This is a genomic window from Paenibacillus doosanensis (assembly GCF_025060755.1).
In the GTDB taxonomy this organism is placed as follows: Bacteria; Bacillota; Bacilli; order Paenibacillales; family NBRC-103111; genus Paenibacillus_S; species Paenibacillus_S doosanensis.
This window is the reverse complement of sequence record NZ_JANYUY010000016.1, coordinates 1-115343: the sequence shown is the minus strand read 5'-3', so window position 1 is coordinate 115343 and position 115343 is coordinate 1. Positions and strand designations below refer to the sequence as shown.

Here is a 115343-nt window from a genome sequence, read left to right as displayed (position 1 = left end):
CAAGGAAAGCTTCATGCATATGAATTCGCAGGTTATTGGAAGGACGTAGGTACGATCGAAAGTCTCTGGGAAGCTCATATGGATCTGCTCGGCAGCAATCCGCGTTTCGCCTCCAGCCCTGCGGCAAGGCCGCTGTATAGCGGATATGGCCCGGAAGCATCGCGCTATATCGATACATCGGGGACGATCCGCAATTCGATCGTTTGCGCGGATTGCGCCGTTCACGGGCAAGTGGAGGGCTCCGTTATCTCGGCCGGGGTTACTGTAGGGCCGGACAGCCGCATTGTCGACAGTGTCATTATGCCGAACGCTCAAATCGGCAGCGGGGTTACCATCTGCAAGGCGATTATCGGCGAAGGCGCGGTTATTCGGGACGGCGCGGAGATAGGCTCGCCTGACGGCGCGGCCATTTCGGTCGTAGGAGACCGCGAATATGTCGGGCAGGACATGCCTTCCGCCGCTTATATGACGGCCGGCCAGTTCCAAGCCGAATTGATTTTGTGACGGCACGACGGCGCGGGAAAAACAGCTGTTAAAAGCGCCGTGAAAAAGCGGCCGGAAAGCCGGTGGGAGTTGAAGCCGCGTGGAAACTCCTATCGGCCCAGGCCTTGCAATACACAGAGAATTGTCGTAGAATGGTGACTAATCAGTCACTAACTACTGTAGGGAAGGAGGCCTGTTTATGGCCAAATCCGCCTCTGTGTCCAAACGCGACAGCTTGCAGGCCGCCCGCCGCGAAGAAATACTGGAAGCCGCGGTGCAGGTTTTTGCCGAGAACGGTTATTACGGCACTACGACAGCGCAAATCGCCGAGAAGGTGGGCATATCCCAGCCTTATGTGTTCAAGCTGTTCAAGAATAAAGAGGAGCTGTTCGTTGCAGCGCTGGAACGCGCCTTTCAGCGGACCTTGGACTGCTTCGCCCAAGTGGACGTTCCTGCGGATCGTCTTGTAGAAGAAATGATTTTGCGTTATGAGCAATTGATGGAAACGCATCACCATGAGATGGTGCTGCAGGTTCAGGGCCAGGGCATTAAAGACGAACCGATCCGACTGGCGATGAGAGACGGGCTCAGCCGGGTGAGAGAACTGGTGCTTGAACGGTTTCGCGGGGCCAATATTAGCGATCCTGAAGCGGAAGTCAGCTTGTTTCTGGCCAACGGTATGCTCTGTCATGTGGCCGCGGTGCTAGATATGCCGGAGCTGAAGCCGGTGCATAGAAAAGACGGGAGCTGATCCCCGCAAAAGACGGATGAACGGATGACAAGGCGCATAAACGCCGGAATCTCACGGGTTTCCAAGATTTCCAGAGAATATCTTCAGGAACCGTATTCTCGACGGACAAAATGGAACGATTTGTTCTCAAAATGTTCACAATTGTCGAAAATTGCTTTTTTCTATTTGCTTCAGGAGGAGTATAATAGTAATTACATAGGATTCCGTTTGGCGCCTGTTCTATTCGCAAGGAATGAAATAGTTATGGGACTTTTTTTTCTCGCACTTGTGAAAAAAGTTACATTTGGGCTCAAATCCAACGATTCATAAATCTCCTTGGGACGGAAAAGCTATCTTTGAACAGGAATGCAGACACTGGCGGTTTTCTATCTCAAAGCAAAGGAGGACGTTTACTTATGTCAGAAACTACACAAACGATCCCACGGGAATCCATCGATGTACTGGATCAATTGATGAAACCCGAGGTACAACAATCGCTTACCGTTTTGGTGGAGAACCTGCCTAAGTTAGCTGAGCTGGTTACGATCCTGACGAAAACCTACGATGTCGTACAAAATGTGGTAACGGACCAAGTACTGATCGAGGACATCAAGGGCGGCATGGAAGAGTTCGTCAAGCCGATTCAAGAAGGCGCCAAAGGCATTGCATCTGCGGCTATTGAAGCTAACGACCGTGTGCAAACAGCCCAAACCGCTTCGATCGGTCTGTTCGGCATGTTAAGAATGCTGAAAGATCCGCAAGTACAAAAGGCGCTGCAGCTTTCCCAAGCTTTCCTTGACGTATTGGCGGAACGCCGCTCCCAAAAGGAACAGCACTAATTCATCGGATCGAACCTAAGAACGGAGGATAAGTATGTCGAAGCAAATATTAATTCTAGGCGGCGGTTACGGCGGTCTGTTGACTGCGCTGACAGCCCGTAAATACTTTACACCGGAGCAAGCCACAATTACCGTGGTCAACCGTTATCCTACTCACCAAATCATCACGGAGCTTCATAGATTGGCGGTAGGTGGCGTATCCGAGCATGCGGTGGCGCTTCCTCTTGAAAAGCTGCTTCGCGGCAAAAACGTGAACCTCGTTATCGATACGGTAGAAAACATCCGCGTCGAGGATAAAAACGTGCTGCTGAAAAGCGGCAAAACCTTCGAATACGATGCGCTCGTCGTCGCCCTCGGAAGCGAAACGGCGTTCTTCGGAATTCCCGGATTGCAGGAGCACAGCTTTATCCTTAAATCCGTGGCTGATGCCAATCGTCTGCGCGCTCATGTGGAAGAACGCATTGAAGAGTATGCCAGAACCAAGAACAAAGCCGATGCTACGATCGTTGTCGGCGGCGGCGGACTTACCGGAATCGAATTGGTCGGCGAATTTGCCGACATGCTTCCAGGCCTGTGCCGTAAAAAAGGGATCGATTTCAACGAAATTTCCCTTTACTGCGTAGAAGCCGGACCTTCCATTTTGGCAGGCTTTGCTCCTGAATTGGTAGAACGCGCGCAAACCAGCTTGGAAAAACGCGGCGTACAATTTTTGACCGGACTTGCGATTACGGAAATGACGGAAACGGCGGTATCCTTGAAGGACGGCCGTTCGATCGAAACGAATACGCTGGTTTGGACTGGCGGCGTGCAAGGGAACGCGGTTGTCGCCAACTGTGGCATCGAAGTGAACCGCGGACGCGCTACGGTAACTGAATTCCTGCAATCGACATCTCATCCGGATGTATTCATCGCAGGCGACAGCGCCGTCGTTATGGGCAACGAAGGCCGTCCATATCCTCCGACCGCTCAATTGGCATGGCAAATGGGCGAAACGATCGGTTATAATCTGTTCGCTTACTTCAATAACGGACCTAAGGAAGCATTCGTTCCGGTATTCTCGGGAACATTGGGAAGCCTTGGCCGCAAAGACGCTATCGGTACGATCGGCGCGAACCAAACCCGCCTGAAAGGTCTGCCTGCTTCGCTGATGAAGGAAGCGAGCAACATGCGTTACTTGTCGCATATTAACGGTCTTTTCACATTAGCTTATTAATTCAAAGCCAAAAGCCCTGTTTTCGGAATCGTTCCGGGAGCAGGGCTTTTTTTTGCATAGGAGCATGAAGCCTGTTCGGAGCTGTTATGCCGGAGGGGAAGGCTGGTAGAATATAATCCGGTTGCCGGACGGATCGGTAAGCTGTATTTCCTTAGTGCCCCAAGGGGTATTCTCCAGACCCGGTCTGGCGTACTTGTACTGCTGCGACAGCAGGCGGGAATGGAGGTCCGCCACGTTGTCGGTTTCGATTCGCAGGGCGGCGCCCGGCGAACAATCGCCGTAATGCTCGGACAGGTGGATGACGCATCCGCTGCGCGAGATCTGCATGTACAGCGGGAAATTCTCATCGAAGGTATGCTCCCAGTCGAGGGTAAAGCCCAGGAAATTCAAATAAAAGTCCTTGGTCTGACCGACATCGAACATGCGGATGATCGGCACGGGCGGGTTGAAGCGAAGCTCGGGCGTGTCCATAAACGCAGTCCTCCTCTAATGGAAAGGTTTGTAACGGATGAAAGGTTGTAACGGCCGTACAATCGTCATAAAAGTGAAGCTGGGATTAGAATACAGGATTTGGGAAAGGAACACAACGACTGCCGGTAAATAAGCGTGGACAGTTTCAAATAATAATGTATAATAATTCATTAAAATAAATAATTATTCACGGAAAGGATGATAGTGCATGGAAACGACGATCCGCCCTATGAGTCCCGGCGATCTGGAAGCGGTAGTGCGGCTTCAGCCCGAAGGATGGGGCGATCTCCGGCCTCCGCTTGCGTTCTATTTGCAGTTTGCGAGCTGCGAGACGATTGTGGCTGAGCACAAGGGTCAAGTGATCGGCGTAGCCAATGGGACGCAGTTCGGTCCGACGGCCTGGATCGGTCCTATCATTGTCGATGCCGCCTTCCGCGGGCAAGGGGCGGGCAAGCTGCTGACCAAAGGCATCGTAAGCATCATGCAGGGGAAGGGCTGCCGTACCTTGCAGCTTATCGCGACGGACCTCGGCAGGCCGGTCTATGAGAAGCTGGGCTTTGCGGCGGACGGGGAGTACTGCTTTATGCGCAAAAGCGACGAAAGCATCGTCAAGCCGTTCCCCGAGCCGGTGCCGATGCGGCTGATGACCGGGCGCGATCTGCCGCAGGCGGGGCTGCTCGACCGCCGGGCGACGGGAGAGGATCGCTCGGCGCTGATCGGCGTCCTTTGGCCGAACGGCGGCTGGGTCGTGCCGCACGCGGACGGCTCCGGGCTGCGCGCGTTTCAGCTTAATCTGCCCTGGGCCGCAGGCACGATCATAGCGGAGGACGCCGAAGCGGGCTGTGCGCTGCTGCATCGATTGATCGATGCGGACGGGAAGCGTTCGCTTGCGGTCCTGGACGGCAACCGCGCCGCGTTGGAGTATGCCGAAGGAGAAGGATTTACGGTCGTCAAGCGCGCCGTCCGAATGAGGCTCGGCGAGCCGCTGCCTTGGCGTCCGGAGATGGTCTTCTCCCGGCTTAGCGGATCAGTGGGATAATTGCGGCGGACCGGCCAATGTTGCGGTGACTTTTGTAATGCTCCGTCGCTTGCTCTCTTGGTACCGCCAGCGGTTCTGAGTGAAGACGAGGTAAGCTTGCAGCAAGGAGAATGGGGAGCGAAGCTCATACTCGTTCTATCATCCGATTATCATGGGGCTATCATTCGACGGCATGTTCACCTGGCCTTTTGCTGTGTTATAATGGAAATTGTCGTATAGTTTCCTTACATAGTCCGTCCGGTCGACAATTTCAGGGGAGGGATCGTTATACTGTATTTTACCGCTGGATTGATTTCGTTTTTAATCGTATTATGGCTTATTCCTCCGCTGCGGAAGCTGGCTTATAAAATCGATTTTGTGGACAAGCCGCGGCCCGACAGCGAGAGAAAGATTCATCGGGAACCGATTCCGCTAACGGCGGGAATCGCGATTTTTGCCGGTTTCGTCATTACATATTTTATTTTCATACGGGATAATTTCAGTCAATCGCTGGCGATTATGGCCGGGGGACTGCTCGTGCTGTCGATCGGGATCGTCGACGATTGGTACAAAACGCACGGCAAGGAGCTGCCCGCTCTGCCCAAGCTGGTCGTTCAGCTGCTGGCCGCCGTCATCGTATACCAATCGGGCATCGTCTTTCACGGCTTCACGAATCCGTTCACCGGGGAAGAGATTTTGCTGTGGACCTGGGCTCAGTTTCTCCTGACGGTGACCTGGATCTTCGGAGTGACGACCGTCATCAATTTCTCCGACGGGATGGACGGTCTGGCGGGCAGCTTGTCGACCATTTCCGCGGTTACTCTGTTCATTGTCGCTTTGGCCAAAGGCCAGCCGGATTCGGCGATGATGGCTATTTTGCTGGTCGGCGTAGGTCTCGGTTATTTGAAATATAACAAGCCTCCGGCCAAAGTATTTATGGGCGACGCAGGCGCTTCGTTCATCGGCTTTATGCTTGCGGTCATTGCGTTGAACGGCGCTTTCAAGCAGGCGACGGTATTGTCGTTATTCATCCCGATTCTCGCTCTGGGCGTGCCGATCTTCGACAATTTGTTCGTCGTCGTCAAGCGGTTCCTTAACGGCAAGCCGATTTATCAGGCCGACGCGACGCAAGCGCATTACCGCCTGCTCGCCAGCGGCTTGAATACGAAGCAGGCGCTCATGGTGCTATGCTTGATCAACGTATGCTTCAGCTTGACTTCGATCATTATTTTAATGCTTCACGTATAACGTCAAACGACCGTCTGGTTCGGGAGCGTCCCGGCCAGGCGGTTTCTTTGCTTACAAACGGCCGGCAGCTGCCGGGAGACGTATCGTCATCCGCCGCCGGCGATTTACGAGAGTCTGTATGACGGGTTCATCGGACAGATCCTAAAACAGTGTAAAGGGCATATCTATATAGTAATAAACTAAGAGGACTCAAGTTCAGCCCGGGAGGGAGAGGTCGGCAATGCAAACGACGACGCTGCACAACGGATTAACGGTCATCACAAGCCATAACGAGCAGGCGGTATCTACGCTGCTGTGTTACTGGGTTAAGGCGGGAGGGCATCATGAGCATGATTATCCTTACGGAATCGCCCATTTTCTGGAGCATATGATGTTCAAGGGAACGGCAGTCCGTACCAAGGAGCAAATCTCCCATGATATCGAATATTACGGAGGGAGGCTGAATGCGGCCACCGGCGTGGACCGGACGCGGTATTACGCCTATACGCCCTACGACCGGTGGAAGCAGGGCGTATCTCTGCTCACGGATATCGTGTTTCATTCGACGTTTCCGGAGCATGAGCTGCAGATGGAGAAGAAAGTCGTGCTGGAGGAGATCAAGCGATCGCAGGATCATCCCCGCGAATACGGCAGCCGCACGCTGCTGCGACTGCTGAGGGGAATGCATCCCGAACGCGCCGGCAATCTCGGCACGGAGTCGACGGTAAGCTCGATAAGCCGGGAAGATCTAGTGCGGTTTCATTCGCAGTTCTATAGGCCGGGCAATATCGTGCTGGTAGCGACGGGGCATATTCCGCATGAAGAGCTGGTTCGGCATGTAAGCGCTCTGGACATTCCCGCCGCGGAACCGGCTTCCGTCCGGCTGGACCCGCTGACCCGGTATCAGCTCGGCGGCCGCGTCGTTCATGAAGCGAGGGACATCCGGCAAGCGCAGCTGCATTGGGGGATGTACGGGCCGGATGCGTACAATGACGATAAGTACGCCGGATTTGTCGCCATGCACCTGCTCGGCGGCGGGCAGGGCTCCAGACTGTGGCGGCGCATCCGCGGAGAGATGGGGCTCGCTTACGAAGTGCGGGCCGGGCTTAGCCCTATGGTCAGCGAGGGTTTCATTACCGGCTATGTCGCGACCGATCCGCTGCGGCTGGAAGAAGCGAAAGCGGTTATACTGGAAGAGCTCGGCCGCATGCGGCAGGAGCGCATATCCGATGAAGAGCTGCAGCGGGCGCAAAATGCCATCGTCGGTCGCCACATGATCGCGCAAGACCAGGCGGAGTCGGTCAATGCCAGGCTCGCATCGCAGCAATTGTACGGACTCAATACGGACCCTTATCATTTCGCCGGGCGGATGAGAGCCGTGAGCGCCGACGCTGTGGCGGCATTCGCCCAAACCTATCTGCAGCAGGATCACATGTTGTTCGTGCAGGTTGGGCGCGCCGAGCAAACGCAAGAGGCGGACGCCGCCGAACCGGCGGTGTAAACTCTGTATGCGTGAAAGTGCGCCCGCTTTGCGGAGGGCTTCGAGCCGTTCATAGTACGGCGGCAGTGCCGCTTGGCGCCCTCACGGGTCTCGTTTCGTTCTATCCGGTTCATCGGACACATGCTTGGATGCCCGGTGAACACGAGTAAAGCCTCCCTCGCTTGGGTTACAGCGAAGGAGGCTTCTGTATCGTTCTGGGGCGATTCATGCGCTTGCCGCGCGCACCCGCCCGGGACTCACGGCTGCTTGGCGCCGGTAGGCTCTTTGCCGCTCAGTCCGCCGATGTATTGATCGTAGGCTTCGTATACTTTGGCAGCGATCGGAGCTGCGCCGTAGCGCCCGAATTCCCCTTCGGGAACGACGACGGCGACCGCCAGCACCGGGTCGTCGGCCGGAGCGAAGGAGATGAGCACCGCGTTATCGACGGTGCCGCCCGGCACTTCCTGGGTCGACGTCCCGGTTTTGCGGGCTACCGGATAGGGCAAATCCTCGATGCCCATCGCTCCGCTCTTCATTCCTTTAATGACCGTATCCCAATAGTTTTTCGGATAATTCACTTCATTCAGCACGACGGGCTCGAAGCCTTTGACCAGCTCGCCGCTTGCGGTCGTAATCTTGTCTACGAACTGCGGCTGCATCCGCTTGCCCCGGCTCGCCAGCGTAGCGGCGTACTGCGCCAGCTGCAGCGTCGTGTACTTCTCGTTCTGTCCCCAAGAGGCGTATACCATGGCGGATTGCATGCTGCTCGTCTTGGCGTTTTGGAAAAATTCATTCGACCCGGGGTACTCATTGGGCAGATTGCTGCCGGTCTTGACGCCCAATCCGAACTGGGCCAGGTGATCCGCCCATACATCCAGCACTTTCGACTTTTCGCCTCCGTATTTGTTGTACAGCGGAATGCCGACCATCGCCGACATGAACGTATTGGAAGAATTGATAATAGCCGTGGTCGGATTAAGCAAGCCGTAGGGATGTCTGTCCGAGTTGCTGATCATGGCCTTGTTCCCCGTACCGAAGGAGAAGGAGCCCGTATCGTTATAGGTGGTGCTTGGAGTGATGACGCCTTCGTCCAGGCCGACCAGAATCGTCAGCGGCTTCACGACCGATCCCATGTAAACGAGAGAGGACGGATGCTTGCTGCGTTCTTTGGCCGGATAATCGGGGTAAGACGTCGTAATCGTGCCGTTGTTGACGAACGGCATAATCTCGTTATATTTCTCCGTGCTCATGCCGCCGGTCCACAGGTTCGTATCGTAATCCGGCATGCTCGCCATGGCGACGACCTTGCCCGTCTTCACCTCCATAGCTACCGCATAGCCGGAGCGCGCATTCGGCGCATAGGCGAACTGGCCGGCGAGCGAACGGTTGTGCAAATAGCTCAAATGATCGACGATCGCCTGCTCGGTAGCGAGCTGCACGTCTTTATCGATCGTCAAATACAGATTATGGCCTTTCTCCGGGGGGACGAGCGTTGCGGGTCCGACAATCTTCTGCACCGCGTTGACCGGATAGCTCTTGATGCCTTTCTTGCCGCGAAGCTCCTCCTGGTACATCAATTCGAGACCGTCGAAGCCGACATCCTCGACGTCCAGGTATTCGTCCGTTTTGCTGCGGTAATAAGCCAGGCCGGATTCCGGGTTGCGCGCCGCGCTGAACCGCTTCATATAACCGACAAGCTGAGCGGCGATCGTCTGATTGTCGTACATTCGGATGCTGTCCTCGAAAATTTCGATTCCCTTCATCACGTCGCGATGCTCCATCAAATAGGCGATTTCCTTAGTCGACAAATCCGTCTTGATTCTTCTCGGTACGGAGTAATAGCTCGGCTCCTTCGTGCTGTTTTTGTCCAGATCGAAGCCGACGTCCATTCGCTTGAGAATTTCCGCAGCCGACAGCGGGGCGGCCTCAGGCTTGCCGTAATCGGCGAACACTTTCTCCAGCTCTTTGGCCAGCTCGATGATCTCATCCCTGTTGGTGGCTCGGCCTTCCACGCGGTAGTACAGCGACTGCATCGAACGGGACTGAGCGATGGCATAACCGGTGCGGTCGTAGATCGTTCCGCGGATCGGCGCGATGGGGCTTTCGCTGTTGGAAATCATATTCTCGACTTCCTTGAAATATTTGCCCTCGACAAACTGCAGGATAGCCAACTTGATGATCAGAACGCTGAACAACACGAACGTGACAAAAAAGAATAAATTCAACCGGACCGAGAAATGCTTCCGTTTCCGGATTTCCAGCTTCTCGGCCTGATCTTCGGTTTGCCGAAAAATGCCGCTTCCCACTTCTTGTTCACTCCCAGCTTTAATTCGTAATTTGGGCCGCCCCCAAGATGAGCACCCATAGTATAACGCCAGCCAAAAAGCCCGCCGCTGCGAAGACGGCAGCCTGTCTCCAATGCCCTCGCCGTCTTGCGCGGCCGTCCGTTGATCGCATTCACACCGACTCTCCTTATCTCTCCATAGTTTACCATGGGAGATGCGAATGCAGGAAAATAATTTTATAATTAAGACGCTTCAAGCGGGAGGAAGGTTACCCTTCGGCGGAGGCTAGTCACAAAAAATTCCCACAAAAGGGAACCATTTTGCCGGTGTATCGTCCAATTGGTTGTGAGGTGAACAGGGGTGGCTTTTGAATATTTGAAATCGATCTCCGGCGGGATGGATAAAAATGCCGTACTGGAAGAGCTGATGCATGTTTACGGCGACGACGTGTGGCATTACGCGTTTTTCTTAACCCGGAGAAAAGAGCTTGCCGACGACATTGCGCAGGAAGTGTTCGTGAAAGTATACGAAAGATTGTATTCGTTCCGGGGAGAGGCGACGGTTAAAACCTGGCTGCTCGCAATCACCCGCAATCTGGTGAAGGATCATTGGAGATCCGCATGGATGCGCAGGGTCATTCCGTTCGGGCTGCGGCGGCGGGCGGACGGCGGCCCGTCGGCGGAAGCGGAGGCGATGGGAAGGTTCGTTGCCGAGGAAGTATGGCGGATCGTGCTCGAGCTTCCCCGCAAGCTGCGCGAGGTGCTGCTGCTGCATGCGCATCATCAATTGACGCACACGGAAATTGCCCGGCTGCTCTCATTGTCCGAAGGGACGGTCAAGTCCAGATTGCACCGGGCGAGAGCCAAAGTAACCCAGCGGTTGAACGAGGAGGGAGCGCAATGAAGCGGAACGGTCCGGAGCAGTGGGAGAAGCGGCTGACGGAGCCGCCGGTAATGCGGGGGGAAGCGGGCTTTACGGAGCAGTTAAGGCGAAAAGTAAGGGAGCGTGTAGAGGTGGAGCAACGTCCTAGAAAGGCAGGCTGGGTCAAATGGAGTCCGGTATTGCTTATGTGCGTGCTGTCTGTGTTTGCTTTGACGAAGCAGGAGCAGCTTGAAGGAATGATTCGGCAGCTGTCGAAGCCGGCGAACCCGGCAGTGCTGGAGCCGATGGAAGCAGAGGAGGAGACGACGCTGAAGGTCGCTTATTTTCACGAAGATACGTTTATGGCCGATTACGGCAAGGCGTTCACGATCCGCTATCCGAATGTGGATGTGCAGGTGATCCCGTCGGGCGAAGTCGGCTGGAATACGGGCGATGCGCAGGCGTTGGCCGAGCTGATCGACAAGGAGAATCCCGATGTGCTGTATATGTCTCCGCAAATGTACGCCGAGCTGGCCAAGGAGGGGCGGCTGTATCCGCTCGATGAGGTGATGAGGCAGGACCGCTACGATCTGCAGGCCGTGTACGGCGGGGTTACCGATGAGCTGCGCAGGCTTGGGGGCGGCAAGCTGTACGGCGTATCGCCGATCTATGAGATGGAAGCTCTGTATTATAACAAAGACGTGTTCGACCGCTACGGCGTTCCTTATCCGAAGAGCGGGATGAGCTGGGAGGAGATGCTGCAGCTGGCGGCGCGGTTTCCGGCGAACGGCAAGGGCGAGGAGCGAATGTACGGGCTGGCGCCTTCCTACTATGACGACGCTTCCGCTTTGGCTGCGCGAATCGGCAAGACGCAAGGGCTCAGCCTGATCGATGCCGAGGGCAAGAAGGCGACCGTGCATACCGAAGGCTGGAACAAAGCGTGGGAGCTTGCCTTGGACGGCTACCGGAAGGGCTACGTATTCCGGCCTGAGCCGCGCCCGGAGGGCAACATACTGATGCAGGATATGCTGAAGACCAACCCGTTCGTAACGGGGCATGCGGCGATGGCCTTATCGGGATTTTCGATGAGCGGCAATTTGAAGATGGCGCAGAACCAGTACAAGATATCGCCGTTCACTTGGGATATCGTCAGTGAACCGGTCGATCCGGCCCGGCCGGACGAGTCCGCTTCCTTCACGCTCGGACCGGTATTCGCCATCAACGCCAAATCGGATAAGCTCAGGACGAGCTGGGAGATGCTCAAGCTGATCGACAGCGTGGAAATAGCCAAAAAGCAGAACCTCTCCTCCTTCGGAGGAAGCCTGAACGTGCGGCTGCAGACCGTAAAGCCCGACGACGCGCATAATTACGCGCCTTTCTATACGATGAAACCGGCCAAGACGGCGGATATACCGCTCCATCCGCGGGTGCTGCGCAAATTCAACGAAGCCTTCGCTCCGCTCGCCGCCCAGCAGGCGAAAACGATTCTGGAAGGGCGGGCGAAGCTGGACGATGCGCTCAGGCAGCTGCAGGACGATGCGCAGCAGGCGCTGTTCGGCGCAATGCTGGACAGCCGCAATTGACTCGCGCAAAGATTGCGCGGGTTGGACAGGAAATAAGGGGGCCGAGAGGTATAAGGGGCCGATAGGAGGAGACAGGCATGAATATAGAGAGTATGGAACGGACGGCGGGCCGGTGGCGGCAAGCAGGCATGCTGACGTTCGGCATGGCGATGGCCGGAGCGCTGCTGCTTGGCGGCTGCGAGAAGCGGGAGGAGACGGCCGCAGCGGGCGCCAAGGGCGTTATCCGGATTGCCATCGCAAACGAGGATACGTTTCGCATGGACTACGCCGATTATTTTGCCGCTAAATTTCCCGATCTGGATGTGGAGATTATCCCGACGTTAGGGCTGTACGATCAGGGAGGCGATCCCGTCAAGAAATATATGGACATCATTGACGAGAAGAAGCCCGATCTTTTGTTCACCGACACGTGGAGCTACGGAAAGCTGGCGGCAAGCGGCAGATTGTACGATTTGTCGCCTTTGATCGCCAAGGATAAGTTCGACCTGGACAATCTGCTGCCGGCCGCCGTCGATTATTTGCAGATCAAAGGGCAGGGGAAGCTGTACGGGCTGGCGCCGAAGTTTTCCTCCTCGGTCTTGTTCTACAACAAGGACTTGTTCGACCGGTATCGCATTCCTTATCCGGCGGCGGCGATGACCTGGGAGGATATGCTGCGGCTGGCGCAGCGCTTTCCCGCGGAAGGGGGCAAGGAGGAGCGGGTGTACGGGTTTCATATGGGCTACATGCAGTCTCCGCTCGACTTGATCCAATACATCGGACAGGCCGAAGGACTGGCGCATTTCGACGCCTCCGGCCGCAAGCTGATCGCCGATACGGACGGTTGGCGGCGGATTTACCGGCTCGTGCTGGACGGCTACAAGAGCGGGGCGCTGCAGTGGGACTATTCGCCGCCGGACAAGCAGCGCTTCGATAAGGAGGATGTGGAGCGCGAGGAGCTGTTCGGGGCGGGCAGGGCGGCCATGACGATATCCACCGCCGGGCAGGTTCGCAGCCTCCGGCAGCGGGAGGCTGCGTTTGCCTGGGATATGACGCCGGTGCCTTCCGCCGATCCGGCGCATCGGCAAAACCCGGATTTTTACGTATATCCGATCTTCAGCATCGGCTCCCGGGCGGAGAACGTAACGAACGCATGGGAAGTGATCAAATATTTCAACGGCGCCGAGGCGGCGAAAATCGAGATGAAGACGGAGCTGGAGCTGCCGGTGCGCCAGGCGTTCGCCAAGGAGATCGACGGCCACAGTCTGGAGCCGTTTTACCGGGTGAAGTATGAGGAGGCGGATAATTCGGATAACTATGCGGCGGTTCCTATGGAGTTCGGACAGACGTACCGCGAGCTGTCGCTAAAGCTGATGGACGCCATGCTGCAGGGCGGTCTCTCCGTAGAGGAAGGCCTGCGCCTGCAGCAGGAGCAGGGGCAGCGGGCGCTGGACGAGGCGCAAGCGGCCGCGAGGGCCAAAGCAGGCGAAGCCGGAGCCGAGGGGAGCTAAGGGCGGCTTCCATAAAAAAATAACCGGAGCGTAAGGAGACGCGGGGCGGGACTGCCCCGCCATCCGCAGCTGCCGGGACTCGATCTGCTCGGCAAGCGCCGGCGTGTCGGAACCTTCTGCGTGTTCCATGCCACAGGCGCCGGCTTTTTATGACAAAAGCGGCTCGAGGCTTTGGAAAGTTCTTTACATTTGACATTACGCGGATGTTAGTGTACATTTTTCTCAATATTTCCAAATCAACCGGCAATGAAGAGAAGAGTAAATAAATGGCGCTTGAATAGAGAGCCCCGGCAGCTGAAAAGGGGTCAGGCCGCTTTTATCGAACCAAGCCTCTGAGCCTCATACCGATCCTGGCGCCTGCGGCGCGAGGGGAGACTATGACAGGAGCTCCTGTTACAGAGCTAAGGTATCGCCCGTCCTTGCGGCCGGCCGTACCTGACAAGGCCGGCATGGCGACATGCCGATGAACTGGGGTGGCACCGCGAAGCATACTCTCGCCCCCAAGACTTCGATGTCTTGGGGGTGGGAGTTTTTTTGTTGTTTAGATCATGAAAAATGGAGGTGCCGCCAATGATGAACGACGGCTTGAACCAAGAAACACGCATGGCGCCGGACGCCGCAGCCGCACCGCATGTGACGGAACGCGTTCCTCGGCATTTCATAGAGGCGATGATTTTGGAGGATATCCGGCAAGGGGAGGACAGCGCCAAGGTATGCACTCGCTTTCCGCCGGAGCCGAACGGGTATCTTCATATCGGGAGCGCCTATGCGATTCATATTAATTATTCGATGGCGCGCGATTTCGATGGCGAGTTCCATCTGCGCTTCGACGATACGAACCCTCTCAAGGAAGATATCGAGTATGTCGATGCAATCGTGGAAGATATGAAATGGCTCGGGTTCGATCCCGGCGGCCATATTTATTACGGATCGGATTATTCCGATACGATTTATGCTTATGCCGTGCGGCTTATCGAAAGCGGCGACGCCTACGTGTGCGACTTGAACGCCGACGAGATTCGTGAATATCGGGGCACGCTGACCGAACCGGGAAGGGAGAGCCCTTACCGGGGCCGCAGCATCGAGGAGAATCTCGACTTGTTCCGGAGAATGAAAGCCGGGGAATTTCCGACCGGGTCCCGGGTGCTGCGGGCCAAAATCGATATGGCTTCGCCCAATATGAATATGCGCGACCCTGTGCTCTACCGTATTGTGCATGCGCGGCATTACCGGACTCAAGACCGCTGGTGTTTGTACCCGATGTATGATTTCGCCCATCCGCTGCAGGATGCGATCGAAGGCATTACTCATTCGCTCTGTTCGATCGAGTTCAAAGATCATCGCCCTTTATACGAGTGGTTTCTGGAAAAGCTTGCGATCCGTCCTGCGCCCAAACAAAGAGAATTCGGCAGGCTGAACCTTAAGGGTGCCGTTACGAGCAAAAGATACTTGCGGGAGCTGGTCGGCAGGGGATATGTGGACGGATGGGACGATCCCCGTCTCGTCACGATTCGCGGCATGCGCAGGCGAGGGTTCACGCCGGGCAGTATTCACCGCTTCTTGGAAGAAATCGGCGTGGCCAAAGCGGCGGCGACCGTCGATGTCTCCCTGCTGGAGCATATCGTTCGGGATGAGCTCCAATCGGCCGTACCCTGCGTCATGGCTGTGCTGCGGCCGCTTAAGGTCGTCATCACGAACTATCCCGAAGGGTGGAGCGAGTCACTGCCGCTGCCGTGCAATCCGAATCATCCCGGGCTCGGCGAGCGGATGCTGATTTTTTCGCGGGTCGTCTATATCGAGCGGGACGATTTCATGGAGCAGCCTGCCGCGGGGTTCCATAAGCTGTCGCCGGGCAAGGAGGTGCGGCTCAAGGGCGCCTACTTCCTGCGGTGCGAAGAGGCGGTGAAGGACCCGCAAACCGGCGAGGTCGTCGAACTGCGCTGCACGTACGATCCGCTGACCAAGAGCGGCACAGGCTTTACGGGCCGGAAAGTGAAAGGCACGATTCATTGGGTATCGGCCGAGCATGCCGTCCGGGCAGAGGTTCGCTTGTACGACAAGCTGCTGCTTGAGGACGATGCGGCTGCAGGCGAAGACGACGAAGACGGCGAAACGGCGTGGCTGAACAGACTGAATCCCGATTCGCTCATCGAGCTAAGCGATTGTATGGTGGAGCCGTATTTGTCCGGCGCGGAGCCGGGGAGTCGGTATCAATTCATGCGGCACGGCTATTTCAGCGTAGATACGAAGCTTTCTTCGGCGGAACGGCCGGTGTTTAATCGGATCGTTCCGCTGAAAGATCCTTGGAAGGGCAAGCAAGGCTGAGCCGGCAGGGGGCGTTGCGACATGAACGTCCCCATTGCCGCTCAGGCGCTGCCCATGATGGGGCAAGCAGCATTTGTGCCCGGCTCGCAGTATCCGGCGGGAAGGCCGCTTGCGCCGCCTGCGCGGAGCGTTGGCGAGCTTGGGCATCGCCGCTGACAGACGGCGCGGTCCGCGCGGCTACGCCCGCCCGCGAGCCTGCCGTCAGACCGGCTGCTTGAACGAGTACGCGAACCTGGCGGTCCGCACGGCCCGCTCGAACAGATCCGTATCCGGCATGGAGCGTTCCTTGGCGATCCGGATTACCCGCTCTATATCGTATTCGATTCTGCGGATTTGCACCGCCGTCTGTCCTTGGGCGATATCGACGATCGCGTAGCTTGCCCGGGCATCGCCGTCGAACGGGAGGCCGACGCTGCCGCAGTTGACGATTTGCCGGCCGAAGGCGTTGCGAGTGTAGGCATGATGGATATGGCCGTAAAGCACCATCTTGGTGGAAGAGTCCGTATGCAGGGAATCAAGCTCCTCCTCGAGCGACCACGGCCAGGTGATTTTGCCCAGGGAATCGGGCGCGGCATGATACAGCTCCGCTTGAAAGTCTCCTTCCCGAAATAGGTGCTTGACCGGCAGGCAGCCGAGATACCGCTGCTGCTCCTCCGAAAGCAGCTGCTTGTTGTATAGAAGCTGTCTTAAGTTCATCCGCTCTTTCTCGGTCTTCGGAATCCATTGCGCCGCGTCGGGATACTTGGCGAAATAATGATCGTGGTTGCCCTTTATGACCGCAAGCGGATTCAAGGAGTCCAGCAATTCCAGGCATTCGGCCGGCTGCGGGCCGCGCATGACCAGGTCGCCGAGAAAGACGACGGCATCCGGGCTTTGCCGGCGCAAGTCGCGAATGACCGCTTCGAAAGCGACGGCGTTTCCGTGAGTGTCAGAGATGACGGCAAGGCGCATAGGCGGCTACATCCTTTACTTAATGAGGTAAAATTTTCATATAATAACTGAAAATAGTATAGCGAATGTTTGTTCCCGTTGCAAGCGGATTTATATCGACCGTAATTGCGCCGGTGCGCATGGAATTATTTTCCTGACGGCGTATGCCTGCTAAAATAACAGCGCCAGATAGGAGAGTAGCCCGCTTCCGTCGAAATAGATAATGGAATGATGCTTGGAAAAATTGAATCTGCCTATAGGAGAGTCGCCTTGCAAAAGCTGGAATCATTGTTATTGGATATTGCCGCGAAGTTCTTTCAAGGACTTATGCTCATTGCCGCCGCAGCGGCAAGCTACGGCTTACTGGTCGACGGGAGGGCTCATTCGGCGCTCGTCGCCTTGCTGGGGCTTAAACGGTCGGCGGCAGGGGAAGGATGGCTGGCGGCGCCGGAAGCCGGGAGCGACCCGGTATGGCGGGTTTGCGCAGCCGTCGCCGTTAGTATCGCCATATGCTGCCTGGTCGGCTTGCTGCTCTCGCCGCTTGCCAAATGGATGTTCCGCCGCGGCCCTTTCCGCAGAAGCCGCCCGTTATGCTACAAAGAAAACATCCGGCTGATCGAGCGGGTTAAGGAAAAGCTGCAAACCGAGTACGAGGTCGTCACGACGGAGATCAGGCATAAGATGGGCTGGGTTCCCTATTATAGATGGGCGGCCCACCTGGCCTCGACCCAAGGCTGGAGAACGCCGCTGCATCAGTACAAGCTGCGGTGCCGGATGTACGGCTCCTTGACGTGCGTCTTTACAATCGCCGTATGCTGGGTCCTTGCGCTGCAGGCCGTCAGTCTGATCTTGCAGCTGCTGAACGGCTGGAGCGTGAACTGGCTGCCGTTCGCCTTGCTGCTCGCCGTCTTTCTTGCCGCCGCTTGCGTATCCAAAAGGGCTTACGAGGATTACTACGTGCGCACGGGCAATGAAGCGATGATGATTCTGCATACGTTCTTTGCGCCGCATAAGGAAACGAACCGTTAAACCCGCGGTTACGAACGGGCACGCCTCATCACGGATCGGAAGCGAAAGGACTTTGAGCACGCGGCAGGCGAAGCGCTCAAAGTCTTTTTTTCTAATTGTTGTCGCATTGGACAAGGGTGCATTTTTCCGACCGGTGGTTGTGAAAATCTGCAATTCGTTACCATATGATGGTGAGATTGTTTGGCTAGGCTGCGTTACGGGGTCATTGATACAAACATCTTCGAAATATATTGCATCGAAGTTCTTAGTATATACATATTCGATTCCTCCAACGCCTTGAATGGAATCCACTATATCCTCGGCTTCAGGAACTACACCAATTTCTCCGACAACATCGGCTTTGAAGATCGTCCCTGCGAAAAGTGGCCGGAGAATCGATAGCGAGTTGGATCGGCGTAAGCAATCGCCCTTGTCCCCAAGGGGCAACGGTAATCGGAAGATGCTTTCGCATGCGCAGTCGGTGTTGTTCACCGCGCTTATAAGCTTCCGCTCAAAAATTACTTGCCGCTTACATAGGCAAACGGCCGCATACGATGTATGATAGTAGACAAAACATTTGCACAATCCTAAGGCATTATCGGCCGGACAGGAGGAGGACATGGAGCAGGACAAGCTGCAGCTGCAGCTGCTGCGCAGCTATTTGGACAATACGCAAATTACACTGCAAATGGCGCATTATACGAAGGTCGGGGCGAACTGGCGAGTAACGAATATGATGACGGACGTGAACCGGTTTTATTTTATCCGCGAGGGAGGCGGCTGGATTCATATCCGCGGCAAGGACTACAATCCGAAGGCGGGGGAGCTGTATTTGCTGCCGGCGGGCATGAAGCTGTCTTATGCGCCGGACAATGCCGATCCGCTCGGCAAATACTGGTGCCACTTCTCCGCTACCGTTGGGGACGTCAACCTGTTTCAAATGCTGGATCTGCCGCATTGCATCCAGGTGCGGGACGAAGCGCGGCTGGAGAAGCAGTTTCAGCGGCTGCTGGAGCTGCATGCGAGCCCGTCGGTGTCCGCGCCGCTGAGGATCAAGGCGGTGCTGTTCGAAATGATCTCGGAATATATCGAGCAGTCGGAGTCTGAGCTTCATTTGGCCGCAACCTCGAGCACCTCCAAGATCAACATCGTGCTTTCTTATATCGAGCGGCATCTGGCCGAGCCGATCTCGGTAGAGGAGCTGGCGAAGCTGATCCACTTTCACCCGAACTACTTTATGCATTATTTCAAATCGATGATGGGCCTGTCGCCGATCGTTTATATTAACAAGAAGCGTCTGGAGAAAGCGCGCCGGATGCTGGCGACGACCGACTTGTCCGTCTCGGCGATCGCCGAGGAGATCGGCCTGGAGCTGTATTATTTTTCGCGGATTTTCAAAAAACAGTCCGGCCTGTCGCCGTCCGAATACCGCAAAGCGTCCGGCAAGGCGCTGATCGAGGACGATGAAATGCTGGGCGATCTGTAGTCTGCCCTGCCGATGAACCAGGCGGTAGAGCCGCGCGGGGCGACGACGAAGCTAATCGGGGCTTTGGCAAATAAAGCAATTCAATCCAGGCGCCCGATTAGGAGCAGGAGCCGCGTCAGCGACCGTTTTATGCCGCCGTCAGCAGCAAGCGGGAGCCTCTGCAGATCGTAAGCCGCGCCTAACATTCCCGCATCCGCAATAGTGGGCGATTCACTGGCCTGCCGAAGAACGTTTATAGCGGTAGGGGGTCAGCCCGACATGCTTTTTAAATAATTGGCAAAAATAAGGGAAATTGCTCAGCCCGATGGAGCGGCCGACTTCCTGGACGGTCTGGTCGCTTGTACGAAGCAGCCAGCATGCCTGGCGGATGCGCCGCGCCGTCAAATATTCGGTAATGCTCGTGCCCGCCGACTGGCGGAACATGGCCGATACGTGGTTCGGCGACAAATGAACGGCTTTGGCCAGCTCCTCCAAATGGAACTCCTCCATGTAATGCTCCTCGATCCATTCCATCACCTGCTCCGCTCCGGTCGATTTTTGCTTGACGGGCAGAGGGGCCTGCTCCTCCGCGGCGGCATGCCGCTTCAGCTCGTGCATAAGCGCGACGAGAAACAGCATCTGCTCCTCCAGCAGCAGATCGGGCGGCGCTTCCGCAAGCCGCTGGCGATAATCCGACAGCAGATGCGCCATTCGTTCTTGCGGGAGCCCGGAAAATACCGGGTTGCCGACAGGCTCTTTCCACAGCCGGTGAAAAAAAGCCTGCAGCGAAGCGAACGGAGCGAGGAAGCGCTCCAGCTCGGTCGGCTCGAATACGAACAAGGAACGAATATAGGGGGCGTCGGGTCCGAGCTTCATCTGAATCCGGTGCAGCTGAAACGGACGGAAATAAACGAGACTTCCCGGAGCCAGCTTCCGGATCTGCTGATTGACGAGAACGCTTCCATGGCCTTCATGCACATACAGCATTTCCATCCCTTGATGGGCGTGGAAAATTTCGACGAACTCGTGCGTGCGATCTCTGGCAAACGAAAGCTGAACCGGATGCTGATTCAAATTCATATAATTCATGATTTTCATCGGTGCGCTCACCTCGGGTCGGATCAATCGTAATATAACAACATTTTATCATAAACGCGCCAAACAATGGACCGGCTTTTTTTGTTAAGCTTACGGTAGCGGCCGGCGGAGCCGTTAGTTGACGGTTTCGGAAGCCGGACGACGAGGCATTCGCCCGGGACCAAAGCGAGCGGCTGCGGCCGCTGCATGACTCTTCGGAGCCTTGTCATAAGACGAGCATAGAGCAACTTTTACTTCATACGGTTGGAGCGTGAATAGATTGATTAAGATCAGATTGACCGGACAGTGGGAGCATCACCGGGGAAGCCTCGGCGGGCCATGGGAAGTGTGGCGCCAGGATAAGCTGCAAAACCATTACAATGTGCCGTGGCATGCCGTAGAGCTGCCGCATACGTACAACGGGCTGGACGTGCTGGACCCGGACGGCAAATATTATCAGGGGCAAGGCTGGTACAGAACGAAGCTGCAAGCGGACAATCCTTATCCGCAGGGCAGAACGCTGCTTCACTTCGAAGGGGCGGGCCAGCGCACGGACGTTTACGTGTATACGAACAAGGTCGGCTCTCACTTGGGCGGCTATGACGAATTTACGGTGGATATTACAGAGGCGGCCGCCGAAGCGCGCGGGATCGAACGTTATCAAGGGCTGATCCCTGTAGCGGTAGCATGCGATAACAGCCGCGAGCTGGAGACGATTCCGTCCGACGCGAGCGACTTCAATCTGTACGGCGGGATTTACCGTTATTTGAACTTGGTTTATGTGCCGGCCGTATCGCTGGAGCGGGTGCATGTAGAACCGAAGTTGTCTGATGATCATAGCAGCTGCCGCGTTGCGGTTCGCGCTGCACTCTATAACCCGGAAAACTTGCAGGATGAAGTTACTTTGAAAGTCGTCATCCGTAATCGTGAAGGCCAAGAGCTGGCACAATTCCAGCTTCGTGAGAAGCCTTGGACGGGAATGAAAGAGCTTGCCGTAACGGAGCTGGCGAATCCGACGCTGTGGACAACGGACGAGCCTTACTTGTACAGCTGCGAGGTTGTGTTGGAAAGCGCATATGGCCGCACGGAGCAGGTGGAGCGTTTTGGCGCACGCAGCTTCGAATTCGTGAAGAGCGGGCCGTTCAAGCTGAACGGCGAGCGCCTGCTGCTTCGCGGCACGCATCGCCACGAGGATCATGCCGGCGTCGGGCCGGCGATGACCGAGGAGATGATTCGCACGGAAATGCAGCTGATCAAGGATATGGGCGCGAACTTCATCCGTCTCGGCCATTATCAGCAATCGCGGATCGTACTCGACTTGTGCGACGAGCTCGGCATCCTCGTGTGGGAAGAGATTCCTTGGTGCCGCGGTGGGCTCGGCGGAGAGCAGTACAAGCAGCAGTGCCGCGACATGCTGACTGCAATGATCGAGCAGCATTATAACCATCCTTCGGTCATTTTGTGGGGACTTGGCAACGAGAACGACTGGGAATGCGACTTCGACTATTTTGATCAGGAAGAGATCCGCAAGTTTATGAAGGAGCTGCACGAGCTGTCCCACAAGCTCGACCCGAGCCGGCTTACGGCGATTCGCCGCTGCGAGTTTTGCAAGGACATTATCGACGTGTACTCGCCTTCGATTTGGGCAGGCTGGTACCGCGGGATTTATACGGATTACGAAGAAAGCAGCCGTCAAGCGTTCGAGAATGTTGATTCCTTCTTCCATATGGAGTGGGGAGCGGATAACCTGGCAACGCGTCATGTGGAAAAAACGTATACAGGCTTTGAGTTTATTAAAAGCGGCGACGGCGATACCGACGAGCGTGACGGGGATTACTTGTTAACCGGCGGAGAACCGCGCGTATCGCGCGACGGCGACTGGTCGGAGACGTATTTCTGCGAAATGATCGACTGGTATCTCAAGTCGCAGGAGAAGATGGATTGGCTGACGGGAGCGGCCCAATGGGCATTCAAGGATTTCGCCACGCCGGTGCGTCCGGACTCGCCGATTCCGTATTTGAACATGAAAGGCATTATCGAGCGCGACTTCACGAAAAAAGAAGCCTATTACGTCTACCAATCGTACTGGACCACTAAGCCGATGGCCCGCATCTACGGCCATACGATGCCGGTGCGCTGGGGAGCGGAAGGCGAGCTGAAATCGTTCAAGGTCTACTCGAACTGTACGGAAGCCGAGCTGTTCTTAAACGGCGAGAGCCTCGGCGTGAAGCGGCGCGATTCGCAAAACTTCCCGGCGGCAGGCTTGCGCTGGGAAAGCGCTCTGAAGCCGGGAATGAACCAAGTGAAAGTCGTAGCGACCAAAGACGGCGTGACCGTGACCGACGAGTTATCGTTTGAATACCAAACAGAAGCTTGGGGTCAACCGGTCGAGCTTAAGCTGAACTCCAAGAAGCAGGAAGACGGTACGGTTGTCGTGGAGGCGGTCGCTCACGACGCCAACGGCGTGCGCTGCCTCGACGCCTTGAATTTCGTTCGCTTCGGCTTAACCGGCGACGGCAAGCTGATCGACCGTCAAGGCACGGTGCGCGGCTCCAGCCTCATTCAGCTGACGAACGGACGCGCCCGAATCGTGATTGATCCCGTAGGCGGAGCAGCTGCCAGCGTACCGGTGACCGGTTTCGTATCGGCAGGCGGTCCTGCGGCGAGCTTGGCTGCCAGCGGAACGAAGCATGAACCGGTTTCTATCGTAAGCGTAGCAAGCGCCGGCTTGCCGACCGCATTCTTAACCATCTAAAGTGATTGGCGCAGGGTGTGCTTTGGCCCATCCTGCTTCCTATAAGCTTCATTCGATTGTTCAACAGCCATCCTAAAGGAGGAATTATCAAATGACAACACTGGATACGAGCAAGTTGAAGCAAGCATCGAATTTGCAAGAAGCGCTGCCGCATCTCTGGGAAGCATTGCAGCAAAAAGTAGACCGTATGATTACCCAATTGGGGGACAAGTCTCCTCACGTAGCGCCAGCTGACACCGGAATTTACGACGATATGCGCCATGACTGGTGGACTTCGGGCTTTTGGCCGGGCATTTTGTGGATTATGCACGAGATGACGGGCAAGGAGCATTACAAAAATGCCGCATGGGTATGGGATGAAAAGTTCGAGCAAAAATCAATCCAGCAAAACAATTTCCACCACGACGTAGGCTTCCAATACTTGCCTACAGCCGTTATTAAATACAAGCTGACAGGCGACGAAGACGGTAAGCGCCGCGGGCTGGCCGCCGCCAATTTCCTGGCGGGGCGCTTCAACATTGCGGGCAACTTCCTGCGCGCGTGGAACCAGGAGAAAATCGGCTGGTCGATCGTCGACTCCTCGATGAACCTGTCGATCCTGTTCTGGGCGGCCGAAGAGATTAAGGACCCTCGCTTCAGCCATATCGGCAAAGCCCATGCGGATACCGTTGTGAACCATTTCATCCGTGAGGATGGTTCCGTTAACCATATCGTCAGCTTCAATCCGGAGACCGGTGAAGTGATCGAGTCCCTCGGCGGTCAAGGCGCGGGACCTCATTCTTCCTGGAGCCGCGGCGCGGCTTGGGCGCTGCACGGTATGGCTAACACGTATCGCTACACCGGCGATAAGAAATATTTGCGCGCGGCGCAGCGCGTAGCGCACTACTTCTTGTCCATGCTGCCGGAAGACTACGTGGCGCATTGGGATTTCCGCGCGGCGGAAAACTTGGCCGAAGAGCCTCGCGACACCTCGGCTGCATCCTGCGCCGCTTCAGGCTTGCTTGAGCTGGCGGAAGCACTGCCGGGCGTTGAAGGCAAAGCCTACCGCGACGCAGCGGAGCGCATGCTGCTCTCGCTGACGCAAAACTACGGCACTTGGGACCGTCCCGAGCACGAAGCGATTCTGCTCGAAGGCACCGGCAACAAGCCGGCCGGCCAAAACATCAACGTCTCCCTTATCTACGGAGACTACTATTACGTCGAAGCCATCGCCAAGCTGTTTGGCTGGAAAAGCCGCATTTTCTAATCGATTCGGCGGGCGCCGGAACAATAATAATGAAGCAAGCTCCTTCTCGCTGTGTGCGAGCGGGAGCTTTTTTATTTTCGGGGCTCCCCGCAAAGTACCTGAATCCGGCTTCGAAGCCATGGCTTCACTTTGTGGGGGAATGTTAATGAGCCCGATACTGCCGCGGATTCATGCCCGTCATCCGTTTGAAGAACCGCGAAAACGTAAAAATATCCTTAAACCCCAACTCCTCCGTAATATAAGAAATATTGAATTCGCTGTACCGCAGCATTTCCTTGGCTTTTTCCAGCCGAACCCGATCGATGAAGGACTTCAGATTTTCCCCGGTCAGCTGTTTGAACAGCTTGGATACGTGGCTGCGCGTATAAGACAGCCGCTCTGCAATCTCATCCACATTGACCGGCCTTCCGTTTCGCTCTCTCACCATATCCGTAATGGCGCGAACAATCCGGCTAGGCTCATCCTCCGCTCTGCAGAAATCCTCCGATTCGATATACACGAAGAGAGATTCCAGCATCCCTTCCACGAACGTTTTTTCATAAGGTCTTAGGATCGTTCCTGTAATCGTCGCGAGGAGCGATGCCGTAAATTTCTCGGTAAACAATGATTTCGGAATCACGCCTCCCCATGGCTCGGCATGTCGGACGTTCCGTTCGAACTTCAGCGTCACCCAGGCGGCTCCCGGCATGTCATATCTGAATTCATGCCCCTGGTAAGGAGGAATGAGCAGCATATCTCCGGCATTCAGCACCTTGCCGCTCTCTTCAAGCAGCGTATACGCAATATGCCCCCTAGTAACAATCTCCAGCTGCCAGAATGAATGGGAGTGCAAAGAGACCTTCCCGTAATCCTGTTTTTCCCCTTTAAACAAAATAAGCAGATTGGAGTTCATCGAATATTCCTTCCCTCTACCGAATATCTTCCCTTACCATATCAATGATCACACAAAACGACAAGTAATGATTCGATTTTGCCATTCGTCCCTATTTCGCGGGGTGTTACACTAGCTATGTAAAATAATGACGGAGAGGCGTGGGTGGAACATGGCCAAAGTAGGAGTCTTAATGCCGGTTAGTATGCAAAAAGCTATATTTTCGGAAGCGAGCCGCAATGAGCTTGAAGCGGCTGCCCAAGTAAAATGGAATCCGACGGATGTACAGTTTAGCGACGAGGAAGCGGCTGCTTTTTTACAGGATTGCGAAGTATCTATAGGGTCCTGGAGAACGCCTAAGCCTACGAAACCCATCCTGGAGGCATGTCCTTCGCTCAAGCTGTGGGAGCATGCCGCAGGTTCGGTCAAAGGCTTCTTCACCGACGATTTGCGCGGCAGCGATATTATGATCGCATCCTGCGCTCCGGCGATAGGGAAGACGGTAGCCGAGATGGTCCTTGGGGAAATGATCATCGGCTTGCGCCGAATCATTCCGAATGCCCAATCGAACCAAACCGAATTTAGAGCGCCGGTACCCAATAAGCTATATTTGGCGGCATCGACGGTCGGCATCATAGGCGCATCCCAGGTAGGCCGATATTTCCTGCAGCTCGTGCGGCCTTTCGGTCCAAAGGTGCTGCTGTACGATCCGTATATCACGCAGGAAGCCGCGGCAGAGCTTGGGGCGACGAAGGTGGATACGCTGATGGAGCTTTGCGAGCAGTGCGATGCGATCACGATGCATACCCCGATGACGGACAGCACGCGCCGTATGATGGGGGCCGAACAATTCCAGGCGATGAAGGATGATGCGGTCTTTATTAACTCCTCCCGCGGCGGCTGCATTGATGAGCAAGCATTGATTGCGGAGCTGGAAAAAGGGCGTCTGTTCGCTTTTCTCGATGTGTCCGATCCGGAGCCTGCAGAGATGAGCAATCCGATCCGCACGCTGCCTAACTGCATTTATACATCCCATTTGGCCGGTGGGCAAAGCTATCATATCGGCCAGCAGGCGGTTGAAGATGTAAAGGCTTTCTTGAACGGCGCCAAACCGAAAATGGTCGTTACCTGGGATATGCTGGATCGTTTGGCTTAGCCGGCAGAGAGGGGAGGTTGGATCGATGCTGTACACCTTGTTTCCTAAGTTTTTGCAAAGCTATGATGTTAATCGGCTCGCTACGGTTGCCGGAGAGAGCGGCTTCGATGCGGTCGATTTGGTCGTTCGCGAAGGCTATTGGGTTACTCCGGAACGGTTTGCGGAAGAAGCTCCCGCCTTTGTACGGGCCATGCAGCGCAGCAATTTGAAGGTGGAGTTCGCCACAACCGGTTTTTCGCCGGAAATGCTCGCACAGGACGACACCCCTTTGAAAGTCATGTCCGATGCGGGCATCCGCAGCTTTCGCATGTCGTACTTCGCGTATGACGAGCAGGAGCATTTGTTTGCCCAAATGGACAAAGCGCGTGCCTTGATGCATCAAATGGCCGAGCTGTGTTCCAAATACAAGCTCAAGGCGGTGTACCAAATCCATCACGGGGACCGTATGCTCATTCATCATTCCTATGCGGCGCTGTCCCTTGTAGAAGGTTTGCCGTCCGAGTACGTCGGCATTATGCCGGACCCGGGCAATCAATTTCACGAAGGAAACGATAACTGGAGAAGAGCGGTTATGACGCTAGGAAGCTATCTGGCCGGTATGGGAATCAAGGATGCCAAGTACGTGTACAATCCGGAAGGCAGAACGGCTCCGGGCAAAGGCTGGGGCAAGCAGTGGACGCCTTGTCAGGACGGCGTAACGAATTGGCATGCGATCGCGAAGGCGCTGCATGAAGCGAAGTTTCAAGGCGTGCTGAACTTTCAGCCTTTTTATCATAGCAGCAGCTTGGATCTGCTAATTCCTGCGCTGCAGGAAGAGGTGGCCTACATTAGGAACTTGATGAGCGAAGCGGGGAGGCTGGCCGGTCATGAAGCCGTATGATATTACGATAACAGGCTTGCAGTTATATGAACTGCCCGTGCAAACCCGCGTTCCTTTGAAGTTCGGCGCCGAGGTGCTGACGACGGTAACCTGCGCAAGAGTATGCATCCAGACGGAAAATCGGCTAGGCGAACGTGCGGAGGGCTGGGGGGAAACGCCGTTAAGCGTACAATGGGTATGGCCGAGTTCCCTTAGCTACGAAGCGCGCGAGCAAGCCTTGAAGAAGATGTGCCGCCTTATTGCCGAGGATCTGCCCGAGTGGAAGGAGCAGGGCCATCCGTTCGAGCTGGGCGTACGGTATCTGAAGCAGCGTCTTCCAGGGGTGGTCGATGCTTTTAACGCAAGCTCGGGCTTGCCCGAACCTGTGCCGTATTTGGCGGCGCTCGTCTGCTTCTCCTTGTTCGACATTGCGCTTCATGATGCTTACGGGCAAACGAATCGGGTCAACATCTATGAGACCTATAACGGGACCTATATGAACGCGGATTTGTCCGCTTACCTGGAGCCGGCAGCAGGGTCATCGGTCAGCTTCGATGGGGTGTATCCGGAACATTTTTTCTCCATTCCTGAGCAAAAAGAATTGGTCGCATGGCACTTGGTAGGAGGCAAAGACCTGCTGTACCGGCACGAGTTGACCGGCGACGAACGCGACGACGGCTATCCGTACACGCTGGAGGATTGGATTGAACGAGACGGCTTACGATGCTTGAAGGTCAAGCTGACAGGGAATGATCCAAAGTGGGATTACTCTCGGCTAGTGCAGGTCGGAGAAATCGCATTGGCCCGCCAGGTCGTATGGCTGACCGCCGATTTCAATTGTCAGGTGACGGATTGCAGCTATGTGAACGATATTTTAGACCGGTTAATGCAGGAGCATCCGGAGATTTATAAAGCGATTTTGTATATCGAGCAGCCATTCCCTTATGAACTGGAGCAGCATCGGCTTGATGTCCGCAGCGTCAGTGCGCGCAAGCCTTTGTTCATGGACGAAAGCGCCCACGACTGGGAGCTTGTCAAGCTGGGGCGGGAGCTCGGCTGGACCGGCGTTGCGCTCAAAACTTGCAAGACGCAAACAGGCGCATTGCTCAGTCTCTGCTGGGCCAAGGCACATGGCATGACGCTGATGGTGCAGGATTTGACGAATCCGATGCTCGCGCAAATTCCTCATTTACTGTTAGCCTATCATGCAGGTACAATTATGGGAGTGGAAACGAACGGGATGCAATTTTACCCGGAAGCCTCTCATTACGAAGCCCGGTTTCATCCGGGGTTGTATCAGAGAAAGCAAGGTAAAGTACAGCTTGGCAGCCTGACAGGCTACGGATTCGGCTATCATGTCGAGCAAATCGCCAGACCTCTCCCTAAGCCTACTGTATGCTATTAGACAGCGGAAAGGCGGTGCAGCCGATGGAAAAAAAAGCGAAGATCAGCATCGGGATTATTGGCATGGGCAACATGGGCAAGCTTTATTATGAGCAGTTGTCCCATATGGAGCATTGTCAGGTTGTATCCATATGGAGCCAAAAGGAAGAAAAAGTAAATCAGCTCGCCGAGGAATACGGTGTACGGGGCTATACCGATTATATCGCGATGCTCGACGCCGGGAATTTGGATGCGGTTATCGTGGCTACGCCGCATTATCAGCATACGACCGTAACGATCGAGGCGCTGCGCAGACATATTCATGTTCTGGTGGAAAAGCCGATAGCCGCCCATGTGAAGGACGCGGAGCGGATGGCTGCGGTCTATGAGGAGCAAAAGAAGCTCAAGCCCGAGCTCGTATTTGCCGCGATCTATCAGCAGCGCACAACTGCGCAATGGCAGTTTATCAGGCAAGTGGTACAGGAAGGCAAGCTCGGGAAGCTGATGAGGTTTGCCTGGTTTAATACGAACTGGTTCCGTCCGCAGGCCTATTTCAATGTAGGGAACTGGCGGGGCACATGGAAGGGCGAAGGCGGCGGCGTGCTGTTGAACCAGTGCGCGCATAATCTGGATATGATGTGGTGGCTGTTCGGCCTGCCTCAGGCCATTACGGCAACGGCTGCGTTCGGAAAGTACCATCATATCGAGGTTGAGGATGAAGTGCATGCCGTACTGGAGTACCCGGGCGGGCTGATGGGAAGCTTTGTCGCTTCTACGTCGGAATGGCCCGGCACCGACAGGCTGGAAATCGTCGGGGAATACGGCAAGCTCGTGTACGAGGATAAAAAAGTGACGCTGTATCAAAATGCAGAGTCCGCGCTTGACTATATTCAACACGCGAAGCAAGCGTTCGGTACGGTCAAGCATGACGTATCGGAAATGGCCTGGGAAGAAAGCGCCGGACCCGGGCATGAACGGATTTTGGAGGATTTTCTTCAAGCGATCGCAGACGGGCGAGAGCCGCTGGTTCCCGCGGCAGAAGGATTGCATTCGCTCATGATCATCAACGGCATGGTGCTGTCCTCCATCCGCGAGAGCAAGGTGCGTCTGCCGTTCGACAGCCATGAGTATGACCAGGAGCTGCAAAAGCTGATTCAACATTCCACGTACCGCAAGCCGGAGGCGGATCACGATCAGGTTATGGTGGATGTTAAGGATTCGTTTCGGTGAGGGGAAAAAAGAAGAAACGGCTTTGTTAAGCCGTTGGAATCTATGGAGAAGGCTGAAAGATTCAGATGGGCTGTGGTGCTCCGGTGAGGTATCCCCTTCCGGCCACTCTTGTTCTCGGGAAATTTTGATTATATTCCGCTTTATAGCGGGTATTTCCCGAGAACAAAGGCGGACGCTATTCGCTCCTACAGGGGACACCTCACCTACCACCTTTCGCATTTTTCAGGGGCAACAGGCTTCTCAACAGACAGAAGAAACGGCGGTAGGTGCCGTTTCTTCTTTTTTAATTTTAATTTAGAAGGGCGGAAATTTCGCTCATTTGGAGGTTCTTATATAGGTTTGAAATAAGGATTTGACTTTTTCGCTCAAATAATGACTGCCGCCGCGTTCTTGAACCTGCTCGACCATCAAGGCGAGCAGAAGTTGGGGGTTGTCGGTGTTGAAGGCGACGAACCAGCCGTTCTCTTGTCCGGAGACGTCTTTCTTCTGCTTCAGCTCGGCGGTGCCGGTTTTACCGGCCAATCGCAAGGCTTTGATCATAGCGGCGTGGCCTGTGCCGGCCGGATTTTCGATGACCTCGACCATTTTGTCGGTTACGGTTTTGACGACGTCGGGACTCAGCAGTCCGCTTTTCCAAGGCTCGGGCTTGGCAGCCTCGCTTAAGAGCAGGGTCGGCTTCAGCATCGTTCCATTGTTCGTAAACACCGTGTATGCGGTGGCGACATGAAGCGAAGTCATGACGACCTCTCCTTGACCGTACCCCGAGTCGGCCAATTGAATATCGTTCTTCATCTTCGGCGTATTGGAGAGGGAAGAAGTGTCGAAGGCGAGCGGGAGGGGCATTTGCTCTCCGAAGCCGAACTTGCCTGCGTCCTGCATAAATTTTTGTTCGCCCAGCTCCAGCGCCACTTGAGCGAAATAAATATTATCCGAGTACATCATCGCCTTGGACAAATCGACTTGGCTTTGGGATACGGATACCCGAGATACATAGTAATTGCCCCAGGATGAGTCCTTCTTCCAGGTTTTCCCGACAATTTCCTTCGCCGCATTCGGGTCCAGCGTGTGCTCCTGCAAAGCAATAGCGGCTGTAATCGGCTTAAACGCCGAGCCAGGGGCATAAGTCCGGGCAAAACGGTTCAGCAGAGGCTTGTTAGGATCTTCCGTCCATGTCTTCCATTGATCGGCGGTGACGCCGCTAATGAACAGGTTCGGGTTATACGACGGAGCGCTAACCAGGGCCAATACTTCCCCTGTCATGGGCTGTATGGCCGCGCCGGACCCGGAGTCCTTGGCGAGCTGACGATATAAGTCGGACTGCAGCGCCGAATCGATAGTCAGCTTGACGTCCTCGCCATTTACGGCTTCCCGGCTTGCCAGCGTCGCTTTTTCCTTGCCGTCCGCATCGACGATGTAGATACGCCCGCCGTCCTTGCCACGAAGCTTGGATTCCAGGGAAAGCTCCAAGCCGGTTTTGCCGATCCAATCATCGGCTCCATACCCTTTATCCTTGTATTTGGCCAGGTCTTCCGCAGTCAGCTTGCCTATGTATCCGACCAGATGGGCGGCCGCTTCCTCCAATGGATAGGAACGCACCTTTTTCGTACGGTAAGTTACGCCCGGTATCGCCGCGAGCGCCTCGAACCGCGGATCTCCCTTAGGGATGATAGTCACAGGAACGAAATAATCCGGTTTTACCCAAGAGGCATTGAGCAGATTTTGGATGGCTTTCGGGTCCAGCTTCAACAGATCGGCCAGCCTCTGGATCGAGCTGTCCGAGGCTTCCGGCAGCTTCTGCGGAATAAGGCCCAGCTCCAGCTTATCTTCATTGACGGCCAGTCCGAAGCCCTGCCGATCCAGAATTTCCCCGCGCTCCGCCTTCGTATCCAGCACCCTGACTTTATCCGTGTCCCCCAATTTGGGATGAATCAAGGTGGAATTCCATTGAACTCTCCAGTTGGCGTCCTCTTTGACGAGAAGCGCATTCTGATCGTAGGAGATAGGACCAAATGCGCTGTTCATATTGACATGCAGCTGATAGGACTGCTTATCTTTGATTTTTCGGTTAGGATCTTGTTCTATCGGCTGCCATTGGATGGAGAAATCGTTCATCCCGATGCCGTCATAGATGGATTTGTGGCGGGTTACGAACGCGGTCGCGTCGATTTTTTGTTTGGATTCGGCGGTGAGCCATTCGTACATGGCTTCGTACTGCTGCTGCTGCCAGGCGTTCGCGAACGATTGCATCGCCTCGTCCGGCGTCGGTTCATTGCTTTTGCAGCCCGCCATGGCGACCAAAACGCAGGTGAGCGCAAATAAGCGGCCCCATGCCGCGATTCGATTTTTTTTCATCATTCACCATTCCCTTGCATTTCCGTTGCTATCTTAAAAATGGTGGTGATTTTGTCACGGCCTGCGGTCGATAGAGGTTTCCACAAAGGCGAACGCTTCGCTTCTCCAGATCGCTCTCGCTTGCTTCGTTGACTTTTTCACCACGCTTTTAATTGTATAGATAAACTTGGCAAGGATGAATGGCTGCACTCTGATAATCCTCTCACAGCCGGCTGATGAGTGCGGGGGATTCACTTTACCGCACCTGCGATACGGCAAGTTTTTCGCGAACAAGCTTCTTTTAACTACCGCGGGCCCTCTCCCTTACGTCATTTGAGCCGTCTGCTCGATCGCGCCGTCGCCGCGCATGCGCTGCTTGAATTCCTTCGGAGAGCATTCGTTATGCCGCTTGAATAGCTTGTAAAACTGCGCCATATTGGGGATGCCGACCGCTTCGCCGACTTCCATAATGCTGATGTCGCGGGTGAGCAGGAGGCGCTCGGCTTTTTTAATCCGTTTATAATTAACATAGTCAACAAACGAGAGACCCATCACTTTTTTAAAATATTTGATGAAATAATGATAGCTTAAATTGAGCACGGCGCAGGCCTGCTCGATCGCGATTTTCTCAGCCAAATGGGCTTCCACGTAATCGAGGGCGGGCTGCAGCCGCATCAGCTCGGCGTTATCCGCTCCGTGCAGCACTTCCTGAGTATCGTGACGCAGCAAGAGCAGCAGCAGGCGGCGGATCGAGGCGCTGATGGCGAGCTCGTAGCCTTTGGCCCGGTGCTGAGTTTCCTGATAAATGTCCATAATAAGGTCATAAGCTTGCCGCTGCACCTCCGGGTGCTCGCGGAAAATATAGTTCAACTGCCCGAGCGGGCGCCGGGCTTCGCTGAAATAATGCAAATACGGCATCGTGCTCTCGTCAAAATGCTGGGACAGATCGAACTGGCAGACAATATAGGCGAGCGGCGCCGGCAGCTCCTTCTTCGTCCGGTGCAGCTGGGAGGCGCCGAACAGATGTACGTCGCCCGCCTGCAGCAGCCGCGTGTCATGCTTCGTCTGGATGCTGAGCCCGCCTTCGATCAGGATGAGAAACTCGACTTCCTTATGGTAATGCCAGCGGTTGACTTGGGTTACGGGAACGGTCGCACCTGGGCTTTGGATTTGCCATATTTTCAAGCGGAGCAGAGGATTCTGGTAATCGACCAGTTCATTGTGCGCGTCCGTTTCGTTATCGTTCCACGTCGTCATGCGGCGGCTCCAACCTCCATTTCCATATATAGGGAGACAATTTTGCATAGCGTTCTGCTTACTTAGGTAAGAATAGTATAGCATGTTTGGAGGGACGAGGACATTTTTGCATACAGATGCGGCAGTATTGAGAATATCTTTCGGGCGGCGGCATCTTATATAATCAAGGAAACGACAACGCCATTATAATGGAGGTATGGGAACGATGAGTCAAAAGCTGAAAGTAACCGTCTGGAACGAATTCCGTCATGAAAAAGAAAATGAAAAGGTGCGTTCCGTATACCCGAACGGCATTCATCAAGCGATCGGCGAAGGCTTGGGCGCCGAGGTGGAGGTATCTTACGCAACCTTGGACGAGCCGGAGCACGGGCTGAGCGAGGAGAAGCTGAACAATACCGACGTATTGATCTGGTGGGGGCATAAAGCTCACGGGGCGGTTGACGACGCGATCGTGGAGCGCGTTCAACAGCGCGTGCTGCACGGCATGGGACTGATCGTCCTGCACTCCGGCCATTTCTCGAAAGTATTCAAAAAGCTGATGGGCACTTCCTGCGATCTCAAATGGCGCGAAGCCGACGAGAAAGAACGCCTCTGGGTCGTAGCGCCGAGCCATCCGATCGTGGAGGGCGTCGGTCAATATATCGAGCTCGAAGCCGAGGAGATGTACGGTGAGCACTTCGACATTCCGCAGCCGGATGAGCTGATCTTCGTAAGCTGGTTCGAGGGCGGAGAAGTATTCCGCAGCGGCTGCACGTTCCACCGCGGTCAAGGCAAAATCTTCTACTTCCGTCCGGGTCACGAGACGTACCCGACGTATTACAACGAGCAGGTGCGCACGGTCATCCGCAATGCCGTACATTGGGCGGCTCCGACAACGCGCGAGTACCCGTACTACGGCAACCATAAGCCGCTGGAGCCGATCAAGGCGAAGCAGGCCGCGCAGCAAGGCTAAGGCGAAGAAGCCGACATCGTTATTTCGGGTCCGGCCAAAGAAGGTGGTTCCTTCTTCGGCCGGGCTTTTTGCTTAGGCAGGCGAAAGAAGGGCTATGTAGATGCGGGAGGTTCGCTTATATCTATATCATCGCACTTCAACCGCTGCATGGGCTAGCTTGGCCCAATTTATGAGGGCAGCAGTGAACGGTGGGCATTCTGCGCTATGTGCAGCCTCCGCGGCTCATTGCACGGATAGAGCGAGCGATGCCTGAAAGCATTGGGCAGCACGCCGAACCCGCTGCGGGCCAGGCGGCCGGCACGATGGCAAGGTAGTTCCTGGCAGCGTATTGACGCGGAGGAAGAGTTTCCGCTAAGCTAGTTATTGTATGCGGGGAGTAAACATTCGCGGTCTCTGACCGGTTAATCCATTAGCTTTAATGAACTACACGAGAACCGATGATAAGGGGCACGGAGGACGCCATACATTCGGAATATCGCAAGCGTTTGCTTTTTGCCTATGTAGACGGGTTTTTATTTACATAATTGGTTAAGCCGGAATTCCAATGGAGAACGGAAGGGCCGATGGATGCGACAGCGCATTTTTGAATCGGGCTTGAGCGGGCAGGGCGCGATGCGCAAGAAAGCGGGCTTGGCTTGCCGGCTACATAGGGAAACAGAAAGAGCCGCCCTGTACGAACAGCGCAGCTCTTTGTTTGCATTTCGGTTCATGTTGCGCAGCGCACCGGCAGGGCGTGACGAAGGAGAGGCAATGGACGTTTTGTCTTTTGGCTTGGCGGATGAGCGGGAATGCCCCCGGCCCATCATGCGTCAATGGCAAGCTGCGTGCACCTTGAAAAATACGTTACAAAAGCTCATTGCTATGCCTATTTGATTCTCCGCTGCTGTTCCCCGGATGTCTCGATTGGTGGGCCCTTGACGGGTTGAAATCCGGGGACAGAGGGGGCCGCTGACGCTTTTCCCCATTCAAATGATCTGTCCGCTGAACCGAGTAGAAGGTAAATATTAGCAAAATGATAGTGATCATGCAGCGTTAGCGGCAAAATAGGCAGTCATTATTCATTCAATATGCACAAAAGTAACTCCATCGGACAGACTCTTAACGTCGGGTACGGCGTTTGACCTTCGTTTTGTGTGCGCCTCCGGCCTTGCGTCTGCGCCTGCGTCTCCGTTTGGGGGCGGCATCGGCTTCACCGTCTTTTTTCTTAAGGAGCGATCCCATCAGCATCTTGACTAGGGGGGCCGCTTGTTGTACGCTTTGGACCATGCGCTGTACTTTGGACATCGTATCCAAGATGCCTTCGATACCGCCCATCCGGTCAATAAGCTGCTTAATTTGTCCGATGTTGAAAGAGCCTCCGCCTCCCCCGCCGCCTCCTAGCCCGTTCAAGAGCGATGAGAGGCCTCCGCCACCCCCGCCGCCTCCGCCGGACGGCTGCACAGGCACGGGAGATTGCGCGAAACTGCTGACTTCCATGCCCGGATACTGCGCGGGGAACTGTCCGCCTCCGGAGAACGGCGGCGCTTGTTGAAGACTGCGTGTCGATGCCCCTTGGTTCCCAATAATTGGCCTTTGATAACTCACAGGTTTCACGATCCTTTGTTATGGATTTCATCAAATACAGCCGAAGCTGAACGGTTAGTGATGATAGAGGATATAGATTGCATAGACGTTTTACCTAATTTAGTTTATGTGGTAGGCTAATGGATGGATTGGACTCCTATCACGGTTTTGTCATGTTTTCAAGGTTTTACCTCATCACCGCATAAAAATAGTAACGAATTGCTAATCTAAAGGAAGGATTTCCGCTTCAAGCGTCGAATATATTCCTTTAAAGCAATGCAGCAGACCATCAAGGGGTTGAAATTAGATATGCAATTGAAAAAACTGAACGATAAAGCGATCGACCAGCTGTTCGAAGCGGTTTTGACGCTTAAAGATATTGAAGAATGCTATGTATTTTTTGACGATCTGTGTACCGTGAACGAAATCCAATCCTTGTCTCAACGTTTGGAAGTTGCGCGGATGCTGCGCAAAGGCAATACGTACAATCAGATCGAGGCGGAGACGGGGGCCAGCACGGCGACGATTTCCCGTGTCAAGCGCTGCCTGAACTATGGGAACGACGGTTATAAAATGACGCTGGAGCGTCTCGGACGCTAACCTCTCCAAACCAAGCTTCGCGCGCAAATCCTTCTCGGTCCAAGACGGGAGGGATTTTCTTCGTGCCGCCTAAATCCCGCTTCGTCCCCTGTGCTGCCGCACCGGCCTAACGTATGATCGTGCTCCGGGGAGGCATGGGATCACTTCACTGAGTACCGCCACCATGATGTTCGTAAAGGCAAAAGGCCGCGCAAGCCAAGAAGCGCCTCCCGCCATGACGCATTCCTGCCGGTACGGATGCATTCCCGCAAGCGGTTAACTCATAGGCAACAATATGAAGGCATTTTATGCTATAATAAGTCAGGTTGTGTTAACTTTGCGCTATGTCTGTAAGGCCTATGTCCTGCATTGCGCATCGTGGTCGCTGGTCTCGGGAAGACTTGGGGTCCTTTTTCTCATGCCATAACAAGCCGATGCTCGGGCAGAGCCGGACTTCGCGGGATGTCGCATCTTGGGGTTATGAGCTTTCCGGGCGGCCTGAAGAGGGACAAGAGTCGGCCGATGCACTGAACCTGAGCCTGAATCTGCATTTGAAAACGGGTGCAGCGGCAATGCTAAGAACAAGTCCTATTGGCAAAAAAGCTGCCGCTGAACACGGCCCGGACACCGGTGAAAGAACATCGATAGATGGTTTTCTCATGCGAGAGGGGATACTTGGTGGTAAAATACGGCATATTAGTCATAAGTCACGGTTCGCGCAGCGAAGAATGGGTACGTCTGGTCGACGAGGCCGTGGAGGCGATGAGCGTTCCGGAGGGCGTGCCGGTATATTCTTCTTTTCTCGAGATCGTCGAAGGACGGCTTATCCAGGACGGGATTACCGCTCTGGAAGCGCAGGGGATTACGGATATAATCGTGATTCCGCTGTTCGTCTCTTCGGGCAGCACGCACATCGATGAGATCGGCTATGCGCTCGGGGTGAAGGCTCGGCCTGAGCTGCCTACGGATATGCAGCCTTTCGACATACGGGCTCGTATTCATTTCGCGTCTCCGATCGATGACGATCCGGATATTGCGTCGATTGTTTATGAAAAAATGAAGCCGTTATCAGCCGATCCTTCGCGGGAGCTCGTTCTGCTCGTCGGACATGGCAGCAGCGAGCCGGGATTCCACGAACGGTGGCAGGAAGGGTTAAGCAGGCTGGCGGAGCGGATTCAGACGCTGGGCGGCTTCGATGAAGTCGGTACGGCGATGCTCCTGCCGGATCAAATACAAAGCAAGCTGGAAGCTTGGCGGCGGAGGAAGCCGGAGCATTCGGTGCTGGTGGCTCCGTTGTTTTTAAGCGAAGGGTACTTCACAAGCGAGGTGATTCCTTCTCGTATGCAAGACTATACATATAAGTACAACGGGAAATCGCTGCTGCCGCATCCGCTGCTCGCGCGGTGGATGGAGAGGCAGACGGCTTCTTTTTGGAGTGGTAACCATGCGGCAAATCGAGGCGAACGGGTGATTAAGGAATGACCAAACGTGCAAGACTGATATACAATCCAACTTCCGGCAGGGAAGAAATGAGAAAGCGGCTTCCCGAAATACTGCAGAGGCTGGAGCGCGGCGGTTTGGAGACGTCGACTCACGCCACCATCGGGGAAGGCGACGCCACGCTGGCGGCAGCCGACGCGATTGAGCGCGGCTTCGACATCATCATCGCGGCCGGCGGCGACGGCACGCTGTATGAAGTGATCAACGGCATGGCGGAGAAAGCGTACCGTCCGGCGCTAGGCATTCTGCCTCTCGGGACGACGAACGATTTCGCCAGAGCGCTGAACATCCCGCGCAGCTGGGAGGGGGCGGTCGACGTCATCTTGCAGCAGCATACGCGACCGATCGACGTAGGCAAAATGAATCAGCGCTACTTCATCAACATTGCCGGAGGCGGCTCCCTTACAGAGCTTACCTATGAGGTCCCGAGCAAGCTGAAGACGATGATCGGCCAGCTCGCCTATTATATGAAAGGGCTGGAGAAGCTGCCGCGGCTGCGCCCGATCGAGCTCTACATCCGTACGGATGAAGGCGAGCTGCATGAGGAGGTCATGCTCTTCCTGATCTCGAACAGCAACTCCGTCGGAGGATTCGAGCGCCTCGCGCCGGATGCGTCGCTGAGCGACGGCCTGTTCGACGTGCTGATTCTGAAGAAGTGCAACCTCGCCGAGTTTATCCGCCTCGTCACCCTCGCACTGCGCGGCGAGCATCTGGGCGATCCGAACATTATTTATTTCCAAACGCGTCATATTCAAGTGACCTCTCCCGACTACGTGCAGATCAACCTTGACGGCGAATTCGGCGGCACCCTGCCGTGCGTATTTACGAACTTGCCTTCGCATCTGCACATCTTCGTAGACGAGAGCGGGCAGTCGGTATATAAAACAAATCCTCTGCAGCAGATCAAGCTGCCATGGAAAATCAAAGCTGGAGTGGACGGAAATGAGCAGGAAGAGCAATAACAAAGGCCCGCGGCCGCAAGGCAAAGGACGGCGGCAGGACGGAGCCGGACCGGGCGAGTCCGGGGCGGGACTTCAGGCAGGGGCGCGTTCGATGAGGACCGCTGCACCAGGAGCAGGACGGAACGGAGCTAAGCGAGGTTCGCACGGAGCAGGAATGGAGTCCGGGGCGGGATGGAAGGCAGAGGAGCAAACGGCGAGGACGGCTGCGCCCGGAACAGGACGGAACGGAGCAAAGCCGGGTTCGCGCGGCGCCGGAACGGAGTCCGGCGATACTCGGGCGGGGCAAGCGGGAAGATCGGGTTCGGCGGCCTTCGGCCAGCCTAACGCCGGAAGAAGACCGGCCCGGCCTGCCGCAGACTTAAGCGGCCTGCCAGTGGCCAAAAATGAAGAAGTAGAAGCCGACATCGTCGGCATCGGGCACGAGGGAGAAGGGGTGGGCCGTGTGAACGGCTTTACCCTTTTTATTCAAGGGGCTCTGCCCGGCGAGCGCGTGCTCGTCAAAGTGCTCAAGCTGAAGAAGCAGTACGGCTACGCTAAGCTGCTGCGCATCATTAAGGCCAGCCCCGACCGCATCAAGGCGCCCTGTCCGATCTACAGCCAGTGCGGCGGCTGCCAGCTGCAGCATCTGAGCTATGAAGCCCAGCTGCGCTTCAAGCGGCAGCTTGTGGTGGACAACCTGGAGCGGATCGGGAAGTTGCGGGTTGCGGGGGCGTCTGAAGGGCAAAGAGAGGGCGAGGGCATCGTCGTGCATCCGACGCTGGGAATGAGCGACCCTTGGCGCTACCGGAACAAGGCGCAGGTGCCTATCGGCTTCGCAGCCGCAGCGGACGGCGAAGAAGGCGGCCTCGTCGGCGGCTTCTATGCCCAAGGCAGCCACCGCATCATCGATATGGATGAGTGCCTCATCCAGCAGGAAAACAACGACCGTGTCGTCGCGGCGGTCAAACGAATCGCCCGCGAGCTTGGCATCCGCGCCTACAATGAAGAAACCCACAAAGGCTTGCTGCGCCACGTCGTGGCGCGCTACGGCTTCAATACGGGCGACATCATGGTCGTCCTGGTCACCAACGGCGGAGATATTCCGCGCCGGGACGAGCTCGTCGGCTTAATCCGCGAGGAAATCCCCGGCATCAAGAGCATCTGCCAGAACATCAACACCGAGCGGACGAACGTCATCTTCGGCGACCGGACGCGAGTCCTGTGGGGCGACGATGTGATCTACGACACCATCGGCGACATCCAGTTCGCGATCTCGGCGCGATCGTTCTATCAAGTGAACCCCGTACAGACCGAGGTGCTGTACGGCCAAGCCCTCGACTTCGCCGGGCTGACCGGCGAAGAGACCGTGATCGATGCCTACTGTGGCATCGGCACGATCTCTTTGTTCTTGGCGCAACGGGCGCGCCAAGTGTACGGCGTCGAGATCGTCGGCGAAGCGATCGACGATGCTCGGCGCAACGCGCGGCTGAACGGCATTCGCAACGTTCAGTTCGAGACCGGCGCGGCCGAGGTGGTCATCCCCGAATGGCGTCGGCAGGGCATCACCCCCGACGTCATCGTGGTCGACCCGCCGCGCAAGGGCTGCGACGGGGCGCTGCTCGACACGATCCTCGAGATGCGTCCATCTCGCGTAGTGTACGTGTCTTGCAACCCGTCGACGCTGGCCCGCGACCTCCGTGTACTGGAGGACGGGGGGTATACCACCGTTGAGGTTCAGCCGGTGGATATGTTTCCGCATACCGTTCACGTAGAATCGGTAGCTTTGTTGGTGAGGAATGGTACAGAAGGTTGGGAGAGCAGTCGTGGAGCGGGTTTGGGGAGTAGTACAGATGAAATGAAAGTGTGAAACATGGGTAAGGAAGTAAGAGTGTTGACTGAATGTTGACGAAATCAATAGATTAATAGAAGATCCCTGATTCTTGAATTGAGCGTTTTTAGGACAGGGGTTCAAATCCCTTCGCCTCCATCTGAAAACCCGCTCTTGGAGCGGGTTTTCGCCTTTTCTAAGCTCAAATTGTAGTCTAAATGTAGCCCTAACTTTTTTGGACCCCTCAGTTGTGAGGTGTCTTGTAGTCCCTTTGGGCTACAATCGGTTTACTTAACATTTTATTCATATGATGCTATCATTACTTGGAACTCCATTCAAAAAGCAGATTAGCAGCGACCTGATAGCAGATGATGAGTATCATGAACAATTTTGCTGAAATGCATCCCAAAAAGGAATTTCGCACTTTGTTAAGCATGCTTTTAATCCTTTATCGGATGTTATCAAAATAGTATTTTCATTGTTCTTAATCGAAGAGCACTCTTTTGCAGTTGCAGCTATTATTGCATCTAGAGACCCGAAATTATGCAGGAGTGCATGGTGTACAATTTTCTGTGCTTCTGCTATGGTTTTTTCTGAAAAGGGGAGTATTGACAATGACAATAGTGAGGACCTACCTGAAGTTGAATCCTCAACAAGTTTAAGCCATTGTTTTACAACCTTCGGCTTCATACGTTTTTTATTCGCCCCACCCCCCCCACGTGCATACTTTCCAATTACCGATATTATCTCAACCAATGATATAAGAGAAATGTAGCAAGTACCTGCCTTAATTGTATTGACAGCCTCTTCTGTAGCTATGTTACTATTTTCACCTAATGGTAATGATGCGTTTTTAATAAAATTAAAAAATGCATTTGTATCTAACAAGTATACAGCCTTCATAGTTTAGCTCCTTTATTTTTCTTCAAACAGATCCTCAGGAGTAGCTTTAACGAGTTTTTCAACATCCTCTTCACTTAAAGGAGCAAGTTTGCTCATAATAAAGTTAACCAACTTTGAAAGGTCGGCTTCAGGACCCTTATTAATGTAACCTTGAATTCCAATATTGGTTAGTTTTTTAATATCAGCAAATTCACTATAATTTGTATATACAATCACATCAACAAAGGGGTCCAGTTTCCTTATCTCTGTTAGAACTTTTTCTCCATCAAGTCCAGGCATTTTCAAATCAAGTAATACGAGGTCATAATTATTGGCCTTAAACATTTGTAGTCCTTCAATACCATCACGTGCAATATCGGCATCAACACTCTCAAGTGCAAGAGCTTCACGAACAGGCGTTGCTGTATCGATTTCATCTTCAATAATTAATATATTATTCATTAAGAGCTCCCCTTTTTTGATTTATTGATATAATAAATTTCGCACCAGCTTCATGGTTTATATCCAAACTAATACTACCGTTAAACATTTTAAGAACATTCCATACAATGAATAACCCCAAACCCTCTCCTCCATCATTTTGAGAGGATGGGTCTTTTGTAGAATAAAATGGTTCAAAAATCTTTTTTGCATTCTCTTTACCTATCCCAGGGCCATTATCAGAAAACAAAATAATTATTTGATCATTCACTTTACTTGATAACGTAACGCAAATTTTTCCGCTTTGTTGTACTTCAGAGATGGCCTGCATGGAATTAATTATTAAGTTGTAGAACACTTGATCAAATTGAACTGGATCCCCCCAAAGTTGAATTTTCTTATTCCCTTGCAAAGAATAATTTATTCCAGAAGTTTTCAACCGGACAGAAAGGTCTAAAAACACTGCATTAATTCTATCATAAACACTAAACTTCTCATTCTTGCTTTTGCTAGAGACAATTGGACGAAATCGTGCAAGTAGTTTACCGATGCGATCAGTTTGACTCAAAATCATTTTTAAAAGTACATTAATGCTGTCCGCGGCTAAAACTCCTTTTTGAGCCTTCATTTGATAAAGTTGCGTGGAATACCGTATATTAGTTATTGGTTGACCAAGCTCATGGGAAAAACCTTTTAATAATTCTCGCATAGCAATCATTTGTCGATTATGTTCTTGTTCAGTTACAAGACCTTGCAACTTATCCCAAATACCTTGTTCGGATTCAAACTGTTCTTCAATTCTACTTACTTGTGAATTAGTTCTCCTGATTCCTGATTCTAAGACTTTTATGTGTTCGGAAATCACCTTAGCTTCTTCGAATTTATTAAATTTCAAGTAAAAATTATAAAGTGTTCTCGATATTGGAATACTAGATGTTGCGCTATCTCGCATTCTCTTCAGTGTACGTTCTAATAATTCTACATTTTCTATGTACTCAAAATAATACACTAGCTCATACTGAATATTAAAGTCACTATTTAAGATGAACTTTGAATCTATTTCAAAAATATTCTCTGCAATGGAATAATCCTTTTGCTTTCTACAGATTCGAAATAGTGACCTAATTATTGTTGGATTTGGTTTTTTGGTATTTATTATTACTCTTTTACCTAACTTAAGAGCTTCATTATATAATTCATATTTCTCAGCCACTGAAATAAAGTACTCGTCTATTTTTTGAGTCTTTAATTCGTACTCAGTATCAATTCTCCATTTGATTATTGTGCGAATTGTATCAATATCATTTAAAGCATCAATTGTTTTAACAATATCTGACAAGTTCTTATCGTCATCCATTTTTTTTAATAAACTTTGTATTTTTTCGTTTAAAACATATCGTGATTCAAATATGGACGCAAACTTCTCTTTAATTTGTATAGGAATTTTTCCACGTTGTACTTCGTCCATAATTATTTTCTGATATCTTCTAATAAATTCGTCTGATGTTTTTGTTTTAAGAATTTGATAGAAACGAGCAAAATTTTTAAATTGCTCAGGTCTTTCGCCTATGAGCTTTAATTGATTAATGTATGCTACACTAGCGCTGTCAAAATCGCCCTTTTGAACCAGTATATCCCCAAGTATCTTGTAAAAAAAATTGCTGTTGGGAAACTGGACGATAGCTTCTTTACATTTGTCAATTGCCCCATCAAGGTCACCCAAATATCTTAGTCGGCTTATTTCATTAGAGTACTCTTTTTGTAGATTAAAGTCCGTCATACTTAATACCTCTCATAGTAAGATCAATTGATTTACTAACTTACTTTTTATCCAAAATGACAGACCCGATACCTAGTCTATTGGAGTTATGCATATTATGCTGTAACAGTGTATAAAAGTATAAAACCATGCTTAACTAGAAACATCTTCTCAAATCTCCACACAACAACCTGTGCAGTTTGGGTATACTGGCAGCCCATACTGTTCAAAATGAGCAAAATATGCGCTTCGTTTTCCAAATACTTAGGCTGAACTGCATAGGTTCCTTATAGCATATCTACATATTTTTTACAACTATTTCATATGTCATATCATTCAAATCTATTTTTCCACATCCAAAAAGGGTCTGTAAATACCCGTGCTGGTATTCGGAAAAGTTATGCTCCTTGCTTTATATTCCGAGGCTAGACTTAGATAATTTTTGTAGTAGCTCTTCATTTTTTAATTTCGTTGTTGATACCACAGTTTCATACAGGACCTACGATATGAATGACATGTGAAGCAGGATAATGACTGCCCCACCGACAGCGTAGTCTCCTTGCTGTTCTCTGATCTTTACGCATTCTTCTGGAAAACCCGTACCCGTAGCGGTGGCCAAATCACCACAGAGCAAATGATGGCGGCTATTCGAGACTTCGGTGTGGAACTACGCGGGGCAGGTACGGATGAGAGTCCGTTTGTTTACCGGAAGCTTCAAGAAGTGCTGGATGCGCATGCCGAAACGATCGACGTTATGCACGTGCTGAAACCAATTGGTGTTTGCATGGCGGGAGCAGATGAGTTTGATCCTTATAGGATTGATGCAATCCTAATAGTTCATCAATTTGAGGTGGTATATGGTGTTCGTTCAAATTAAGTGTTTCATCACGCCCGGCCTGTAAGGGATGAAGTAAAACCCTAGGCTCCTTTGCAGGCTGGGCCTTATCCCAAGGGGCGTGATGGAATGAAAAACAAATCAAGTAATCGTAATCGAGCGTATTATCGTCACCATCGAAAAAGGGTGATCCAGCGAAAGAGCAAGCTAGCCAAACTGCTCGGATGGCATGAAAAATGCGTAGGGATGCTTGCAAAGGGTAAGATTCATTGTTCTTGTTCATATTGCAGGAAAAAGACGAGGGAAATGGGGTTTCCTAAGTCTGAACTAACCAAGCTGGAACGTATAGATGATATGGTTGAATGATAGTGATTTTGGATCAGTTTGTTGATAAGAAATAAATGTAGTATATTTAATTAAACGGGTGCCAGACCGTTATAAGTGAAGAAGAGTTGAGGGCTATCCCACGGAGATGCTGCAATGTTTCGAATGAGAAGAAAGCGAGCCCAACGTAAGGCGGTCAATCTTTTTGGCGGTGGGTTGTCGCTTTTTTCTTTGCTTTATTATTCGAACAACTTTAAGACGCGTAAATTGCATTAGGTCCTTTCTATAGTGTCATGGATATAAAAATAGGCCGCGCTGGAAGATCCAGCACAGCCTCATCTAACCATTCCTCTTTTCTTTCTTTGGTGGCACCAACGAATCTAGTTTATTCGCTGCATCCCTGTCGGCTGATTGTAAGGCATGGCCGTAGATGTTCATTGTGGTAGAAATATTGGAGTGTCCTAAGCGTTCCGATATGAGTTTGGCATGTACTCCTTTGTTGATCAATAAGGTTGCACTCGTATGGCGAAGATCGTGGAATCTAATGTATTTTAATCCGTGCTTTTTAAGAAATGCTCGAAACCATAGATAGGGTGTCTCTGGATAATAAGCTATTCCTTCATCATTAGAAAAGACAAAGAAGTGGTCTCCTCCTTTCCATGCGTCACCTAGGGCAAGACGTTTTTTTCGCGCTTCTAAATAGTATTCTCTGAGGTGTTCGATTACAGTATCCGAAGAAAGCTGGATTGTCAACAGTAAATCAGACAGCTTTTTTAAGGGCTGCATGACGATACTGAATAGGCGTCATGTATTCAAGTGTCCCATGAATCCGATGCTTGTTAAACCAGTTAACATAATCGTATAATTCCAGTTCCAGATGACGAAGACTCTGGAAGTTCATCTGGTTTACGAACTCCGTTTTCATAATCTTGTAGGTCGCTTCCGCCACGGCATTGTCGTAGGGGCAGCCTTTCATGCTCAGGGATCGGCCAATTTCAAATGTCTCCAAAAGCGCATCCATCGTTTGATTTTTAAACTCGCTGCCACGATCGGTATGGAACCATTGAATCTGAGATAAATCACCTTGAACCGTTGCAAAGGCACGGGAAACCAACGCAGCATCCTTATGAGGACCTGCGCTATGGCCGATGATCTCTCGATTGAACAGGTCGATAAGTATACAAATGTAATGCCACCGGTTCTGAACTTTCACATACGTTAGATCACTGACAACGAATCGTCTAGCCTCCGTTTGATCGAATTCGCGATTCAATGTGTTGGCTGTAGACGCTTCATTACATGCGGCCTTAAGCGGGTTATATTGGGACACGGTGTACGTGGAAACAAGCCCATGCTCTTTCATGATCCGACCAATTCGACGCCTGGAGACGACGAAACCGTGCTCCTGGAGCTTGACTTTGATCTTGCGTGTACCGTAAGCTTTTCGATTCTTATGGAAAATGTCCACAATCGCTTCGGTGACATCTTCTTCGTTCGCTTTTTCTTTCGCTTCATAGTAAAACGTACTTCTTGCGATTTGCAGGACGTCGCACATTGCTGATACCGAGTATTTATGTGAAAATCGGTAGTAAAATCTCCAATATCATCGGTTGAAAATTCCCCACTAACTGCCGACATACTCTCCGGAGGGAGAGAGTCGAGATTGGTCAAAAACGGGGAGTATTTCAGAATGAAAGACATGAGGGAAAAAGGGATGAGCATCACCCAGATCGCAGACGAGCTGGGGCGTGACCGCAAGACGGTCAGGAAGTGGCTGCAGGCAGACGAACTCGTTAGTTATGTCAGACGCAAGCCGACGGCAGGAAAACTGGACGCCTACAAAGGTTACATCCGGCATCGCATGGCAGAGGGCTGCCTGAATGCGAGCGTTATTCTGGACGAGATTCGGGAAAAAGGCTATACCGGTAGCAGCACCATCCTGCGGGTCTTCATGCAGCCCCTTCGGCCAGCGGTTCAGTCCAAGGCAACAGAGCGGTTTGAGACACAGCCCGGTGAGCAGGTAGATTGGGGGCACTTCAGAGTAGATCACGACGGCCGGATGAAACGCTTCTACGCGTTTGTCATGGTGCTTGGCTACTCGCGAGCGATGTATCTCGAGTTCACGGAGGACGAGCGGCTGGATACGCTCATGGGCTGTCATACGAGAGCCTTCGGGTACTTCGGCGGCATTACCCGAAACTGCCTCTACGACAACATGAAGACCGTCGTCATCGGGCAGGACGAAGGCGGCGAGACGATTTGGAACGAGCAGTTTGCACGGTTTGCCAAGCACTATGGCTTCACGCTGCGTCGCTGCAAGCCGTATCGGCCGAGGACCAAAGGCAAGGTGGAAAACGGTGTTGGCTATGTACGAAAGAACTTCTGGCCGCGCGTACGTACGTTCACAGGTCTGCAGGATCTCAATGAACAGGCTAGGCACTGGCTTGACACCGTCGCGAATAAACGTTTGCACGGCACGACGTTTCAGGTGCCCCACGAGCTGTGGAAAGAGGAACGTCTTATCCCCACGAACGACATCGCCTTCGCTTACGCCGAGCGGCGTCAGCGGAAGGTGACGAGCGACTGCTACGTCTCTTACGAGGCGAATCGGTATACGGTCCCGTTTTCCTACGTGGGTTCCATCGTAGAGGTCCAGGACGAAAAGAATGGCACGCTGCGCTTCTACTGCGGCGAACAACTCATCGCCGAGCATCCCAAGTCCATGGGGCGGCACCAAATCGTAAGCAATAAAAAACACTTCTAGGGCATTCGCAGCACATCGAGTCGTCCGGTTGGAGAGCCCACGCCTCGTTATGTCAGCCAAATCGCACCAGAAGTGTCGGAACGCTCGCTATCGGTCTATGACTCGCTCATGGGAGAAGAGGAGGTGTTCCAATGATTCTACAAGAGAGATTGGAGGCGGCCATTCGCCACTTTGGGTGGGTCCGCATACCGGAAATCATCCATCAGCACGACGAAGAAGCGTCTAAAGCGAATAAACCGTATTTGGAGTTTTTGGACAAGCTTCTGGCCGAAGAATTGCTCGCCAAGCACGACCGGTTCATCCAGACACGGACACGTCTTGCGCATCTACCGTTCCGCAAGACGCTGGATCAGTTCGACTTCGCCTTCCAGCCATCGGTCGACGAGCGACGAATCCGCGACCTCTCCACGCTACGTTTTGTGGAGCATCAGGAGAATCTCATCTTCCTGGGTCCGCCAGGTGTAGGCAAGACGCACCTCGCCGTAGCGCTGGCGCTTGAGGCGATCAAGCGACGTCATACGGTCTATTTCATCACGGCGCATGACCTGGTTCAAACGCTGCAGTCCGCTCACTTGACCAACACAGTCAAACAGAAAATCAAGATGTTCATCAAGCCTGATCTGCTCATCATCGATGAGATCGGGTACCGGAAGATGGACGAGACAGCTGCCCATTTCTTCTTCCAGATTGTCTCCGAGCGCTACGAGCGTGGCTCAATCTTGCTCACGTCCAACAAGACGTTTGGCGCTTGGGGTGATATCTTTGGCGACACGGTGCTGGCGACGGCGATCTTGGACCGCCTCCTCCATCACTCCAGCACGATCAATATCAAGGGTGAGAGCTACCGCATCAAGGAAAAGAAAAAGGCCGGCTTCTTCCGCCCTGAACCAACCGGGGACGCTGCAGCCGACCGATGAAACTGGGGAATTTTAAACCGATACTTTTGGGGATTTTTCGTCCGATGTTGACATTTATCACGGTTGTTCTGGATGATAGCTACTTTCGTCCCATGATCAGCGCGGCTTGCTTTAAAATATCCACCTCCATTTTCAAACGTTGGTTTTCTCTTCGTAAAGCTAGCAGCTCATTTTCTTCTGACGAGCGATTGTCCTTCTCCTTGAAGGATCCTGTGGTCGTGGCTTGTTTGATCCAGCGGTCTAAAGCGGAGGCGGTGAGGTCATATTCCTCCACAATTGCTGCTCTAGATTTACCGTTTTCATAGAGTTCCACCATTTGTTTTTTGAATTGTGCTGTAAAAGTACGTCGTTGTTGTTTTGGCATTGTAGAGTTCCGCTCCTTAGGATGATAGGTTTATTCTACAAGCCCTTATTTTTATTGTCCAACTAAGTGTAGACGATCCAGCATCATCATTTTGAACGTAAAGAGCAAAAGCAAGGACCCCTTCAGCAATGACGGGGTCTTCATGTATAAAATCGTCTATTTAGGTGACTCCAAGGCAGATGAGGTGCTTTATGAAGCAGGGACTGTACGAGCAAATTATTAATAATCTTACAAGGAGACAGTTGTCGGACCTGGATCCTTCGCTATACGAAATTGGTATAGAACAACTTGATCCAGAGGAAGCACGAAAACAACTATCTAATTATTTAGCTGCAGTGACCCGAAGAGCTTTGAAAATGATTCGTGAACAAAATAGTGATGATGAAGAAGCGCTACTTTTGCAGGTGCGGACTTGCAATGAACTTATTGCAACCCTTCGCAATACTCTAGGGAACGAGGAGTTAAGGGAATGGCAGCTTGATGAACGGGGGGAGGTTTTAGCCTACGTATATTCCAAGCTGAACCACATTCGTAGCATCAAGGATTCCAAGGTTAATAGACCTACAACTCCATTGTCACAAAGTTCATTATTTACAGGATCTCATTCGGAGCCCAATATGATGAGTGAACTAAAAACTGAGATCGTAACCTCAGATCAGGTTGATTTATTGGTTTCCTTTATTAAATGGAGTGGGTTGCGCTGCCTAATGGAGCAGTTAGAGGAGTTCACATCAAATGGGGGCCGTTTACGTGTCATAACAACAACATATATGGAAGCAACGGACTATAAGGCCGTCATAGAATTAAGCAAGCTACCGAACACGGATATCAAAATCTCTTATGACACGGATCGTACACGATTACACGCAAAGGCGTACTTATTTAAAAGAAACACAGGCTTTACTACAGCCTACGTGGGGTCATCCAATCTATCAAATCCTGCTCTTACGAGCGGCTTGGAATGGAATGTAAAGGTTACGGAGAAGGATTCCTACGATGTTCTTAAAAAAATAGAGGCGACCTTTGAGAGCTACTGGAATGATCGGGAATTTAAGAGTTTCTCCATCTCGGATCAGGAGCATCAATTACTGCTCAAGCAGGCACTTGGCAAAAAGAAGGGACAGGAGAGCAACCTACTAACCTTCCAATTTAACATCACACCTTATGATTATCAGAAAGAAATTCTTGAGAAGTTAGAGGCTCAGAGAGTGATTTATGGAAGAACAAGAAATCTGTTGGTCGCTGCTACTGGGGTAGGGAAAACGGTTATTTCTGCATTTGATTATAAGCGGTTTGCCGGTCGTAATCAGAGAGCAAGACTACTCTTCGTCGCCCATCGCGAGGAAATCCTTAAGCAAAGTCTGGATACATTCCGTTTTATCTTGAAGGATCTGAATTTCGGGGAGCTTCATGTTGGGAGTAATCAAGCCGATTCCATTGATCATCTGTTTATTAGTATTCAAAGTTTTAATACATTAAAGCTTGCTGAAAAAACAACTCCAGATTTTTATGATTATATCATCGTTGATGAATTTCACCATGCCGCGGCGCCTTCCTATCAAAAGCTTTTGTCTTATTACCAGCCTCAGATATTATTAGGGTTAACAGCCACTCCTGAGCGGATGGATGGAAAAGATGTATTGCACTACTTTAATGACACCATCGCGGCAGAAATTCGCTTAACGGATGCGATTGATCGGAAGTTGCTTTGTCCCTTTCATTATTTTGGTGTGACAGATAGTGTTGATTTATCTCAAGTCAAATGGACAAGGCGCGGTTACGATCTCAATGAGCTGGAGAACTTATACACCCATAATAAAATTCGGGTAAGTCAAATTATAAATAGCTTAAAAAAATATGTAACAGATTTGGATGATATGAAAGTACTTGGATTTTGCGTGAGTGTGGATCATGCGCTCTATATGGCTAAGGTTTTCAATGAGTCGGGGATAACTGCTATTGCACTGCATGGAAAGTCTAGCGATGAGGAGCGTAGTTCTGCAAAGGGTAGATTAGTTTCAGGTGATATCAAGGTGATCTTCGTTGTCGATCTGTACAATGAAGGGGTAGACATACCGGAGATCAACACGATCTTATTTTTGCGTCCTACAGAGAGCTTGACCGTATTCTTACAGCAGCTTGGTCGAGGGCTTCGCTTGGCAGATGGAAAAGAATGCTTAACGGTTCTTGATTTTATTGGACAAGCGCAAAAAGAATATAATTTCCAAGAGAAATTTAGAGCTATACTTGGCAAAACAAAGCATTCCGTTCAGCACTACGTCGAGAACGGGTTTTCCAGCCTACCACGCGGAAGTTTCATTCAACTTGAGAAACAGGCAAAAGAATACATCCTAAGAAATCTGAAGCAAACGACAATTAATAGGAAGAGCCTGGTTGGTAAGCTCAAATATTTTGCAGAAGATACTGGATTGAGTTTAACGCTAGAAAATTTCATTCGATATCACGGAATGAGTCTTTATGATTTCTACGGTGGACGTAATGGGAATCGAACATTCCGAGGCCTGATGGCTGAAGCGGGTTTAATAGAGCCATTTGAGTTTGAGAATTTGGAGTACCTAACAAAACGTATTCCGGCTTTATTAAGTATTAACTCTCGGAGACTTTTAGGCTTTTTAATCGAGTATCTTGAGCAAGGAAAACCCGTACAAACAGAAGAAGAGCGTCTGATGCTGAATATGTTTTACTATACCTTCTACCGATCTGAGCCCCAAAAACAAGGGTATCTGGACATAAATAATGCTGTTCAATCTATTGTTTCTTGCAACATGTTCAAGGAAGAGATCATTGAAATACTTAAATATAATTACGCACATATTAACTTTGTCGATAGGAGGAATGAATTCCCTTACGTATGTCCGTTAGATCTACATTGCACATATTCAACGGACCAAGTGCTAGCGGCCTTCGGCTTTTGGAATGAAGAGAAGGCTCCAGCTTTTCGTGAAGGAGTAAAGTATTTCGAGGATAAGGGAACGGATATTTTCTTTATTACACTGAATAAATCCGATAAAGACTTTTCTCCGTCGACCCTCTATGAAGATTACGCCATCAATGAATGTCTTTTTCATTGGCAAACTCAGAGTCGTATTTCGGAAGAAACCAACACTGCCAAGCGATATATGCATCATAAACAGATGGGGAATAGAATTGCATTATTCGTCCGCGAATATAAAGAGGAGAATAATTTTACTTCGCCTTTTGTCTTTCTAGGAGAAGCCGAATATGTAAGGCACGAAGGGAATAAACCCATGAGTTTCGTTTGGAGATTGAAGGAAGAGATGCCTCCGGAATTGGTGCCGGTGGCAAATAAGGCAATAGGATAGGAGAAATGAAGGTAATGATTGAGGTGGCTGCGGCAATAATTGAAAACGAACATGGCCAGATTCTAATAGCTAGACGTAAGAAAGGTAAAGCTCAAGAAGGTTTGTGGGAGTTTCCGGGTGGCAAGATAGAGAATAATGAAACTGTTGAGGAATGTCTCAAGAGAGAATTGCTAGAAGAAATGGACATTCAAATTCAACCGTATGAACCGTTCGGAGTGAATGACCATTATTATGGTGTGACGCTTATCCGACTGCATGCATATAAGGCCAAATTAGTGGGTGGGAAATTTATTTTAGTCGATCACGATCAATGTAAATGGGTGTATTCGAAAGAGCTAGGAGAGTATGAATTTGCTCCGGCGGATGTTATGTTTGTGAAAAAATTAATTGGAAACTCGTCGAAGGCCATGGACTAGTCCATGGCTATTTTTATGTGTCGAATACTAGTGTATAATTTTGTAATATAATAGTATTTTAAGATTACAATGAGGATTAGGAGGAGAACGATATCTCTATTAAAATAACCGAGGCCATTTTCAGAAAAAATGATATTGAGCTTCCCGTCACACCAAGTGATATGGATAAACAAAGCTATGAATCGCATTATAAAGGATATCTGTTTTGTCCCACACCTAATTGTAACGCTCATTTAGTCTTCATTGAAGGGAATATTCAGGTCAGCCATTTTAGAACTTGGAGAAGAAGTAATGTAAATAAGGCGGCTGATGTAGATGATAAAGGTAAACACATTGAGGGTTGTCCCAACTCAATAAGTTATGAAGAATCAGAAAAGAATAGAAGAAGATATGATCCTGATTATAAGTATAATGTATCTGATGAACACATAAGTTCGGTATTACGAAGAGCATACAATGCATTTACAAAAAAACAGACTGGTTCTGAATTTAACGGTGGTAGAAAACGAAATTCTTCCAACCTAACAAGTCCTACAGGCGGATTAGTAGACGAGATTTCTGGAACGGCAATTCTATTTGGCCAAGGCGAGGATATAACAAAAGGTAGAGAACCACGTATTCCTGTACGGCTTTTGGAGAATATCAGTGAACAAGATTATTTCCAGGTCAGATGTATAATTGGGTTAGTGTCTCATATACACCTCGAAGAGAAATACGCATATATTAATTTGAAATCTACAAAAGGTATAAACATAAAAATCCATTTCAATGAAAACTTTATAGTGAACAATCGTGTACAGTTCGAACTCTTCCCATACATTAAAGATTATGCAAAATCGAAAAAAGAAGTTAAATCGGAAGTTGTCTGTTGTTGTGTTGGAGAAGTGAAAAAGACTGAGAAAGGAATAGATGTTAGACCAGATCGCTACTCCGCATTTAGCTTAGATAATAAAAAGCTTTATGCCATACTGCACGAAGTAAGTAATCTTTTTAAATAAGATTATTAGAGCACAAGTAACATTTCTTTCTTTGGTATACATAGACGGGTAATTCGAAAAACTACTACCACAGTTATGGAACCTTGTGTTAGCCTGCAAGTCCTGCAATAGGGGAAGAGTCATTTACGCGATTGTGGAGAGCAAAGGTGTAAGTATCGAGGAGTTTGAACAAGTACGTTTAGCCAAGAAGGAAGATCGTGGCGGGTTCGCCCAAAAGTTATTCCTAATTAGTGTTGAATACAATTGGTCTGGGCACCCAATCGGTGCTCTTTTTAGTATAGTTTACATGATAGCCCATACCTAGATGAAGGAACTTGTCGTCATTATGGCGAAATAAGAATAGTGCTTAGGACATATTAGCGCTCTACTTAAATGCGGTAACACATAAATGGATAATTAATCAGTACATGAGGAGGAGAAGGATGGAGTCCAATTTCATATTCTTAGATAGCGCCTTTCCAGTACTTGCTCAAATAGGCAGCACCGCAGAAGAATATCTTTATTCGGATCCCAATTCGTGCCTAATTAAACTGGGTTTACTAGGCGAAACGATCGTTAACCTCATGATGCAGCTAGATGGTATTCAACCTCCAAGCTATGACAACACACATGCAAACCGAATTAAGCTGTTGAAGGGTCAGGGATTACTACCACGCGAAATTGATGATATCCTATATAGCTTGCGTATGGCTCGGAATAAAGCCGTGCATGCGAACTACGATTCGCTAGAACAATGTAAAGTTCTTATGGGTATGGCCCACGAGTTAAGCATTTGGTTCATGCAAACGTATGGAGACTGGCAGTATAAGCCTGCTCAGTTTGTTTTGCCTCTTGAGAAGACTCAATCTAAGGTTGATTACGAAGCGATTCTTCGTGAAAAGGAAGCCAAGATTGAAGAGTTGACAAAGCTAGCTGAACAAGCAAAAGTAGCTCAAACGATGACGATCGAAGAACGCACCTCAAGAGGGAGTCGCGCAGCTCAACAGCTTCAGCTTTCAGAGGCGCAAACGAGGTACATCATCGACGAGCAGCTGCGAAAGGTTGGTTGGGAAGCAGACACGGTCCATTTGCGGTATTCGAAAGGAACGCGACCACAGAAAGGTCGTTACCTTGCAATTGCTGAATGGCCGACACGCAATACCAACGGTAAATCTGGATCTGCCGATTACGCTTTATTCGTTGGGCTTCAAATGGTTGGAATTATTGAGGCGAAACGCAAGTACACAGATATTCCGTCCGTAATCGATAACCAGTGCAAGGAATACGCACAATCCGTAAGTGAAGAACACGCAGCCTATCAGGTAGGTAATTGGAGTCAGTATAAAGTACCTTTCGTATTCGCAACGAACGGTCGGAAGTATTTGAAGCAGCTTGAGACGAAATCAGGAATTTGGTTTCTCGATGTACGCAAACAATCAAATATCTCCAAAGCCCTTCAAGGCTGGATGAGTCCGGACGGTGTTATGGAATTATTGAGCAAAAATACAGATGAAGCAGATCAAGCTCTGAGTGCAACGCCATATGATTTGCTTCGTGATCCTGACGGTCTCAATCTTCGCGAATACCAAATTGAGGCCATTGAAGCGGCTGAAAAAGCCATTCTCAATGGGCAAGACAAAGTACTGCTCTCAATGGCTACAGGAACAGGTAAGACGCGAACGATTTTAGGGATGTTGTATCGTTTCTTGAAATCTGGCCGTTTTGGGCGAATCTTGTTCCTTGTTGACCGCACCTCACTTGGAGAACAGGCGCAGGACGTATTCAAAGAAGTCAAGATCGAAGAGCTCATGACGTTAGATAACATCTATAACATCAAGGAGCTCAGCGATAAGGAAATTGATAGGGAGACCAAGGTACATGTCGCCACGGTACAAAGCTTGGTTAAACGTGTTCTTTACAACGAAGGGGAAACCATCCCTGCTGTTTCCGACTACGACTTAATCATAATCGATGAAGCGCACCGCGGCTATATCCTGGACAAAGAAATGAGCGATGACGAACTTCTCTACCGTAATCAGGAAGATTACGCAAGCAAGTATAGTGCGGTCATTGACTACTTTAATGCTGTCAAAATTGGGTTAACGGCAACACCAGCAGTTCAAACGACACAGATATTTGGGCAGCCTGTATTCAACTATACTTACCGCCGAGCCGTTGTCGAGGGCTACCTTGTAGATCATGATGCTCCCCATACGATTGTCACCAAGCTAAGCAAAGAAGGGATTACCTATCAAAAAGGTGAAGTCGTCCCAATTTATGACCCTATTACGGGAGAAATTACAAATAGTGGCGAGCTGGAAGATGAGTTAAAATTCGATGTGGAGAAATTTAACCGCCAAGTCATTACGGAGAACTTCAACCGCACCGTATTGACCGAGATTGCTCAAGACATTAATCCAGAAGGCGATGCGAAGACACTCATTTTTGCCGTTGACGATAGCCACGCCGATATCATTGTTAAGCTTCTTAAACAGATTTATGAGCCATTTGGGGTAGATAACGATGCGGTCATGAAGATCACAGGTAGCATCGGCGGTGGAAATCCAAAGAAAGTACAAGAGGCCATCAAACGTTTTAAAAATGAACGTTACCCTAATATCGTCGTTACAGTCGATCTATTAACAACAGGTATTGATGTACCTAAGATTACGACTCTTGTCTTTATGAGACGGGTTAAGTCGCGTATCCTCTTTGAACAGATGATGGGTCGTGCTACACGACTTTGCCCTGAAATTGGCAAGACTCATTTTGAGATTTACGATCCTGTTGGCGTTTATGAATCGCTTGAAGATGTAAATACAATGAAGCAAGTGGTGATCCAGCCTTCGACATCTTTTGATGATTTGCTGGATGGACTTAACGCGCTATCGACCGAGAAACAGCTTCAAAATCAAATTGATCTCATTGTGGCTAAGATGCAGCGTAAGAAGCGCAGTATGACGAAAGACGCCATGGCATATTTCAGAGACATTGCGCAAGGTGATACACCAGACCAATTCATTGAGAAAGTCAAACACATGCCAATCGAACAAGCTAAAGCATATGTTCTCGCTCATCGGAAGATATTTGATATTATGAACGAAGGCGGTAGCCGTAAGCCAAGAGCTGTAGTGATTTCGGATAAAGAGGATGAGCTTGTCTCTCATGAACGTGGTTACGGTAAAGGGCTGAAACCGAAGGACTACCTGGATGAGTTTAAGGTATTCATTACAAACAACATGAACAAAATCGCAGCTCTCCAAGTCGTTTGTACACGGCCAAGCGATCTTACTCGAGAAAGTTTAAAGAGCTTGCGCCTGGAATTGGACCGTGAAGGGTTTACAGAACAGCAGCTGAATACCGCTTGGAAGCAGTTATCCAATGAGGACATTACAGCGGATATTATTAGCTTTATTCGTAAGGAAGCGCTTGGATCTGCGTTGGTAAGCAGAGAAGAGCGTACAAAACATGCAGTTGCCAAGCTAAAGGAGAAACACTCCTTTACGAAAATGGAGCTGGATTGGCTTCAGCGTATAGAAACGGTATTGTTGCACGAGCCGATTCTGGACCGTGATCTATTCAATACTGGTGCATTCAAGAATCAGGGCGGCTACAATCGCATCAATAAGATTTTCCGAGAAAAGCTTGATACCATTATTACAGATTTGAATCAGTATTTATTTGAAGATGGGGGACAATCAGCGTGAACAACCAAGAGATCGTATCTAAGCTATGGAACCTATGTAATGTTCTCCGAGATGACGGAATTACGTACCATCAGTATGTCACTGAGCTTACCTATATCCTGTTTTTGAAGATGGCGAAAGAAACCGAGACTGAAAAGGAAATCCCAGAACAGTATAGATGGGATCAACTGCTTAAGCCGAAAGGGATTGATCTTAAGAAGTTCTATAAGGAGCTGCTCAATCACCTAGGTGAGAATACCAAAGGTCGAGTGCGAGAAATTTACGCGGGGGCTTCCTCGAATATTGATGAGCCCAAAAACCTAGAGAAGCTCATTATTTCGATTGATGCACTCGATTGGTATTCGGCTAAAGAAGAAGGACTTGGCAACCTCTACGAGGGATTGCTTGAGAAAAATGCAAACGAGAAGAAGTCTGGTGCAGGGCAGTACTTTACCCCTCGTGTGTTAATTGATGTGATGACGAAGCTTATTGCTCCACAGCCAGGTGAACAGTGTAATGACCCAGCGTGCGGAACATTTGGTTTTATGATCGCTGCTGATCGCTATGTTAAGGATCAAACAGATGATCTATTTGCTCTATCGCCCGAGTTGCAGGAATTCCAGCGTAAACAAGCATTTTCTGGCTCTGAGCTTGTGCATGAAACCCACCGTTTGGCCTTGATGAATGCGATGTTACATGATATCGAAGGACCGATTATACTTGGCGATACATTGTCCAATCAAGGGAAGTCAATGAAAGACTTTGATGTCGTGCTCTCGAATCCACCGTTTGGAACGAAAAAAGGCGGCGAGCGTGCGACACGGGACGACTTTACATATCCTACGTCAAATAAGCAGTTGAACTTCTTGCAGCATATTTATCGCAGTTTGAGGCCGAATGATAAGGCTCGAGCAGCTGTTGTGCTACCAGATAATGTCCTTTTTGCTGACGGGGACGGTGCTTCTATTCGTAATGACTTGATGGACAAATGTAACTTGCATACCATTTTGCGTCTACCGACCGGAATTTTTTATGCACAGGGCGTTAAGACCAATGTACTCTTCTTTACGCGAGGCAAGTCCGATAAGGACAATACGAAAGAGGTATGGTTCTATGATATGCGCACGAACATGCCGTCGTTCGGTAAAACAAATCCGCTAAAGGCAGAGCATTTTGATGCGTTTATAGCGGCATATACAGCAGAAGATCGTCACAAGGTACAGGATGAGCGTTGGAATGTATTCACGCGTGAGCAAATCCGAGCGAAGAACAATAGTCTCGATATGGGGCTGATTCGCGATGAGAGCGTTCTTGATTATGACGATCTTCCTGATCCAATTGAGAGCGGAGAGCAAGTCGTAGCGCAGCTTGAAGAAGCAGTTGATTTAATTTTGAGCGTGGTTAAGGAACTGAAGTCATTGGAGGTTAGTCGCTAATGGCTACGGTGAAGAAAAAGCAGAATCTATGGGGAGAAGAGTTATTAAAACAAGCGTTGGTGCCTGAGGATGAACAGCCAACTGAGGTGCCTGATAATTGGCTTTGGGTGTACGGAAGAATTGCGTTTGATAAAATGGAATCAAAGAGACCTACAGGAGACTATTTCAGATATATTGATATAGAATCCATCGATAATAAAGGTCAAAAGGTACTGGAACCCAAAATAATAGCGGTTTCTGAGGCTCCTAGTCGAGCTAGCCGAAAACTATATACTGGCTCAACGTTATTTTCTCTCGTTAGACCATATCTAAGAAATATCGCTTATATTGATGAGTCTTTGTCTGACTGTATTGCTTCAACGGGGTTTTATGTTTGCAGGCCAAGTAAAGTATTTAACAGCAGATATCTGTTTTATCTTATGACGAGTGATTATGTAGTAAATGGACTAAATGCATATATGAAAGGGGATAATTCCCCCTCTATAAGAAAAGATGATATTGAAAATTTCGCTTATCCATTGCCACCGCTTGCTGAACAACAACGTATTGTTGACCGTATTGAAAGCCTGTTTGCTAAGCTTGATCAGGCAAAGGAATTGGCACAAAATGCTTTAGATAGCTTTGAAACACGTAAAGCCGCTATCCTACACAAAGCTTTTACAGGGGAGCTTACTGCGAAGTGGCGTAAAGAGCATGGTATCGGGATGGATAGTTGGGAGCGAAAACCCATTAAAGAGTATGTTTCTAAGCTAAACCAGGGTTGGAGTCCGAAATGCGAAACACATCCTTCTGAAAGCGAAGATATGTGGGCAGTAATCAAAACAACTGCGATTCAACATATGCATTTCAACGAGATGGAAAACAAACAGTTGCCTTCTAACTTAGAGCCTAAAATACAGCATGAGTTACAGGATGGCGATATATTAATTACTCGTGCAGGTCCTAGAATTCGTGTTGGAGTATGTTGCCTTGTTAAAAACGTTAGACCTCGTCTATTGCTTTGTGATAAAGCGTATCGGTTCAACGCCCTAGGACATAAAACAATACCTGAATTTCTCGTTTATCAATTGAATACATCTTCCATCTTGGATGAAATAAATCGAATGAAAACAGGTATTTCTGAAAGTGGTGTGAATCTGACTCAAGAGGGCTTTTTGAGTATAGAGATTGTAATGCCGAGCCTATCTGAACAAAAGGAAGTAGTTCGTCTGCTAGATGGTTTCCTCGAGAGGGAACAAAGAGTCAACGAATTAATTAATATAATAGATAAGATTGACATTATGAAGAAAGCAATCTTGGCTCGTGCTTTCCGTGGTGAACTAGGTACTAACAATCCAAACGAAGAAAGTGCATTGGAATTGCTTAAAGAAGTAGCTCAATAGAGGAACGATTGCAATAGTGTCGGGTATAAACTCTGTGGTCACTTTTGTGGTCACGCAAATTCATGAGGATACCTGTGGTGTCTAGAAAAAACAAAATGTCCGAAAGTCCTTGTGAAAAAAGGAGTTTCGGACATTGAAGGATACAATAGGGGCAATGCTCGCCACACTGGCAGCGATGAAATCAGGCTTAGCCCTTTGCACAAATTTTACTAATAGCTGTTGACGACTTGTTGACGAACATCGTCAACAACCAATAAAACTCAAACAAAACGAACAATACACAGAGGTCAAAACCCTTATATATCAAGGGTTTTGACCAACTAACACAGAACCCAAACAACTCCCACATGCTCCCGCATACAGTACATGTGTAATTTGTGCATAAGTTAAAAGTTGTAATCATACTAAATTCCAAAGAACCGGTATCCCGCCGCGGCACATGATCTCTATATTTTTTTAAGCATATCAAATGGATTGTTACTGCTAATGCATAATGTCCGCCAGTTGACGGCGTAAGTTGTCCAGACCTCAGATCGAAACCGCCCAGGTGTGCAATCGCACACCTGGGCGGTTTCAAATGTCTTTTATTATGTGGCGAAACCAAATATTTCACTAATTAGAAACGGTTACACTATTTGATTCCTGAAAAGCCTCTTCATTTTCAACGTCTACATTCGTTGGATCCCACTTAATAATTTTCAATCCAATATAACCAATAAACGGTACAATACTCAGATATAGAAGTGTATGGGCTAAGCCTGAAGAAGCGAGTATTACAGGGAATAGGAAGAGTCCAGTCATATTCCCGATTCGGCTTGCCCCCTCGGCCCATCCGGTACCTAATCCACGAAGTTCAGTAGGATAGGATATGGCTCCCATTGTTTTAGATTGCGCTCCTGGTCCAACAGAATGACCAAAAATAAATACTGCTAACAGTAATGCTGACAATATCCCGGGCAAATTGCCTCCTACCCCGATAATAACGAGGCTTACAAAAGCAATCAAATAGCCAGTTGACGTAAGTTTTCGAATTCCAAATTTGTTCGATAAGAAAGCGGCACAAAATCCACCAAGAATACCAAAAAGGTTGAAAAAGATGGTACCTGAAATACTATTAATGATTCCTTTACCGAACAACATAGCAGAAATGGATGGAATATAGAAACCTACAGCAAAATATTGCATAGCTTGTGTGGAAGTTAATATACCTACCAAGATCGTGCGAGCTCTATATCTAGGTTTAAAAATAATGGAGTACGGCTTGTTCTCCTTACTGATTTTCTGTTCCTGATGATTATTCTGAACAGTGACTGAAATGTTATAGGTTTTTTCCAAAACTTTCGCTGCTTCTCTTAAAGGAAGGTGAGTGGCCGCCCACATGGGACTTTCGTTCATAAACATAAATCTGAAGATAAGGACAATTAAGGCTGCAACTGCACCAAATCCTACGGCCCATCTCCAAATGTTATCAGCCGCTCCCATGAGATAGAAGGGGAGGATAACTAATCCGGTAGCAACAGCTGCAATATACCATAGTGCTTGCCAAAGAGCTACAAACTGTCCTTTTTTCTGTGAATTCGAATACTCTGCGATAAAGCTTAATGCAACAGGCAAGTCCATTCCTATACCGATACCCATTAAGAAACGGAATAAGATAAGAATCGGTAAATTAGGAGCTAATGCCGCACCTAAAGCGGCAAAAACCATAAAAAACAAATCAATCATAAACATTTTGTTTCTACCAAATTTATCTGTATAATACCCTCCCAAAACTCCCCCGAGTAATGCCCCCACCGCCATGATGGCTGTAAGCATTCCTAGTTGCGATGGAGATAAGTGAAATTGTTCTTTGAGTTGATCGGTTCCGATTCCAAGACTTACAACATCATATGCGTCAACAAATACTCCACCTAGTGCAACAAGAATGACTTTCCATCCACCCTTACTAACCGGATTAGAATTTACAAACTGGATAATATCATCCTTCGAGCGAATGAGTAATTTTTTTTGCTCCACAAATATCACCTTCTTCTGCATTATTACAATTAGAAACCGCTTTCATACCCGTTCAAAATATACTGGATCGCTTGATAATGGATTTTCTTCTCTAATTAACTAGCCCCTTTCAGATTAGATAACTTTGTATCTTTGTATTAAAGTTATAACTATCTAACTTAGCTTTTATATTATTATCGCAAAAACCTTTTGTCAATAAAGACTTTTCTACTTTTGTTTATTTTGATATTCCTGGAACTATTGACATCACAATGATAATTTGTGCTAGAATAAAGTTAGTGCATATTGTTATAACAATGGGACAAAATGACTCGAAGATAACGGAAACGGAGAAGAAGGGAGAAAGTATGTATGTTGTCATCGGCAGATTTGAGAGTAAATAAAGTAGGTCTTATTGGCGTCGGCACAATGGGGAAGTGTATGTTAGAACGATTGATTGAAAACGGATTTGAGGTGGTAGCCTTCGATCCTTTCCCGGCAGCCCAAGAGTTCGCAAAGGAAAAGGGAGCCGTTCTTGCTTCAAGCCCAGCAGAAGTGGCTAGTGAGGCAAAGCTGATTCTTATGTCATTGCCTGCTGCCAAGCATATATTTGAAGTGATTAGCGGGGAAAAGGGGTTAATAGATGCATTGACTGCAGAACATGTAATAGTAGATACAAGTACAGTAAGCCCGCTAACTTCTCAAAATGGTGCTGAAATCGTAGCGGCAAAGGGAGCAAGCTATGTAGATACTTCGATTTTGGGACGGCCAAGTGCTGTAGGGAATTGGCTGCTTCCTGCCGGTGGCAGTGAAATCGCGATTGAATTTGCAACACCTGTGTTATTAACCTTCGCGAAAAAAGTGGTCAGAGTCGGGGATGTCGGGGCTGGTAATGCATTAAAGCTGTTAAATCAGTTGATGTTTTCCGTTATTAATGGTGTAAGCGCGGAGGTTATGGCATTAGCGAAAGCAATCGGAGTTGATAAAAAAGCGTTTTACGATGTAGTTGCAAACAGCGATGCGGCTACTGTAAGCGGTTTATTCAAAGAAACTGCAAGAAGAATTGTCCTTGAGGAATATGACAACCCTACTTTTACGATAGAGCTACTATGTAAGGATGCAGACCTTGGCATCCAAATGGCAAAGGATGCTGGAGTGACACCATTGATTGCAGGGTTTGTGCAGATGTTCAACGAGAACGCTAAAGGGAAAGGTCTTGGGAAGCAAGATACAAGCTCAATTGCAAAAGTATTTGAGGAACATTTTAAAAAGTTGGAACAATAATGCAATGCATATCCAATGAGTTGAAAAAAATTTAAAGAAAGAGTGGGAATTTGATATGAAACTTTCTTTTGAATATGGCCATGGTTTATTGGAAGCGAACCTTCCTGAAAATACCGATGTATTTATTCCTGGAGAAACGATTCCAGATCCACCTTGTATTCCAGAAGATCAAATTGAAGAAAAAACACTTGAATCGATCCGTAACCCTATCGGTATGGAACCATTAACCGAACTGGCGAAAAAAGGATCAAAAGTAACCATTATTTTCCCGGATAAAGTAAAAGGCGGCGAGCAGGCAACTGCACACAGAAAAGTATCTATTAAACTCATATTAAATGAGCTCTATTCTGTTGGAGTTGAAAAAAAGGATATTCTGTTGATTTGCTCTATCGGACTCCACCGGAAAAATACTGATAAAGAAATTCGGAATATTCTCGGGGATGATATCTTTCATGAATTTTTCTATTCGAATCAAATCATTAACCATGATAGTGAAGACTACGAACATTTAGTGGATCTTGGTACAACCGAAAGTGGAGATCCTGTCATTATGAATAAATATGTATATGAGAGTGATGTTGCGATTTTAATTGGACATACCCAAGGTAACCCTTATGGTGGTTATTCTGGAGGATACAAACACTGTTCTACAGGCATTACGCACTGGAAATCGATTGCTTCCCATCATGTTCCTAAAGTAATGCATCGAAAAGACTTTGTTCCGGTCAGTACAAACTCTTTAATGCGTACGAAGTTTGATGAAATCGGAGAACATATGGAAAAATGCATGGGGAAGAAATTTTTCTGTTGTGATGCTGTTTTGGATAGTAAATCCAGACAAATCGAAATTTATAGTGGATATGCCAAAGAGCTTCAAACCATCTCCTGGCAGACTGCAAATAAACGTACCTTTGTCCCCTTTGCCGAAAAAAAATACGATGTGTTAGTTTTTGGTCTACCTCAGTCATTCCATTATGGAGATGGCATGGGTACAAATCCTATTATGATGATGCAAGCAATTTCGGCACAAGTGATACGGCATCGGAGAATTATGAGTGATAATTGCGTGATTATCTGCTCTTCCACCTGCAATGGGTATTTTCATGATGAAATATGGCCCTATACTAGAGAAATGTATGAAATGTTCCAAAAAGATAGTATGAATATATTGCCTGATTTAAATCTATATGGACAATATTTTGCCACAAATGAAGAATATATAAGAAAATATCGATTTGCGAACGCATTTCACCCATTTCATGGATTTTCTATGATATCAAGCGGGCACATTGCTGAAAAGAATACATCAGCCATATATATCGTAGGTGCGGAAATGCCCGGATATGCCAGGGGAATGGGATTAAAGACAAGAGCTACTTTTGAAGAAGCACTAGAAGATGCCAAGAAAAAATATGTGGGTAACAATCCCCATATTCTGGCATTACCCAAAGCATTTAAAACTGCAGCAGTTCATTTAATGATGAAAGATGAAATGATTGAAGGAAATAGTTCCCGCCATCATATGTAAAGGGGGATAAGTGCTTAAATCAGTTGTTGTAGCATTCTCGGGAGGAGTAGATAGCTCTTTTTTATTAAAGGCCGCTGTTGATACATTAGGAGTAGATCATGTACTTGCTGTGACAGCAGACTCGGAATCATATCCTTCAAGTGAACTTAAAGAGGCAATAAAACTGGCCGAAAATATCGGCGTACAACACAAGATAATCGAAACATCTGAACTAGCTATTGCGGGTTATGCAGAAAACAATCGGAATAGATGCTATTTTTGCAAAAGCAGTTTATTCGATCATTTAATTTGTTTAAAGAAGAAATCAGGGAGCTATCGCGACAGTTGGATTTACCGAATTGGAATAAACCGTCGCTTGCCTGCTTGTCATCAAGGATAGCATATGGGGAGTACATCACAAAAGAAAAACTAACAAATGTTGAAAAGGCAGAAGGCTTTTTAAAAACTTTCCAAATCTGTCAAGTGCGGGTTAGAACGCACCAAGAGATTGCTAGAATTGAAGTTGAAGAACAGGATATGCGAATCATTCTTGAACATCGCGATATCATTGCTAAAGAGCTTCAAAAATACGGATATAAATATATAACATTAGATTTAATTGGATATCAAAGCGGTAGTATGAATAAAGTGCTTTGAAGAAACTAGAGGAACAATTAGCAACATATGAGTGTGGCTGGAGGACGCGTATCCCAATTTGGCGGAGGAAATAATGGTGATTAATCCGGAGCAATGGTTTCTAATCTTTTCAGCCTTTTTTGCAATAGTTTTTATTTCTAACATGATACAAGGAATCACTGGTTTTGCTGGGGCCGTCATTGCCATGCCATTTGCAGTGCTTCTAATTGGTCTGGAAACATCTAAACAAGTCATAAATGTATTGGGAATATTAGCAAGTATTTGGATTGTGATGAAATCTTATCGGCATATAATATGGAACGAGTTTTTTAAAATCTTAATTACGATGCTGATCGGCTTAATTGCTGGGTTATTGCTATATCACGTTCTTCCATTTAAATGGCTTCTGATAATTTTGCCTTTCTTTATCATGTTTGTCGGTTTTCGCGGTCTTTATTTGCAAAAGAAGGGTGGCGGATCCGAGAAGGATATAGGAAAATGGAGTGCAAATATTCTTCTCCTATTGGCCGGTGTCGTTCATGGGTTATTTGTGACGGGGGGTCCGCTTTTAGTCATATATGCCACCAAAAGGTTGAAAAACAAGGAAGAATTTAGGGCAACACTTTCAATGATATGGATTGTGCTCAATTCAATTATTGCTGCAGAAAGTGTATGGAAGGGTGATTTTACACCCCAATTTAACCACTTTTTACTATTGTCAATCCTGCCGCTCGTTATCGGGACGGTAATTGGCAGCATTTTTCACAAAAAAATGAGTCAGCATTTATTTATGACGATTTCTTATACCCTTCTGATTATCTCAGGAGCTAGTTTACTAGTTTAAATAGTTTACAGGATAACTCATTAGCAGTAGATGCTTGAAAAGATGGGAATCGGCAAGGAGCCAACATTTTGGCTCCTTATAATGTTATCAACAACTAAACTGATTCGTGAGTAAAAAGTTAAATTAAATAAATTGATGCTGTCTATTTAGAAGAATTACATAGTGGAAATAATCGGGGCGATAAATAGCCTGCAAAAATTCAACGGGCTTTCCATCCAGCGATTTGGTTACACGTTCGATATAAAGCAATGCATCCTTTTCTCCGATGTCGAGCATTTCGGATTCTTGTTTGCTTGCATTAACCGCACTAATTATCTGTGTAGCTTCATGCAGATTCATTTTTAACTCATTTTCAATAAAGCGGTATGTTAGAATGTTATCTAAATCTCCTTGTTTTTCAAGCTCAGATCCGATTTCCGGGGTAAAGAAAGAATGCTCTATGGCAATTGGTTTATCATCAGCATATCGTAGCCTTTTAAGCTCCCATCCTTGATCTATAGTTAAATTCTCTTGGATTTTTTTCGGTAAACGGGTTACTTTTCCCTTATTAAGCACTTTTCCACCGGGTTGAAAACCGGCAGCTTTTATCGTTTCGGAAAATCCCATCAATTGTCCGACCCAGTTTTCTACTTTATTGGTCTTTAGGAAAGTCCCTCTTCCTCTTTCTCGCCATAATAGACCTTCATCAACAAGTGGCTTTATAGCACTTCTTACGGTTATTCGACTGACCTTAAACCGTTTCGATATTTCTGCTTCGGTTATCATTTTCCCGTTTTCATCCACTAAATTTCCATTAAGAAGTTCATTTCGAATAATTTCCGAAAGTTGATAATGTAAGGGGATTGGGATGCTATGATCAAGTTTCGTATTTTCATGATTTGAAGACATTTTTCTTCCCATATCTCAAACTCCTAAATGGTTATCCATTTTATCTCATGGTTCTATTGTTATAACAATAGATAATGTATTTATTTTAGACAAGTGCAGCAGAAGTGTCAATGGTCTGACGAAAGAAACGTTCGTGGTCATTATTCGTACGCGGAACCTGCCAAGCAAATGCATCGTGTGAAAGCGGACGGATTCGCTTGTCTGATCGGGCTTGCATACAATGCTTCCAAAACAGCTTTGAACACCTGTACCGTTCAAACAGACGGTATAGTTTTTTTGTTAGACAGGTGCCCTGTTGTTTTATGGAGGATTTTCCCTGGTTTGTCGAATTTAATAATTCTGATCTCGTATTGCAACCGGCTTTTTGCGATTGAACGGGAGCCTAAAGAAAACGGGCTGCATCCGTACCGGTACCTCATGTACCTGTTCGAGCAATTACCGCAACCGCAGGCGCTAGAACCGTTTATGCCCTGGTCCTCATCACTGCCGGATAGCTGTCGCACACCGTAATCTTCATCCACATACTCTGGCTTCCACCTGAATGATAGGTGGGGCCTATTTTACGTTTACGAAATGCTCGCTCAAAAGGCTGGAATTTTACGGTTTTTTGCGGGCGTTGGAACAGTAGCTCCATTTAATAAGCCGACACGAGGCGACGTGTGCGGCGACAGCGGCGCATTTCCCATGATGATTTCTTTCGCATATGTCTGAACGTCGCAGAAGATGATGTGCCCTTAATGAAAAGTAACAGTTATTGGAACAACAGTAGGTGTGGTATAATGAATCTAATATGTACGACAACAGGAGGGATAAAAATGCTTCCCCAAAAAATGGATTTACAAACAGCTAGCGCAATTAAATCGATCCTTCAAAAACTCAACATAAATAATGCACGTGTTCTCATTGACCTTGATAAACAGACCGTGGAGGCGCAAGAGGACGACTACTCCGTTGATGATATTTTGGAAGTAGCCGGTGTACTATCTCCAGAACGAGGGAAAGAACTTCTTGAAGAAGTGAAAAGATCACGCGAGGAATGGAACGCATGACCAACGGTTATTTGTTGGATACGAATATTGCGATTGCAATCTTTATGAATGAAGGTAACGTTGTCGATTTTTCTACAATTACAGAATGTGAAGTGTTTGCTGGGTTAAAACCTGAGGAACAGCTTCTCGCCGAGAAGTTGTTTACAACAAAAAGATGTATAGACATTACCTCTGACATTGCCAAACTGGCCGGAACTATTCGCAGAGACCAGAAGGGCAAGGGCCGGAAGTTGAAAACTCCTGATGCTCTTATTATTGCGACAGCTCTGGCTAGTGATCTCATATTAGTATCTAGGGATGCTGATATGAGCTTTGTTCAGAGTGAATTAGAAGTACCGCTGTTAAAAATATAACTTGATTTAAGTGAAGTCGTCTCCCACTTTTATTTGGGAAGGCGGCTTTTCGTGTATTCACTGGATGCTGTAATTGAAGAGGAAATCGAAAATCCTATTTATTTTCTGGAGGAATTATGAGTAATGATTTGGAGCGACAGCTTGATCGAGCCTTAAATGATATTGAAGCTCTTAAACAAGAGAATCGTTTGCTGAGACTCCAGCTATATTCGGTATCGGCATAGACGGCCTGGACCCGCTGCCAAGAGAGGAGAAGGGAGTTGCACTCAAACAAGTTTTTAATGTGATCCGGCATGCCCTTATTCATGTTTCTCGTTGGGATGTCGAAGAGACTGCATAATTGGGGCTATTTTCTTTTGGTCAATTCGTAATGTGGAACGATATCCGTACGCGGGCGGATCAATTGGCCGAGAATAAGGTTGTGGCAAGTCTTATGGAAGGAAGGCTCAAGTGGCAGGAGCCAGCCGGCGAAATAGAGAGAAGGCTTGATGAAGATCACCCTTCAAGCCTCGCCATGCCAATTAGCGCGGATTCCTCGCAGTTATCGGCTATACGTGCTGCCGCGGGGGGACAGAGCTTTGTTCTTCATGGCCCGCCGGGAACGGGTAAGAGTCAACGGGAGGAATATTTCGATCCGCAAATTGTTTGAGCAAATTCCGAATCTGCTGCGAAGACTGACACCGTGCATGTTGATGAGCCCCATCTCGGTGGCCCAGTATCTTGATCCAAATGGGGTCAAGTTTGATCTGGTTATCTTTGACGAAGCCTCGCAGGTTCCTACGGCGCAAGCGGTAGGAGCGTTGGCACGCGGACATCAAGCAGTGATTGTAGGCGATCCTAAGCAATTGCCTCCGACCCGTTTTTTCACCAAGAGCAGCTGCCGGAACCCATTTTTATTAAAAACCTGGAAAACGTCCAAGGGGATGAACGGGATGTCATTTTATTTTCGGTTGGTTATGGGCCCGACGCTTCAGGCAAGGTAAGTCTTAATTTTGGTCCGTTGAATCGTGACGGCGGCTGGCGGCGATTGAACGCAGCCGTATCCAGAGCCAGGCATGAGATGATTGTCTTCTCGACGCTCCGTTCTCACCATCTACAGGCAAGCAGGATCAGCGCACAGGGGGTACTGGGCTTAAAAGCATTTCTGGATTATGCCGAAAAAGGAAAGCAGGTACTGCCTGCCGGTCAGGCCGCAGGATATATTCCGATCGTTTCTCATCTTCATCGCAGCTTAGCCAGCGAGCTAAAAGCTTTGGGGTACGAAACGGATCTCCACGTAGGGACATCGGGGTATCGCGTCGATATTGGCGTACTAGATCCAGAGCATCGAGGCCAATACCTAATGGGCATTCTACTCGATGGACCTATGTATGAAAATGCTGAAACTGCTCGTGATCGCGATATTTTAAGAGAACAGGTGCTCCGTCAGCTCGGTTGGAATCTGCTGAGGGTATGGAGCCCGGATTGGTGGGAGAACAGGCATAGTGTCGTTCGGCGTATGGTTGAGGCTATTGAGCATGTAAAAGACTACAAGTCACAGATTCAACCGGTAACACGATCTGCCAGCGAGGAGCTAAGCCAGCTAGAGCAGATAACTGCACCTTCCGGGAAATATGAGGGACTAGCTGAAGCAAATCCTGTTGGCATCAACCAGTCAAGTAAAGCGGCGCCCGGACCATTGTACAAGCAATGCATACTTGATCCTGTACCGTTCGGCGTAGAGCAATTTTATTTGCCGAGTTACACCGATTTAATCTTAGGCCAAATTAAAAAAGTTATCCAAGAAGAAGGACCTATTAGCCGAAGTTTATTGACTAAGCGGATTTTACAGGCTTGGGGAATTGCGCGTCTAGGCGCCAAGCTGGACCAGCGATTTTCAGATTTGTTCACCAGGCTGGGGCTCCAAACGACGGAAATGGAAGGGGTCATATACTTTTGGCCGGAAGAAATTCAACCGCATCAATACGGAATGTTTCGAATTTCAGCTGAAGAATCGCAGCGTCGCGCCGCAGAAGATATACCGCCTGAAGAAGTGGCGGCTGCCGTTAAAGCGGTATTGGATTCACAAATCAGTCTTTCTCCGGAAGAGCTGGTCAAACAAGTTGTTAAAATTTTGGGCTATGCCAGAAGCGGTACCGCATTGGAGAAAGTGGTCAAGTTTGGAATTCAGAGAGCGATTGAACTGGGCTACGTTCTAGTTGATGAGAATCAGCGCATAGTGATCAAATAGTTAGGTGATACATGACGACATCCTGGTTGGATGCCGTCCTATTTTTTATAGGGAGGTTACGGATATATATGCTGGAATTTCTCAGTCGGGATGCCGCGGCGCGAATGGCGTACGACACCCGGATGAAGGCGCATAACAATGAGTAAATCGCGGAGTTCTAGCTCCGGCTCAAAACGCGAAGAAGAGCCAATGGGGTTATTGGTATGCGTGGAATATCCCAAAGGAGGCGCGGCAAGAATGAATTATATTTGCAAAATCGAGCTCAATGAAATAACCCCGAAGATTTGGCGGGAGTTCCGTTTTCACCCGGATGTAACGTTTCATCAGCTTCATAAAAATCATTCAGGTGGTCATGGGATGGGAAAATTGTCATCTGTATGAGTTTCATGTGAATGGGCAGGAGATCAGATTGCCTGTTCCAGAGCTCGCAGCTAGAGAAGATCACGAGGTGCTCAATGCTCGGAGAGAAACCGTTCAAAAGCATGTTCACGAGGAAGGCTCCGTTTTTACATATGTCTATGATTTTGGCGATGACTGGCAGCATACGGTGACACTGGTCCGAATAGATCCTTCTACTGCTTCCGATCCTGCCCCTTTGTGCCTGAATGGAGCTCGCAGCTGCCCGCAGGAGGATGTGGGCGGCGCCTTGGGGCCATCAGCATATGCTGGAAGTTCTGAACACTCCCGATCATCCGGAGCGGGAGCAGTTTACCGGCTGGATCAGGGAGGGATACGATCCCGAATATTTTTCTTGCAATGAAGTGAATGCAGCGCTGCAAAATTGGAAGGACAAGCTCATACCCAAAGCGTTTCTTCAGCGGCCTGCCAGTCCAAAATCCGTTAAGCTCACGAAGCCCGCATTGAATAAGCATCTGAAACAATTAAGCAACGATCAGCTTATTGAGTTGGTGAAGGCTTGTTATGGCGCCAGTAAAGATATGGGGAAGTTTCTTGCAGTCAAAATTTTGGGCGACGAAGCGCTGGAGTCGATGTTTCATGAGTATCGCAAGAAGGTTGAGCAGGAGTTTTTCCCTGAGCGGGGCATTGGCAAGCTATGGCTCCAAGAAGCCGGAGCGGCGATATCTGAATTTGAGCGATTGACCGAAAGCGTCGAGCGCACGCTGGAACTAAAGCTGATCTACATTGAAATGGGTGTCTCCTATACATTAACGTATGGAGATATCGACGAACGGTTTTATTACAGCATGGCATCGATGTACGCTAATGTTATTAATATGGTCAATGATGATGAAACGGGCGAATGGTTCGATGCATACGAGGAGCGACTTGAAGCGATTGTCCTGAGTACGCGCGGCATCGGATGGGGATTCTACGACAAACTGGCCGACCTTCATGCTCAGCTACAGTGGGTATAAGGTGAGGATGCATGAGCGGGAAGAAGAGATAGAAGCGCAAAGACCGGATTAGCACAGAAGTGCTTGAACAAGACGAAAATTTTTATTTTATTGCGGGATATACGGCGGGCGGTTTTCCCTATGGACTAACGCGGGAAGAATATGAAATGGGGCAAAATGGGAATTTTCGCGGAATGAATGATAAAGGAGGACCTATGAAAGAACTAAAATTGACCAAATAGCAGTTCCGCGAGCTTGCAGAAGCTTATGATATCTATGGCGATAGCATGGAGGCCTTTCTCAAGGGTTCGATGACATTTATTTTCAGATACCGCAGCGGGAATCTCATGAAGGGTTCGAGGATATGGTTGATTTTGCAGAAACGGTTACGGATGCCCGATTACAGACAATCTTGATGGATGTACTGAACGGTGGCAAGAGGATATTCCGACGGTTCAAAGATGCGCTGGCTTCCGATAGTAATGAGATTGAGCGTATTACCGTTTTGTCGAGGAGCGGAATCGCATACGCGTTGTAGATTGGCTGGAGTCCATCGATGTGAAAGTAACGTTAGAGTGAGTTATGGCAAGCGGATTGTTTATAAGCTTCGATATTGGAAAAAGGTTGGTTACAGCACTGCGTGCTCAATGTGGGATGCCGCGGTGCTTTTTATGTAGGAGGGAGATTCACGGGCAAAGCTGGACATTAAAGGGATGGAAAAGGGCTGAAGCTCGATAATGAGCTGCTGATGCCGTATCAAGTAAAACGGATAGAGAAGGCTGCTAGATTGTGGTGCGAATGTAAAGCGAACATGAATTTCCCGGGGGATTCGCACCTGTGCGAAATCGAATGGTGTTATCGGATTACAGCGATGCTTCTATATCTTATGGCTTATTCAGTAGATTGGGTGTATGATTAAACTAAATAAACCTTTTTCGGGGTTAATATTCCTTGGAAATCGGAGTCGCACCCTGCACGGGTGCGTGGATTGAAATAAACGAAACAAATAGTTTTTACACTCTACAAACTGTCGCACCCTGCACGGGTGCGTGGATTGAAATTGGTGCTCAGACAGTCTCCTAAGCCCGTTAAATCGCGTCGCACCCTGCACGGGTGCGTGGATTGAAATACGTCCTCCGCTTTCTGTTTTTTGACTTTATTTTGTCGCACCCTGCACGGGTGCGTGGATTGAAATATCCATCAAGATATCTGCGTTGGTAACATTAAAGTCGCACCCTGCACGGGTGCGTGGATTGAAATAATCAACCCAATATTACGAAGAGCCTTCCTTGTGTCGCACCCTGCACGGGTGCGTGGATTGAAATGATGAGGGCCAGACGGCCGACTATTATATCGTCCGGGTCGCAACCTGCACGGGTGCGTGGATTGAAATAACAAGTTCAAGATGGAATTCAAGGTACGTGATGCGCGTCGCACCCTGCACGGGTGCGTGGATTGAAATTTATGCAGGGGATCGCCAAGGACCAAACGACAAGTCGCACCCTGCACGGGGTGCGTGGATTGAAATCCCCGCTGGAAGAAGTGCAGCCGGATGCATCGATTGTCGCACCCTGCACGGGTGCGTGGATTGAAATCGGCATGTACATAAAATCACCCGAAGTTTCAAACGGTCACACCCCGCACGGGTGCGTGGATTGAAATCAGCCAACCGGAACCACGTCGCCGGGGTTGAATCGGATGGCCATCCGGCTCCTTGCACAACGTTTTGGGTGGGAAGCCCCAGTCAAAAACCAACAAATAACCCGCAGGCCGTCAACCTGGGCGGGTTATTTTCGTTTTTTCAGATATGTGATCAGTGCCAGTAAGAACATGCCAAGCAGGGTCGCTTCTGCAAACAAAAGTTGCATGAGCATCACCTCCACTCATGAGTGCTGCGCGTCGATCGTAAGGAGATAGCATTTAGCATAAACATTCTGATCGAGACCTATGTCAAGATTGAGCTAATGATCCGGGGCGAGGGACGAAGGTAACGACTCGCATCGGTTCTCGTCGGGTTAACAACTGCCAATATCATGTAACTATTCAACAGGTCTCCATCGGCTACGGTGGGGACCTATTTATCTTGGGAGAACATTGTCGATTTTTAAGGTTTTTTTAAGGTGCTATCAGGTATGGTGGTAGGGGAGATTGGATTGAAGAGAAACGAAAATACCGCATTAAAGAAAGGAAAAATGTACAATTGAACGCTAAACGATTGAATCGATTACTAATGATGGCTCTGATTGTGTCGTTTTTTGTCGGTACGGGGTGGTTCCCGCAAGCCGCGCAGGCGGAGGAGACAGCATACTCCTTCAGCAGCCCTTATGGCGCAACCGTCGATGAAGACGGAGTTTTATATGTTACGGATATAGGGAAACATGCTGTATTCATGCTGGATTCGAGCGGAAACCTGATTAGGACGCTCGGGACGCCAGGAACATTCGGAGACACTAATTCGTATCTTAATTATCCAATGGGCGTTGCTGTCAGGAAGGACACTGAAGGGCAGAAGCAAATTTATGTCTTGGATTCCGGCAATAAGAGAATCCAAATTTTTGATGGGGCTGGCTCGTATCTGAAAACTTGGACATTCCCGGGTAACGATGGCGGTTTGGAAGACATTAAGTTCGGGAATGAAAAGATTTATGTGCTTTCTCAAAATTATTCTATTTATATTTTCAACCTCACAAGCGGAACAGCTGAAGTCAGGTATATTGGTAGCCTTATTAATGGTAGTAAGTATCGCTCGACCGGAATGGATATCGGGAGCGATGGAAACTTGTATGTTACTGTAGCAAGATTTTATTCTGTGGATAACTACAAGATCGATATTTTGAATAGTAATGCTGACCGCGAGATTGGCACTCTCGATATCGAGGGTGGGGGTCCGAGTCGAATGACAATCGATGATACGGGTAATCTGTATGTGACGGACAGGTCGGATTATACGGTGAAAATATACAGCAGCGACGGTACGCTTCTACGGATGCTAGGGACACCTGGAACGTCGGGAACTGCCGACAATGCTTTCAGGTTTCCAGTAGCTACGGCGGTTGATCAGGGAGGAAAGATATATGTGACGGATTCGTCGGGACAGAAGGTGAAGGTTTTTGCTGCTGATGGTACTTACATTACCTCTTATCCTCCTGTTATTCGTCCTCAGACTCCAGCGGTGCTGAATGTAACTTCCTTGCCGGGTACGGCTACGGGTACGACGACGGTAACGGTAACATCCCCACTGGGAACGGGTAACCATTGGGCCGTGAAAGTATCGTCTGCCAGCATTGTTACGCCGAACGTTGGGGACGCGGCGCCAACAGGAACGGGCGTCACGAATCCGTTCACATCGGGGTCGGATATTAGCGGAGTGGATGCAACGACGAACAAGTACGTCGGTGTGTATGAGCTGGATTCGAACAATAAGATCGTAAGCTTCAAACTGATCACATTGACTGAAAATGAAATCAAACAAGCTCCAGTGGCCGCACCGGTATTGGATACGGTAGCAGGTCCGGGCAGCGCAGTCGGCACGACCAAAGTGACGATAAATTCGCCTACCGGCGGCAACACGTACATGATCCGCGTCTCTAACAGCTCAATCTCCACGCCGAATGTTGGAGACGCAGCGCCAACAGGAACGGGCGTCACGAATCCGTTCACGTCGGGGTCGGATATTAGCGGAGTGGATGCAACGATAAACAAGTACGTCGGTGTGTATGAGCTGGGTTCGAACAATAAGATCGTAAGCTTCAAACTGATCACATTGACTGAAAATGAAATCAAACAAGCTCCAGTGGCCGCGCCGGTATTGGATACGGTAGCAGGTCCCGGCAGCGCAGTCGGCACGACCAAAGTGACGATAAATTCGCCTACCGGCGGCAACACGTACATGATCCGCGTCTCTAACAGCTCAATCTCCACGCCGAATGTTGGAGACGCAGCGCCAACAGGAACGGGCGTCACGAATCCGTTCACGTCGGGGTCGGATATTAGCGGAGTGGATGCAACGATAAACAAGTACGTCGGTGTGTATGAGCTGGATTCGAACAATAAGATCGTAAGCTTCAAACTGATCACATTGACTGAAAATGAAATCAAGCAAGCAGATACTCCGGTAGCAGCGCCGGTATTGGATACGGTAGCAGGTCCGGGCAGCGCAGTTGGTACGACCAAGGTGACGGTTGGTTCGCCTACCGATGGCAACACGTACATGATCCGCGTCTCAAACAACTCGATCGCCACACCGAACGTTGGGGACGCAGCGCCGACAGGGACAGGCGTCACGAATCCATTCACATCAGGCTCGGATATTAGCGGAGTGGATGCAACGACAAACAAGTACGTCGGTGTGTATGAGCTGGACTCGAACCAAAAGATCGTAAGCTTTAAGCAGATCACATTGACTGAAAATGAAATCAAACAAGCGGATTCTCCGGTTACAGCACCGGTATTAGACGTTGTAGCAGGTCCCGGCAGCGCAGTCGGCACCACCAAAGTGACGGTGAATACGCCTACCGATGGCAACACGTACATGATCCGCGTCTCAAGCAGCTCGATCGCCACGCCGAATGTTGGAGATGCAGCGCCGACAGGGACAGGCGTCACGAATCCGTTCACATCGGGCTCGGATATTAGTGGAGTGGACGCAACGACGAACAAGTACGTCGGCGTGTATGAATTGGACTCAGACCAAAAGATCGTAAGCTTTAAGCAGATCACATTGACTGAAAATGAAATCAAGCAAGCTCCGGTTGCCGTGCCTGTATTGGATACGGTAGCAGGTCCCGGCAGCGCAGTCGGCACGACCAAGTTGACGATAAATTCGCCTACCGGCGGCAACACGTACATGATCCGCGTCTCAAGCAGCTCGATCGCCACGCCAAACGTCGGTGACGCGGCGCCAACAGGAACGGGCGTCACGAATCCGTTCACATCGGGGTCGGATATTAGCGGAGTGGATGCAACGACGAACAAGTACGTCGGTGTGTATGAATTGGACTCAGATAATAAGATCGTAAGCTTCAAGCAGATCACATTAACTGGAAATGAAATCAAACAAGCGGATACTCCGGTTACAGCGCCGGTATTGGATACGGTAGCAGGTCCCGGCAGCACATTTGGCACGACCAAGGTGACGGTGAGTTCGCCTACCGATGGCAACACGTACATGATCTACGTCTCTAGCAGCCCGATCTCTACGCCGAACGTCGGTGACGCGGCGCCAACAGGAACGGGCGTCACGAATCCGTTCACATCGGGGGCGGATATTAGCGGAGTGGATGCAACGACGAACAAGTACGTCGGTGTATATGAATTGGACTCGGATAATAAGATCGTAAGCTTCAAGCAGATTACATTGACTGAAAATGAAATCACAAAAAAGGTTGTGCGTTCATCGCGAGGGACTACGTCTAGCAGCGTTTCTAGCGTTCCGGTAGACCTGCATATCAATGATGTAGATAACAACTCACTCATTCAACTGAATAGCAAGCTCGGTTCTTCCATCAAGCTTGAAGGCGAACTGTTGACTGCCGACGGCAAGACAATTTCCGGTTCCAGCATTACATTCGATCAAGATGGCAAAATCACGATGACCCCAGTTGCGCCTGGTGAGTACAAAGCCGTGTTAAACACCGTTGCGCCCGATGGTCAGAAGCTTGTCGGAAATACCGTTACGATCACCGTTGACGCAAACGGAAACGCCAGCATGAAGTCCGATCTGATCGACCCTTTCGGTATCGCATCGGATTCGATGACCGGCAAGCCGATTGACGGTATGCGTACGGTCTTGTACTGGGCGGATACCGAATTGAATAGAAGCAAAGGAAGAACGCCGGGCACGGTCGTTGATTTGCCGCTGCTGCCTGATATGTTGCCAAACCAGAACAACAACCCGCAGATAACGAAGGATGGCGGTCAATACGGCTGGATGGTATATGCGGATGGCGATTATTATTTCACTGCCGAAAAGGACGGCTATGTAACGTACGATAGTCGCAACGACAAACGGAACGAGCTTCATGGCGATACGAGTTACGTTCGCGACGGCATCATACATGTTGGTCAATCCATCGTACGCGTAGATTTCGGTGCAGACACAGCAGTCGTAGAAACAAGACTTCACACACCTTACTTGGAAGGATATCCTGATAAGCAGTTTAAACCCGAGCTGTCGATAACCCGGGCCGAGATAGCCGCCATTATCACACGAATATTGCCGCAAGGAGAAGTGTCAGCAGACATCATACCTTACTCCGATGTGACCGACAAGCATTGGGCCAACAAAGAAATTGCCTATGTTCGCCAGCTTGGCATCATGAACGGAACATCGGGAAATCGGTTCAATCCTGACGAGGCACTAACCCGTGCAGAGTTCGCCCAAATCTTAACCAAACTAAATCCACCTCTTACCGCAAAGGGTATCGTTTACACGGATACCGGCCAACATTGGGCGGAAGATGCCATCGATCGGGTAACCCGCTCTGGACTCATGCAAGGTTACGAAGATGGAACCTTTAAACCGGATGCATCGGTGACACGGGCTGAAGCGGTAACGACCATTAATAGATATTTGGGACGCAAGCCACAGAACGCGGATACGTCGAAATGGCCTGATGTGCCCCAAGATTATTGGGCAGCGTCCGACATCGCGGAAGCAACGCTGTCCCATCATTACTCACCGTTGTCTAACGGTTGGGAAAGATGGGAACCTGAACAGGGAAATGCTAATTGAATTGTATAGCTTGAAAATAAAGCAACGCGGGTCCTGCACCTGCGTTGCTTTATTTTGCAAATTACGGTTAGAATTTATAATAAGGGCCAAGAAACGGGCGAATGGTTCAATGCATACGAGCAGCGATTTGAAGCGATTGTCTCGAACATGCGCGGCGTCGGTTGGAGATTCCGCGATAATCTGGACGATCTTCATGCCCGGTTACAGTGGAAGTAGGGTGAGGATGCATGAGCGGCAAGAAGAAAAAGAAGCGTAAAGACCAAATTAGCTCAGAGGCGCTTGAACAAGATGAAAATTTTTATTTTATTGCGGGATATACGGCTGGTGGTTTTCCCTATGGAATAACGTGGGGAGAATATGAAATGGATAAAAACGGAAAATCCCACGGAATGAATGATAAAGGGGAGCCTATGAAAGAGCTACAATTGACCAAACAGCAGTTTAAGGAACTTGTAGATGCTTATGATATCTATGGCGATGACTTTGAGGTCTTCCTCAATATTGAAACAGGCGATGTTGTCACATTACGGGCATTTGACTTGGATGAAGAAGACGAAGAATTAAGCGAGATCATCGAGGAAGGGCTCAATGAAATTTATTTTCAGATACCGCAGCGGGAATCTCGTGAAGGGTACGCGGACATGGTTGATTTTGCAGAAATGGTTATGGATACTCGATTACGAACAACCCTGATAAATATACTGAACGGCGGCAAGAAGGTATTCCGACGGTTCAAAGATGCGCTAGCTTCCGATAGTAACGAGATCGAGCGATATTACCGTTTTGTTGAAGAGCGGAATCGGATACGCGTTGTAGATTGGCTGGAGTCCATCGATGTGAACGTAACGTTAGAGTGAGTTATGGCAAGCGGCTGGCTTGTCGATAGCTTTGAAATGGGAAAAAGGTTGGTGCGAATGTGAAGCGAACATGAATTTCCCGGGAGATTCGCACCTGTGCGAAATCGAATGGTGTTATCGGATTATAGCGCTGCTTTTATATCTTATGGCTTATTTAATAAATTGGGTGTATTATTAGAACAAATAAACCTTTTTCAGGGCTATTATTCCTTGAAAATCGGAGTCGCACCCCGCACGGGTGCGTGGATTGAAATAATCCGAAGATGACGGGGAAGAAGAAAAATTTAGTCGCACCCCGCACGGGTGCGTGGATTGAAATAAAGTAAACCCCTCCCTAAAAAATTTATATGGCCGTCGCACCCCGCACGGGTGCGTGGATTGAAATGACGCGGATGTTTTTGAGGAAATCACTGGAGTTAAGTCGCACCCCGCACGGGTGCGTGGATTGAAATTCGTGAGATCAGACCGTCTCGTAAGCAAAGAAGTCGTCGCACCCCGCACGGGTGCGTGGATTGAAATATCGGATCGATCGTCTCCCCGCACATCTCGCCCTGGTCGCACCCCGCACGGGTGCGTGGATTGAAATATTTCTTCGATAGGTTTCCCAAAGGGTAACTATCAGTCGCACCCCGCACGGGTGCGTGGATTGAAATCCCACATAGCCTCCGCCACACGCACGTATCACTAGTCGCACCCCGCACGGGTGCGTGGATTGAAATAGCGATACTCCCGAGTAATCCGAACCCCGGAAAGTCGCACCCCGCACGGGTGCGTGGATTGAAATTCCTCCTACATAATCGCCTCAAATTGCGCACGCGTCATCGTCGCACCCCGCACGGGTGCGTGGATTGAAATGGCTTTTTGACAACGTGGGCAGCACGATACCAAAGTCGCACCCCGCACGGGTGCGTGGATTGAAATTTGCTGCTTCCGTAACAATTCGAAGGGAGATGATGGTCGCACCCCGCACGGGTGCGTGGATTGAAATATTTGGGATGAACGGGACGTGGTCGATTTCGACAGTCGCACCCCGCACGGGTGCGTGGATTGAAATGCAATACCATACGGAGACAGCCGACCGGGTACGGGGGTCGCACCCCGCACGGGTGCGTGGATTGAAATGGGCATCGCTATAATCGGCCCCGATGCGGATCATGTCGCACCCCGCACGGGTGCGTGGATTGAAATGTTAAATCTCGCACCGAACGATGTGCGCTCCCAGTCGCACCCCGCACGGGTGCGTGGATTGAAATCAGAGGATGCAATTAAGGGCGACAGCGCCTTGTGTCGCACCCCGCACGGGTGCGTGGATTGAAATCAAGACCAAACATTGATCTTCCTCTCCTCCATCGTCGCACCCCGCACGGGTGCGTGGATTGAAATTCGATCTCAACGGAGGGGATAAAATCGATCCGGTCGTCGCACCCCGCACGGGTGCGTGGATTGAAATTCACATACCAGGTCGGGTCAACCAACTCCCCAGACCGTCGCACCCCGCACGGGTGCGTGGATTGAAATTTTTACCTACTCGCACTATAAGTTTTGCGGATTTTGTCGCACCCCGCACGGGTGCGTGGATTGAAATTGCTCCCCTTTTCCCAGTCCAATGAGGTCTAGCGTCGCACCCCGCACGGGTGCGTGGATTGAAATGCTTTCTCAGGCGTAACCTCTATCGGCCAAAAACGGTCGCACCCCGCACGGGTGCGTGGATTGAAATAGCGGCGTTACGGCTGCAAGCGTGACGATTACCGTCGCACCCCGCACGGGTGCGTGGATTGAAATAGCTCGTACTCTTTGAATGAATGGGCGTACACGTCGCACCCCGCACGGGTGCGTGGATTGAAATAGGGACCGTACCGCGGATATGACGAAACAGTAAGCGTCGCACCCCGCACGGGTGCGTGGATTGAAATTTCAGCGCTTGACGAGGGTCGAAACCAAACTTGATGTCGCACCCCGCACGGGTGCGTGGATTGAAATCGTTATGCGCTGGTCGAGTCCGACACGATGGACCTGTCGCACCCCGCACGGGTGCGTGGATTGAAATCTCGTCGTACGCTGCCACCTCATACCCGTCCTTAGTCGCACCCCGCACGGGTGCGTGGATTGAAATAAGTCAAGACACTCGAAAAGTTGGGCATCCTCCCGGAGTCGCACCCCGCACGGGTGCGTGGATTGAAATCGAATTACTATACCGCATCGGGAATCAAAAATAATACGTCGCACCCCGCACGGGTGCGTGGATTGAAATAACTACTATGATTTTGATCCTAACAATCGCGTCGCCGAGTCGCACCCCGCACGGGTGCGTGGATTGAAATGGGTACCGGGCTTTTACGCGTGCTTGGCCCGGTAGGTAGTCGCACCCCGCACGGGTGCGTGGATTGAAATTTCATACGTATCAATTTTTTTTGGAACAAATGCGAATGTCGCACCCCGCACGGGTGCGTGAATTGAAATGAGCAGGATCGCGGCGCGCAGCTGGTACTCGCTGAGTCGCACCCCGCACGGGTGCGTGGATTGAAATTTCCCGCCGTATGCGTAAGCACCTGGCGAGCGTGTCGTACCCCGTACGGGTGCGTGGATTGAAATAGCGCTGGAGTTATTGGGGATACCGGAACTAGTGTAGTCGCATCCCAAGTTCTGGCTGAAAGGGCAGTATGTAGACATTCCCTTCATTTCGACCCTTTAACTTATCCTTACGATCAACTTTATCGGACACTAGGCATTCCTGAAGAGAAGGACTGGCGCTCTTGTTCGTTATTTCGGTCATAACGCAGATGGTTTAATTTACGAATGACAGGCATCATCTGTTCTACCGCGATATCCCGTTTGACCCGGACGTTTCGAATTTGTTGTCCATCCTCACCATGTAAGGACCGCTCTATTCGACTGAACTGAGCGATTTCCATACCCAACTCCAATCTTCATAGAATAACGGATAACCTTTTTATTGTTTTCGAGCCGCGCGGGGCTAACAACCGTGCGGTTTTTGTCATTTTGGGGCAAGAGGGGGCTGCGAGCAGTGTGCAAGCGGAAATTGTGTCAGGTCGAAGGCTCACAAGCATACGTTACCATAGCCAAGGTTATCGTATTAATTTTTGGCGGCTCCTTATGAATTCCACACTATTAAAGCCATAGACGAGTATTTTCGCCAAATTTCCCGGCACGACGATCTCAAATGGTTAATGGAACTGCTTCCCGGATATGCTGCATCGAAATGGGGAATATTTCAATATCACTTTAAACAAAACAGTGACTTTTGGATTATATTTGTTAATATTTTACTGGTCGTATAGTCCTACTTTAGATTAAAATAAGAAAAAAATGTAATATTTGGAGTAGTAGGAGGTATTAGTTTGAAGACGTGTAAGAAATGCGGAAATGAAGTGCTCGGAGATGATATTGTATTTTGCAGCAAGTGCGGAACGAAAATTTTAACTCATAAAGCTACAAGTCCGGTAAAGAGGAAGAAATTCGTTATTCTCAGCAGTGTTGGTATGGGCGTTCTCATTGTAATAGGGGTGACCTTGCTACTACTGAATACTCCTTCTGCTAAATTCAAAAATGCAGTTTTAGCGAATCAATATTCGGATGCTATTACCGTCTATAATCAAAAAATCAAGGGGAATTCGGAAAAGGAAAAGGAAGCAGAAAGCTTTATCCAAGAGGAATTGAATACAATCAATCAGGATTTCAAGACCAATAAAATCGATTATCAGAAAGCTACCACTGCATTAGACACCATCAAAAAATTAGAATTGCTTAAAGCGGACGTAGAAGCGGCAGTGAATAATATCAATAAACTTAATGATTCAAGAACTTCTTTTAAAAAAGGTCAGGAATTCATTGCTAATAAAAATCTAAAAGATGGAATAAGCGAGCTGAAAAAAGTAGTTACAGACGATGAGAATTATGCCAAGGCGCAAGAATTGATCTCTACCAATACACTTGAATATAAAGCCGCCTCCTTACAAGAAGCTGAGCAGTTATCCAGCAATACTGATTATGAAAAAGCAATCGGCATTTTAAGTGATACATTGGTTCTCTTGCCCAATGATTCGGATATTTCCGCCAAAAAAGCCAGTTATGAAAAATTGAATGAAGAAAAGAAAGCAATGGAACGAAAGAAGAAAATGGAAGAAACGAAAGCGAGTCAAGAAGTGGTTGTTGAAAAAGCAGGTATTATTGTTCAAGATAGCAGATATAAAGCATTGTATCCTGATATACTTCAAGTCATTGTCCGTAACAATTCCGATAAGACAGTAAAGAACATGAAGGTTTCATTTTTAGGTTATGATACAAACGGGTTACCAATTAAGATTAAATCGCAATTCAGTTTTACGGATGCCCCCTTTGAGTATGTTGGTAATGCTGAAAATGTTAATATTGTTTCCAAAGCGACTTTTGGAGAAGACAAAGGCTGGAGACTCGATGAATCTCATGGGATTAAAACGGTAATTTCATGTGTAAAAGAAGTGGAGTATTATGATGGTACTAAGTGGACAAATCCCTATTACGAATATTGGGTGGATGAATACAAAGAAAAACCTCTGCATTGAACGATCAACGGTTAGTGGGTTGTACTTGGTTAACACTATCTAAAAAAGAAGGATACCCGATTAACGAGTATCCTGTTTGCATCTGGTATTACATTATCTATAGTTTGGCCATGATGATAAAGCGTTCCGAGTTGGTTCTAATCCCTTTTTCCGTTTGATTCTCCTTAATAAATTGTCGGAGTATCTGGAAATCGATCTCAGTCCGTCCAAAGTCGGGAATAATGGGAGTGTGTTTTAGTAAAAAAATCAGATCTTCAGCTGTTTGGTAATATTCGATAACATTAAACTCAAATGACCGAATGTCGCTAAAGCCCGCTTCGCTTAGTTCAGTCATATATTGATGCTTTAATGTACCTGCCTTTGTTCCAAAAGCCTGTCCTCTTCCAAACGCTTCTTTTATATTCGATTTATCGTTTTCGCTTACTTGCTGAGTGAGGAATGAACCATCCTTCATTAATACTTTTGCGACTTCTTTAGCATAGAATTCCGAATTTCTGCACGAGACAACATTAAAAAAGTTATCAGGAAAATCCAAATTCTCAGCATTCATCTTTAGAAAGCGTACATTAGGTAAGCCTGATATAGCCCAATTTTTAGTTGCAGTTTCAATCATTCCCGTGGACTGGTCAATCCCAATCAGGAGTAGTGCAGAATCAGCGATCGATAAAATCGCTTCCCCGCCGCCAGTGCCAATGTCAAGCAATATATCCGATTTCTTGCAAACGCTCGTTACTTCACGATACAAATCCCATTTGGTCCCTTCAGAAACGCATTTCACATTGCTGAAATCCCAACCGTTTACTTTTCCGACTTTATTATAAAACTCTTTATATTCTAATGGATTCAATGTTATTCCACCTTCCAATGAGGATGAGAAGCAGACCGATATCATTCGATGTTCTTAGCTTCATGAAACCAAAAGGGCAGACTGCCCCCTTAGCGGCTGGTACGCGTTTTTTCCAGCCCGAAGACTAAATATCTCGAACGATACGGAAAGACATCCATTTCACCTCATTTGAAAGATTGTTTTAATTATATTCCGAAGAGGAGGGGCAATCAATAAGCAAAAACATTTTATGAATATGTTTCACTGAGCGTAGTGGATGGAAGAATTTTCTTGAATGGTTACTCAAAGTCAGCCCCTTCTATTGGAACATTCATTTACTTTAACGCGGAAGAGGATTGTAATGTTTATGGTTTGGCCGCGGGAATGCCGCAGTATCGTGGAGGATTTTTCCTGCTTTTCATTGTGGAAAATACATGCGCCGCGAAGCTGGACGCGAAAGCGAATGGGACTTGTAAGGCTGCTGACTCAGCCGCTAGATCGTGGTGCGAATGTGAAGCGAACATGAATTTCCCGGGGGATTCGCACCTGTGCGAAATCGAATGGTGCTATCGGATTATAACGATGCTTCTATATCTTATGGCTTATTCAGTAGATTGGGTGTATGATTAAACCAAATAAACCTTTTTCAGGGTTAATAATCCTTGAAAATCGGAGTCGCACCCTGCACGGGTGCGTGGATTGAAATGGTGAATCGGGTTAATAATGCGGATCAGAGCTTGCAAGTCGCACCCTGCACGGGTGCGTGGATTGAAATGTATGACGTTGTAACAATCGGTACCGAATTAATCCGTCGCACCCTGCACGGGTGCGTGGATTGAAATAAGGACAGGGTGATAGCGTCGTTCGGTATGGAATTGTCGCACCCTGCACGGGTGCGTGGATTGAAATTACATCCCCGAGCCGATCGGGGCTATTTTATTGCCGTCGCACCCTGCACGGGTGCGTGGATTGAAATGGTCAGCAGCGGATCGTAGCCGGTCATGTTGAGAAACGTCGCACCCTGCACGGGTGCGTGGATTGAAATTTCAAAGATGAAAGGGACACCTGTTATTGGATCTGTCGCACCCTGTACGGGTGCGTGGATTGAAATTCTATGACTAGTACTGAGTTAGGCAGATTATCTAAAGTCGCACCCTGCACGGGTGCGTGGATTGAAATGTGCCAATCAATAACGCCTCCGAGGATGTCCACAAAGTCGCACCCTGCACGGGTGCGTGGATTGAAATGCTCATACGCATTGAAAATATTTCCGAATGAAAGTCGCACCCTGCACGGGTGCGTGGATTGAAATACCTTTACAAGTGGCTAACGCTTTTAGTTGTTAAGGTCGCACCCTGCACGGGTGCGTGGATTGAAATTGCGGACTGGATGGAGTAACGATTATGCAAGCCGTCGCACCCCGCACGGATGCGCGGATTTAAATGGCGCCACTTTTTAATCTGAGCGTAACGTTAGACTGAGTTATGACAAGTATCATTGGACGAAGGACGCGGAGTTATTCTATAAAAATGAATTTAGCCGTGCTTTACCAATTTTGGAGAGAGACAAGGGAGGAAGAATCCTCGTCGGCTCCAGAGGAACTAGCCATTATAGCAAACCGCATATGGCAAAAGATATTTAACTCATTATTATTTGAAAATAATCCCCTCTACGGGTAACATCAACTTCGCCGTGGGAGGGGTTTTTTTATGTGCATTTCTTTTTCGTCCACTATAAATGTAAATATACGTAAAAAAGTCTGGGCCGTTCATCTCTCCAATCCGCACTTTCGCGGGAGATTTCTTGGTATATTTTACATTAACGTTATAAAGTAATAAGATTCTTGTTGGCTTCTTGACTTTGGCCCATTTGTGATATAGTAAATAGTAAATTGAAGACAGCATGAGAAGCGAAAGAGGTGGCTGTAGTGCGATATTTTCGAAACAGCATCAGGCGCAAGCTGGTCGTGTTACTGCTGGCGTCGACGATTGTGCCCATTGTGTTTTCCATTGTAGTCTCATACAGCTATACGAAAAACTCCCTCAAGCAGCAGGCAATAGAGCAAAATACGCGGCTGATCAACGAAACGAGAACCAATGTGCTGAATTACTTGGGGCTTGTTTCCAATTCCTCGTTATCCATTTATTCGACGGTTTCATTGGACAGTCTGCTGACGAGCGGGTTCACCGATTATCAGAACGATTCCTACCTTTTTACGATCATGCAAATCGTGTCCCGCTCTGTCAGTGATATTTACCAAGTGTACTTAAGCGTGAATGAAACGCAGCGCGCTTACTTGCTCCACCAAAACAATTTCAATCAGGGGGCCGTCCGATACCAGCCCGATCTGCCGGAAAATATGAAACCGTATACGTTATACACGGAATCTACCCACTTAAGCCACAATTATGGCATCGCCCAGTCGCTGCCGGTTACCCCGGAGCTGGTATTTACGATCCATCGCCCGATATTCCGTGTGCCCAGCAATGAACGGCTCGGGTTACTATCCATCGACATTCGGCTTGATGCGCTAAGCAAATTGTGTTCGCAGTTGTTTGATGCGGACCAACACGATTTGTATATTCTGGACGATTCGGGAAAAGTCGTTTATGCGGCGGATACCGCGGAAATCGGGAACATGCCTCAGGTGGACTGGATGAAGCGGATTGTCGGCAGCGAAGGCGACTCCGGGTACCTCGAATGGAACCAATCCGAGTTTTCCGGAATTATGGTATACAGCAAGATCAAGACTCCTTATTTGCATTGGACGATTGTGAAGCGTATCCCCGACTTTCGGCTGTACAAATACGCGCGCGATTTGACATGGATTAATATGATCGTGGCAACGTGCTTTCTGCTGGTCGCCATAGCCGCGACCCTGATCGTATCTTTGCAGCTGACCAAACCGCTCAAGCAGCTGATCTCTCATATTAGCAAAATTCAGGCAGGGCAGCTGGACGCTATGATGCCGATCGAACGTTCGGACGAGATTGGAATCGTGGCCAGACGGTTTCAGACGATGATGGATACGATCAACGATTTGTATTTGCGGGAATATCGGCTGAACCTGGCTAATAAAACGAATCAGCTAAACATGCTGCAGGCGCAGATCAACCCGCATTTTATCAACAACGCTTTGCAGTCGATCGGCCATTCCGCTCTGGAAAGCAATGCGCCTAAGGTGTATATGCTGGTTTCTTCGCTGGGGCAGATGATGCATTACAGCATGAACACGCAAGAAACGGTCGTACCGTTGTCAAGGGAACTGGAGCACGTCAAATATTACTGCGCATTGCAGATGCAAAGATTCGAAGACAAACTTCAGGTCTGCTTTGACATCCCCAAGGAGACGTTCAACATTTCCGTGCCGAAAATGATTGTGCAGCCCCTTGTCGAGAACTATTTCAAACATGGGTTCGACGGTCAAACCGAAGGGGGCGGCATGCTGAAGGTGGGAGCTCGGTTGGAGGAGAATTCGCTGATCTTGTGGGTGGAAGACAACGGGATCGGTGTATCGGATGCGCGTTTGGACGAGCTGCGCAAGCATTTGTTCCGTGTGGACCCGGGTGAAGAACGATGGGGGGACAGCATTGGACTGATCAACGTGCTGGAACGCCTCAGGTTGTATTACGGCGACCAAAGCATGATGGAGCTATCGGGAATCGAACCGCACGGTTTTAAAGTGCGATTGACCATACCTTTACAAGAAACGGGCGAGGGGGGACTATCATGAAAGTGCTTATTGTAGACGATGAAACGCATGTGCGCAGCACGATTCGTATGCTGGCCGATTGGAATGCTTTGCAGGTAGACGACATTCTGGAGGCGGATAACGGCGCGGAAGCGGTTCGCCTTATTATGGCGGAGCAGCCGCAGGTCGTACTTACGGATATTATGATGCCGCTTCGAAACGGGCTTGAACTGATGGAATGGATGGATTCTCACGCGCCGACGTGCAAAAAAATAGTGATCAGCGGATACAGCGATTTCGAATATGTGCGGCAGACGATGAAGTATGGCGGTACGGATTATTTGCTGAAGCCGATTGTGCCAAGCCAATTGCAGGAGGCTATGCAGAGGGCGGTTGACGCCTGGCGGGAAGAAGAACGCAAACGCCGTCAAGACCATACGTACAGCCAGGAGGCTGAGGCGCTCAAAGATCTGCGTCGCGACAAGCTGCTGTCCAATCTGATGGTGGAGCCGGGAGGATATGCGGGCGACGTTGCAGCGCTCCCGGAGCTATATCCGGCGCTTCGCCGTGCAAGCGCTTGCCGTGCCGCCGTGCTACGGTTCGAATTCATGGAACGCAACATTCGCGAACGGTACGGCTCAGATAAAGGCGCGCTTGTATTTGCGTTAATCGGCATCTGCAACGATACGCTGCATGCCGCCCGAATGGGTACCGCCTTCCGGAATTTGAACAGCAAACATGAGATCGGCATGCTGCTGTGGGGAAGTCTGGAGCAAACCGAAGCGGTCGTCTCCGGCATAAGCCGGGAAATCGCCCGCCGTCTGCAGACGTGCTTCGACATTGGCATCGGGCTGGCGCTGCCGTTTCCTAACGGCCTCCAGGAAGCGTATTCACAGGCGCGGAAGGCACTTCTTCAGCGCAATTTGCTGGACCGCCGGACAAGGCTCCATACATTTCGCAGAGAAGCGGAGATGCGGCTTGGAACGCTGCGTTTCGGCGAATTTGAGGAAAAAATCAGCCTGGCGTTAAAGAGCGGAAGAAGCGGGCAGCTGGCCGGCGCGCTGCAGGAATGGTTCAACGAGCTGAACCGAATGGAGACGATCTCCTTGCAGCAGTTGGAATTGTGGCAGGATGAATTCAACGTGTTAATGGTCCGCTGGACCGAAGCGTTTTTCCAGGAAGGCGAGTCCGGGCCGGAGCTGCCGCCGGAATCGATTCAATTCCGCTCGATTCCGATTGACGATGAGGGAACGTTCTCGCTGGTGTTGTTCCAGGAGCGGGTTTCCAACCATTTGCACGCGCTGCTGGAAACGTTCCTGATCATGAAAGCGCAAAGCGGGCATACGATGCATGATATTGCCAAGTATATCCAGGCCAATTACCAGAAAAATATTACGCTGCAGGATATCTCCGCGCAGTTTCATTTAAACCGGGAGTACATTTCCCGTAAATTCAAGATGGAGCTAAAGGAAAATGTCATTGATTACTTGAACCGAGTTCGGATTGATAAGGCCAAGATGCTGCTGCTCAACCCGCATGTCAAAATCGCCGAGGCGGCCCGGCAAGTCGGGTATCAGGATGAAAAATATTTCAGCAGGGTATTCAAAAAATGGGAGGGCCTGTCGCCAAAGGAATTCAGATCCCGACTGGAATAAGCTTGGTCCGCCTGCTCCGCACCAAGCCGAAGCAAAATTGTCCACCAATCTCAACAATTTTCTGTGTGGGAATAGCTCTTTAACGCCGCTATAATCGCACTATAACTTCATTGTGGAGAAAGGAGTGGCTTCAACGTGCGGAAATGGTTACTGACCAACTGGATGCAGGAAATCATTTTTTTGGGCCCGGCTGTGCTTGTGTATATGCTGATTATCGCCTTGCCGTTTGTGCTGAATGTGTATTATTCATTTACGAGCTGGAACGGCGTTTCGGGAAACATAAGCTGGGTAGGGCTGGATAATTTCATTTATGTGCTGAAGAAGGACGCCAATTTTGGACACGCTTTCTGGTTTACGGCCCGCTTTACTGTAGCGGTTGTCGCGCTGACCAATCTTGTCGGTTTTCTGCTTGCTTATGCGCTGACCCATGCTTTCAAAACCCGCAAGCTGTTGCGGACGGTTTTTTTCGTACCCAATGTGCTGGGGGGCTTGCTGCTCGGATTTATTTGGCAGTTCATCTTTGTGCAAGGCTTTGCCGCCATCGGCCGAATGACGCATAGCGCCTTTTTCGAATTGCCTTGGCTTGGCACGGAGAATACGGCATTCTGGGCGCTTGTCATCGTATTTTTGTGGCATGGAGCCGGATATGTGATGGTCATCTATATTGCCGGGCTGACCAATGTGCCTAAAGATATGATCGAAGCGGCGACCATCGACGGCGCGAATCGCTTGCAGGTGCTAAGAAGCATTATTTTGCCTCTAATTATGCCGATTACGACAGTATGTTTGTTCCTGACGATTTCATGGGCGTTTAAAATGTTCGACATTAATTTTTCGCTGACCAAAGGCGGCCCGTTTAATTCGACGGAGTCGGTAGCGATGAATATTTACAACGAAGCTTTCGTTAACAACAACTATGGCTTGGGTACGGCCAAGGCGCTCCTCTTTTTTGTGGCGGTGGCGGTAATTACCGCTTTGCAGGTGTCGATCACGAAGCGCAAGGAGGTCGATCTCTAATGAACTCGGAGACATATTCCTGGCGGATGGCGCTGGTCGAGCTGCTGCTGATTGCGGTCGCTTTGTTGTTTCTCGCTCCCTTTTATTTTGTTCTGGTGAACTCGCTTAAAGACTTTGCCGAGCTGCTGGTCAATGCGGCCAGTTGGCCGAAATCATGGAAATGGGACAATTTCACCCATGCCTGGAAAGTGCTGCGCTTCGCTACGACGCTGAAAAATTCCCTGCTCATTACTGTTTTCGGGAATATTGGGATAGTGCTGATGGCGGCGATGGCTTCTTACCGGCTCGTACGCAAGTCAGGTAAAATCCATCTTGTGCTTATGGGCATGTTTATGATGGCGATGGTCATCCCCTTTCAGGCGATCATGATTCCGCTGGTCAAGGTAGCTTCGTGGCTGCACCTGGTTAACAGCATTCCTGGAATCGTGATTTGTTATTGCGGCTTGGGCGTATCGTTTTCCATCTTTTTGTTCCAGGGCTTTGTCCGTTCCATTCCGCTGGAGATTGAGGAATCGGCCACTGTGGACGGTTGTTCGCCATATGGCGTATTTTGGCGCATCGTCTTTCCGCTGCTGAAGCCGATGACGGTAACCATTGTGCTGCTGAACAGCTTGTGGATGTGGAACGACTTTTTGCTGGCGCTGATTATGCTTCAGAACAAACAGCTGCATACGATTCAAATTGCTATCAACTCGTTATTCGGCGAGTACACGAATCAATGGGATCTCGCGCTCGCTGCACTTGTGATGAGCATGGCTCCGCTGATCGTCTTTTTCCTTTCCTTGCAGAAGCATATTATCGAGGGCATTACGGCCGGGGCGGTCAAAGGTTAACGGCGTATGTGAATCGGGACGCGGGGCGCAATCAATTCCATCCACCTGATTGGTCAAACCTATGAGTGTCCCGATGAACGGCCGTTCAAATATAATGAATATTGTAAAAAGTGCGACAATAAAAAAGGGAGGGTTTTTCGATGAAACGTATATTGACGACAGCTTCTGCAGTTCTTTTGCTCGCTTCCGTGACTGCCGGTTGCGCAAGCGGAGAGCAGAAGCCGGCCCAAGGAACGGGCGCAGAAAACGCAAGCCAGGCCAAAAAAGCTGTAACGATCAAGATTTTTCAGGGCAAGGTAGAAATTTCCGAAGCGTTAAACAAGCTCAAGGAGGAATATGAGAAGTCTCACCCCGGCGTAAAGCTGGATGTGGAGACCGTGATCGGAACCGACTACAACACAGCGCTCAAAACGAAGTTTGCCGCAGGAGAAATGCCGGACATCTTTAATAACGAAGGCTTCCGGCAGCTCGAAGTTTGGCAGGATCAGCTGGAAGATTTGTCCGATCAGCCTTGGGTGAAAGATGAGTACGATTTCGCCAAAAAACCGATGGTCAAGGACGGCAAGGTATACGGCATGCCGGTTGATATCGAAGGTTATGGCATCGTTTACAACAAGGATCTGTTTGCCAAAGCCGGAGTTACGACATTGCCGAAAACGCTGTCAGAATTGGAGCAAGTCAGCAAAAAGCTGCAGGACAGCGGCGTAACGCCGTTCGTCAACATGTTCCAGGTATGGTCGAGTCTCGGCAGACAGTTTTTTAACAATCCGGTGGCCAAGCAGCCCGATCCCGACGCATTCATTAAAGGGCTTAACGACGGTTCAGCCAAATTCTCCGGCAACCCGCTGTTTGCCGATGCGGTCAACATGCTGGACGTGATTGTGAAATACGGAAACAAAAATCAGATGACAACGGATTACAACAACCTGATTGCCACGTTCGGCAATGGCCAGGCGGCCATGATGCAAAGCGGGAACTGGACGCTTCCGCTGATCCAGAAGGTCAATCCGAACATTAACGTCGGCTTGATGCCGATGCCGATTAACGATGATGTCGCCTTAAACGACAAGGTGTTTGTGGACGTGCCGAACAACTGGGTCATCAGCAAAGATTCGAAGGTAAAAGCCGAAGCGAAGGAGTTTCTGAACTGGCTTGTCACATCGGATGTGGGCAGAAACTACATTACGAAGGAATTTAAGTTTATTCCCGCCTTTACGAGCTTCGAGGCCGATCCGGTATCGGTAGGGAGCACGGGCCAAGATGTGATGAAATATGTGAAGGATAACAAGGTTCTGGGCTGGCATTGGCCGAAATATCCGGACGGGGCCGCTCAGGAGATCGCTTCGACGCTGCAGAAATATGTCGGCAACAAGCTGAACCGCGACCAGCTGCTCAATGAAATACAGACGGTATGGGAAAGCAAAGCGAAGCAGAAGTAATCCGGCGGAACGGAAAACGGGAGAGAAACAGAAGAACAGGGAGGCTGGCGCATGAATCCGGTGACGGCAAAGATGAAGATAGGAATTATCGGCTGCGGCAATATTAGCACTATTTATTGTAAGGCCGGGAGCAAGTTTGACATCCTGGACATTGCCGCTTGCGCCGATCTGGATGTGGAGCGGGCTCGGGTCAAAGCCGAGCAGTTCGCTAGCCCCAAGGCGTGCTCCGTTGCGGAGCTGCTGGCCGACCCCGAGATTGAGCTGGTCGTGAATTTAACGGTGCCTCACGCCCATGCCGACATTCATTTGCAGGCGCTGCGGGCGGGCAAGCATACGTACGGCGAGAAGCCGCTGGCCGTCAGCCTGGAAGACGGTAAAGCCGTGCTGGCGCTTGCGCGGGACAAAGGGCTGCGCGTCGGGTCCGCGCCCGATACTTTCCTGGGCGGAGGGCTGCAGACATGCCGCAAGCTGATCGACGACGGCTGGATCGGCACGCCGGTGGCAGCTACTGCGTTTCTCATGAGCCACGGACCGGAAAGCTGGCATCCGAACCCGGATTTCCTGTACCAGGTCGGCGCGGGGCCGATGTTTGACATGGGGCCGTATTATTTGACCGCACTTGTCCATCTGCTGGGGCCGGTACGCCGGGTGACCGGTTCGGCGGCCGTAACCTTCCCCGAGCGAACGATTACGGGAGAAGTCGACTACGGGCGCAAAATTCCGGTGGAAACGCCGACCCACATCGCCGGCGTGCTTGATTTTCACAGCGGAGCCATCGGTACGATCATTACCAGCTTTGACGTTTGGGGCAGCAAGCTGCCCCGCATCGAAATATACGGCTCGGCCGGCACATTGGTCGTTCCCGATCCGAATACGTTCGGCGGCCCGATATATGTGAAGCGCCACGATCAGAGCGATTTTGCCGAAATTCCGGCGGCATTTGCCTTTAACGATAACAGCCGGGGCATCGGCGTGGCCGATATGGCCCATGCGATCCGCAGCGGCCGTATGCACCGGGCGAACGGGGAACTGGCGTACCACGTGCTGGAGCTGATGCACGGGTTTCATATCGCTTCTCGCGAAGGCCGGCATTATCTCGTCGAAAGCAGCTGCGCAAGGCCGGCTGCGCTGCCTATGGAGCTGCCGCTTAACGCACTGGATTAACCAACAAGAGTAAAAAGCAAAGCCGTTCCGGCTGTCTGAAGAGACGGCCCGAACGGCTTTGCTTTGTTGCGGAGGAGAGTTAGGCGTTCAAATAAATCGTTTGGCCAGTGGCGGCCGATTCGTAGATGGCTTCGAGAATTTCGCTGACGACCAGCGCTTGCTCCGGTTTGACGAACGGTTCGGTATCGTTCAGGATACACTCGATCCACAGGCGCGCCTCCATGTCGGCCGGCGTTTCATCTTTCTGCGCGCCGTAAAATACGACCGGAGCGGAATCGAAGCGGATTTTGTGATCGTACAGACGGCCGAGCCGCTCGCCGTTCAGGCGCAGGCTGTCATCCATGTCGGCCCCTGCCTTGGTGCCGCACAACACCGTTTTGGCTTCGCGAACATCGAGCGTATTTAACGCCCAGCTTGCTTCAAGGGTGATGGTGGCGCCGTTCTCCATCTTGATGAAACCGACAGCCGCATCCTCTACGGTAAATTTGTCAGGGTCCCACGAACCCCACAGGTTGGCGGCGTTTCGGGTGCCGCCGAGCTTGTGGAAGACAGAGCCGGTCACGCTGACAGGCTTGTAATTGTCCATCATCCACAGCGTCAAATCCAGCGCGTGCGTGCCGATATCGATCAGCGGGCCGCCGCCCTGCAGATCCTTCTCCAGGAAGACGCCCCATGTCGGCACCGCCCGGCGGCGAATCGCCAGCGCTTTCCCGTAATAAATGTCCCCGAGCTCGCCCATCTCGCACAACTGCTTCAAATATAAGCTGTCTTGACGATAGCGGTTCTGGTAACCGATCGTCAACTTTTTGCCGGTTCGCTTGGCGGCCTCCAGCATCCGCTTGGCGTCGGCCGAGGTGATTGCCATCGGCTTTTCGCACATGACGTGTTTGCCCGCCTCCAGCGCCGCCACCGTAATCTCGGCATGCGAGCTGTTGGGCGTGCAGACATGAACGACGTCGATAGCGCTTTCCTCCAGCAGCTTGCGGTAGTCGGAATACACTTTGGCCCCGTCTGCGCCGAACTGTTTGGCCGCTAGGGCCGCCTTATCTTCTTCCAAATCGCAGAAAGCTATGACCCGAGCCTGAGGCACCTTGGCCAAACTCGGCAAATGTTTGGAGGTGCCGATGCCTCCAAGGCCGATGATTCCGATGTTTACTTGATGTTGTGTCACGTTCATTACCTCCCGAGCAGCTTGGTCATTTGGGCAAAATTGATTTTGGCGCAATCGAATTGGTTCAGAGCGGAAAAGTCCTGCTCGATAAAAATGGTTTTGACGATGCCCATATCGCGTACGGTTTGAATAATGGCGGCGATGTCCATCACGCCGCTGCCGATTTCCGTGAACTGCTCGGGCGACGAAGTGCCCAGTTTTTTGTCGAGCGTAATGTCCGAGTCGACTCCGAACACATCAAACCAGTTGACCGGCAGTGCCGATGCGGGCATATCTTTTTGATGAACGAGGTCGCAGCGGTTGCCCAGGACGCGCAAATATTCGCACGGGTCGACGCCGCCCCGCAGCGCCCAATACGTGTCAAATTCAATTTTGACCAGAGCAGGGTCGGTATGCTGCAAAATAAGGTCCATGACATAAACGCCGTCGAACTTCTGGAACTCCTGAAAGTGGTTGTGGTAATAGAAGTCGAGACCGTGTTTTTGACATGTTTCGCCGCAGCGGTTGAGCTGATCGCTGAAATCGAGTACGGCTTGTTTGTTTTTGAACATATGCATGGAGATGGAGGCCGCCGGCATGCCGATTTCCTGGGCGAAAGGAATCAAATAATCCCAGTTGACGCTTTCGATCGGGAACATTTGGGCGTTCAATGCCTTCATGTTAAGACGGTCGAGGCATCGCTTCAGCTCCGGCGCCCGCAATCCGTATACGCTGTAGCCGCCGACGCCTTCGGCGTCCGAATAATGGATGGCCAGCTCCAAATTCGAGTATCCGAGCTCGGCTACTTTTTCCAAAGCTCCCACGGGGTCTTTCATCAATTCGTGTCTGACGGTATAAAGCTGCAATCCAAGCTCTAAGCTCATAGCAGAACATCCTTTCATACGATGGTATCGATTACGAGATGATTATAAAACGAGCTTCCGGCCGGGGACACTCATAGGTTTGACTTATGTGGTGGACGTAATTGCACCTAAGCAAAATCGTCCACCAATTTCGGCAATTTTCTGTGTGGGCACGGGGAGAAGGCGCAGCTATAATCACAATGAAACAAATCCAACGTAACAGCCGGGGTGAGAGCGATGCGAGCGATTGATTTGAATTGCGATATGGGAGAAAGCTTTGGCGTGTATAAGCTGGGAGCGGACGAGGAAGCGATGCGCTGGATCACTTCAGCCAACATCGCCTGCGGGTTTCATGCGGGCGATCCGGACATCATGGACCGGACGGTTGGCCTTGCGGCGGAGCACGGCGTCTGCATCGGCGTTCATATGGGGTACCCCGATTTGGCTGGATTCGGACGCAGAGCTATGCGTTTGTCCCTTGAGGAATTGACGAATTGCTGCATCTATCAGATCGGAGCGCTTGAGGCGTTCTGCCGCAAGCACGGCACGGCCATTCGGCATGTCAAGCCTCACGGCAGCATGAGCAATATGGCCGACACGGACGATGCGGTGGCGGAAGCGATCGTTGAGGCGGTTATACTGACGACTCCGCGAACAGCTCTTCTCGCTCGGCCGGGGAGCAAGCTGGGTAAGGTCGCAATAGAGCGCGGCCTTCCCGTTATTTCGGAGCTGTATGCCGATCGCGCTTATTGCGCGGACGGGACATTGGCGCCGAGAAGTTTGCCGGGGGCCGTGCTGCACGATCCGGAGGAAGCGGCGCAGCAGGCGGTGCGGATGATCGTGGAAGGCTGGACGAAGACGTTAGGCGGCCAGCGGTTGAATATTCATGGAGACAGCTTATGCGTGCACGGGGATACGAAAGGAGCGCTGGATTTGATCCTGCGCATTAGGGCCGGGCTGGAGAAGGCAGGGATTCGCATTGAGCGGCGCTGAACGGTGGGACCCGCAATATGAGCCGCTGGGCGATTCGGCGGTTGTCATCCGGCTCGGCGACAAGATTGATACGGTCGTACACCGCCGGGTGAAAGCGCTAACGGCTTATTTGCATGCATGTCCGTTTCCCGGGATGATCGAATGCGTCCCTTCTTTCGTCAGTGTTGCCGTATATTATGACCCTGTGCAAGTGTTGGCTAAGCAAAAGGAGAGGCGGTGCGGATGGACGACGCTATTTCAAACCGTATGCGGCTTGCTGGCCGAGCTTATCGAACGGATACGGGAGGAGGAAGCCGAGCCCGAGGCGCCGAGAATAGTCAGAGTACCGGTGTATTACGGCGGGGAGACGGGACCCGATCTTGACGATGTGGCGCGGCATTGCGGACTAGAGGCAGAGGAAGTCATCCGGCTGCATAGCGGTGGAACCTACACCGTGTATATGATCGGGTTTGCTCCCGGATTTCCCTATTTGGGAGGCATGCCGGAGCGGATCGCCGCACCGCGGCGTCACACCCCGCGGCCGTTGGTGCCTGCCGGTTCTGTGGGAATCGCTGGCGCGCAAACGGGCGTTTACTCCGTAGCGACGCCGGGAGGCTGGCAAATTATCGGACGCACGCCGCTGCGCTTGTTTCGCCCGGAAGCCGATCCTCCGAGCTTCTTGCGGGCGGGGGATGTCGTGCGTTTTTATCCGATCTCCTTGAAGCAATACGAGGAATTCATCGAAGAAGGGTTGGGGGAACGATGAGCTTAAAGCTGATTCATCCCGGTCTGCTAACGACCGTTCAGGATCTCGGACGCACGGGCTATCAGCAATACGGCGTTGTCGTCAGTGGCGCGATGGACCGGCTATCGCTGCGCATCGCCAATATGTTGGTCGGCAACCGGGAGGATGAGGCGGCGCTGGAGATCACGCTGCGCGGGCCGGAGCTGGCGGTGCAGCAAGATACGCTGCTGGCGATTTGCGGCGCGGACTTGTCGCCGACAGTGGATGGCATTGCGTTGCCGCAATGGCGGCCGGTGCTCGTCGGAACAGGCGGCGTTGTCCGATTCGGCCCCTGCAGATCGGGGTGCCGGGCTTATGTGGCCGTTGCGGGCGGCATCGACGTACCGCAGGTACTTGGCAGCCGGAGCACGTACTTGCGGGGCGGGCTGGGCGGCTTCGAAGGGAGAATGCTTAAGGCCGGGGATGTTGTCAAGCAGGGGCCGGCGGGAGAAAGGTCCGCGCGGCTCGCGAAGCGGCTTACCGAACGCCTTACACCCGATAGGCCGTTCCAAGCTGCCGCTTGGCACATCCATCCCCCGCATATGGCGGCCGTCAGCGAGCCGCTTGGCGTACGGGTGACGCCGGGGGCGCAGCTTGGGCGCTTGGACCAAGACAGCCGGAAGCGGCTGTTCGGGTCTGTATTCGAGGTGAGCCCCCAATCCGACCGAATGGGCTACCGCTTGCAAGGGGCCGCCTTGCGGCAAACGTCTACTGAAGAATTGTTATCCGAAGCGGTGCCGCCGGGAACCGTACAGCTGCCTTCCGACGGGAGCCCGATCATTTTGCTGGCAGACCGGCAAACGACGGGCGGGTATCCGCGAATCGCGCATGTCGTTTCCGCCGATCTTCCGGCGTTAGGCCAAGCGAAGCCGGGAGACAAGCTGCGTTTCCGGCCGGTTACGCTGGAGCAGGCGGAGCGGCTTTATTTGCTGCAGGAACGCGAAATGGCGCAAATCCGGATGGGCATCCGACTGAAACTACAAAATAAAATGGACAAGGAGATGTAACATATGATGACGATTCAGGAATTGAAGGACTTGATGAAACTGATCGACCGTTCCTCCATTCAACATTTCGAGCTTGAGGCAGAATCGGCCAAAATCAGAATCGCCAAGGCGGCTTCCGGAACCTCCCAGCTTCAGCAAGCGGCTGCGCCGAATCACGGGACCCTGCCGCTTTCCCCGGGCGCCTTGCCGGAGCCGGACAACGGCCATGCCGCCGCACACGCTTCCGCAGAGCCTTCTGCACCGGAGGCCGATTCCCGGCTGCGTGCGATCGTCTCCCCGCTGGTCGGGACGTTTTATTCCGCCGCCGAGCCGAATGCGAGACCGTATGCGCAAATCGGGGACCGCATTCAGCCGGGCAGCGTCGTCTGCATCGTGGAGGCAATGAAGCTATTTAATCAGATCGAAGCCGAGATGGGCGGCGAAATCGTGGAAGTATTGGCCCAAAACGGAGAATTGGTGGAATACGGCCAGGCATTGTTTATGGTCAGAGTGGAGTAGGTGGACGGGATGTTTAAAAAGGTACTGATTGCCAATCGCGGAGAGATTGCCGTGCGGATCATTCGGGCATGCCAAGAATTGGACATCGCCACCGTCGCCGTCTATTCGGAAGCGGATAAAGATTCGCTTCATGTGCGGATGGCGGACGAAGCTTATTGCATCGGGCCTGCACCGGCTAAACAAAGTTATTTGAACATCGTTCATTTAATGGCGATAGCCAGCCGCACCGAAGCGGATGCCATTCATCCGGGTTACGGCTTTCTCGCGGAAAATGCCGACTTCGCGGAAATTTGCCAGGCATGCGGCATTGTTTTCATTGGCCCTTCCGCCGATGCTATCGCCCGTATGGGCGACAAAGCGATCGCCAAGAGCACTATGAAGCGCGCGGGCGTACCGACGGTGCCTGGCACGGACGGGCTTGTTCAGGATGCGGAGGAAGCCGCGCAGGAAGCGCGGAACATCGGCTATCCGGTGATCATCAAGGCGACGGCGGGTGGGGGCGGCAAGGGCATGAGGGTCGTGCGCAGCGAAACGGAGCTGCTTCAGGCGATCCTGCAGGCGCAGCGCGAGGCGGAGACCGCTTTCGGCAACGCGGGGGTGTATCTGGAGAAATATCTGGAGCAGCCCAGGCACGTGGAAATTCAAATTATCGCCGATTCGTTCGGAAATGTCGTTTATTTGGGCGAGCGGGACTGCTCCATTCAGCGGCGTCATCAGAAGCTCGTCGAGGAGGCGCCCTCCCCTGCGTTGACGCCGCAATTACGCGAGAGGATGGGGGAGGCCGCCGCCGCTGCCGCCAAAGAGGTAGGCTACTACGGCGCGGGGACCGTGGAATTTTTGCTGAATCCGGACGACAGCTTTTATTTTATGGAGATGAACACAAGAATTCAGGTGGAACACCCCGTAACCGAGCTGATTACAGGTATTGATCTGGTCAAAGAGCAGATCGCCGTCGCCGCGGGCGCAGCGCTTTCCTTCAGTCAGGACGATGTGCGCATATCCGGCTGGGCGATCGAATGCCGGATCAATGCGGAGAATGCGGCCCGCGACTTTATGCCGTCACCTGGCAAGGTGGAGGCGTATTTGCCTCCGGGCGGCTTTGGCGTTCGCGTCGACAGCGCCGTGTACCCGGGGTATCGGATTTCACCGTTCTACGACTCCATGGTCGCCAAGGTCATCGTCTGGGGGAAAACTCGGGAAGAGGCGATTCAGCGAATGAAACGGGCGCTTGGGGAATTTCAAATCGACGGCATTTATACGACAATCCCGTTTCACCTGTGGCTGCTGAAGCAGGATGAATTTGTTTCCGGGCAGTTTAATATCCGTTTTCTGGAGAATCATACGCCGGAGCTGTAAAGTATGGTAACAGGTCAAGGCGTATGGCGGAGAAATGCTGGAGTGAGCAAGCGATATAATACCGGGTGAAAGAGCAGAAATCTCAGCCGGTGGAGAAAGGGGGCTTACATTGCTGCCAAGTCGGCTGCTAGATAGTGGTGCGAATGTGAAGCGAACATGAATTTCCCGGGGGATTCGCACCTGTACGAAATCGAATGGTGTTATCGGATTATAGCGATGCTTCTATATCTTATGGCTTATTCAGTAGATTAGGTGTATTATTAAACCAAATAAACCTTTTTCAGGGTTAATATTCCTTGGAAATCGGAGTCGCACCCTGCACGGGTGCGTGGATTGAAATGACGAATCGTCCAAGGTACTAACGCTCTCCGTCGGGTCGCACCCTGCACGGGTGCGTGGATTGAAATACTTGACGGTAAGCCCCTTACGGATACGGAGTTGTCGCACCCTGCACGGGTGCGTGGATTGAAATGATGGCTCCGGGATACACGTTGCCGTCGACGTCGTCGCACCCTGCACGGGTGCGTGGATTGAAATAGTAATTAATTTGTTTTATAACTTCTAACATGAAGTCGCACCCTGCACGGGTGCGTGGATTGAAATGAGCCGACCGCTCGGACGGTGTACAAACCGGGATCGTCGCACCCTGCACGGGTGCGTGGATTGAAATTTTAGGATCAACCTGAGGCCAAGGGTTTACTTTTTGTCGCACCCTGCACGGGTGCGTGGATTGAAATCTCTTAAACGTTTGCTTCAACATAAAAGTAAACGTCGCACCCTGCACGGGTGCGTGGATTGAAATTTGGTCTCCCGGCAGTAACGGCATCTTCCGCAGCGTCGCACCCTGCACGGGTGCGTGGATTGAAATGTCGAAATCATCTAAAATATGTACACCTACATAGTCGCACCCTGCACGGGTGCGTGGATTGAAATAGGCCGTAGGCAGCGCTTGCCGGATGGGCTAACGTCGCACCCTGCACGGGTGCGTGGATTGAAATTCATCTCGCACCGCCTCCAAAATCCGGCTTATTTGTCGCACCCTGCACGGGTGCGTGGATTGAAATATTTGGATCGACGTGTCGAAGTTAAACTGAGTGACCGTCGCACCCTGCACGGGTGCGTGGATTGAAATTGCTGATTCCACCAAGCAATGCTGTTTTGGTCGGTCGCACCCTGCACGGGTACGTGGATTGAAATGGACATCGGTACGACATGATATTTGAGCACTTAGGGTCGCACCCTGCACGGGTGCGTGGATTGAAATAGGGCTAGTCCATGACTTACCGGTGATGTCCGCGTCGCACCCTGCACGGGTGCGTGGATTGAAATATCAAGTTGTGTCTGTGTCATATCGAATTGATACGTCGCACCCTGCACGGGTGCGTGGATTGAAATAGAACTAAAGCTGAAGCTGAGGCTGCTGCCGCGGACGTCGCACCCCGCACGGGTGCGTGGATTGAAATCTTACCCGATTCGTTACCAGACATATCTACACTTGTGGTCGCACCCCACACGGGTGCGTGGATTGAAATATAAACGAGGATGATTCTAAGAAAATATTCTATTGTGTCGCACCCCGCACGGGTGCGTGGATTGAAATCATGTGCAGCGACGCACAACGCTTGCCGGATATGGTCGCACCCCGCACGGGTGCGTGGATTGAAATTCAAACATCCTGAAAGTGCCTTTGGTTGACCAAAACAGTCGCACCCCGCACGGGTGCGTGGATTGAAATAACGCCGCATCTACCGTCATGGATTGGTTAGTGGTCGCACCCCGCACGGGTGCGTGGATTGAAATGTGAAATGGATCCAAGAGCAGCATAAAACACCGGACAGTCGCACCCCGCACGGGTGCGTGGATTGAAATCTCGGCATCAGAAGGCCGAGTAAGTCGCCAACGTCGAGCCCCGGAGGAATGCCTGGATTGAAATATGAACGCTACTACTAAGGAAAAGGCCGCCATCCGAAATTATTGAATTGGTAAGGGAGTACGAAGTAATGAATGTTTTAACATTAAGAGCATTTTTTATAGCTAAGGAATCAGGGGAACTTCCACCTTACCTTGGGTCTACGCTTCGGGGGATTTTGGGCCATTGTTTGCGAGACTTTGCTTGCATCGCTCCCGGGGTACGCTGTCATCTATGTGAACATTCGGCTGGGTGCGGCTATGCCAAGTATTTTTGTTCTCCTGGCAATGTCGCCGGTGCGGTGAATCCTTATGTCATTTACACGTCGATTCGCGACAAGACCGTATGGCGAACAGGGGATAGCTGCGTGTTTGATATTACTTTGATTGGCGAGACTGTGCATTCTGCAGGCTATTATTTGGATGGATTGGTTGCCATGGGCAACAGAGGCTGGGGAGCGGGGCGTATGCGTTTTTCTCTTGAGCAGGTCATTAATCCCAACAGCGGCACATTGGTTTGGAGCAACGGAAAGTCCTGGCTGCGCAACGTCTCCTTTTCGACGATTTCTTCGAATGAGCGCAAGGCTAGCGGAGCGCTCATTCGATTCGATAGTCCCACTCGCGTGTTGATTCAACGCAATTTATGTCGCAAATTATCTTTTGCTACACTGGTTCAGTCGTTAACTCGAAGAATTTCGCTATTATCGCATGCCTACTCTAACCGTCTGCTTCCTTGGGATGAAGAAAAGCTGGTTGCAGAAGCGCAGAGGGTTCGAACGGTCGAAGAACATTGGTCTTCGGTCGACTTCAAACGTTATTCTATCAATCATGATCGTGAGTTGTCTCTTCCGGCGATAGAAGGGTGGGCGCGATATGAGGGAGATTTGACTCCGTTCACGCCACTGTTGGATGCAGGAACACGTCTGCACGTCGGAAAAAATGCCACCCATGGATTCGGACATTATCAGGTGTATTACGATCGTTAATCTATTCTTCGAAGAAAGGTGATTCTGATGAGCGAAAGCAACAAAAAAGATGTATTTCAGAAAATTCTGCAAAACTACAGCCACATGAACAAAATGATGGTGGAAGAACTGGAGCTTGCCTCCTCTCATGGTGGAGTGACCGGACATTATCGCGAGGCGATGTGGATGAAGTTTTTTCGCAGCATGATTCCGAAGAAGTATTCGCTGGCTCAAGGTGTCATCTTGATTGATTCGAATCGCAACGTATCCAAGGAAGTGGATATCGCCGTTTACGACGAAGCGTACACTCCTTATGTCTACCAGTACAATACATTGAAGTTTATCCCGATCGAAGCCGTTGCCGTAGTTATTGAGTGCAAGAGCAAGAGTTACGATCTCAGCCAGCTTAAGGCTTGGGCAGATGAAATCAATAATCTAACTCCAAAAGCGTCCGGTATTGCTCGAATGGCTACCGGTTATGTGAGCGGACTAACGAACGATTACCAAGCCAAGACAAGTCCGATCAAGATTTTCGTCTGCTTGAAAAGTGTAAAGGAAGAACGCACTATCGATGATACTGCAGAACAGTTGAATGCCTTCGATTTTATTATTCAACAGCATGAGGAGCAATTCGATTTACGAACGAACAACGAGCGGCAAACGCTCGATTGGTGGGGACGAAAATTAAATGGGACGTTGGATAAGGAGGATCAAGGAACGGAGAAGAAAAGTGAAGTGACTGAGAAGGGAATAGAGGGGTTGAAACTTTACAATAGAACTGACGATGAACAGAAGATTAAGAGTCGAGCCCCAAGCTTTCCGGAATTGACGATAGATGAAACCACCCTGCTCCAAAATACGCTGGCTGATCTAAAGGTAGAAGGTTATCCTTTACTAACGTTGAATTTGCAGTTGAATCAGTTGCTGATGCTGATCAACAACCCGATGCTATTCCCTCATTTTGCATATGCGCGTGCTTTCAATAAGAAAGTTTGATTTCGGCAGGAGGTGAAAATTCCAGTGAGTGTCTACGCTTTTATCGACGTATCCCAAAAACAGGAGTTTATCTATAGGCAGAACCAGTTGAAAAATAATCTTTTGAATTCCTATACCATCAAAAAGTTGACTGAGGATATGGGGCAGCATCAGGCAGATACGGAATTAGGGCCTTCACTTAATGACTATCTGGCACGAACGGAAGCAGAGTTTGTCTATTCCGGCGGAGGCAATAGTATTGTTCGTTTCCCGAATCGGGAGCAAGCGACGCAATTTGTTAACAATTACTCGCTTGACGTATTGAAGACTTATCCCGAGCTGGAATTGTATATTAGTACAGTGGACGATGCGGAGTTCGCTGCTGATGATGTTGAACGAGAGAAGAAAATCAGAAAAAGCTTGATTGAGAAAGCGGACCGGATGAAGGATCGGCGGAAAGCCAAATTTCGGCGCTGGTCTTACGGCATTGAGCAAATTGACGAGACGGGAAGAGCCGAATGTGAGGCAACGAAACAGGAAGCCCATTGGCAGGAGGCAAAAGCCTACTTGTACAGCAAGTGGGGGATGTTAATCGAACAGTCGTGTTTTGAAACGACCGATGAGCTGCAAAAGTACAGAACAGACGAGCAAAGCAAAAGTTACATCGGCGTCATTGCGATTGACGGTAATCAGATGGGAAAGATGGTTAAGCAAATCAAGACCTTCAAGGAGCTTGGCGAGTTAAGTTCGGCCATTGAGGAGTTGTACTTCCAAGCGGTTCGTGAAGCGCTTCGAGCTACTCCATATGAGGAAAAACGCAACCGTTTCGTCACGCCGGTGGTCATGTCAGGGGATGATATTTGTCTGATTGTTCGAGCCGAAAGTGCCGTTCAACTTGCTGCAAACATCGTTGATCAGATTCAAACTGTCTCCAAGCGAATGAAGCAGACAAACCCTCTGCTCAACGACGTCATCCCAGCGTCCTATTTAACGGCTTGTGCGGGTGTAGCGATCGTCAAAGTCACTTATCCCTTCTACGATGCCGTCAAAGCGGCCGAAAGACTCTGCCTTCAGGCCAAGGAGCAGATTTATAAGGTGGAGGAAGGAACATCTTCAGAGGAGGAGCCGGCGTCTTTTATTGATTGGGAGATCATTCATGGTCAAGCTCAAGCAGATCGTTATGATCGATTCGTTAAGCACAGAAACGAGAGGGAGATTTTCCATATCAGGCCTTTGCGCATCGATCAGATGGGAGCGTTTCAGAATGGTGTATATGGTTATTATCCTATGATAGCGTTAGCAAAAGCAATAAGTGAAGATTGCCAAATCAGTTCCTCGTTGATGGAGGACCTGAAGAAACTGACTTACAAGGGCAAAGAAGAATACGAAAATTACTTTCATACGAGTCAAACAAAAGGCCCAAAGAGGCTTATGGAATTGGTCTCTCATTGCTTCGAAGGCCGCAGCAGAAAAGATGTTCCGATCATCGAGTCCGAAGAGAATCGTTCAACCACCTACTTGTTGAACGACTTGCTTATCGTATTGCCTTTCTTGGGGGAGAAAGAGGTGCATAAGAATGATCAACTTGCCGACGGGTAAAATTGAAATACGTTTGTTGAGCGAGGCCATATTTGCCAGCGGAGAGAAGGAGAGCCATATTGTTCACTCCAGAGCGCTGACCGACCGTGACGGATTCGTTTATTTCCATGCCAAATCACTGAAGGGTCAGTTGAAAAGGCAAGCCTTCTGGCTGTTAGAACAGTATCGGAGTTTTGATCTGGAGAAGGCCAAGGCATTTCTACATTCCATTGAGCGATTATTCGGACTGAATGGTAATGAACGGTCGATTCATTGGCCGGGATCCGAAGAGCGATATTCGTCTCAGGGAACGATGCGTCTGGGGGCGCTGGAACTGCCCGCCGCTGTGAAAAGCTATTTTTTGAAAATGATGAAAGATGATGAGGCGGATGAGTACTATACTCTGTCAACTCACGATTTAATAGCGGCGCAAACGCATATTCGATCAAGAATTGAAGTGAAGAATGGAACCGCTAAGGATAAAAGCTTAACGACTTATCACACTGTTCGGGAAGATCTTGTGTTTTATGCAACGGTGTCTTTTGAAAGTAGGCCGCACGCTGAGGATCTTGAAAACTTGAACCGTATTGTCTGTTCATTGGAACGGATCGGGGCTGGGATACACCGCGGGCACGGAGAGGTTGAGGCCCGTTTGTTCTTGAGTGGGGTGGAGGAATGAGCATGATTCAATATCTTGTTATGGAAGTTCGAAATCTGGAACCGTTGAAAATAGGGGCCGGGGGAAGCAAAAAAAATCCGGCCGAGCCCTCCAAAGACTATATTCCAGGGTCCACCCTTCGAGGCGCAATTATTTCTCAATTGATCAATCAAGGCGTTTTTACACAAGAAACAGGACCGTCGATCGTAAAAGGAATCGAGTGCTACAACGCTTATCCGTACCGGAATGATAAATTATTTGTTCCTACTCCGCAAAATTTACGTGTGGATAAACATAAATGGCGTCGGAGAAAACTGTTGTCCGCACAACCGGGCGGAGAGGATTCTACCATTTCGCTCTCGGACCTGCTGCAGGAGAGCAGGGATCGGAATGCACTGGAATACCGATTTTTATCGGTAGAAGGGGATACCCTGATCGGCGCTAAGCCCCCCAAATTTTATACACTGCATCATAGTACCAGCAACAAACCGTCTGATCGCGAGAAGGAAAACTTGTTTAATTATCAGGCGATAGCGTCCGACCAAACGTTTCGGTCTATACTCTCATTTGGCCCAGATCAATTGCCATTGATTGAATCAATAATTGGTCAGAAGCAGTCGTTTCTCGCGTATCTGGGCGGGTCCAAAGGATCGGGATACGGATTGTGCATGATCAAGACAGTCGGGGAGGTGCAAGCGGATTACCGGGAGGCGAGGAAGCTTCTGGGATTCAAAATTCCTTCCAAGCAAGCAGCGGGAAGAAAGTTAACGATCACTTGCTTGTCGGATTGCATGTTCCGTGATGAGTATGGCCGGCCTATAAATGAACTGCCTAGACGATTTATTGAACAGGGATGCGGGGTTTCCGGTTCTTTGGCTCATTCGCTGGTTGTAACGGGAATTAGCGAGGGATTTAATACCAAGTGGGGAGCACGCTACCCTAAAGAAACAACCTTAAAAGCCGGTTCCGTATTGCGTTATGAATTGGAGCGGGAGTTAAGCGAGGCGGAATGGGAACGGGTTTGCTGGAAGTTGGAGCATCGGCTGTTAGGGATGCGAACCCAGGATGGCTATGGATGGGTTGGGATCAATCTTGACTTTCCTGCGGCATTAAGGGTTAAGGAGGAGCAGGATCAAGCGAATTCAGCGTCTGGGTGCAACCGGGAGACGATTTCCGTTGACGAGAGCCCGAGAGAGAAGGAAGCGGCAGCTCAGGATATAGGGATTATCAAGCGAGGCTTAAAAGAGACCAAAGCTCAGTGGTTGCGCATGATCGTCTTGAAAGGATTTAAACATTCGGCAAACTTGCAACCTTCAGCCGACCGAGTGATACTACGGGACGGACTTCGAAGGCATCCTTTGCAGCTGATGTTGGAAGAGCTGAGATTGTGTATGGCTAAGCTTCGAGAAACCGACTCTAACCATAAATCCAGCAAATCGTCACCTAGCGTTGGGGACAAGCAACTTTACCGATTTAACAAGGAAGTGTGCTCGATTGCCGATTGCAGTTTTGCTGCGATTATGGATTATCTTAATGGCGGCGGGGAAGAAGCGGCCAATCGCAGACTGGAGGCGTATGCGGACAAGATGCTTGGGAGCAAACGAGGCGGGCTGTACTACGCGTATGCGAATGGGCCCAAGGATAGGCCCTTATTTGTAGCGGAGTTGCTAGAAGCGGGATTGTATTACCTCCATAGGAGGGATAGTTGATGAATGCAAGGCTGATCTATACGTTCCATTTAAAAGCGGTTACCCCAGTCCATTTCGGAGACGGCCAAGGGGACTTGGTCGAGAACTCCAAAGGCCAGCACGTTTTACCCGGCACTTCTATCGGCGGGGCGTTGAGGGAATGTTTGGCTCAAGCAGGACTAGCGGATGTACCGGATGGTTTGATAGGGAAATACATGGGGTACAAAGACGAAACGAGCGGCGATTTTGTAGAAAGTCGCCTATTTATAAGCAATGGGAAATTGGCAGGGAATTTCGTTCGCCATACCGAGGAGGGAACAGCGATTGACCGGGCCTGCGGTACAGCGGACCCCCAGCGGAAGTATAAATATGATTATTTGGATGGGGAATTGAAAATGTCGTTCCGGATACAATGCGATGTTTCCGATGGCGCTGGAAATCTATGCCGCCGTGGGGAACTGGAACGGTATCTTATTGACGTTTGGGCGGAAGGGATTCGGAGAGGAACTCTTCGCTTTGGCGGGAAAAAGAATCATGACTTTGGGAGATTTGCGTTGATCGGCATAGAGCGCATCATTCATCCGTTGGACTGCGTCGAAGCGTTGGATGCGTACATTTTCAACAGACAAAACTGCAAAGGGGAAGAATACCGTCCCGGCATACTTGACCCGAATCCGTTTGATACAAACTCTAATGTGCTATTTCGGTTGCAGGGATCTTTTCCATATGGAGTATATCAATCCTATACATTGCCGAATGAGAATGAATCGCGCAGTTTGACGGGGGTTCGTCAAAATTCCAGGGGTTACTACTTGCCTGCGTCCAGTATAAAAGGATTGCTTCGAAGTGAAGTAGAGCTGTTGATCACACGAATGACCGGCAGTGTAGAGATGGCGATGAAGAAATGCTGTCAGCTGTTCGGTAGTCCGGATGAAGCTGGCCAGATCCTTTTCTCTCCGCTGCAGATTGACGATGCTGCAGAAGTAGAAGTGAAACGATATCGGGAAAACGACAATAATCCAGTATATATCAAGATTGACCGCCTGACGGGAGGGGCTTATTCGTCTGCTCTAAAGCAGCAAAGGGAGATCCAAGGAAGCGGGGTTTTGGAATTTCGCTTAAAGGTAACTACGGATTCAAACGAGGATAGTCCGTATCTTTTTCCGTTGGTATATGTTCTGCGCCGCATCGGGTCGGGACAAGTTCCGTTGGGAGGGAGAACGGTTATCGGGCTCGGGCAATTCATGGCTTCTCAAACCGTTGTTAACAACGGTAAACAGTCCCTAACGTTTGAAAATGACGGCGAACTGCCGGAAAGTCAACGATCATGGTTGAAGCGGTGGTACGAGCAATTCGAGAGGTGGTGTCATCAAGTTGACGAAGCTTAAGAAGTTTAGCTGGGATGAAGTGAAGATGGAAGAATTCCAATTTATCGCTCATCTGCTAGATCGAGTTCTCATCGGCGAGAATGGCGACGAATCATTCGAACAGTTACGAGAGGCTGTGGAACAAGACGCCGTCTGGGAAGTTCATTTCTTCAATACGAGGCAAGAGATATTTGCTGCTAGAGAAGGAGAGGAACTCGTCGTTTATCAACCCTTGATGCACCGGGAAGATTGTCCCGAACGAATGGTAGCCCGAATTTATAAGCTGGACGAGTCATTTACATCAAAGTTTACATACAAAACTCTCGAGGTAAGAGAATACTTGGACTTTGATGATGACGGATTAGCTTATGTAGCGAGAACGGTTCTTTACAAACTGGAAGGAGGTCCGACCAAGGATGACAGGTAAGAATAGTCGTTCGGATAAGCTTGTTCCTATAACGTTGCCCTATGATTTTGTTCCCTTTCCAGAGAACGGAAACGACGTCTGTCGCTATCCGTATGCGATAAAGGGCGTTCCGAAGCATAATGCGTTCAATAACGGGCTTGAGCTGCTAAGCGGACAGATTCGATATCGTATTACGCCTTGCAGCGATTTAGTGATTGAAGCACGTGCCAAGAGGGGAGGCGGCTATTTCATCAGCGGAAGCCAACTGCGAGGCAAGGTGCGAGCGAACGTCGCGATTCTGAGCGGCAGCGATCCGAAATTTATCAATCGGAGTCCAATGCTGTACCGGGATTTTACGCGGGGTACGTACAGAAACATCATTCTGAAAGGTTCTACGCTTGAGCGTGCGGTGAAGGTTGGTTTCTTGCGTAAAAATGGCGATAAGTTCTACGTCGTCCCCACTCAAAGTTTCGGAGAAAGAAATTTCGTTATGCTCAAAGAGCATTGGTTGATACAGCAGAAAGCAGTTCTAAAGCGTAGTCAGCAGTTGTTTGATTGGAAAGATAAAGCATTAAGCGAATTGGAAGAGTTTGAAAAAAAGATTAAACAAATCACTGACAGAATCAATGTTGAGAAGGAAAAGCTCGCGGAGAAATATGATAAGGTAAAAGAAGGGATCAGAAAGGTTTTTGAACAATATGGATTTACGAAATCGCCGATCAACTGGAATGAATTGAATAAGTTTGGCGAAAGTTTGAACGATCATTCGAAAGCAATCATGCGGAAACTAAGAAGAAATGCATCTCACTCTGAATTTGATGAATTATTTCGTCTTATGATAGAACGGTGGAGGCTAAAGGCTCACATTCATCGGATTTATAGTAATCAGAGCGGTAATTCACATTACACCCCTTATCAGCAAAATGTTGATTTTCGGTTAAACGCTTATGGCGGAGTAGAGTGTGTCCGTTTATCGATGCAGAATGCCGAAAAGGGCTATTTGTATAACTCAACCAAAGTCGGGACGAAACGCAGTCATTACTTGATCGGCGCTCCAAAGGATGATCATCAAGGATACGAAGTGAAGCAAGCAACCATCGACGGTTATAATCAAAATTTTAAAAAGTTTCGCGTTATAGAGAATAAAGAAGATGAGCGGAATATAAAACTGTTTTATAATATTTTTTCCGATTACGAGAATTGCTCTAATCAATTTAGGTCGGTTGACGGATTGGTTGTATTTTATCAAATCGATGACGACGGGCAAATGACAATCGGTCGTACCCCCTATTTTAAAATCCCATATTATCATCAGTTAAACGATCTTCTTGGGAATTCTCCTGAGGGCAAAGTCGACTATGAGGACGCGTTGTTCGGATTTGCTCCGAATGGAGAAGGTCAGGAGAGAGAGGCGTCGTACAAATCCAGGCTTCGCTTCGAGCCGATCGATATTCCGGAAGATGCAGTTTGGGGTCGTGCAGATTTTCTTCTTCCGACACCACAGGCTTCAGCGGAACGCATGTATTTAAGGCCGAACGGACGGACACCGGCCACCTACGAGAAGGTAGAGAAGGTAGAGCAACCGAAGCCGAAGTTGAACGGATATAAGTATTATCATGTGTTGGGAAATGTTCTGGAGAAAACGATGCCGACCCTGCCCAAGGATAAAGACGCTATGCTAAGCCGAAGAAATTTGCTTAAAAAGGAGACCAAAGCAGGAGAACCTTATACGTTAAAGGGGACGATTTCCTTCACGAATGTACATCGTGAGGAACTGGGATTGCTTCTATTGGGACTGGACCTTAAGCTCTTGAGGCATTCACGTTTGTTCAAGGAGCAATTGTCCCCTTATTACAGCCAATTGGAAGAAGCGTATGAACTTATAGGCGGAGCAAAGCCCTACGGTTACGGGAAGGTGAAGATCCACGTCGATTCCATTGCACTGGAGAAGCAGGGAACCGATTTCGATTCGCTCGTTGTCCATCCAGTTGAAATAATCGAGGGACAGGAAAATTTCCATTCCTATGTCGATGCATTTATGGATCGAATGAAAGGAGCGGATTATTTCCAAACAGTCCATCTCGGCGCATATATTCGAAGTAAACAAGAGTTTATACCGGAGCATTCAAAGCTCCATATCAACTGGAATAATATGCAGGAACAGATCCAAAACCAAACGCGGGGTTACAAGAAAAAAGGCGGGGGCTACCCGAAGGAATGGATGCTGAGTTCTTTAAACCATGATGAGCCGATGGTATGACCCGGAAATACTCATCACCTTAAAGTCTTAATGATACTTTTTCAATGGGAACCAGAAAATAACCCGCAGGCCGTCAACCTGAACGGGTTATTCTCGTTATTTCAGATATGTGAGCAGTGCCAGCAAGAACAGGCTAGGCATGATCACTTCCGTCAGTGAAATTTGCATAAGCATCGCCTTCACTATGGAGGCAATACTTTCACCCCCCAAGTTCCCGAAGTGAGTAGAGAATACATCACCGTGAGCTCGATGAGAGATGCCGCGGTGCTTTTTATTCTGGAGTGTGGTTCACGAGCAAGGTTGGATGCGAAAGCGAATGGTGCGTGTGCATTGCTACCGAGTCGGCCGGTTGTAAAATTACGGTGCGAATGGGAAGCGAACATGAATTTCCCGGGGGATTCGCACCAATATGGAATCAAATCGAATTACCGAAATATAACGATGCTGCTATATCTTATGGCTTATTCAGTAGATTGGGTGTATGATTAGAACAAATAAACGTTTTTCAGGGGGATTACTCCTTGAAAATCGGAGTCGCACCCCGCACGGGTGCGTGGATTGAAATTACGCTTTGCATGATCATTGCTCGTTCAACTTGGTCGCACCCCGCACGGGTGCGTGGATTGAAATATTGGTCAACACATCAAGATTAAGCACCTCGTCGTCGCACCCCGCACGGGTGCGTGGATTGAAATAAAGCCGCCGCCCGCCTTCACGCGCTGCGTTACGTCGCACCCCGCACGGGTGCGTGGATTGAAATCGAAGCCGAAGGAAGAAAAGAAAGAGTCAGCAATGGGTCGCACCCCGCACGGGTGCGTGGATTGAAATCCACGGGTCCACGCGCATAACGCGCTCCTTGCCGTCTTATTGTGGTACCGGACTATTTAATGCTCCATATCAACTGGAGTAATATGCAGGAACAGATTCAAAACCTCAGAACAAAGGAGTAAAGGCGGAGGGGATTCGAAGAAATTGATGTTGATTTTTAAACCATGATGGTAGCTTGGATATATTTGTAATCTCCAAGTTTTTAATGGCACTTTCTCGATGGAAATTGCGTGAATGAAATAGCCATGATATGATTAGGATAGAAGTAAGGAGTCGGACGGCCATCCGACTCCCTGCACAACATTTTGGGTGGGAAACCCCCAGTCAAAGACCAGAAAATAACCCGCAGGCCGTCAACCTGGGCGGGTTATTTTCGTTTTTTCAGATATGTGAGTAGTGCCAGCAAGAACATGCCAAGCATGATCACTTCCGTCAGCGAAAATTGCATAAGCATCACCTCCACTCTGGAGGCAATACTTTCCCACCCAAGTCTGTTGTACACCGGTATTATATCAAAATATGTCATTTATTGTATAGAGAGTTTAAAGAGAGTTAAGAGAATCTTGAAAGAGTAAACTGGACCCTTAGTCAAGGACACTTTTAAAAAAAGAGTTAGGCCGCACTTAAGAGATGATTTCTGTATTGTACAGGAGTCATCTTTTTTAACCCCCACTGGTATCTGTAATGGTTATAGTAATG

At 49.8% G+C, this 115343-nt stretch carries 87 protein-coding genes, 5 pseudogenes and 5 CRISPR repeat arrays (1 of these 97 running past the window's edge); of the genes and pseudogenes, 69 read left to right on the top strand and 23 right to left on the bottom strand.

All coding sequences use genetic code 11. From position 1 onward, the window contains the following. From N0M98_RS13935 to N0M98_RS13920, 4 genes are all read left to right on the top strand, one after another. On the top strand, positions 1-504 hold the 3' end of the coding sequence (locus tag N0M98_RS13935; protein ID WP_249860953.1) for a glucose-1-phosphate adenylyltransferase. 690 nt of this gene lie to the left of the window's left edge; 504 of the gene's 1194 nt are visible here — the last part of the coding sequence; the start codon falls outside the window, past its left edge; its stop codon occupies positions 502-504. A 178-nt stretch (positions 505-682) separates the two neighbouring features. After that, a complete protein-coding gene (locus N0M98_RS13930) occupies positions 683-1234 on the top strand; it encodes a TetR/AcrR family transcriptional regulator (protein ID WP_259618239.1) in 552 nt (183 codons plus the stop codon). Between the two features lie 395 nt (positions 1235-1629). Beyond that, complete coding sequence (locus N0M98_RS13925; protein WP_249860955.1) at positions 1630-2052, top strand: DUF1641 domain-containing protein; 423 nt, start codon at positions 1630-1632, stop codon at positions 2050-2052. Positions 2053-2086: 34 nt separating this feature from the next. Continuing rightward, a complete protein-coding gene (locus N0M98_RS13920) occupies positions 2087-3265 on the top strand; it encodes an NAD(P)/FAD-dependent oxidoreductase (RefSeq protein ID WP_249860956.1) in 1179 nt (392 codons plus the stop codon). 84 nt (positions 3266-3349) lie between these two features. On the opposite strand, the gene N0M98_RS13915 is transcribed toward N0M98_RS13920, so the two are convergent. Then, positions 3350-3736 (bottom strand): glyoxalase superfamily protein, encoded by a 387-nt coding sequence (locus N0M98_RS13915; protein ID WP_249860957.1) that lies wholly within the window; start codon positions 3734-3736, stop codon positions 3350-3352. Between the two features lie 208 nt (positions 3737-3944). On the opposite strand from N0M98_RS13915, the gene N0M98_RS13910 reads away from it, so the two are divergent. The 3 genes from N0M98_RS13910 (at position 3945) to N0M98_RS13900 (ending at position 7482) form a co-directional block, all read left to right on the top strand. Continuing rightward, positions 3945-4775: a GNAT family N-acetyltransferase gene (locus N0M98_RS13910; RefSeq protein ID WP_259618238.1), complete on the top strand. Its 831-nt coding sequence runs from the start codon at positions 3945-3947 to the stop codon at positions 4773-4775. Positions 4776-5063: 288 nt separating this feature from the next. Then, positions 5064-6002: an MraY family glycosyltransferase gene (locus N0M98_RS13905; RefSeq protein WP_375295485.1), complete on the top strand. Its 939-nt coding sequence runs from the start codon at positions 5064-5066 to the stop codon at positions 6000-6002. Positions 6003-6222: 220 nt separating this feature from the next. Beyond that, complete coding sequence (locus tag N0M98_RS13900) at positions 6223-7482, top strand: M16 family metallopeptidase (RefSeq protein WP_259618237.1); 1260 nt, start codon at positions 6223-6225, stop codon at positions 7480-7482. Between the two features lie 236 nt (positions 7483-7718). Here N0M98_RS13900 and N0M98_RS13895 read toward each other — a convergent pair whose 3' ends face one another. Together N0M98_RS13895 and N0M98_RS13890 are read right to left on the bottom strand one after the other, a co-directional pair. After that, positions 7719-9767 (bottom strand): peptidoglycan D,D-transpeptidase FtsI family protein, encoded by a 2049-nt coding sequence (locus N0M98_RS13895; protein WP_259618236.1) that lies wholly within the window; start codon positions 9765-9767, stop codon positions 7719-7721. Between the two features lie 19 nt (positions 9768-9786). Then, on the bottom strand, positions 9787-9918 hold the full coding sequence (locus N0M98_RS13890) for a hypothetical protein (protein WP_259618235.1): 132 nt from the start codon (positions 9916-9918) through the stop codon (positions 9787-9789). Positions 9919-10106: 188 nt separating this feature from the next. Here N0M98_RS13890 and N0M98_RS13885 point away from each other — a divergent pair, with 188 nt between their 5' ends. The 5 genes from N0M98_RS13885 (at position 10107) to N0M98_RS13865 (ending at position 16161) form a co-directional block, all read left to right on the top strand. After that, entirely contained in the window at positions 10107-10649 is a 543-nt protein-coding gene (locus N0M98_RS13885; RefSeq protein WP_249860961.1) for a sigma-70 family RNA polymerase sigma factor, read from the top strand. Further along, positions 10646-12190 carry an ABC transporter substrate-binding protein gene (locus N0M98_RS13880; protein WP_259618234.1) on the top strand — a complete coding sequence of 515 codons (1545 nt, stop codon included), beginning with the start codon at positions 10646-10648 and terminating at the stop codon, positions 12188-12190. The genes N0M98_RS13885 and N0M98_RS13880 overlap by 4 nt, the downstream gene beginning before the upstream one ends. A gap of 77 nt (positions 12191-12267) precedes the next feature. Beyond that, positions 12268-13680, top strand: coding sequence for an ABC transporter substrate-binding protein (locus tag N0M98_RS13875; RefSeq protein ID WP_249860963.1), 1413 nt, complete (start codon positions 12268-12270; stop codon positions 13678-13680). 603 nt (positions 13681-14283) lie between these two features. Beyond that, positions 14284-16005: a glutamine--tRNA ligase/YqeY domain fusion protein gene (locus N0M98_RS13870; RefSeq protein ID WP_259618252.1), complete on the top strand. Its 1722-nt coding sequence runs from the start codon at positions 14284-14286 to the stop codon at positions 16003-16005. A 21-nt stretch (positions 16006-16026) separates the two neighbouring features. Next, positions 16027-16161: a hypothetical protein gene (locus tag N0M98_RS13865; protein WP_259618233.1), complete on the top strand. Its 135-nt coding sequence runs from the start codon at positions 16027-16029 to the stop codon at positions 16159-16161. A gap of 45 nt (positions 16162-16206) precedes the next feature. On the opposite strand, the gene N0M98_RS13860 is transcribed toward N0M98_RS13865, so the two are convergent. Beyond that, positions 16207-16956 (bottom strand): metallophosphoesterase family protein, encoded by a 750-nt coding sequence (locus N0M98_RS13860; protein WP_249860964.1) that lies wholly within the window; start codon positions 16954-16956, stop codon positions 16207-16209. Positions 16957-17205: 249 nt separating this feature from the next. Between N0M98_RS13860 and N0M98_RS13855 the strand changes: the two genes are divergently transcribed. Further along, a complete protein-coding gene (locus N0M98_RS13855; protein WP_249860965.1) occupies positions 17206-17964 on the top strand; it encodes a hypothetical protein in 759 nt (252 codons plus the stop codon). A 598-nt stretch (positions 17965-18562) separates the two neighbouring features. Further along, the gene (locus N0M98_RS13850; RefSeq protein ID WP_249860966.1) at positions 18563-19429 is read left to right on the top strand and encodes an AraC family transcriptional regulator; all 867 of its coding nucleotides are present in this window, start codon (positions 18563-18565) and stop codon (positions 19427-19429) included. A gap of 210 nt (positions 19430-19639) precedes the next feature. Here N0M98_RS13850 and N0M98_RS13845 read toward each other — a convergent pair whose 3' ends face one another. Further along, positions 19640-20506, bottom strand: coding sequence for an AraC family transcriptional regulator (locus N0M98_RS13845; RefSeq protein ID WP_249860967.1), 867 nt, complete (start codon positions 20504-20506; stop codon positions 19640-19642). A gap of 259 nt (positions 20507-20765) precedes the next feature. On the opposite strand from N0M98_RS13845, the gene N0M98_RS13840 reads away from it, so the two are divergent. Together N0M98_RS13840 and N0M98_RS13835 are read left to right on the top strand one after the other, a co-directional pair. After that, positions 20766-23240: a glycoside hydrolase family 2 TIM barrel-domain containing protein gene (locus tag N0M98_RS13840; protein WP_375295484.1), complete on the top strand. Its 2475-nt coding sequence runs from the start codon at positions 20766-20768 to the stop codon at positions 23238-23240. A gap of 91 nt (positions 23241-23331) precedes the next feature. After that, complete coding sequence (locus tag N0M98_RS13835; protein ID WP_259618231.1) at positions 23332-24486, top strand: glycoside hydrolase family 88 protein; 1155 nt, start codon at positions 23332-23334, stop codon at positions 24484-24486. Positions 24487-24628: 142 nt separating this feature from the next. Here the strand turns inward: N0M98_RS13835 and N0M98_RS13830 are convergent, their stop codons facing one another. After that, the gene (locus N0M98_RS13830) at positions 24629-25378 is read right to left on the bottom strand and encodes a helix-turn-helix transcriptional regulator (RefSeq protein WP_249860970.1); all 750 of its coding nucleotides are present in this window, start codon (positions 25376-25378) and stop codon (positions 24629-24631) included. A 151-nt stretch (positions 25379-25529) separates the two neighbouring features. Here N0M98_RS13830 and N0M98_RS13825 point away from each other — a divergent pair, with 151 nt between their 5' ends. Genes N0M98_RS13825 through N0M98_RS13810 form a run of 4 tightly spaced genes read left to right on the top strand, consistent with a single transcriptional unit; the run spans position 25530 to position 29985 of the window. Further along, positions 25530-26513, top strand: a complete 984-nt coding sequence (locus N0M98_RS13825; protein ID WP_249860971.1) for a hydroxyacid dehydrogenase — start codon at positions 25530-25532, stop codon at positions 26511-26513. 25 nt (positions 26514-26538) lie between these two features. After that, complete coding sequence (locus N0M98_RS13820; protein ID WP_249860972.1) at positions 26539-27393, top strand: sugar phosphate isomerase/epimerase family protein; 855 nt, start codon at positions 26539-26541, stop codon at positions 27391-27393. Continuing rightward, entirely contained in the window at positions 27380-28777 is a 1398-nt protein-coding gene (locus N0M98_RS13815) for an enolase C-terminal domain-like protein (RefSeq protein ID WP_249860973.1), read from the top strand. The genes N0M98_RS13820 and N0M98_RS13815 overlap by 14 nt, the downstream gene beginning before the upstream one ends. Positions 28778-28800: 23 nt before the next feature. After that, entirely contained in the window at positions 28801-29985 is a 1185-nt protein-coding gene (locus N0M98_RS13810; protein ID WP_259618230.1) for a Gfo/Idh/MocA family protein, read from the top strand. Between the two features lie 315 nt (positions 29986-30300). On the opposite strand, the gene N0M98_RS13805 is transcribed toward N0M98_RS13810, so the two are convergent. The 3 genes from N0M98_RS13805 to N0M98_RS13795 all read right to left on the bottom strand — a co-directional run bounded on the left by N0M98_RS13805 (position 30301) and on the right by N0M98_RS13795 (position 33573). Continuing rightward, the gene (locus tag N0M98_RS13805; RefSeq protein ID WP_259618229.1) at positions 30301-32340 is read right to left on the bottom strand and encodes a penicillin-binding transpeptidase domain-containing protein; all 2040 of its coding nucleotides are present in this window, start codon (positions 32338-32340) and stop codon (positions 30301-30303) included. 51 nt (positions 32341-32391) lie between these two features. Next, on the bottom strand, positions 32392-32526 hold the full coding sequence (locus N0M98_RS13800) for a hypothetical protein (RefSeq protein WP_259618228.1): 135 nt from the start codon (positions 32524-32526) through the stop codon (positions 32392-32394). A gap of 114 nt (positions 32527-32640) precedes the next feature. Continuing rightward, on the bottom strand, positions 32641-33573 hold the full coding sequence (locus N0M98_RS13795; protein WP_259618227.1) for a helix-turn-helix domain-containing protein: 933 nt from the start codon (positions 33571-33573) through the stop codon (positions 32641-32643). Positions 33574-33778: 205 nt separating this feature from the next. Here N0M98_RS13795 and N0M98_RS13790 point away from each other — a divergent pair, with 205 nt between their 5' ends. Next, a complete protein-coding gene (locus N0M98_RS13790; protein WP_259618226.1) occupies positions 33779-34525 on the top strand; it encodes a ThuA domain-containing protein in 747 nt (248 codons plus the stop codon). 567 nt (positions 34526-35092) lie between these two features. Continuing rightward, entirely contained in the window at positions 35093-35398 is a 306-nt protein-coding gene (locus N0M98_RS13785; RefSeq protein WP_259618225.1) for a hypothetical protein, read from the top strand. A 225-nt stretch (positions 35399-35623) separates the two neighbouring features. Here N0M98_RS13785 and N0M98_RS13780 read toward each other — a convergent pair whose 3' ends face one another. Then, positions 35624-36109, bottom strand: a complete 486-nt coding sequence (locus N0M98_RS13780; protein ID WP_259618224.1) for a hypothetical protein — start codon at positions 36107-36109, stop codon at positions 35624-35626. Between the two features lie 288 nt (positions 36110-36397). Here N0M98_RS13780 and N0M98_RS13775 point away from each other — a divergent pair, with 288 nt between their 5' ends. The 4 genes from N0M98_RS13775 to rlmD all read left to right on the top strand — a co-directional run bounded on the left by N0M98_RS13775 (position 36398) and on the right by rlmD (position 40975). Next, a complete protein-coding gene (locus N0M98_RS13775) occupies positions 36398-36688 on the top strand; it encodes a YerC/YecD family TrpR-related protein (protein ID WP_028549983.1) in 291 nt (96 codons plus the stop codon). A gap of 657 nt (positions 36689-37345) precedes the next feature. Next, positions 37346-38149: a sirohydrochlorin chelatase gene (locus N0M98_RS13770; RefSeq protein WP_259618251.1), complete on the top strand. Its 804-nt coding sequence runs from the start codon at positions 37346-37348 to the stop codon at positions 38147-38149. Next, positions 38146-39129 (top strand): diacylglycerol kinase, encoded by a 984-nt coding sequence (locus N0M98_RS13765; RefSeq protein ID WP_259618223.1) that lies wholly within the window; start codon positions 38146-38148, stop codon positions 39127-39129. The genes N0M98_RS13770 and N0M98_RS13765 overlap by 4 nt, the downstream gene beginning before the upstream one ends. 154 nt (positions 39130-39283) lie before the next feature. After that, entirely contained in the window at positions 39284-40975 is a 1692-nt protein-coding gene (gene rlmD / locus N0M98_RS13760; protein ID WP_375295483.1) for a 23S rRNA (uracil(1939)-C(5))-methyltransferase RlmD, read from the top strand. 339 nt (positions 40976-41314) lie between these two features. Here the strand turns inward: rlmD and N0M98_RS13755 are convergent, their stop codons facing one another. From N0M98_RS13755 to N0M98_RS13740, 4 genes are all read right to left on the bottom strand, one after another. Continuing rightward, on the bottom strand, positions 41315-41839 hold the full coding sequence (locus N0M98_RS13755; protein ID WP_259618221.1) for a PIN domain-containing protein: 525 nt from the start codon (positions 41837-41839) through the stop codon (positions 41315-41317). Between the two features lie 12 nt (positions 41840-41851). Further along, a complete protein-coding gene (locus N0M98_RS13750; RefSeq protein WP_259618220.1) occupies positions 41852-42280 on the bottom strand; it encodes a response regulator in 429 nt (142 codons plus the stop codon). Continuing rightward, positions 42273-44039 carry a sensor histidine kinase gene (locus N0M98_RS13745; RefSeq protein ID WP_259618219.1) on the bottom strand — a complete coding sequence of 589 codons (1767 nt, stop codon included), beginning with the start codon at positions 44037-44039 and terminating at the stop codon, positions 42273-42275. Before N0M98_RS13745 ends, N0M98_RS13750 begins: the two co-directional genes overlap by 8 nt. A gap of 321 nt (positions 44040-44360) precedes the next feature. After that, entirely contained in the window at positions 44361-44477 is a 117-nt protein-coding gene (locus N0M98_RS13740; protein ID WP_259618218.1) for a macro domain-containing protein, read from the bottom strand. A gap of 130 nt (positions 44478-44607) precedes the next feature. Here N0M98_RS13740 and N0M98_RS13735 point away from each other — a divergent pair. Next, a pseudogene (locus tag N0M98_RS13735) lies at positions 44608-44895 on the top strand (hypothetical protein); the annotation flags it as partial. A gap of 621 nt (positions 44896-45516) precedes the next feature. Here N0M98_RS13735 and N0M98_RS13730 read toward each other — a convergent pair. Both N0M98_RS13730 and N0M98_RS13725 read right to left on the bottom strand, forming a co-directional pair. Then, positions 45517-45963 carry a site-specific integrase gene (locus tag N0M98_RS13730; RefSeq protein ID WP_259618217.1) on the bottom strand — a complete coding sequence of 149 codons (447 nt, stop codon included), beginning with the start codon at positions 45961-45963 and terminating at the stop codon, positions 45517-45519. After that, a pseudogene (locus N0M98_RS13725) lies at positions 45938-46753 on the bottom strand (IS3 family transposase); the annotation flags it as partial. The gene N0M98_RS13730 and the pseudogene N0M98_RS13725, both read right to left, overlap by 26 nt. 114 nt (positions 46754-46867) lie before the next feature. On the opposite strand from N0M98_RS13725, the gene istA reads away from it, so the two are divergent. Together istA and istB are read left to right on the top strand one after the other, a co-directional pair. Then, positions 46868-47941 (top strand): IS21 family transposase, encoded by a 1074-nt coding sequence (istA, locus tag N0M98_RS13720; protein WP_259618216.1) that lies wholly within the window; start codon positions 46868-46870, stop codon positions 47939-47941. Positions 47942-48072: 131 nt separating this feature from the next. Next, complete coding sequence (gene istB / locus N0M98_RS13715) at positions 48073-48858, top strand: IS21-like element helper ATPase IstB (protein WP_259618215.1); 786 nt, start codon at positions 48073-48075, stop codon at positions 48856-48858. Positions 48859-48937: 79 nt separating this feature from the next. Here the strand turns inward: istB and N0M98_RS13710 are convergent, their stop codons facing one another. Further along, the gene (locus N0M98_RS13710; RefSeq protein ID WP_259618214.1) at positions 48938-49222 is read right to left on the bottom strand and encodes a transposase; all 285 of its coding nucleotides are present in this window, start codon (positions 49220-49222) and stop codon (positions 48938-48940) included. Between the two features lie 191 nt (positions 49223-49413). Between N0M98_RS13710 and N0M98_RS13705 the strand changes: the two genes are divergently transcribed. The 6 genes from N0M98_RS13705 (at position 49414) to N0M98_RS13680 (ending at position 60463) form a co-directional block, all read left to right on the top strand. Further along, entirely contained in the window at positions 49414-52566 is a 3153-nt protein-coding gene (locus N0M98_RS13705; RefSeq protein WP_259618213.1) for a DEAD/DEAH box helicase, read from the top strand. 14 nt (positions 52567-52580) lie between these two features. Continuing rightward, entirely contained in the window at positions 52581-52982 is a 402-nt protein-coding gene (locus N0M98_RS13700) for a (deoxy)nucleoside triphosphate pyrophosphohydrolase (protein ID WP_259618212.1), read from the top strand. A 161-nt stretch (positions 52983-53143) separates the two neighbouring features. Then, positions 53144-53980 carry a hypothetical protein gene (locus N0M98_RS13695; RefSeq protein ID WP_259618211.1) on the top strand — a complete coding sequence of 279 codons (837 nt, stop codon included), beginning with the start codon at positions 53144-53146 and terminating at the stop codon, positions 53978-53980. A 422-nt stretch (positions 53981-54402) separates the two neighbouring features. Beyond that, positions 54403-57666: a type I restriction-modification system endonuclease gene (gene hsdR / locus N0M98_RS13690; RefSeq protein ID WP_259618210.1), complete on the top strand. Its 3264-nt coding sequence runs from the start codon at positions 54403-54405 to the stop codon at positions 57664-57666. Continuing rightward, positions 57663-59081: a class I SAM-dependent DNA methyltransferase gene (locus tag N0M98_RS13685; protein WP_259618209.1), complete on the top strand. Its 1419-nt coding sequence runs from the start codon at positions 57663-57665 to the stop codon at positions 59079-59081. Before hsdR ends, N0M98_RS13685 begins: the two co-directional genes overlap by 4 nt. Continuing rightward, positions 59081-60463, top strand: a complete 1383-nt coding sequence (locus N0M98_RS13680; RefSeq protein ID WP_259618208.1) for a restriction endonuclease subunit S — start codon at positions 59081-59083, stop codon at positions 60461-60463. The genes N0M98_RS13685 and N0M98_RS13680 overlap by 1 nt, the downstream gene beginning before the upstream one ends. A gap of 612 nt (positions 60464-61075) precedes the next feature. On the opposite strand, the gene N0M98_RS13675 is transcribed toward N0M98_RS13680, so the two are convergent. After that, positions 61076-62479 carry an MFS transporter gene (locus N0M98_RS13675; RefSeq protein ID WP_259618207.1) on the bottom strand — a complete coding sequence of 468 codons (1404 nt, stop codon included), beginning with the start codon at positions 62477-62479 and terminating at the stop codon, positions 61076-61078. Positions 62480-62830: 351 nt separating this feature from the next. On the opposite strand from N0M98_RS13675, the gene N0M98_RS13670 reads away from it, so the two are divergent. From N0M98_RS13670 to N0M98_RS13655, 4 genes and pseudogenes are all read left to right on the top strand, one after another. Continuing rightward, a complete protein-coding gene (locus N0M98_RS13670) occupies positions 62831-63742 on the top strand; it encodes an NAD(P)-dependent oxidoreductase (protein ID WP_259618206.1) in 912 nt (303 codons plus the stop codon). Positions 63743-63797: 55 nt separating this feature from the next. Continuing rightward, positions 63798-65270 carry a lactate racemase domain-containing protein gene (locus tag N0M98_RS13665; RefSeq protein WP_259618205.1) on the top strand — a complete coding sequence of 491 codons (1473 nt, stop codon included), beginning with the start codon at positions 63798-63800 and terminating at the stop codon, positions 65268-65270. A gap of 10 nt (positions 65271-65280) precedes the next feature. Then, a pseudogene (locus N0M98_RS13660) lies at positions 65281-65906 on the top strand (ATP-dependent sacrificial sulfur transferase LarE). Positions 65907-65979: 73 nt separating this feature from the next. Further along, positions 65980-66729 carry a sulfite exporter TauE/SafE family protein gene (locus tag N0M98_RS13655; RefSeq protein WP_259618204.1) on the top strand — a complete coding sequence of 250 codons (750 nt, stop codon included), beginning with the start codon at positions 65980-65982 and terminating at the stop codon, positions 66727-66729. A 123-nt stretch (positions 66730-66852) separates the two neighbouring features. Here the strand turns inward: N0M98_RS13655 and N0M98_RS13650 are convergent, their stop codons facing one another. Continuing rightward, the gene (locus N0M98_RS13650) at positions 66853-67629 is read right to left on the bottom strand and encodes a GntR family transcriptional regulator (RefSeq protein WP_259618203.1); all 777 of its coding nucleotides are present in this window, start codon (positions 67627-67629) and stop codon (positions 66853-66855) included. Between the two features lie 330 nt (positions 67630-67959). Here N0M98_RS13650 and N0M98_RS33890 point away from each other — a divergent pair. The 11 genes and pseudogenes from N0M98_RS33890 to N0M98_RS13605 form a co-directional block, all read left to right on the top strand. After that, positions 67960-68127, top strand: a pseudogene (locus N0M98_RS33890) (transposase domain-containing protein); the annotation flags it as partial. 305 nt (positions 68128-68432) lie between these two features. Beyond that, entirely contained in the window at positions 68433-68666 is a 234-nt protein-coding gene (locus N0M98_RS13645; RefSeq protein ID WP_259618202.1) for a hypothetical protein, read from the top strand. Beyond that, complete coding sequence (locus tag N0M98_RS13640) at positions 68663-69019, top strand: type II toxin-antitoxin system VapC family toxin (protein ID WP_259618201.1); 357 nt, start codon at positions 68663-68665, stop codon at positions 69017-69019. The genes N0M98_RS13645 and N0M98_RS13640 overlap by 4 nt, the downstream gene beginning before the upstream one ends. 587 nt (positions 69020-69606) lie before the next feature. Continuing rightward, positions 69607-70002: an AAA domain-containing protein gene (locus N0M98_RS13635; RefSeq protein WP_259618250.1), complete on the top strand. Its 396-nt coding sequence runs from the start codon at positions 69607-69609 to the stop codon at positions 70000-70002. Between the two features lie 44 nt (positions 70003-70046). Beyond that, positions 70047-71249 carry a DUF3320 domain-containing protein gene (locus N0M98_RS13630; protein WP_259618200.1) on the top strand — a complete coding sequence of 401 codons (1203 nt, stop codon included), beginning with the start codon at positions 70047-70049 and terminating at the stop codon, positions 71247-71249. Positions 71250-71601: 352 nt separating this feature from the next. Beyond that, positions 71602-71841: pseudogene (locus N0M98_RS13625) on the top strand (IS1096 element passenger TnpR family protein); the annotation flags it as partial. Positions 71842-71881: 40 nt separating this feature from the next. Continuing rightward, positions 71882-72625 (top strand): plasmid pRiA4b ORF-3 family protein, encoded by a 744-nt coding sequence (locus N0M98_RS13620; RefSeq protein ID WP_259618254.1) that lies wholly within the window; start codon positions 71882-71884, stop codon positions 72623-72625. A 504-nt stretch (positions 72626-73129) separates the two neighbouring features. After that, on the top strand, positions 73130-73183 hold the full coding sequence (locus N0M98_RS33885) for a hypothetical protein (protein WP_375295486.1): 54 nt from the start codon (positions 73130-73132) through the stop codon (positions 73181-73183). A 384-nt stretch (positions 73184-73567) separates the two neighbouring features. Further along, positions 73568-74066: a CRISPR direct-repeat array (repeat unit 32 nt; unit sequence GTCGCACCCTGCACGGGTGCGTGGATTGAAAT). A 738-nt stretch (positions 74067-74804) separates the two neighbouring features. After that, complete coding sequence (locus tag N0M98_RS13615; protein WP_259618199.1) at positions 74805-79337, top strand: S-layer homology domain-containing protein; 4533 nt, start codon at positions 74805-74807, stop codon at positions 79335-79337. 227 nt (positions 79338-79564) lie between these two features. Beyond that, entirely contained in the window at positions 79565-80194 is a 630-nt protein-coding gene (locus N0M98_RS13610) for a UPF0158 family protein (protein ID WP_259618198.1), read from the top strand. Positions 80195-80416: 222 nt separating this feature from the next. Continuing rightward, positions 80417-82786: direct repeats of the CRISPR family, unit length 32 nt; unit sequence GTCGCACCCCGCACGGGTGCGTGGATTGAAAT. A gap of 767 nt (positions 82787-83553) precedes the next feature. After that, positions 83554-84756: a DUF5780 domain-containing protein gene (locus N0M98_RS13605; protein ID WP_259618197.1), complete on the top strand. Its 1203-nt coding sequence runs from the start codon at positions 83554-83556 to the stop codon at positions 84754-84756. A 97-nt stretch (positions 84757-84853) separates the two neighbouring features. Here N0M98_RS13605 and N0M98_RS13600 read toward each other — a convergent pair whose 3' ends face one another. Next, positions 84854-85603: a class I SAM-dependent methyltransferase gene (locus tag N0M98_RS13600; protein WP_249861049.1), complete on the bottom strand. Its 750-nt coding sequence runs from the start codon at positions 85601-85603 to the stop codon at positions 84854-84856. Between the two features lie 653 nt (positions 85604-86256). Next, positions 86257-87026: a CRISPR direct-repeat array (repeat unit 32 nt; unit sequence GTCGCACCCTGCACGGGTGCGTGGATTGAAAT). A gap of 483 nt (positions 87027-87509) precedes the next feature. Between N0M98_RS13600 and N0M98_RS13595 the strand changes: the two genes are divergently transcribed. The 6 genes from N0M98_RS13595 (at position 87510) to N0M98_RS13570 (ending at position 95381) form a co-directional block, all read left to right on the top strand. Further along, a complete protein-coding gene (locus N0M98_RS13595; protein ID WP_259618196.1) occupies positions 87510-89315 on the top strand; it encodes a sensor histidine kinase in 1806 nt (601 codons plus the stop codon). Beyond that, entirely contained in the window at positions 89312-90928 is a 1617-nt protein-coding gene (locus N0M98_RS13590; protein WP_259618195.1) for a response regulator, read from the top strand. The genes N0M98_RS13595 and N0M98_RS13590 overlap by 4 nt, the downstream gene beginning before the upstream one ends. Positions 90929-91063: 135 nt before the next feature. Then, a complete protein-coding gene (locus tag N0M98_RS13585) occupies positions 91064-91945 on the top strand; it encodes a carbohydrate ABC transporter permease (RefSeq protein ID WP_375295482.1) in 882 nt (293 codons plus the stop codon). Next, a complete protein-coding gene (locus tag N0M98_RS13580) occupies positions 91945-92778 on the top strand; it encodes a carbohydrate ABC transporter permease (protein WP_249861052.1) in 834 nt (277 codons plus the stop codon). The genes N0M98_RS13585 and N0M98_RS13580 overlap by 1 nt, the downstream gene beginning before the upstream one ends. A gap of 140 nt (positions 92779-92918) precedes the next feature. Continuing rightward, positions 92919-94217, top strand: coding sequence for an ABC transporter substrate-binding protein (locus N0M98_RS13575; RefSeq protein ID WP_259618194.1), 1299 nt, complete (start codon positions 92919-92921; stop codon positions 94215-94217). A gap of 51 nt (positions 94218-94268) precedes the next feature. After that, complete coding sequence (locus tag N0M98_RS13570) at positions 94269-95381, top strand: Gfo/Idh/MocA family protein (RefSeq protein ID WP_249861054.1); 1113 nt, start codon at positions 94269-94271, stop codon at positions 95379-95381. Positions 95382-95460: 79 nt separating this feature from the next. Here N0M98_RS13570 and N0M98_RS13565 read toward each other — a convergent pair whose 3' ends face one another. Next, positions 95461-96558, bottom strand: a complete 1098-nt coding sequence (locus tag N0M98_RS13565; RefSeq protein WP_259618193.1) for a Gfo/Idh/MocA family protein — start codon at positions 96556-96558, stop codon at positions 95461-95463. Then, on the bottom strand, positions 96558-97415 hold the full coding sequence (locus tag N0M98_RS13560; protein WP_249861056.1) for a sugar phosphate isomerase/epimerase family protein: 858 nt from the start codon (positions 97413-97415) through the stop codon (positions 96558-96560). Before N0M98_RS13560 ends, N0M98_RS13565 begins: the two co-directional genes overlap by 1 nt. Positions 97416-97631: 216 nt before the next feature. Here N0M98_RS13560 and N0M98_RS13555 point away from each other — a divergent pair, with 216 nt between their 5' ends. The 13 genes from N0M98_RS13555 (at position 97632) to N0M98_RS13495 (ending at position 113816) form a co-directional block, all read left to right on the top strand. Then, positions 97632-98387, top strand: coding sequence for a LamB/YcsF family protein (locus tag N0M98_RS13555; protein WP_259618192.1), 756 nt, complete (start codon positions 97632-97634; stop codon positions 98385-98387). Further along, a complete protein-coding gene (pxpB, locus tag N0M98_RS13550) occupies positions 98374-99132 on the top strand; it encodes a 5-oxoprolinase subunit PxpB (RefSeq protein ID WP_249861058.1) in 759 nt (252 codons plus the stop codon). The genes N0M98_RS13555 and pxpB overlap by 14 nt, the downstream gene beginning before the upstream one ends. Next, positions 99129-100157 carry a 5-oxoprolinase subunit C family protein gene (locus tag N0M98_RS13545; protein ID WP_249861059.1) on the top strand — a complete coding sequence of 343 codons (1029 nt, stop codon included), beginning with the start codon at positions 99129-99131 and terminating at the stop codon, positions 100155-100157. Before pxpB ends, N0M98_RS13545 begins: the two co-directional genes overlap by 4 nt. Positions 100158-100160: 3 nt before the next feature. Next, the gene (gene accB, locus N0M98_RS13540; RefSeq protein WP_249861060.1) at positions 100161-100655 is read left to right on the top strand and encodes an acetyl-CoA carboxylase biotin carboxyl carrier protein; all 495 of its coding nucleotides are present in this window, start codon (positions 100161-100163) and stop codon (positions 100653-100655) included. A gap of 9 nt (positions 100656-100664) precedes the next feature. Further along, complete coding sequence (gene accC / locus N0M98_RS13535; protein ID WP_249861061.1) at positions 100665-102011, top strand: acetyl-CoA carboxylase biotin carboxylase subunit; 1347 nt, start codon at positions 100665-100667, stop codon at positions 102009-102011. Positions 102012-102319: 308 nt separating this feature from the next. Beyond that, positions 102320-103880: a CRISPR direct-repeat array (repeat unit 32 nt; unit sequence GTCGCACCCCGCACGGGTGCGTGGATTGAAAT). A gap of 131 nt (positions 103881-104011) precedes the next feature. Continuing rightward, positions 104012-104905, top strand: coding sequence for a CRISPR system precrRNA processing endoribonuclease RAMP protein Cas6 (gene cas6 / locus N0M98_RS13530; RefSeq protein WP_259618191.1), 894 nt, complete (start codon positions 104012-104014; stop codon positions 104903-104905). Between the two features lie 27 nt (positions 104906-104932). After that, complete coding sequence (locus N0M98_RS13525) at positions 104933-105880, top strand: DUF6602 domain-containing protein (protein ID WP_259618190.1); 948 nt, start codon at positions 104933-104935, stop codon at positions 105878-105880. A gap of 24 nt (positions 105881-105904) precedes the next feature. Continuing rightward, on the top strand, positions 105905-107458 hold the full coding sequence (locus N0M98_RS13520) for a Cas10/Cmr2 second palm domain-containing protein (RefSeq protein ID WP_259618189.1): 1554 nt from the start codon (positions 105905-105907) through the stop codon (positions 107456-107458). Then, positions 107436-108116 (top strand): RAMP superfamily CRISPR-associated protein, encoded by a 681-nt coding sequence (locus N0M98_RS13515; RefSeq protein ID WP_259618188.1) that lies wholly within the window; start codon positions 107436-107438, stop codon positions 108114-108116. The genes N0M98_RS13520 and N0M98_RS13515 overlap by 23 nt, the downstream gene beginning before the upstream one ends. A gap of 2 nt (positions 108117-108118) precedes the next feature. Next, positions 108119-109804, top strand: a complete 1686-nt coding sequence (locus N0M98_RS13510) for a hypothetical protein (protein WP_259618187.1) — start codon at positions 108119-108121, stop codon at positions 109802-109804. Further along, positions 109804-111171, top strand: coding sequence for an RAMP superfamily CRISPR-associated protein (locus N0M98_RS13505; RefSeq protein WP_259618186.1), 1368 nt, complete (start codon positions 109804-109806; stop codon positions 111169-111171). Before N0M98_RS13510 ends, N0M98_RS13505 begins: the two co-directional genes overlap by 1 nt. Then, positions 111158-111577, top strand: a complete 420-nt coding sequence (locus N0M98_RS13500) for a hypothetical protein (protein ID WP_259618185.1) — start codon at positions 111158-111160, stop codon at positions 111575-111577. The genes N0M98_RS13505 and N0M98_RS13500 overlap by 14 nt, the downstream gene beginning before the upstream one ends. Next, on the top strand, positions 111567-113816 hold the full coding sequence (locus tag N0M98_RS13495) for a hypothetical protein (RefSeq protein WP_259618184.1): 2250 nt from the start codon (positions 111567-111569) through the stop codon (positions 113814-113816). The genes N0M98_RS13500 and N0M98_RS13495 overlap by 11 nt, the downstream gene beginning before the upstream one ends. A gap of 533 nt (positions 113817-114349) precedes the next feature. After that, positions 114350-114644: a CRISPR direct-repeat array (repeat unit 32 nt; unit sequence GTCGCACCCCGCACGGGTGCGTGGATTGAAAT). A 612-nt stretch (positions 114645-115256) separates the two neighbouring features. Here the strand turns inward: N0M98_RS13495 and N0M98_RS13490 are convergent. Further along, positions 115257-115343 (bottom strand): IS3 family transposase (locus N0M98_RS13490; protein ID WP_259617959.1); only part of this gene is annotated, 87 nt, incomplete at its 5' end.

What these genes read in the sequence shown, in the direction of transcription:
- N0M98_RS13930 (WP_259618239.1), top strand. Translation starts at nt 683, where the DNA reads ATGGCCAAATCCGCCTCTGTGTCCAAACGCGACAGCTTGCAGGCCGCC.
- N0M98_RS13925 (WP_249860955.1), top strand. Translation starts at nt 1,630, where the DNA reads ATGTCAGAAACTACACAAACGATCCCACGGGAATCCATCGATGTACTG.
- N0M98_RS13920 (WP_249860956.1), top strand. Translation starts at nt 2,087, where the DNA reads ATGTCGAAGCAAATATTAATTCTAGGCGGCGGTTACGGCGGTCTGTTG.
- N0M98_RS13915 (WP_249860957.1), bottom strand. Translation starts at nt 3,736, where the DNA reads ATGGACACGCCCGAGCTTCGCTTCAACCCGCCCGTGCCGATCATCCGC.
- N0M98_RS13910 (WP_259618238.1), top strand. Translation starts at nt 3,945, where the DNA reads ATGGAAACGACGATCCGCCCTATGAGTCCCGGCGATCTGGAAGCGGTA.
- N0M98_RS13900 (WP_259618237.1), top strand. Translation starts at nt 6,223, where the DNA reads ATGCAAACGACGACGCTGCACAACGGATTAACGGTCATCACAAGCCAT.
- N0M98_RS13890 (WP_259618235.1), bottom strand. Translation starts at nt 9,918, where the DNA reads ATGCGATCAACGGACGGCCGCGCAAGACGGCGAGGGCATTGGAGACAG.
- N0M98_RS13880 (WP_259618234.1), top strand. Translation starts at nt 10,646, where the DNA reads ATGAAGCGGAACGGTCCGGAGCAGTGGGAGAAGCGGCTGACGGAGCCG.
- N0M98_RS13875 (WP_249860963.1), top strand. Translation starts at nt 12,268, where the DNA reads ATGAATATAGAGAGTATGGAACGGACGGCGGGCCGGTGGCGGCAAGCA.
- N0M98_RS13870 (WP_259618252.1), top strand. Translation starts at nt 14,284, where the DNA reads ATGGCGCCGGACGCCGCAGCCGCACCGCATGTGACGGAACGCGTTCCT.
- N0M98_RS13865 (WP_259618233.1), top strand. Translation starts at nt 16,027, where the DNA reads ATGAACGTCCCCATTGCCGCTCAGGCGCTGCCCATGATGGGGCAAGCA.
- N0M98_RS13860 (WP_249860964.1), bottom strand. Translation starts at nt 16,956, where the DNA reads ATGCGCCTTGCCGTCATCTCTGACACTCACGGAAACGCCGTCGCTTTC.
- N0M98_RS13850 (WP_249860966.1), top strand. Translation starts at nt 18,563, where the DNA reads ATGGAGCAGGACAAGCTGCAGCTGCAGCTGCTGCGCAGCTATTTGGAC.
- N0M98_RS13845 (WP_249860967.1), bottom strand. Translation starts at nt 20,506, where the DNA reads ATGAAAATCATGAATTATATGAATTTGAATCAGCATCCGGTTCAGCTT.
- N0M98_RS13835 (WP_259618231.1), top strand. Translation starts at nt 23,332, where the DNA reads ATGACAACACTGGATACGAGCAAGTTGAAGCAAGCATCGAATTTGCAA.
- N0M98_RS13830 (WP_249860970.1), bottom strand. Translation starts at nt 25,378, where the DNA reads ATGAACTCCAATCTGCTTATTTTGTTTAAAGGGGAAAAACAGGATTAC.
- N0M98_RS13825 (WP_249860971.1), top strand. Translation starts at nt 25,530, where the DNA reads ATGGCCAAAGTAGGAGTCTTAATGCCGGTTAGTATGCAAAAAGCTATA.
- N0M98_RS13820 (WP_249860972.1), top strand. Translation starts at nt 26,539, where the DNA reads ATGCTGTACACCTTGTTTCCTAAGTTTTTGCAAAGCTATGATGTTAAT.
- N0M98_RS13815 (WP_249860973.1), top strand. Translation starts at nt 27,380, where the DNA reads ATGAAGCCGTATGATATTACGATAACAGGCTTGCAGTTATATGAACTG.
- N0M98_RS13810 (WP_259618230.1), top strand. Translation starts at nt 28,801, where the DNA reads ATGGAAAAAAAAGCGAAGATCAGCATCGGGATTATTGGCATGGGCAAC.
- N0M98_RS13805 (WP_259618229.1), bottom strand. Translation starts at nt 32,340, where the DNA reads ATGATGAAAAAAAATCGAATCGCGGCATGGGGCCGCTTATTTGCGCTC.
- N0M98_RS13795 (WP_259618227.1), bottom strand. Translation starts at nt 33,573, where the DNA reads ATGACGACGTGGAACGATAACGAAACGGACGCGCACAATGAACTGGTC.
- N0M98_RS13790 (WP_259618226.1), top strand. Translation starts at nt 33,779, where the DNA reads ATGAGTCAAAAGCTGAAAGTAACCGTCTGGAACGAATTCCGTCATGAA.
- N0M98_RS13785 (WP_259618225.1), top strand. Translation starts at nt 35,093, where the DNA reads ATGCGACAGCGCATTTTTGAATCGGGCTTGAGCGGGCAGGGCGCGATG.
- N0M98_RS13775 (WP_028549983.1), top strand. Translation starts at nt 36,398, where the DNA reads ATGCAATTGAAAAAACTGAACGATAAAGCGATCGACCAGCTGTTCGAA.
- N0M98_RS13765 (WP_259618223.1), top strand. Translation starts at nt 38,146, where the DNA reads ATGACCAAACGTGCAAGACTGATATACAATCCAACTTCCGGCAGGGAA.
- rlmD (WP_375295483.1), top strand. Translation starts at nt 39,284, where the DNA reads ATGGAGTCCGGGGCGGGATGGAAGGCAGAGGAGCAAACGGCGAGGACG.
- N0M98_RS13755 (WP_259618221.1), bottom strand. Translation starts at nt 41,839, where the DNA reads ATGAAGGCTGTATACTTGTTAGATACAAATGCATTTTTTAATTTTATT.
- N0M98_RS13750 (WP_259618220.1), bottom strand. Translation starts at nt 42,280, where the DNA reads ATGAATAATATATTAATTATTGAAGATGAAATCGATACAGCAACGCCT.
- N0M98_RS13745 (WP_259618219.1), bottom strand. Translation starts at nt 44,039, where the DNA reads ATGACGGACTTTAATCTACAAAAAGAGTACTCTAATGAAATAAGCCGA.
- N0M98_RS13740 (WP_259618218.1), bottom strand. Translation starts at nt 44,477, where the DNA reads ATGAAGAGCTACTACAAAAATTATCTAAGTCTAGCCTCGGAATATAAA.
- N0M98_RS13730 (WP_259618217.1), bottom strand. Translation starts at nt 45,963, where the DNA reads ATGCAGCCCTTAAAAAAGCTGTCTGATTTACTGTTGACAATCCAGCTT.
- istA (WP_259618216.1), top strand. Translation starts at nt 46,868, where the DNA reads ATGAAAGACATGAGGGAAAAAGGGATGAGCATCACCCAGATCGCAGAC.
- istB (WP_259618215.1), top strand. Translation starts at nt 48,073, where the DNA reads ATGATTCTACAAGAGAGATTGGAGGCGGCCATTCGCCACTTTGGGTGG.
- N0M98_RS13710 (WP_259618214.1), bottom strand. Translation starts at nt 49,222, where the DNA reads ATGCCAAAACAACAACGACGTACTTTTACAGCACAATTCAAAAAACAA.
- N0M98_RS13705 (WP_259618213.1), top strand. Translation starts at nt 49,414, where the DNA reads ATGAAGCAGGGACTGTACGAGCAAATTATTAATAATCTTACAAGGAGA.
- N0M98_RS13700 (WP_259618212.1), top strand. Translation starts at nt 52,581, where the DNA reads ATGATTGAGGTGGCTGCGGCAATAATTGAAAACGAACATGGCCAGATT.
- N0M98_RS13695 (WP_259618211.1), top strand. Translation starts at nt 53,144, where the DNA reads ATGGATAAACAAAGCTATGAATCGCATTATAAAGGATATCTGTTTTGT.
- hsdR (WP_259618210.1), top strand. Translation starts at nt 54,403, where the DNA reads ATGGAGTCCAATTTCATATTCTTAGATAGCGCCTTTCCAGTACTTGCT.
- N0M98_RS13680 (WP_259618208.1), top strand. Translation starts at nt 59,081, where the DNA reads ATGGCTACGGTGAAGAAAAAGCAGAATCTATGGGGAGAAGAGTTATTA.
- N0M98_RS13670 (WP_259618206.1), top strand. Translation starts at nt 62,831, where the DNA reads ATGTTGTCATCGGCAGATTTGAGAGTAAATAAAGTAGGTCTTATTGGC.
- N0M98_RS13665 (WP_259618205.1), top strand. Translation starts at nt 63,798, where the DNA reads ATGAAACTTTCTTTTGAATATGGCCATGGTTTATTGGAAGCGAACCTT.
- N0M98_RS13655 (WP_259618204.1), top strand. Translation starts at nt 65,980, where the DNA reads ATGGTGATTAATCCGGAGCAATGGTTTCTAATCTTTTCAGCCTTTTTT.
- N0M98_RS13650 (WP_259618203.1), bottom strand. Translation starts at nt 67,629, where the DNA reads ATGGGAAGAAAAATGTCTTCAAATCATGAAAATACGAAACTTGATCAT.
- N0M98_RS13645 (WP_259618202.1), top strand. Translation starts at nt 68,433, where the DNA reads ATGCTTCCCCAAAAAATGGATTTACAAACAGCTAGCGCAATTAAATCG.
- N0M98_RS13640 (WP_259618201.1), top strand. Translation starts at nt 68,663, where the DNA reads ATGACCAACGGTTATTTGTTGGATACGAATATTGCGATTGCAATCTTT.
- N0M98_RS13635 (WP_259618250.1), top strand. Translation starts at nt 69,607, where the DNA reads ATGGCCCGCCGGGAACGGGTAAGAGTCAACGGGAGGAATATTTCGATC.
- N0M98_RS13620 (WP_259618254.1), top strand. Translation starts at nt 71,882, where the DNA reads ATGTGGGCGGCGCCTTGGGGCCATCAGCATATGCTGGAAGTTCTGAAC.
- N0M98_RS13610 (WP_259618198.1), top strand. Translation starts at nt 79,565, where the DNA reads ATGAGCGGCAAGAAGAAAAAGAAGCGTAAAGACCAAATTAGCTCAGAG.
- N0M98_RS13590 (WP_259618195.1), top strand. Translation starts at nt 89,312, where the DNA reads ATGAAAGTGCTTATTGTAGACGATGAAACGCATGTGCGCAGCACGATT.
- N0M98_RS13580 (WP_249861052.1), top strand. Translation starts at nt 91,945, where the DNA reads ATGAACTCGGAGACATATTCCTGGCGGATGGCGCTGGTCGAGCTGCTG.
- N0M98_RS13575 (WP_259618194.1), top strand. Translation starts at nt 92,919, where the DNA reads ATGAAACGTATATTGACGACAGCTTCTGCAGTTCTTTTGCTCGCTTCC.
- N0M98_RS13570 (WP_249861054.1), top strand. Translation starts at nt 94,269, where the DNA reads ATGAATCCGGTGACGGCAAAGATGAAGATAGGAATTATCGGCTGCGGC.
- N0M98_RS13565 (WP_259618193.1), bottom strand. Translation starts at nt 96,558, where the DNA reads ATGAACGTGACACAACATCAAGTAAACATCGGAATCATCGGCCTTGGA.
- N0M98_RS13560 (WP_249861056.1), bottom strand. Translation starts at nt 97,415, where the DNA reads ATGAGCTTAGAGCTTGGATTGCAGCTTTATACCGTCAGACACGAATTG.
- N0M98_RS13555 (WP_259618192.1), top strand. Translation starts at nt 97,632, where the DNA reads ATGCGAGCGATTGATTTGAATTGCGATATGGGAGAAAGCTTTGGCGTG.
- N0M98_RS13545 (WP_249861059.1), top strand. Translation starts at nt 99,129, where the DNA reads ATGAGCTTAAAGCTGATTCATCCCGGTCTGCTAACGACCGTTCAGGAT.
- accB (WP_249861060.1), top strand. Translation starts at nt 100,161, where the DNA reads ATGATGACGATTCAGGAATTGAAGGACTTGATGAAACTGATCGACCGT.
- accC (WP_249861061.1), top strand. Translation starts at nt 100,665, where the DNA reads ATGTTTAAAAAGGTACTGATTGCCAATCGCGGAGAGATTGCCGTGCGG.
- cas6 (WP_259618191.1), top strand. Translation starts at nt 104,012, where the DNA reads ATGAATGTTTTAACATTAAGAGCATTTTTTATAGCTAAGGAATCAGGG.
- N0M98_RS13525 (WP_259618190.1), top strand. Translation starts at nt 104,933, where the DNA reads ATGAGCGAAAGCAACAAAAAAGATGTATTTCAGAAAATTCTGCAAAAC.
- N0M98_RS13515 (WP_259618188.1), top strand. Translation starts at nt 107,436, where the DNA reads ATGATCAACTTGCCGACGGGTAAAATTGAAATACGTTTGTTGAGCGAG.
- N0M98_RS13510 (WP_259618187.1), top strand. Translation starts at nt 108,119, where the DNA reads ATGATTCAATATCTTGTTATGGAAGTTCGAAATCTGGAACCGTTGAAA.
- N0M98_RS13505 (WP_259618186.1), top strand. Translation starts at nt 109,804, where the DNA reads ATGAATGCAAGGCTGATCTATACGTTCCATTTAAAAGCGGTTACCCCA.
- N0M98_RS13495 (WP_259618184.1), top strand. Translation starts at nt 111,567, where the DNA reads ATGACAGGTAAGAATAGTCGTTCGGATAAGCTTGTTCCTATAACGTTG.